Genomic DNA, 114,471 nt, shown 5'->3' with positions numbered 1-114,471 from the left:
CGACGGGCGTCTCGACCTCCTGGTCCTCGACCCACGGGGTCCCGGCGGCTGGCTGCGCGCGGTGGGAACGCTGCTGCGCCGCCGGTCCCGGACGCCCCGGCCCGCCACCATGGACACCCTCGTCACCCAGGACGGCGGCCGGACCGGCGTACCGGTGGAGTTCTTCACCTTCCGGCGCGCCGAACTCACCTTCGACTCCCCGCAGTCCCGGGAACTCGACGGAGACCCGGTCGGCCGGGGACGCCGTCTCACCGCCGAGGTCAGGCCCGGCGCCCTGACCGTGCTGCTGCCGTCCGGGGAGAAGTGAATGGGTACCGCCACCAGGGTCCCCGAGACCCGTGACATGACCGGCGAGGAACTGTCCGCGGACGAGGCGCTGGCGTCCCTGCGCCGTTACGGCCGCTGGCCGCTGCTGCGCGACTCGTTCATCCGGTTCCGGTACGCCGACGGCTTCAGCCACTCCCGGGCGCTCGCCCTGCAGACGGTCCTGGCCGTGATCCCGCTCGCCATCGCGTTCGTCGGACTCTCCACGGCCCTGCACTCGGAGGACATCGGCAGATTCGCCGAGCTGACGATCCACCGGATCGCCGCGGGCCCGAGCGCCGAGGTGGTCGACGACGCGCTGCGGCGCAGCCGGCACACGGCGGGCGACGGCGCGCAGGTCGCCCTCTGGTTCGGTCTGCTGTTCTCCCTGGTCAACGTCACGACGGCGATGTGCCAGATCGAGCGTGGCGCCAACCGGATCTACGGGAACGAGCGGGACCGCCCCTTCCACCGGAAGTACCTGCGCGGCCTGGTGATGTCGCTCAGCGCCGGGATCCCGCTGGGTCTCGGGTTCGTCGTCATGGTGGCCGGCGGCGACCTGGCCTCCGCGGCGGTGACGGTGTACGGACTCGACGGCGCGGCCAGGACCGCCTGGGAGATCATCCGGTGGCCGGTCGGTTTCCTGCTCGCGCTCATCTCCGCCAGCGCGATCTTCCGCCGCTCTCCCCGCAGACAGCAGCCCGGATACACCTGGCTGGCCTTCGGCGCCACCGTCTACCTCGTGCTGTGGACCCTGCTGACCTGGCTGCTGAGCCTGTACCTGGGCGTGAGCGGGTCCTTCGACACGATCTACGGCCCGCTCAGCGCCTTCATGTCGCTGTTGCTCTGGGCCTATCTGACCTCCATCGCCCTGTTCCTCGGACTGGCGTTCGCCGCGCAGCTGGAGGCCTCACGGGCCCTGCGGCCCGGTCCGATCCACCCCGACCCTGGAGTGTGAATGCCTGTGCGAACCGTTGCCCTGCGCCTCCGTGACCGGCGGCGCCGGGCGGCAGACCGCAGGTTCGGTGTCCGCCTGCTCGGCTCGGCCGCCGTCGCGGCGGTCGCCGCCGTGCCCTTCGGGCTCCTGCTCGTACTCCTGGAGGGCCACTGGGAACCCCTCCGCCGTCTGGACGCGGGCACCGCGCGGCGGCTGCACGAGACGGCGCTGGAACACCCCGCGTGGACGAGCACCCTGCGCTTCCTCTCCGACCGGGTGTGGGATCCCGTCACCCTGCGTACGGCCGTCGCGCTGCTCACGGTCTGGCTGGTGTACCGCAGGGCGTGGCGGCTGGCGGCGTGGTCCGCCGTGACGGCCGTGGCCGGCGGCCTGATCGGACTGCTCGTCAAGACGGTGGTCGAGCGAGCCAGGCCGTCCTTGGAGGATCCGGTCGCGCACGCCCCGGGATTCTCGTTCCCGTCGGGGCACGCGATGACGGCCACCACCTCGTTCGCGGTGCTGCTGCTCGTCCTGCTCCCCCTGGTCCCGCGCGCCTGGCGGCCGCTGGGCTGGTGTCTGGCCGTCGTCTCGGTGCTCGGTGTCGGCTTCACCCGTGTCGCGCTCGGCGTGCACTGGTTCAGTGACGTGGTGGGCGGCTGGCTGCTGGGGCTCGCGGTCGTCGCCCTGACGGCCTGGGCCTTCGAGGCGTGGCGGGTCGATTCAGGCCGGGGGCACGCCGAGTTGACGGGCGGTCTGGAGCCGGAGCTCACCGGCGCCCACCCGGAACCGGGTCCGTCCGGCCGGGAGGTGTCCCACTGAGACGGGGTGGGCGCCGGGGACGGACTCCCCGGCACCCACCCCGTCGTCAGGAGGGACGATCCCCCGTCACGGTCACCGTCACCGTGTACCGGGGTGCAGGTAGGCGCGGTCCACCGTCTGCTGGACGGTGTCGCCGGCCGCGTCCTTCGCGGTGACACGCAGCGTCACGTACGCGTCCGCGTGCACACGGGCCGGCCGCTCCACGGTGGCGCTGAAGCCGCCGCCCTTGCGGGCCGTGGACGCGGTGGTCCAGGTCCGCCCGCCGTCGTACGACGTCTCGACCTTCAGCGTCACACCACGCGGTGCCGCCATGCCGTCCTGCATACGGACGGTCAGACCGAGGCTGTGCTCGCGCGCCCGGCCCACCGCGTTCCGCGCGTCGACGGGGACGGAGTAGTCGACCTGGAGCAAAGGCAGCATGGCTGTCCGAGCCGCGGTGTCCGAGCGGAACGTCCACGACGTGCGCGTGCCGGTGGCGAAGTCCCAGTCGTCGGAGACACGGGCGGTGGTCAGGTCCAGCCGGTACCCCGCGTCGCCCCCGGGCACCTCGATGTCGCCCCACGCGCCGTTGTCGGACGCGGCGATCTGCTTCCCGTTCCGGTACAGCGTCGCCGTGGCCGTGTCGGGCAGGTCGTCCGCCGCGGCGGACGGGGAGCCGGCGCGGATACCGCTGCCGACACCGCCGCTGGGGATCTCACCGAACGCCCAGTGGCCCGTGCCGGAGTCCGTGAACTCCGGGACGAACACGGACAGGGTGTCGCCGTTGCGCACCGACTGCCAGGCCGCGCCACGCGGAATCGACGGGCGGACCACCGCTCCGAACCACCGCTCCGTGACGCTCTGGCCGGGCCGGTAGGTGCGCGGCACATCACTCATGCCGGCCATGAGGGGCATGTCGGGGTCACCGACGACGTTGTGACGGACCGTCTGACGCCACAGGGTGTCGCCGCCGGTCACGTACTCGACGCGCTCCTGGCCCGTCGGAACGTAGCGGGTGTACTGGTTCCAGGCGGTGTCCTGGTACGGCCGCCACCCGAAACGCTGCTCACCCGCCCAGGACGTGGCACCCGTGCGGGTGTACGTGCTCCGGACCACGGCGCTCTCGCGCTCGGAGACGGTGTACACCAGCGGCTTGGGGACGGACCCCTTGGACACCTGCATCACGTCGTAGAGGTACGGGCTGCGGACCGTGCCGGTGAACTCCACCGTGGTGGACCTCGCCTTGGCGCGCTTGAGCAGCGCGGTGCCCTCCGTCGCGCCGGCGCGCATGGTGGGCAGCGCCATCCGGTCTCCCGTCGGGCTCCACCGCGTCCAGGGGTAGAAGCCGTCCTCCATGACCAGCACGAGTGCCTTGGCCCCGGCGTCCGCCGCCGCCCGCGCGAGCGCCCGGTCGTCGGTGAAGTGCCAGCGGACGACGGCCAGTTTGCCGCGCACGTGGGCGGCGCGAAGGTCGGCGGCCGTGCCGGTGCCGGCGTCCACCGCGGTCAGCCGTGCACCCTTGTCGCTGAAGGCCGGCGACGCGTCCACGTAGTACGGGGTGAAGGCGAGCGACGTGCCGGGGACCTTCGCCCGCAGTTGCGGGGCCACCATCTGCCAGCGCGAGGCGAACTCGAAGTCGCCGTCGGTGACGCGTGCCGTGGGGCTGACGTAGATGCGCTGGGCGACGTCGAAGTACATCACGCCCTGGATCAGGCCGTTGCCGTCGATCTTCCGGTACGTCTGGTAGCTGAGGACACCGCGCTGTTCGGCGGGGCGGGGCGTGCGGATCTGCACCTGGACGGTGTCGGCGGCGTTGAGTGTCACCGACATGTCCTTGGTGACCTTCACCTCCGGGTTGACGACCTCGCGCAGTTCCTCACCGTCGGCCGCCTTGTCGATCGTGTTGAAGCTGACCTGGTAGGTGCCCTCCTCCACTTCGGCGACGGCCGGTTCCAGGCTCGTGTAGTTCACGAAGCCGTCGGCACCCCAGATCGTCGGGGCGGCGCCCTCCATGACCTTGCCGTCGCGGTCGCGGGCGACCACGGTGAGCTTGTGCAGCGCGCCGTGCGCGTTCAGGGCGAGGGTGGTGTGGGTGAGCACGGTGCCGTCGGCGGAGGTGGCCGTGACGTAGCCGTAGTACTGGCCCCGAGTGGCCTTCGTACCGTCGAGGCTCAGCGGGACCTCGGCCGTGGCGCCCGGCGCCAGTTGCACCTTGCCGCTGCCGACACCGACCACGCCGTCCGGGAGCGCGCGCCCCGTGTTGGTGGCGAGGGAGGCCGCCAGGGAGAGCGTGACCGCGTGGTCACCGGTGTTGGTGTAGCGGACGGTGGCCGCCTGCTGCTGCTTCTTGGCAGCACCGACCTGGACCGGCGGGAGGGTGACGGACCCGGTGGCCGTGACCGGGCCCATGGCGGTGGCCAGATCGATGCGGCCACCGCCCTGCTCGGTCACCTTGGTGCCGGGCACCTCGTGCGCGGTGCTGATCAGGGCGTCCTTGAGCTGCTGGGCTCCCCAGCCGGGGTGTTGCTGGGCCAGCAGCGCGACGGCGCCGGCGACATGCGGGGTGGCCATCGAAGTGCCGGACGCGGAGGTGTAGTTGGCGTCGACCGGGGTGCCCATCGTGGTGCCGGAGGCCCGCGCGGCGACGATGCCGACGCCGGGGGCGGTCACGTCGGGCTTGACCGCGGCGTCGACCAGGCGCGGGCCACGGCTGGAGAAGGGGGCGAGGGAATCGTCTCGGTCGACGGCACCGACGGTCAGAGCGGCGTCGGCCGCGCCCGGCGAGCTGACGGTGGACATGCTGGGGCCCTCGTTGCCCGCGGCGACGACGAAGAGCGTGTCGGTCGACGCGGTCAGGGCGTTGACGGCCTCGCTCATGGAGTCGGTGCCGTCGGTGGGGGTGCCCGAACCGAGGCTCATGTTGACGACCCTGGCGTGCTGCGCGGCGGCCCACTCCATGCCGTCGATGACGGACGACTCACTGCCGTAGCCGTCGTCGCCCAGCACCTTGCCGATGAGCAGGTCGGCGCGGGGCGCGACCCCGCGTCGGGTCCCGCCGGAAGCGGCGCCCGTACCCCCGACGATCGAGGCGACGTGCGTGCCGTGGCCGAAGCCGTCGTTCGTGCTCGTGCTGCCGGAGAAGTCCTTGGCGTCCGCTATGCGTCCGGCCAGGTCGGGGTGGTCGGCGTCGACGCCGGTGTCGAGGATCGCGACCTTGACGCCCTGTCCCTCGTAGCCGGCCTTCCAGGCGGTGGGGGCGTTGATCTGCGCGGTGCTGCGGTCCAGTACGGCTTCGACCTTGCCGTCCAGCGAGACGCGCGGGGTGACCGCGGCGCGGGCGGCGTCGGACGCCGCACTGGTGTTCAGCGTCTTCCAGAACGTGCCGAGGTCGTCGTCGGCGATCCGCAGCGACCGCGCGTCGATGCTCGCGAGGTCACGGACGGGCGTCGCGGACGTGTTGAGCGCCGCCAGCCGGTCGGCCGTGTTCCCGGCGGCCTGTGTCGCCCGAGCGGTGCTCCTGGCTCCGTTCGTCGACGGCTTGGAGGAGACGATCAGCGGAAGGGCGGAGGTGTGGGCCTCGTCGTAGCCCTCGGCGATCAGGGCCGTCACGTCGAAGAGCCGACGGTCCAGTGTGCCCGCGGTCACCAGCGCCTCGGCGTCGGACGGCAGCACGGTGAGCGCCTTGTCGTTCCCCTCCAGTGTCCTGAAGGGGATGCTCTCGCGCCCTGGTCCGGGCTGCACCGACGCGGTGTGGCGTCCGCCGGGCAGCGTGGTCACCGTCACCCGGTCGCCGGTCAGTAGTCGCACAGTGGCGGAGACCGCCTTGTCGCGGGCGGTGATTCGCGCCGTCGTGTCCGCGCTCGTCCCGGCCGAAACGGGTGATACACCCCCGATCGTCGCCACCAATACGGTCGATATAGCCGCCGATAGGCGCATCCATGCCATCAGTCAAGCACCCTTCATACAGCTCGAGGTCATGCGCTGTTCGACAGAATCCGCTGGTGTCACGGGACATGTCACTGATCTCAGCTGTCACGGATGCGACATGTCCCAACGGCGACAGGGCAGGGCACGGCGCGTCACGGTGCCTGTTTCCCGCGCGCCGCGACACCGCGGAGCCGGGCCCTGATGTCTGTGGCGTCCGACGCCGAGCGTCAGGCGAGATGCCGGGCGAAGAACCTCAGTGTGCTGTCCCGTTCGAAGGCCGGGACCTCCCCGTGCCTGCCGACGTTGACGTGGAGCGTCTTCTCCGCCGAGGCCAACGCGTCGAACAGCGCCAGCCCTTGGGCCCGCGGCACCCGCTCGTCGTCCCACTGCACGAGGAACTCCACCGGCACGGTGACGCGCGCGGCGTGCTCAGCCGATGCCAACGCCCCGCCCAACCCCAGTACCGCGGCGCGGACTCGGGGTTCGGCGGCAACGAACGGAACGCCGAGTCCGCAGCCCAAGGAGACGCCCCAGTAGCCCACCGGACCGGGACCGACGTGCTCGAGCCGCTGGACCGCGTCCAGCACCGCCCGCCATTCCGGGACGGTCCGGCGGGCCACCAGTGCCTGGAAGCCGGCGACCAGCGGAGCCAGTTCCTCGCCGGCGGCGACGCGAGCCCGGTTCTCGGTCGCGATCCGGTCGTACTCGTCGTCCACCGGCCGGTCGCCGTGGCCTGGCACGTCGACCGCCACGGCCGAGAATCCACACTCGGCCACGATGCGGCACGCGAGGGCCAGGATGTCCGGGGCTTTCTTGTGCTGTCCGCCGCCGTGTCCCATCAGGACGAGCGGCCGCGTACCGGTGGCACCTTCCGGCGTCCAGAGCACGCCGGGAGTCCCGTCGAGGGTGAAGAGCTGTTCGCGGACGCCGTCGAACGACGTCGAGGAGGTGAAGTGCATGGTGTTTCAAGCCTTTCGGGGTGCCTTCTACGGGCAGTCCCTAGGCCATACGGGAGAGGGAGGCCCGATCTGTCGCAGCGTTGATCGGTCTCACCTCCCTGGCTCGTCGTGGCGCACGGCGGCGCCGAAGCTATCACGGAGCCCCTCACCCTCGTCAGGGCAACGACATCGTCAGGACGAACGTTGCCTGCTGGGGCACTCATCAACTCCCGGCCCGCAGGGCCTACCGAGCGCTACGGGTGGGAGCCGCGATGCCGCAGGGCGCTGACACCACTGCCCTCGGCGAAATGGTGAGAGGCATGAGCCTGTCGTAGGCGCCGCACATCGGCCGGTGCGGCCGCCTCGTCGTGTGCGGTGTCAGCCGACCCTGACATTGAAGGGGCTTCCGTTGCGGACGCCCAGGACGGCCCTCAGCGCCAGTGGGTCCGATGAACCGTCCACGACGAACGCGGCACTCCCGATGCCCAGGCGGGCGGATTTCTGTCCGCGGTAGCGGAAGTAGACGGCAATGTCGTGCGGTCCCGCGGTAACCGGGACTTCCGGGTCAACGCGCCCTATTTTCGTGGGGAGTTATGGAGCTACGGACTCGGCCACGGCGGCCGCGTACGGTCAGCCACTCAGCGCCTCCTCGGCGTCCGATCGTGTCGGCCAGTCGTCCAGCCGCTCCCGGGCCACCTCCGCACGGCTGTCGGCGCGCTCCCCGGGGAGGGAGACAGACGGCGTGACGGCAGGTGCCGGGGTGGCGGGTCGAGGGATCACAGCGCCCACGGCGAGCGCCCGGCGCCTGGCGCTCCGGTGCACGATCCGTCCGCCGGACTCGCCATCGGTTTCCCTGCTCTGGTGCTCGAAGAAGCGGAGCATCTCCACGGGGAACGGCATCACGAGGGTGCTGTTCTTCTCGGCGGAGACGTCCACCACGGTCTGCAGCAGGCGCAGTTGGAGTGCTCCGGGAGTGTCGGCCATGGTCGCGGCGGCGTCGGTCAGCCGCTGGGACGCCTGGAACTCGCCGTCTGCCGCGATGACCCGGGCACGGCGTTCACGCTCGGCCTCGGCCTGCTTGGACATCGAGCGCATCATCGACTCCGGAAGCGCGATGTCCTTGATCTCCACACGTTCGATGCGCAGTCCCCAGGGCTCCTCGGTAGGGGCGTCCATCACCTTCTTGAGTTCCGCGTTGATGTGGTCACGGTCGGAGAGCAGCGTGTCCAGGTCGGCCCTGCCGATGACCGAGCGGAGCGATGTCTGGGCTATCTGAGAGACGGCGGCGGGGTAGTCGCGTACGTTCACCAGGGCTTTGACGGGGTCGATGACCTTGAAGTAGACGACCGCGTCAACGGTGAGGGTCACGTTGTCGGCGGTGATGGACCCTTGCGGCGGGATACCGAGGACCTCGGTCTGTACGGACACCTTCCGCATCCGGTCGCCGATCGGCCGGATGACACGCAGGCCCGGCCCGCGGATGTCCGGCAGCAGCCGCCCGAACCGGAACACCACGCCCTTCTCGTACTGCTGGACGTTGCGCAGGCTCAGGGCGAGCAGGACGAGCCCGGCCGCGGCCGCCACCGCCAGCACGGTGATCAGAACACCCATGGTTCTCACATTCCTTACGTCGATGACGGCCCCGGATCCGAGCGGTCCGGAAGCCCACGGCACGGGGGGACCCCGGCCTGTCGTCTGCGGTGCGGCCGGGGTCACGGGCTGCTGTTGAAGGCTCTGCCACGTCGGCCCTGTACGGCCGTCACGATCACGGTGTGCGCGGGACCGGGATCCGCACGTCCATCGGATCGCGGGCTTCGTCGTCGTGGTCCTCGTCGGAGTCCCAGGCCGCCTGAACGGTCCGGTCGGTCTCCGACACCGTGCGCAGGCGCGCCGCCTCCACCATCAGCCGCCCCACGTGCGAGGTGCGCAGGCACTTTCTCCCGGCGGCCATCAGCCAGAGCGCCGAGACCGGCGGCGGCTGCACCCGCTCGACGACGGGAACCATGCCCGGGGCAGTGAGCCAGTACGGGTGGTTCGCCCGGTCCCCGGTGATCCGGCCCCATGGCAGATCGGGCAACGCCGTCGGCGAGGAACCGAGCAAAGCGGAAGGCGCCCCGAAGGACGGAGACGAGGGCCTGCGTCCAGGAATCGGCGTGAGGGAAACGATCGCAGTCATGACGCGAACCCGGCTCCGAGCCGACCGCAATCGGCCCGGTGTAGCCAATCGCCGAAAGTGACAAGGACATGGAAGTCAGTGCGCGAAAGACCCTCGGTGACTCCAGGTTACTCCGTCGACAGCCCGAACGGGCCGAGCGTCCGGGCAGCACGGCTTCCGCGGACGGGTACACGAACCCCGGCGGTGGGTGCGCCCCGAACGCGTCCGCCGGCCATGGACGCCAACACCCGCTGGTACGGCCGGAGACACGCCGAGGGCGCGCCGTGGCCGGGTGGGCCGGTGGCGCGCCGTCGGGTGGTGGTCTATCGGTGTGCGGGTGCTGCGGTCAGGGGTGGGGCGGGGTCAGTGGTGGCCGCCGCCGTGGCCGCCGCCGCGGTGGCCGCCCCAGGTGACCGTGTCGACGAGGCGACGGTGGTCGTTGCGCAGGGTCGCACTGTCGGCACGCCTGTCCCACACCGAGTTGCGACGGTCCTGGAACAGGTCGCGGAAGGTGTCGCGGCCGATACCGGTGTGGACCCGCACGGTCGCCCGGCCGCCCAGACGGTAGTGGTGGAACGTGTACGTACGCCCGTCACGGTCCGACAGCGTCCACCGGTCCAGATTCACCGTCTGACGCGTGGTGTTGGTGATGGCCACCCACTCGTCGTTCAGGTTCGAACGGTGGTGACGGTCCGGAGAGTCGTAGTGCACATTACTGATCTGCACCGCCGCCCGGTGCCGCGGAGCATGGTCGGCCGCGGACGCCGGCAACGCCGACGCCCCCGCCACCGCGGCCACGGTCACCGCGGCAGCGGCAAGACGACGGACAGTCACAGATGCGGACATGAAGTCCCCCTACATGGTGCTGGCACCCCCACCCCACACGGCCCACAGAACGGGCCGCACAGGAAGGACAGTGTGTGCGAGTAGTACAGCCGGCCCTTACCGGCCGACACCCACACCATGCCCCCACCACCACCCGATGTGGGCGATACACGGAGGTGCGTTACGGATCATCCATATCGCCGTAACACTCACATGTACCGTCCATTCACCCCATGAACGCACCAAGTTGACGCCCCACCAGACCCCACACCCCTTACCCACACCCGCCCCCACCCCCAACCCGCCACACCCCGCCACCCCACCCCCAACCAAGCCATCACCCGAAAGTGGATCACGATCCATGGAGGTGCGGACCGGCCTCGGAACACCTCACCGGTGCCCGTCCCGTGATGATCCGCCGGCTCCTGGACAAGGGCACGCCGAAGCGGGGTTCCGCTCAGACGGTGCGTAACGGGCCACTCGCTCAGCGGCCCAGCGCGTTGCGCAGCTGCTGCTTGTTCATCGTGGAGCGCCCCTCGACGCCCTTCTTCCTGGCCTCTTCGTAGAGCTGATCCCTGGTGGGCCCCTGAGCACCGCTGTGGGAACGCTCTCCGCCACGCTGAGGTGCGGACTTCTTGTCGCGCAGGGAGACCTTGCCGGGCGTCTGCGCCTCGCCCGCCCTGGCTCGCTCCTTGTTGACCGTCCGCGCGGCGATCTCCTTCGCCCGGCCGGTGGAGACACCGCGTTTCTCGGCGCCCTCCTTGATGTGCTCGTACTGACGCTCACGCTTGGGACTGGAACCTGCCGGCATGGCACTTCTCCTTACTGTCCGATGACGCAACCGGCCGAGCGCGCCGACCACCCGCCCGATCGCGTACGGCGTCTTCCCGCGGCTGCGGCGAGCATGCGACGGGCGACCGCCCCCACCACTTCAGCCGAAGCCCGCTCCGCGCGCGACCCGGGAACCCGGCCGAGCACGGTTGCGACGGACGGACGGTCAATGCGTACGGTCAGGACGATGCCCGCGTGCGGAACCGCGTCAGAGGACGTCGGTGTCGTCGTCCGGGATGCGGTGGACGGCGGCCTCCTCGGCCGAGGCCGCGCCGCCGTCGATACCCACGTCCTCGGCGAACATGTCCTTGTCGGCGTCCTCGTGGGCGCCCCCGTCCCGTGCCACGAGTCGGCCCGCGCGGTCCTGCCCCACCTCGTCGTCCAGCGGCTCGCCCTCACCGCCCGGGAGGTCACCGAGACCGTCGTCGGTCTCCAGTTCCTCCAGAGCCGGGTCCGCCACCTCCTCCGCCAGCCGCTGGTCCAGGCTCTCGCCCTCCCGCTGCTCCCGTGCGGTGGTGCCCTGGTGCTCCACTCCGAGCGGGTGCTCGGGCGGCGACCACCCCTCGTCGTACGGGTCCGACCCGCGGTCGTAGAGCGTGTCCTCCGGGTCGAGGATGCCCTCGTCCTCGCGCCCCTCGGGGCCCTCGGGCTGATAGACCTCGTCGCCCATGACTTCCTCGTTGTCCTGACTGTCCATGGCGTGTGACCTCCGGGGCGGATGCGTGCCTTGCGGCCCGCGTATCCAGGCTGCTGCACACCACACCTTCCGGCACGCCGGATTCGCGTCGCGGCGAAAGCGTTCACGCCCGGGACGACACGGGCTCCCGTCGGCGGCTGTCGGGCTCGGAGGTTCGCCGGGCAGGACTCGGCCCACTCGGCTCAGCCGAAGCCGTCGGGTTGCAAGGTGGGACCACGTCCTCGCCGGCTTTCCTGGCCGCCTTCATGAGAGATACCCATCTCATTATCGCCCGTTCGCACGCACGGCAATACCGCATCCATTCACGGCGGGTCCGACGACAGATCCAAGAAGCGGAACCCGCTCATGAAAAGGCGAATGAGCCGCGGTTTCCCCCCATGGCGATGGCGCTCGGGGTCAGCCGTCGGCCGGTCGCTGGCAGGCCGGGCACAGGACGAGGCAGCCGTCCGGATCCGGGGTGACTACGGTCCCCCAGCCACGGCATTCCTCGCAGTCCCGGGCCCGGGCGACGTCCAGGCGCGGGTCGGCGGTACAGGGGTCGGGGTGGGCTGCTTGGGCCATGAGGTGCTGCTCCTCGGCATGGGGGCGACGACAGAACCACATCGTCGTTGCCGATGTATACCCGTGTCGCGCCTGTCGCGGATGCGCCGCGGAGGCATTTCCTCGGTCGCGCATCGAGCGCGGGACGCTTCCCCGCGCACGCGAACAGCACTGATCCCGGCAGAAGGACTCACCTCCCTCTCACACCTCGCCCCATATCCGGCCGCCAAACCTGGAAAGTTTCCACAGGGAAAACTTCGGATCCGCCGCGTCCCGAGGTCGCGGCGCATTCGATGTGTAGCATCCGGGGCACAGGGCACCCGGCGTTCCGAGAAAACGTCACCGAATTCGATGGCGCCTGTACAACCCCGCATTTTCTGACGGCGGGGAAGCGAAAAATATCGAAGAAGGAGCCGTTTTATGAGCGACAACATCTGGGGCTACCGTCCGGCCACCGGCCACGCCGCGGGCACCGACCTGATCGGCTACAAGGTCGAGGCCACCGACGGCAGCATCGGCAAGGTCGACAAGCACTCCGACGACGTCCACTCCTCCTACCTCGTCGTCGACACCGGCGTATGGATCTTCGGCAAGCACGTCCTGCTGCCCGCCGGCACCGTGACCACGATCGACCAGGCCGAACAGAAGATCTACGTCGCCCTCACCAAGGACCAGATCAAGGACTCCCCCGAGTTCGACAAGGACAAGCACATCGGCGACGCCGGCTACCACGAGCAGGTCGGCACCTACTACCAGGGCGGGCACCGCGCCTGACCGCACCGCATCACCCCACGAGCGGGGGCCGGCCGGAGACTCTCCGGCCGGCCCCACTTCTCGTCCGACGGCGCGGTGGCACAGGGCCGGTGTCCCCGGATCGCTGTCGCGCGGCATTCACCGCGCCCCCGGCCGAGACCGGCACGTGTGCGGACAGGGTGACCGGGAAGCCGGTCGTAAATTACACAAGACGAGAGGCGCTGCCGCGATGCTCGAACCTCACCCCAAGGTCGTGCGGACCCTCCTCGCACGCTACGCGGAGGCGCGTTTCGCTCATGCGCACGCCGAGGACGCGCGCACGGCACGGGTCCTCGCCGACGTCGCCTACACGCTGTGTGTGACGACAGGGACGGCAACCGTCGAGGATGCCATCACCGCCGCGGACGTCCTCCTCGAACGATCCCGCAGCGGCCACGCCGCCCCGGACGACAACGGTGCCGCGGGCGGCAGGGCGCGGGCGGACCTCGCGGCGTAGGTCCAGGACGCGGCACGGCGTTGTTCCCCCGGACGCCTGATTCCTTCCTCCGAGCCCCTCCGCCGGGCCGGGCCCGTACGGGCCTGTTCGGCGGTCGGCGCCGGGCATGCCGACGGGGCCGGCGGAAGGTGCTTCTCCGCAGGCCCCGGGGCTGTGCAAGGGGAACGTCGGTCGGCAGGACGGGCTTTCGGCTCAGTGCGCGGCGCGCCCGCCGGGGTCCGTCCCCGGCAGCGGGTTCGCGTCGCCGTGCCCGCGCGGGGCACGGAGGCCGGAAGTGCCTGTCTAGAAGTAGTGCTTGCGGCCGCCGACCGAGCGACCGCTCGCCCCCAGGATCCACAGGACCGCGCCGACCACGACGAGCACACCGCCCACGGTCGTCAGCAGTGACACACCGACCAGCAGGCCGATGACGAGCAGGATGGCGCCAAGGACAATCATGTCGATTCCGATCTTCAAGTCTCTTCGGTGCGTGCGGGCCCTTGTCTCGCCGGGCTCACAGCACCCTCTTCCCGCCCGCTGCGTAACCCGGGACAGGTGAAATCCGGCAGGACGCCCGTTCGGCGGCCACTGGATCCCTGTCGTGCACCGTCCGTGTGCCCCGCTCCAGGCTGCCCATGCCGCGCAGGTCGTCGATGGGCGGACGTGAGGTGTTCGCGGTACCTCACGTGCTCGGTGAGGTGGCGGTCCGGCGTCGCGGTGAAGGTCCCGTCGGGCTCCGCTCCGCGGGAAGACGTACCCGAGGCCTGTGCACGGGCCCGGCAGCACTCCCCCGTCGGTGGGCAGACCGTTCGGGTGCAGTCGAGGCCACGGTGGGATCGCGGCGGGCTGCCGGGTAGTCGTTGTGCATGAGCACTCACGTCCCCGGCACCACCACCCGTTCCTGGACGCCCTCGGCCCTGGACACCGCGTCGGCATGGTGGCTGACGGCCCTGGACCGTATCGAACGGTCGGGGGCGGCGGATCCGGCGATCCGGCTTCTCCAGCGGGGAATCCGCTCGCTCCCGCTGGGCGAGGCGCGCGATCTGCTGCGCGGCAGGCCGCTGGGCCATCCCGTGCATCCCGTTCTGGTCCAGGTCCCGATCGGCTGCTGGCTGTCGGCCGCCGTACTGGACATCGCGCCGGCAGGGCACCGTGCGCCCACCACCCTCATGGCCGTCGGACTGGCCGGGGCCGCCCCGGCGGCCGTCGCCGGCTGGGCCGACTGGGCGGACCTGCCTCCCGAGCAGACCCGGGTCGGACTGGTCCACGCCGTCTCGAACGTGGCCGCGGTGGCCTGCTACACCGCGTCCCTGACGGCGCGACTGCGCGGTCACTCGGCGAAGGGCCGGCTGTGGTCGTTGGGCGGGCTGACGGCGGTCGCCGTGAGCGGTGCGCTCGGCGGCCACGTGGCCTATCGGCAGGCCGTCGGAACGCATCCCGCTCACTGAGCCGCTGCCCGCGTCCCGAACTCCGCGCGCCGGGCGGATGGCCTTCACGGCTCTTCCCGGCCCGGATCCGGCCCCCTCGGCCGGCTCTCCGGATCGGTTTCGAATCGACGGGTATGCATTTCCCCATGGCGGGTACGCGAACGTTCGTCGGCTTCCATCGGCCGGCGGCACGGGGGCTGGATCACGTGGGAGGGGCCTGGCATGACAGTGACCGAGACGACCGAGGCACGGCTGACGGTGCTGCCGGAGATCGCCGACCCGTCGCGGGTCGCCCCCAAGGACGCCCGGCAGTTGTCCAGGCTGTTCTTCGACCAACTCGGCGTCCTGGAAGAGGGCACGCCCGCGTACCAGTACGCGCGCAACACGCTCATCGAGATGAACGTCTCCCTCGTCCGCTTCGCGGCAGCGCGCTTCCGCAGCCGCAGCCAGGACGAGATGGAGGACATCGTCCAGGTCGGCACGATCGGACTGATCAAGGCCATCGACCGGTTCGAGCTCACCCGCGAGGTCGAGTTCACCTCCTTCGCCGTCCCGTACATCGTCGGTGAGATCAAGCGCTTCTTCCGCGACACCTCTTGGGCGGTCCACGTTCCCCGCCGTCTGCAGGAAGCCCGTATCCAGCTCGCCAAGGCCACCGAAGAACTGAGCAGCCGGCTGGGCCGCACCCCCACGGTCAAGGAACTCTCCCAGCTCATGTGCCTCAGCGAGGACGAGGTGAACGAGGCTCGCCTCGCCTCGAACGGTTACGCCTCCTCCTCCCTCGACGCCGCCATCAACTCCGGCGAGGACGGCGAGACCGCGCTGGCGGACTTCATCGGCGCCGACGACAGCGCCCTCGAACTCGTCGAGGACTTCAACGCCCTGGCCCCCTTGATCGCCGAACTGGACGACCGTGAACGGCGCATCATCCACATGCGGTTCGTCGACGAACTGACCCAGGCCCAGATCGGCGAGCACCTCGGCGTCTCCCAGATGCACGTCTCCCGCCTGCTCACCCGCACCCTCACCAAACTCCGCGCGGGCATGCTCACCACTCGCTGACCCCCCTCGCCCGTACACGCAGGCCAGTGGCTGTGCGCGACGGATCGGCCACTCCGCAGGACGACCGCTTCGCAGGTGTCGGTCACGGTGGCCGGGCGTAGCCTGAAGTCATGAGCGAGGCCCTGAACGCGCCGCTCATCGCGTTCCGCACGTGACGTGCGACGGGTTGTGATGTGTGTGTGCCAGGAGCGTGCCGTCCGCGGCGCGACCGCGGCGTCCGGCCTCCGATGGTTCGTGTCCCAGCCATGGCGAGGGGAATGAGATGAGCACCACGCATTCGGTCCGGACGCCGGCGACACCGGGCGTCCTGCAGGACCCGATGAGCAATCACGGGGTCGCGTTCAGCGCCTCCGAGCGGGACGAGTACGGGCTGACCGGTCGACTGCCCTCCACGGTGCTGACGTTGGGCCAGCAGGCGCAGCGCACTTACCGTCAACTGCAGCGCCAGCGCGATGACTTGGCCAAGTACGTGTACCTGGAGCAGTTGCACGACCGCAACGAGACCCTGTACTACCGGGTGCTCGCCGACCATCTCGCCGAACTGCTCCCGGTCGTCTACGACCCGACCGTCGGCGATGCCATCGAGCAGTACTCCGAGGAGTTCCGCAGCCCGCGGGGGATCTTCTTGTCGATCGACGCGCCGGACGACATCGAGGCGGCTTTCGGCACCCTGGGGCTCAGGTCCGAGGACGTCGAACTGCTGGTGTGCACCGATGCCGAGGAGATCCTGGGCATCGGCGACTGGGGCGTGGGCGGCATCGAGATCGCGATCGGCAAGCTCGCCATCTACACGGCGGCCGCGGGGATCGACCCGCGCCGGGTGATCCCGGTGTCGCTGGACGTCGGAACCGACAACGAGGCCCTGCTCAACGACCCGCTGTACCTGGGCAACCGGCACTCGCGGGTCCGCGGCGCCGCGTACGACGCGTTCATCAAGAAGTACCTGGAGACCGCGTCCGCGCTGTTCCCGAACGCGCTGCTGCACTTCGAGGACTTCGGACCGGAGAACGCCCGCCGGATCCTGGAGACCTACGGTCACCAATACCGCATCTTCAACGACGACTTGCAGGGGACCGGGGCGATCACCCTGGCCTCCGTGCTGTCCGCGGTGAAGGTGACGGGCGTGCCGATGCGGAGCCAGAAGCTCGTGGTGTTCGGCGCCGGGACCGCGGGCGTGGGGATCGCCGACCAGATCCACGCGGCGATGGTGCGCGACGGCGCCACTCCGGAGGAGGCCACCTCCCGGATCTGGCTGGTGGACCAGCAAGGGCTGTTGACCAGCGACATGACCGACCTCCGCGACTTCCAGAAGCCGTATGCCCGCAGGCCCGAGGATGTCGACGGGTGGGGCGGCGGCCGGGCGGTCTCGCTGCTGGAGACGGTCGGCCACGCGGCTCCGACGATCCTGCTGGGGACGTCGACGGCGCACGGCGCGTTCACCGAGGCGGTCGTCAAGGCCATGGCGCGGGGGGTCGAGCGGCCGATCATCCTGCCGATCTCCAACCCCACCTCGAAGATCGAGGCCGAGCCGCAGGACGTGATCGCGTGGACGGACGGCAAGGCGCTGGTCGCGACCGGGCTGCCGTTCGGGCCGATGGAGTACGAGGGTGTGAACTACCACTTCGGCCAGGCCAACAACGCGCTCGTGTACCCCGGGCTGGGGCTTGGCACCATCGTCTCCGGCGCGCACACGGTGACTCCGGCCATGCTGATCGCGGCCGCCGAGGCGGTCGCCGGCCAGGTGGACGTCAGCGCGCCGGGCGCTTCACTGCTGCCCGAGGTCGAGAACCTGCGGGCCTCCACCGCCACGACCGCGGTCGCCGTCGTGCGTGCCGCACAGGCGGAAGGCGTCGCCACGGCGAAGATCGACAACGTGGTGCAGGCGGTTCAGGACGCCATGTGGCAGCCCACATACTCCGACGGCGGCGCGGCGTGACCGGCGGGGACGGGGAGCCCGCGCCGACGATCCTGGATCTGCCGATCGGTCTGTCGGCGACGGGGACGCGGCACGAGACCGACTCCATGGGCGCCGTCGACGTGCCCGCCGACCGGTACTGGGGTGCGCAGACCCAGCGGTCACTGATCCATTTCTCGATCGGTGACGACCGCATGCCCAAGTCGGTCTACCACGCCTACGGTTACGTCAAGAAGGCCGCCGCGATCGTCAACGGACGCGCCGGCCGGTTGCCGGGCTGGATGGCAGACCTGATCGAGCGGGTCAGCGACGAGGTGATCGGCGGGGCGCTCGACGAGAACTTCCCGCTGTATGTCTGGCAGACCGGCTCGGGAACGCAGTCCAACATGAACACCAACGAGGTGATCAGCAACCGTGCCGTCCAGCTGACCGGCGGCCGGCTGGGCAGCAAGACCCCGGTGCACCCCAACGACCATGTGAACATGGGGCAGTCGTCCAACGACACCTTCCCCACCGCGATGCACATCGCCGCCGTCAAGGAGGTCCACGAGCACCTGCTGCCCGCCGTTCAGGCGCTGCAACGCTCCATCGAGGCCAAGGCCGAGCGGTGGCGGAACGTGGTGAAGATCGGCCGTACCCACCTGGAGGACGCGGTCCCGCTGACCGTCGGGCAGGAATGGTCCGGCTACGCCCACCAGTTGAAGCAGGCCATGTCCGTGGCGACCGCGTCCACCCAGGGTCTGTTCGAACTCGCCGCCGGCGGTACGGCGGTGGGCACCGGGCTGAACGCTCCGGAGGGCTTCGCCGACGAGATCGCCCACGAGATCGCGGAGGCGACCGGATACCCGTTCGTCACCGCCGCGAACAAGTTCGCCGCGCAGGGCGGCCTGGACGCCATGGTCACCGCGTCGGCGGGGCTGCGGGCCCTGGCGGTGCCACTGATGAAGATCGCGAACGACATCCGGTGGCTGGCATCCGGGCCACGCTGCGGGCTGGGCGAGCTGATTCTTCCTGCCAACGAGCCCGGTAGCTCGATCATGCCCGGCAAGGTCAACCCGACCCAGTGCGAGGCCATGGTGATGGTCTGCATCCAGGTCCTGTCGGAGGATTCCGCGATCGCCTTCGCCGGTTCCCAGGGGAACTTCGAGCTCAACGCGATGCGCCCGGTGATCATCAACAATTTCCTGCACGCGGCCACGATCCTCGCCGACGCCTGTCAGAAGCTGCGCGAGTACTGCGTCGAGGGCGCCGAACTGCGGGATGAGCAGGTCGCCGACTACGTCGACCGTTCCCTGATGCTGGTGACCGCTCTGTCGCCGGAGATCGGCTACGACAAGGCCTCCGCGATCGCCCACAAGGCCGACGACGAGGGCACTACCCTGCGCGAAGCCGCCGTGGCCAGTGGATATGTCAGCGCGGCCGAATTCGACCGCATCGTCGATCCGGCGGCCATGGTGGGACCGTCCGGGCACCGTTGACCACGCGCCCGCGTCGGTCGCGGGTGCGTGTTCCCGGGGCCCGATTCGGTCGCCACGGAGCGCGCCGCTCCCCCACGGTCGCCCCCCCACGGCCGGTCACCCCCGGCGTACCCGCCCAGGCCGGCCGCTAGCGGACGAGAGCCTCGGACACGGCCCACAGCCGCTGCGCGTTCGCCCGGTCCAGGGCGTAGGACGCCACGCCGGCGACGGCGTCGGCTCGTTCGGTGACCGTCCCGGACGGTGCGCAGTCCTCGAAGTAGCGGCCGGTGACGCCCTCCACCGTGGGTGAGGCGGCCAGCAGCACCGAGGTCGCGGCGCCCTGCTCGACGGTCTTCCCGGGGGGCAGCGCCAGCCCGGTGGCGTCGATGAACCCGGCCAGCTGTCCGGGGTCCATGTGCCGGGCCAGCGAGGTGTCCGCGATGTTCCCCGGCATCAAGGCATTGGCCGTGATGCCGTCATCGGCCCACCGCTCGGCGGCACCGACGGCGAACAGCACGTTGGCCGTCTTCGACTGCCCGTACGACGTCCACGGGTCGTAGGGACGGAAACGGTAGTCCAGATCGTCGAAGACCACCGGCGAGAAGAGGTGACCGATCGAGGCGACCGACACGATCCGGGCGCCCTCCGCCGCCGCGAGCGCCGGACGCAGTCCGACGGTCAGCGCGAAGTGACCCAGGTGATTGACACCGAACTGCGTCTCCCGGCCGTCCGGGGTGCGCGTGAGTTCCGGAAGGGCCATCACCCCGGCGTTGTTGACGAGAATGTGCAACGGTCCCGACCAGTCGGCCACGAACGCCGTGACCGTCGACCGGTCGGCCAGATCGAGCCGCTTCACGTTCAACTTGCCTGATCCTGCGGGTAGTTGGGCCTCCAGGCGGGCCACCACCCGGGCGCCCGCGTCGGTGCTCCGCACGGCCAGGGTGACATCGGCGCCGGCGGTGGCCAGTGCCCGGGCGGTCTCCACGCCGATTCCTGAGCCGGCTCCGGTCACCACGGCTCGACGGCCGTGCAGGTCGACGCCGTCGATGATCTCGGAGGCGGTGGTGTTCGCCCCGAACGGGTGGGACGTCTGGGATACGGACATGCGGTGGGTCTCCTGACTTGGGTGCGCCGGGTGTCCGAACATGCGGATCAGGTGCCGACAGGGGTCGGCTTCTCCGGTGCGGGGGTGGGGGGTGGTGGTGCGCCCGGTGTGGCGGGGTCGTCGTCCGGCAGTCGGTGCCTGGCCGACGGGAGTCCACTCGTAGGCGCTGCGGGCCCACCTGCGCGGAGCAGATCCCGCCCGCGGGGTACGGGCGTCCGGATGTCGACGGCTCACTACCGCGAGCCCGCGAGGAGTCAGCCGTTGAGCGTCCCCATGTACTCGGGTGCGTAGCGTTCGCCGGTGACCGCGCCGTGCGGGGCGACCGCCTCGATCGCGGCGATGTCGCCGGCGGTGAGGGTGACCTCGGCCGCGGCGACGTTCTCCTCCAGGTAGCGGCGGCGCTTGGTGCCGGGGATGGCGACCGCCCCCTGGTGCTGGACCCAGGCGAGCGCCAGCTGGGAGGGGGTGACGTCCTTGGCGGAGGCGATGCGGCGGACCTCGCGGACGACGTCCAGGTTGCGGTCGAAGTTCTCGCCCTGGAACCGGGGGTCGGTCCGGCGCCAGTCGTCCTCGGCGAAATCGTCCGCGCTGGTGATGACGCCGGACAGGAAACCGCGGCCCAGCGGGGAGTATGCGACCAGGCCGATCCCCAGCTCCTGAAGGGCGTCGAGCACACCGTTGTGCTCGATCTCGCGCTCGAAGAGCGAATACTCCGTCTGCACCGCGGTCAGCGGGTGCACGGCGTGCGCGCGCCGGATCGTCCGCGCGGACGCCTCGCACACGCCGATGTGACGGACCTTGCCCTCGGCCACCAGCTCGGCCAGCGCGCCGACGGTCTCCTCGATCGGCACCTGGGGGTCGATCCGGTGCAGGTAGTACAGGTCGACGTGGTCGGTCTCCAGGTGCCGCAGTGAACGCTCCAAGGCCCGGCGCACGTACTCGGGCCGTCCGTTCAGCCCCACCATCCGACCGTCATCGGTGATCTCCATGCCGGTCTTGGTGGCGAGCACGGCGGCTTCCCTGCGCCCGGCCAGCGCCTTGCCCAGGAGCTGTTCGTTGACGAACGGGCCGTAGCTCTCCGCGGTGTCGAGCAGCGTGACGCCCCACTCCAGCGCACGATCGATGGTGGCCAGCGACTCGGTCTCGTCGGTGGCGCCGTAGAAGACGCTCATGCCCATGCAGCCGAGGCCCTGAGCGCTGACGGTCAGGCCCTGACGGCCAAGTGTGCGGGTCTCCATAAAGCCTTCCTCCAGTTTGAAACTAACCAGTTAGAGACAAACTAGCCGACCTGTTCGACGAGTGTCAATAACTAGATAGTTACTTACCGGGCCGCGGGGCTTACGGCGCTCGGACCTGCCCCGATACACCGACGCGACCTTCGACCACCTCGCCGCCCGGCCGCACGGACACTCGCGGCCTCGGCATCGCTCGGAAAACTACACAAGTAACTTGGCAAAGTTACTTGTGTAGTTCTAGGGTGGCGTCATGACCTCGAAACCCAGACCGCAGGAGTCCGTTGCGAACGCGCAGCGCCTCAACGACGCGATCGTGCGTCTGCGCGCCCGCCTGCGCGTGGAATCGGGACAGCATGCGACCGGTCTGACCGCCACGCAGCTGGCCGTGCTGGCGAGCGTGGTGCGGGAGGGCCCGGTCACCGCGGCCCGGCTCGCCTCGCTCGAACACGTCAGCGCGCAGTCCATCGCGCAGAGCCTGGCGGTACTCAAGGCCGCCGGGCTGATTCACACCACCCCTGATCCGCGGGACGGCCGCAAGAAGCTGGTGAGCGCCGCCCCGTCCGCGACCGAGCTGGTCGACAAACTGCTCACGGGACGCGCCTCCTTCCTGGCACGGGCCATCGAACAGGTACTCCCCCCGGAGGAGCGCGAGGACGTGGAGAAGGCCATCGACCTGCTGGAGCGTCTCGCCTCGGCCGACCTGAGCGAAGGCGGCATATGAAAGCCACCCCCACCCGGGGCCGCACCACGTCCCACGACGTCCCGGACCCGCCGTTCGCATGGACCTTCACCACACCGCTCTACGTCGGCTCCAGCCTCAACCCGATCAACAGCTCCATCATCGCGACCGCCCTGGTCCCCATGGCCGCCGATCTGCACGTCTCGGTGGGCAGCACCGCCGTACTGGTCTCCTCGCTGTACCTGGCCAGCGCCGTCGCCCAGCCCACCGCGGGCAAACTGGCGGAAGTACTCGGACCGCGCCGGATCTTCCTGTACGGCATCGTGCTGGTCCTGCTCGGCGGTCTGGTCGGCGGCCTCGGCCAGAACCTGGCGATGCTGACCGTGGCCCGGGTACTGATCGGCATCGGCACCTCGGCCGCCTTCCCCTGCGCGATGGTGCTGATCCGGCGCCGCGCCCAGGAGGCCGGAGCGGACGCTCCACCGGGCGGTGTGCTCGGTGGCATCGCGATGGCGGGGATGGCCACCGTCGCCGTCGGTCCGCCGATCGGCGGACTGCTGGTGGGCTCCGCGGGCTGGCGTTGGGCCTTCCTGATCAACATTCCGGTGACCGCGATCGCGATGGTGATGGCCGTGCGCGGGCTGCCCAGGGACCCCGTACCCGACCGTGAACACAACGGATTTCGCAAGGTCGCCGCGCAGATCGACCTGCTCGGCATCCTCGGCTTCGCCGTCTCGATGAGCGCGCTGGTCATCTTCCTGATGGGCCTTCCCGATATCGGATGGGTCGCGCTCGCCGTCCTGGTCCTGACCGGCGTACCCACGGTGGTGTGGGAGCTGCGGAAGACGGCGCCGTTCTTCGACTTCCGCGGCCTCGCGGCCAACGGCGCCCTCGCTCGTACCTACCTGCGGCAGGCGCTCACGCTGCTCGGCGTCTACTCCGTGATGTACGGAATGACCCAGTGGATGGAGGCCGCACACGGGATGTCCACCGTGGAGGCGGGACTGCTGCTCCTGCCGATGGGCGCCGTCTCCGCACTGCTCTCGCGCCCGCTCGCCAGCCGCAACCTGGTGCGCGGACCGCTGATCGTCTCGGCGGTCACCATGCTGCTCGGCTCGGCCGGCGTCATGCTCCTCACTTCGCGCAGTCCCGCGGTCGCGATCGTGCTGGTCTCCCTCGTCTTCGGCGTCACGTCGGCCGCCACCACGGTCGGAAACCAGACCGCGCTCTACCTCGCGGCGCCGCCCGACCAGATCGGCACCGCTTCCGGGTTGTTCCGGACCTTCGGATACCTCGGAACCATCACCTCCGCCGTGATCGGCAGCATCGTCTTCCGGCACGGCGCGAGCGACCAGGGCCTGCACAGCCTCGGCCTCGTCCTGGTCGCGGCCGGTCTCGCGGTCCTCCTGCTGACCGTCCTCGACCGCCACCTGATGTACCGCAGCACAAGCCGGCGTCCGGACACTTCCGACCACCTCGGCAACTCTGACAACCCCACTGAGGAGCACTCCGCGTGAGCACCACCACCCTGCCCGCCATCACCCCCGAGCGGACCGCCCTGCTGGCGATGGACTTCCAGAACGGGATCGTCCCCCTGGCCCCCGACTCCGACGCGCTCGTCGAGCGGGTCAAGGGGGCCATCGCCGATGTCCGCGCCGCGGGCGGCACCATCGGCTACGTCCGTGTCGCCTTCACCGAGGACGACTGGACAGGGGTGCCCGAGACCAACAAGGCCTTCTCGGGCGTCGCCGCGGCGAAGATGTTGCACCACGAGGACGCCGCGACCCGGATCGACGAGCGGATCGCGCCGGAGGACGGTGACATCGTCGTACGCAAGACCCGCTTCGGCTCGGGCTCCACCACCGATCTCCACCAGCAGCTGAGCGACCGCGGTATCGACACCCTGGTGCTCACCGGGATCAGCACCAGCGGCGTCGTCCTGTCCACGCTCATCGACGCCGCGGACCGCGACTACCGCGTCATCGTGCTGACCGACGGCGTCGCCGACCCCGATCCCGAGACCCATCGGGTGCTGCTCGACAACGTGTTCCCGACCCGGGCCCACATCCTCGACACCGCCGGACTGCGCGAGCTGCTGCGATCCGCCTGACGCCTCAGCGCGTCGCCCTGGTCGCGGCCGGGCCGCGACCAGGGCGACACCGTCCGGTCGCACCGCCACGGGCGGGCATCAGGTCGTGCCTGCCCTCAGTTCCACAGGGGGTAGGAGACCGTCTGCCCGTATCCGGCGGGCTTGCTGTCGGTGTAGGAGAGCCTCAGCCGGGTGTACTGCGACATCTGGGGGTTCTTCTTCCAGGCCTGCGGGCGGTCGAGCCGTACGGTGACGGGGTATTCGCGGAAGGTCCCCGCGGCGCAGTACGGCTTGCAGTCGTTGACGACGTTGACGCCCTGGGCGACGGCGGAGTCGCCGTCCCAGCTCGACCACCGCAGCGAGGTGAGACGGCTGTTGCCGTCACCGCAGGCGAGCACGAAATCGCCGGGCTCCGCCCGCGGGTGCCAGGAGCAGTCGACGATGACGGGCTGCGTCGGCACCTGGGGCTGCATCGACTCCTGCGCGAGGGTGTGCGCGGACCGCGGCGACGCCACGGGAGCGGCGTCCGCCGTCCCCATGACCGTGGCCAGCGATACCGCGGCACAGAACGTGAGTGCCGCCCTGACGGTGAGTTTTCGCATGTCCGCTCCCGGCCGCCATTCTCCTTGGACTTATCGGCCCCCGCGGTCCGGCCCGCCCGCCGAATCCCGCCTGCACTGGCGGGCGCCGACCGGCTGCCTTCCCACGCGGAGGATGCCTCCTCCACCGACGCTACGACCCAGCCGGGAGATCCACCACTCGCACGGAGCAGCACCACCCAGGTGTGTCACACGGGGAGCGGGCGCGGCCCGTGGGTGCGGCACCCACTCGGTTCAGGCGGGAAAGGGCTCCTTCACGCCGGGGACGAGTTGTCTACTGCCGCCTTGTCACCGGCCGTTGCCGCTTGCCGCCATCACTTGCCGTCGGCGCTGGAGTCGATCGCTGCTCCGTGGAGGTGGTGGTGTACCGGGGGGCACACACCGCTGTCGGCCGATGACGACGAGCTCGGCCTCCCGGTCGACGGTGTCGCCGGGGAGGGCGAGGTCGCCGCGCGGGCCGGTGATGGAGGTGCGGAACTTGGTGAAGACCGGCGGCTCGACCGGGAATTCGGTCCCGGTCTCCCTGGCGTGCTCGCGGTAGTTCAGTCGCGCCCCTGCCGCTACGCCTCCAGTCGGCGCACGCCCGTCACGGTGTACGACATCGACGCGCGGAAGCCCGTACCGGTACGGACGGGAGCCAGATCCGCCAGCTCCTCACCGGGAGCCGCGAACAGGCCGAGCTCCGCGGAACCGGTCCACACGTCGGCGAGCCGCTGGTCGAGGAACTCGGCCATCACCAACTCGTGCACGGCGGGCTTGTCGTACTCGCCGACCGCCAGGCGCGGGAAATGCCGCAGGTTGACCGTGGGCCGCAGCAGGCCGCCCGGGTCACTGGCCGGCTGCCGCAAGGTCACCCGAGCCTCCGCCAGCAAGCGCCCGGCCGCCGACAGGGACGCCCCGAACAGGCCGCCTGCCGCGAGCGTCGGCGACGCGCTGCCAGGAGCGGCGAAGACCCGGGTCTGAGCGACCGCTCCCAGCTTCTTCGGAAAGCCCTGTACCCACCCGCGAGCGAGGGCCAGGTCGTTGTCGACGTAGATGTACGGGCACCACGAGACCGGCTGGTCCTTCCACCGCGCGTCCACCAGCACCATGAACTCGCGGTACTGACTGCGCACCGGGTCCAGGTACTCGTTGTTCTGTCCGGAGAACTGCCAGTCGACGAAGAGGGCCACCACACGTCCACTCGACTCCGGGTCCGGGCTCAGCCCCTCCGGGAGCGTCGCCTCCGCGGCCGCCGGATCGGTCCAGAACTCGACGCCGACGATGTCCCCGGCGTAGTTCCACGGCGGAGCGGACGCGAGATTCGCCTCTCCGCGCGGCGACAGCGGATAGGTGTAGCCCTGAAGCATGGGTGTCTCCTCTCGATCGAAGGATCAGGACGGCACAGGCGTTCCCGGCCCGAAACCTTGATGTACCGATCGGTACGTTTACCTGATGAACGGTATGCGTACCGATCGGTACAGTCAAGTCACGCCGAGCACCCTGCCCTGCCCTGCCCTGCCCTGCCGGCTCGAGGATGAACGGAACACGCCGACGGCGCGCCGTGGCCGGGTGGGCCGGTGGCGCGCCGTCGGGTGGTGGTCTATCGGTGTGCGGGTGCTGCGGTCAGGGGTGGGGCGGGGTCAGTGGTGGCCGCCGCCGTGGCCGCCGCCGCGGTGGCCGCCCCAGGTGACCGTGTCGACGAGGCGACGGTGGTCGTTGCGCAGGGTCGCACTGTCGGCACGCCTGTCCCACACCGAGTTGCGACGGTCCTGGAACAGGTCGCGGAAGGTGTCGCGGCCGATACCGGTGTGGACCCGCACGGTCGCCCGGCCGCCCAGACGGTAGTGGTGGAACGTGTACGTACGCCCGTCACGGTCCGACAGCGTCCACCGGTCCAGATTCACCGTCTGACGCGTGGTGTTGGTGATGGCCACCCACTCGTCGTTCAGGTTCGAACGGTGGTGACGGTCCGGAGAGTCGTAGTGCACATTACTGATCTGCACCGCCGCCCGGTGCCGCGGAGCATGGTCGGCCGCGGACGCCGGCAACGCCGACGCCCCCGCCACCGCCACCGCGGCCACGGTCACCGCGGCAGCGGCAAGACGACGGACAGTCACAGATGCGGACATGAAGTCCCCCTACATGGTGCTGGCACCCCCACCCCACACGGCCCACAGAACGGGCCGCACAGGAAGGACAGTGTGTGCGAGTAGTACAGCTTACCCTTACCGGCCGACACCCACACCATGCCCCCACCACCACCCGATGTGGGCGATACACGGAGGTGCGTTACGGATCATCCATATCGCCGTAACACTCACATGTACCGTCCATTCACCCCATGAACGCACCAAGTTGACGCCCCACCAGACCCCACACCCCTTACCCACACCCGCCCCCACCCCCAACCCGCCACACCCCGCCACCCCACCCCCAACCAAGCCATCACCCGAAAGTGGATCCCGGCCGCCGTGCGCCACCGTCCCGCGCCGTCGCGACGACCGGCACATGGGCACCGCTCACCGCGGCTCACCGTGACTCACCGCCGCTCAGCGGTCCGCGTCCGCGGGAACGGAGGGACGACGGGGAGTCAGTTCCGCGGTGCCGCGCCGCGCCGTGCCGACAGGGCCGGCGAGGAAGGCGCGTCCCCGTCGGATCGGCCGTACAGAGTGAAGTCGGCGCGGACGACCGAGCCTTGCTCCAGCAGCAACCGCTGGACCTGCGGCCTTCTGGTGGGTGACACGGCCACGACGGTGATGTCTCCCTCGGGCAGCCCCCCTACGGCGTACTCGCCCCGCGCGTTCGTCGCGGCGCGCACCAACTGCCGTCCGCCGTTGTCCATCACGGTGACCGCGGCATGGCGCAACGGCAGCAGCGCCCCGTCGCGAACGGTACCCACGAGCGACGGCACCGGTTCACCGAAGTGGTGCCGTCCCCCCGGCATCGCCACGGGTGTCGCGATCTCCACGGACGGATCCTCCACCGGCGGACTCGCCACGTCGTCCGGCCAGGCACCTGGGTCCCGCCGCGCGGCTGCGCGGTGCTGGCGCCAGGCGTCCAGGCCCAGCAGTCCGACACCCGCCATGGTCCATGCGCACAGCACGAGGAGGGGCCGGAGCACCCCCGCCCCATGGAAGTACAGGACCCCCCGAAGGGCGTCCATGGCGTTGCCCAGCGGCATGACGTAGTGCACGTGCTGGAAGAAGGCGGGGAGCATCGGCACGGGGGCCACACCACTGGTGGGGGTGCTCAGCACGATGAACAGACCCATCCCCACCCCGGGGAAGAACTGCCTGGTGAACGGCGCCAGGCCGGAGGAGAACGTGGCCACCGCCGTCGTGAGCAGGAAGGCGATCCCGAGCGACGCGGGATCGTTCGGCAGGTAGCCGAGGCTGACGCCGACGAGGTCGCCGAGGCCGGCGAAGAGTGCGGCGACGCCCGCGATCGTCAGCAGCTTCCTGCGGCGGTTGAAGGTCACCGCCCGCAGCAGGGTCGTCGCGAGCAGATAGCCCGGGATGTTCCAGGCGGTGCCGAAGTAGACCAGGGTGGTACCGGTCATGTCCTTGCTGACGGTGGGCGCCACGTCCGTCACGGCGAGGGGCCCGCTCCTGGCAGGCGTCAGCCCGGTGAAGTCCCTGCTCAGGGTCTGCATGAGGGACGTCCCGTTGGCTTTGGCGACGTAGAGCACCGGATGACGGCCGCCGACGTAGCCGGCCACCGCCTTCCGGTCCAGCACCGCCTGCCGGGCCGAACGGGCCTGCGGCACACCGGTGACGTCGAAACCTCCGGGGTACTGACGGCGCAGCGCGGCGTCCACCCTCGCCTCCTGGGCCCGGCCGGCGACCACCACCTTGGCGTGATGCGGCTGGGGCGCGTGCAAGGCGGGGGCGAAGCAGAAGAGGAAGCCCAGGAAGAGTGCCACCGGAAACCACAGCGTCTCGGCGAGGATTCTCACCGATGACACAGCCTGTCCCCCGCTCCGGACCTTCACCGGCCGGGCCCGCGTATGGCACGGCGGACCGCGGCGGACCGCTTCACCAGGGACTCGCGCCCTCCGCCGCCCGGCAGCACCTCACCCCGACCGCTCGCCTCCTTGGCCGACCCCACCTTCATGACAGCACGCTCCCGCTCTCGACCCTCGCCATGACCACACCTCATTAATGTACCGGTCGGAACACTTACAGATGGACCGTAAGCGTTCCGACCGGTACAGTCAAAGTGTGGCCCGCCCCCTCAACGTCGAGAAGCGCTCCGAACTGCTGGAACAGGTTGTGCAGTACCTCCAGCTCCACGGACTCGCGCAGATGTCACTCAGTCCGCTCGCCCAGGCAATCGGAACCAGCAAGCGGATGCTTCTGTACTACTTCGGCAGCCGCGAGAACCTGCTCGCCCAGGTCTGGGCAGCGCGCCATCCCGACGCCCACGCGCTGTTCGACGACGTCGACGACACCGACGGTCTGCGCCGCGCCGCTTCCGCCCTCTGGGAGGCGATCACCGTCGGGGAGCAGTCCGGACCGGTGCGTCTGCTGCTGGAGTTGCTCAGCCTCGCCACCACCGACCCGGACCAGTACGGCAGCCTCGCCACCGAATCCATCGAAGCCCTGGTGAACCCGATCGAGGCCGCCTTCCTCCGGCTGGGCCATCAGCCGCGGCAGGCACAAGCCGGTGCCACGCTGCTGGTGTCCGGCCTGCGCGGGCTGTGCCAGGACCGCCTGGTCACCCAGGACACAGCTCGTACCGATGCGGCCGCCCGGCAACTGATCGAATCAGTCGTCACCGTGGCCGGTTGACGCCGACGGCGGAGGGGCGGCGGCCGATCTCGCGACACGCCGTCCACACCGGAAGCGCACCGCCCCAAGGGTGCCGCCCTTGAACGGCTTGCCACAGTCGACGTGCCCGGCTGGGGTACGCGGTGCCTGGAGGGGTAAGCGACGGGAGACGGAAGCGGGCACGCATGGACGAATCATCCGGGGACCAGGGCCTGGGACGGCCCGGCGCCGCCCCGGCGCTGGAGACCTCGCTCACCTTGGACGGCGACGGCTCCCGCATCGCCCAGGCCCGCCACCTCGCAGCCGCCTTCCTCACGAAGGTGAAGGCCGAGTGCGGCACCCCGGTGGCGGCGGACACGGTGCAGATCGTTCAGCTGATCGTCAGTGAACTCGTCACCAATGCCCGCAAGTACGCCCCCGGACCGGCCCTGCTCCGCCTGCGCACCACCGGCCCCGTACTGCGGGTCGAGCTCTGGGACAGCAACCCCGTGCTGCCGGCCGCCGAAGCCCCGGATCCGTCACGCATCCGCCGGCACGGACTGGAGATCGTCGCGGCCCTCGCCCGCGCCATCACCGTGGAACAGACCTCCGTCGGCAAACGCATCACAGCCGACGTCACCCTCGCCACCGCGTAACCGAAGCGCGAGCGATGAAGGGTCCGGCGCCGAGATGAGCGTCCGGTCCACTGCGCCCGTGCCTGGCGTCGCGGGCGGGCACCCGAATCGACCGTCTGGGAACCGGGCGGCCGCGGTAGGGATCCTGCGTGCAGACCTTTCTCCCGTATCCCGACTTCATGCAGTCCGCCGCGGTGCTGGACGAGGCGCGTCTGGGCAAACAGCGAGTCGAGGCCCTCCAGGTGCTGCGCGGCCTGACCGTCCCCGACCACGGATGGCGCCACCATCCCGCGGTACGCATGTGGGTCGGCTACGAGGAGGCCCTGGTCCGCTACGGCCTGGACGTGTGCGCCATGTGGACGGCGGAAGCGCGCGCCGACACGTGTGCCGCCAGCCTCACCACCGACTTCGCCCGGTACCGTCCCGGCGCCACCGTACGTGTCCAGGAGCAGCTCGCCGACGTCGGCGAGCTGCCACCCTGGCTGGGAGACGCCGCCTTCCACCGCAGCCACCAGTCGGCGCTGGTGCGCAAGGCGCCGGAGATCTACACCCTGTTCTTCCCGGATGTTCCCGACGATCTGCCGTACGTCTGGCCGACGTCCGACCGGGCCACTTCATAGGGCGGTGGGGCCCCGTCCACGCAGGAGCACCGCTCTGGGTCGGCAGGCTCGGCCCACCCGGGCGACGACGGCCGGACACCACTGGCCCCAGAACGCCGGCCGCGCGTCGCGGACACCTGCTCAACGAGCGTGACCGCGGGTCAGCGTACTCGTCCCCGCGGCTTCAGCGGCACCGGCGGAAGTTCGGGAGCGGACAGCCGGTCACCGTCGTAGCCGTGCACTTCGCCGAAACGGGACCCCTCCATCCAGTCCTTCCGGCCCTCCTCGATCTCCTGCTGGGAGCGCCCGATGAAGTTCCACCACATGACCAGCTCCTCCTCGAACGGCTCGCCGCCGAGGAGCATGAGGGACGCGTCCGACGCGGCGCGCAGGGGCAGTTCGGTGCGGCCGCAGCCGAGGTAGAGCATCGAGCCCGGGAGGACCGGTACGCCGTCGACGTGGGCCTCGCCCGACATGGACAGCACGGCGTACTCGAAGTCGGGCTCCAGCGGCAGGCGTACGTCGGCGCCGTTCGCCAGGGCCAGGTCGGCACCGACGATCGGGCTGTACGTCGTGCCGGGCGAGGTCGTCCCGTCGACGGTGCCCAGGATGAGCGTGGCCTTGACGCCGGGCGCCGTGACGAGGGGCAGTTCGGCGTGGTGCTCGAAGTGCGGGTCCGTGTGCCGGTGGCCGTCGGGAAGAGCGACCCACAGCTGCGCTCCGTGCAGGAGGCGGGCGTGCGCCTTGGGGCTCTCCTCGGAGTGGCTGATGGCGCGGCCGGAGGTCATGAGGCCCAGTTCGCGCGGGCGGATCGTCTGCAGGCTGCCCGTGGAGTCGCGGTGCAGGACCTCGCCCTCGTGCAGCCAGCTGACGGTCTGCAGTCCCATGTGCGGGTGCGGCGGGACCTGCATGCCCGGCTCGTCGGCGATGTCGTCGGGGCCGTAGTGATCGACGAAGCACCAGGCGCCGATCATGCGGCGGCCCAGGTTGGGCAGCAGGCGCCGGACTTCGGTGGACTCGCCGAGCTTGACCCGGCGGGGACTGAGGAGTTCACGCACCGGTTCGGCCACCACGAACCCGCGGCCACCGCACAGGGCGGGAACTGCGTCGCGATCAAGATTGCTCATGGCGCACAACCTAGCCCCGTCGAGGACCGTCCGTCAGGTCATCGTCCCTCCGCCGGGACCGGCGGGTGGCTCAGAACCGACGCGCGTACCCGGTGGTCCTAGGACCACGGTCCGAGGCGGCTACGCCATTGGTCCGGCCCTCTCGAAAACAGTAGCCATGGATATAGTAGCCATGTACGGTTTTTTACATGAGTTCGGTATTCGAGCACGCGACCCCCGGTTTCCTCGTCTGGCGCCTGTCGATGAAGTGGCGGGTGGCCGTCGACCGGGCGGTCGCGCCACTGGGCCTGACCCATGCCCAGTACTCGCTGGTCGCGTCGCTGTACGGCATGCACCACGCCGGGCTGCGGCCCAGCCAGCGGCAGCTCGCCGACCACACCGGACTCGAACCGCTCTACGTCTCGAAGCTGGCCCGCTCCCTGGAGACCGCGGGCATCGTCGACCGCACGCGGGATCCGGCCGACCCCCGGGCCGTCCGGCTGTCCCTCACACAGGACGGGCAGACGGTCGCCCGGCGTGCGATCAGGGTGGTCCACGGACTGCTCGACCAGCTCCTCGGTCCCCTCGGCGGGTTCGACGGCGAACGCACGCGAGCGTTCAGCGGCGAGCTGGCGACCCTGCTCGGCGTCTCGCTCGATCCCCGCGTCGATCACCCCGCCGGCACCGACGCCGACCGGACGCGTTCCGGTCACGCACCTGGCGGCTCCGCGCCTTCCGAACACGCACCCTCCGACCAGGCCCATTCCAGTCACGCACCATCAGGCCACGCACCATCCGATCAGGCGCATCCCACTCAGAAGCATTCCGATCAGCGACGTTCTGACGAGGAGTAGTCATGACCACCACCACTCCCCCGGTCAACGGCCAGGTCATAGGCCTGGCCCACTACGCGAGCCGCGCGGTCCTGGAGACCCTGCTAGCCCGCACCGGGACCACCTTCCACCAGTCAGTGGCCCTGCGAATCGTCTCGGACCAGGGCGGAACCGTCGAGCGCGCACGGCTCGCGGCCCGCCTGACCGGGGCACTGAAGATCGAGGAATCGGCAGCCCGCCGGACCGTCGACGAGATGACGGCTCTCGGGCTGCTGGCGGAGCCGACCGCCGACAACGTGTCGCTGACCGAGCACGGCGCCGAGCTGTTCGAGCGGATCCGCACCGACGGGAACGCGATCGCGGCCCGGCTCTACGCCGGCATCCCGGCCGAGGACCTGGCGACCGCGGGCCGGGTACTGACCCTGGTCACGGAACGGGCCGACGCGGAACTCGCGGGCGCCTAGGACGCCGGCCCCGAGGCCGGGCATGGGTCCGAGGCCGGGTACGGGTCCGGGCACGGACGCCCGGAGGACCGACCGCGCCCACGTTCGTGGAATATTCAACCAATCCGCTCCGTTGAGGCGCTCGAAGGAGGTCAGCAGTGGACATGGAGTACTACGACCACGGAACGGCCGCGGAACGCTGGGAGCGGGCGCGGTTGTTCTTCGACGCCAAGGACTACGCCGGGGCCGCGCGGGTCCTGGCCGGGCTGGTGGAGGAGGTGCCGGAGCAGGTGGGTCCCCGGCTGCTGCTGGCACGTTCGTACTACCACTCCGCCCAACTGCGCCGCGCTGAGACGGAGTTGCGCACGCTGGTGGAGCTCGACCCGGTGGAGCACTACGCCCGGCTGATGCTGGGGCGCACGCTCCAGCGCCAGGGACGCCAGGACGAGGCCGAGTCGCATCTGCGGATCGCCTCGGCGCTCGCGGGCGACTTCGAGCAGGTGTGAGCGCCGTCTGAAGGAACGGAACACCGCGGTGGCCCCTTTCGGCTCTCCGTGAGGATCGCCCCCTCCACGGGACCCCCGCGGAGTTCCTGTCGGGCATCGCCCTCCGCCGGCGCGGACGGAAGCGGCCGATGCCCCAGCGCACGGGCCGGACACCACGGTGTCCGGCCCGCGTCGTGGTGTCCGGCCTCCGTCCCGCGGCCCACGTCCTGTAGCGGCACTCGGGTCTCGTACCAGGCGTCAGGCGCCGGCCTCCCGGCTCTCCCGGACAGCGCCCGCGCTGCCCCGAGGCAGGCAGCCCGGACGGGACGGCTAGAAGGGCGTGGCCGCGTGCAGGATCAGGAACATCGTCACGGCCGAGTTCGCGGAGGACATCGCGGAGACCAGCGTGCCGACCGCGGCACCCCAGGCGGCCAGCCCCACCGAGGTGAACACCGGCGGCCAGTTGCGGGCCACGGGCGCGGGCCCCAGCAGGGCCGCGACCCTGCGCGGCACGGGACCCGCGGACGCGAACCCCGAGAACCCCGAGGATGCGGAGAACCCCGCGACCCCCCCGAACCCCGAGAACCCCGCGAAAGCGGGCGCCGAGCCCGTACCGGACAGCAGCGCGGCCTTGCCGATCGCCCGCGCCACCACCCTGCGGCTCCCCACCGACCGTGCCGCGTCCTCGTCCGCCCACCGCTCCGTGGTGTAGGTGACGGCCGTACGCAGCGGGCGCAGGAAGGGGTTGGCGCGTGCCGCGAGCCGTACGGCGAGCAGATACCGGTGGTGACGGGCGGTCAGGTGGGCCCGCTCGTGGGCGAACAGGGCGCGGCGCTCGGGCGGGATCAGGCCCCGCAGCAGGGCGGTGGTGACCACGACCCGACCGCGGGGTCTGCCGGGCAGGGCGTAGGCGTAGGGCTTCGCCTCGGGCAGCACGACCACCGTCGAGGAGGGCAGTCCGGCGAGCGCCCGGCGGGCGCGGCGGGCGATCCGGTGGTGACGCCACAGGGTCCGCGCACAGACCGCCAGGACGAGTATCAGGGCCGGGATCGCCGCCTTGCCCGCGATCTCGTCGTACGGCACGGCCGCGCGCACCTCGGGGTCCGACCACCCGTCCGGCAGCGGGTTGCCGGGCAGTTGCGCGGTGCCGACGACCATCAGCAGGGCCAGGCAGAGCGTGCTGCACACGGCCATGACGGTGGCGAAGGCCGTCAGCAGGCGGGTGGCCGTGCGCGGGTGCAGATGCGGTTCGGCGAGGCGTGCGACCGGCCAGGCGCTGAGCGGCAGGACCAGCGGCAGAAAGACGAAGACCCCCATGAGGCGTCAGTCTTCCGTACCGCCGGCCGCTCCGGTCGCGTCGGTCGCGTGCGCCGACTCCAGGAGCGCGCGCAGCACCTGTTCGTCGTCCGGCGGCAGCGCGGTGACGAAGCTGGCGAGGACGGCCTCGCGGTCGCTCTCGCCGTCGAGGAGCCGGCGCATCTTGAGCGCGGCCAGACTCGCGACGTCAGCGGTGGGACGCCAGACGAAGGAGCGTCCCCGCCGTTCGCGGGCCACCGCGTCCTTGGCGAGCAACCGGGTCAGGATGGTGACGACGGTCGTGTAGGCGAGGTCGCCGCCGAGGCTCTCCTGCACCCAGGCGGCGGTCACCGGGGCGTCCGCCTCGCGCAGCGCGCCGAGGACCTGGCCCTCCAGTTCGCCCTGCCCCCGGCGCCTGGAAGGCCGGTCCGGGACCTCGCGGTTGCGCTGCGCCATGTCCGTCTCCCTCCGGCGTTCGCGTCCACGATCACGCTACCTGGCGACGGGCGTGCCCCGGCCCCGCCGGTGGGCGATCTCGCCGAGCAGGACGTCGACGGCGACGAACGCCACCAGCGGGATACCGAGCAGCGGAACGAAGTAGCCGAGAACGGCGACGGCCGCCATCAGCGGGACGAGGACCGTGGGCGGCACCTGCTGCCAGGCTCCGCGCGGGACGGGCCGGCCGAACGCGGAGGCGCGGCCGCGCCGCCACCACATGCGGTAGCCCCACACGATCAGCAGGATCAGGCAGAGCGCGAGCGCCATGAGGGCGATCTGGTTGGCGAGGCCGAAGAGGACGCCGGTGTGGGCGTCGATGCCCCAGCGGGTCAGCTTGGCGAGCACCGGGTGGTCGGCGAACCGGAGCACGTCGGTGACCTTCCCGGTCGCCGGGTCCACCGCGACCGCGTCCTGTTTCTCGGGCCAGCTGCGCTGGATCTGCCGCACCACGTACGCGGAGGAGGCATCCGCGGGCGGGACGATCTCGACGGGGTCCGCGAGGCCCTCGGAACGGGCGGCCCCGAGGATCCTGTCGACGTCGGCGGGCCGGGGCGGGAGGCTCCCGCCGGCCCCCGTGCCGCCGTGGCCCGCGTGCTCGCCGCCGCCGGCCGCCGACACGGACGGCGTCGCCTGCCCGAGGGAGGTCCTCAGCTCGTCGATGTGCGCGCCGGCGTACGTCGACCAGGTCAGCCCGGTCGCGGAGAGGAAGAAGAACCCGGCGGCCGCCCAGGCGCCGACCGTGCCGTGCAGGCCCAGCGTGCGGCGGCGCCCGGACGTGCCCCGCACCTTGCGCCGGGCGCGCCTGCGTCCGAACCACAGCACGAGGCCGCCGCCCGAGATCACCCACAGCCAGCTGGCCGCGAGTTCGCTGTACAGACGCCCGGTCTCGCCGAGCAGGAGGTTGGCGTGGAGCCCGTCGATCCAGGTGCGCAGCGGGAGCGCGCCGGTGGCGCCGTACTGTTCGAGTGCTCCGCGCACCTTGGCCGTGTACGGGTCGACGAACACCGCGAGGGTGTGGTCCGGGTCGACGCCCGGCACGCCGGAGAGCAGCACCCGCGTGGTCGCGTCCGCCGTGGGCGAGGGCCGTACGGCGGAGACCGTGCCCTGCGGATGGGCCTTGCGGGCGGCGGCCACCTGTTCGGAGAGCGGCAGTTCGCGGTCGCCCACCGGGACGGTCAGTTCGTGCGCGTACACGATCTTCTCGGCCTGGAACGAGGCGGCGTAGAGCAGTCCGGTCACGGCGGCGACCAGGAGGAACGGGGCGACGAGCACTCCGGCGTAGAAGTGCAGGCGCAGAATCAGGGGGCGCAGGGGAGCTTTTCGGGCGGAGGTCGGGGCGACGGGGCGCGGGGTGCCGTCCGTCGTGAGGGTGGGAGCGGTGGGCATCGGCGGGCTTCTCCGGTAGGGCTGGGGACGGACTCGGGCCGTGGGCCGGGGAGTTGGGATTCCCGGCCGGTGGTGGTCCAGAAGTCGGGACGGGAGGCCGCCGAGTTCCCGGGCGACGGTGTGGCGTGGGTCACGGACGAGGATCCGTGGGGTGCTGCTTGCGCCGCCTCGCACGGCGCGTTCCCTCTTGGCATGCTGGCGCGATGGCATCCGAACGTGACCGCGCCGCCCGCCCGCTGAACGACCTGGTCGAGGAACTGCTGGACCGGGAAGGCCCGTTGCCCATCGTGGCCGCCGGGGACCCGGTGCTGCGCCGCCCCGCCGAGCCGTTCGACGGTCAGCTGGGTCCGGTACTGCTGAGCCGATTCGTCGCCTCGTTGCGCGCGACCATGCACGCGGCCCCGGGGGTCGGCCTCGCGGCGCCCCAGGTCGGCGTACCGCTGCGGATCGCGGTCGTCGAGGATCCGGCGCCGGTGTCGGAGGAGGTACGGGTGGTACGCGGACGGGTCCCGCAGCCGTTCCGGGTGCTGGTGAATCCGGTGTACGAGGGGGTCGGCGCGGGTCGGGCGGCGTTCTTCGAGGGGTGCCTGAGCGTGCCGGGGTGGCAGGCCGTGGTGGGCCGGCACGCCGAGGTGCGGCTGACGGCGCTGGACGAGCTGGGCCGTACGGTCGACGAGGTGTTCACGGGCTGGCCCGCGCGGATCGTGCAGCACGAGACGGACCATCTGGACGGTGTGCTGTATCTCGACCGCGCGGAGGTGCGCTCACTGTCCTCGAACCAGGCGATGGCGGACCGCTGGACACAGCCGACCCCGGTGGAGGCGGCGGCGGCCTTGGGCTTCACGCTGCCGGACTGAGGCTCCGCGGTTGCGCGGCGGGTCCTACGGGGTTCGAGCCTGCCGGGGCTCGAACGCCCCGGAGTTCACCTCCGTCGGACCCGCCCCCTCGGGCTCGAGCCCGCCGGGCCCCCGATGCCGGCGGAAAGTCCCTCCCCCGCCCGCAAATTCAGAGGCGCTTACCCGAACGCCCCCGCTACCCTGACCACATGTCCACGCCCCGAATCTCTTAGCTCCAGGACCCGCTTCCACGCCACACGTGTGTCCTTCTGCCGATTGATTCCCGGAGCGTTTCCCATGATCACCGTGCGCGGTGTCGACGTGCGCGTCGGCGCACGACTGCTGCTGTCCGACCTCTCCTTCCACATCTCCCCCGGCGACCGCATCGGCCTGGTCGGCCGCAACGGCGCGGGCAAGACCACCCTTCTGAACACCCTCGCGGGACGGGCACGCCCCGCGGCCGGATCCGTCGCGGTCACCGGGCAGCCCGGTCTCCTCGCCCAGGACTCCCGGGCGGCCGACCCGGAGGTCACGGTCACCGACCGGATCCTGTCGGCGCGCGGCCTCGACCGTGCCGTCCACGTGCTGCGCGTGGCGGAGACCGCGATGGCGGACGGGACCGAGCGCGCGATGAACGCCTATGCGCGCGCCGAGGCGGAGTTCCAGGCACGCGGAGGCTACGCGGCCGAGGCGGAGGCGGCCCGGGTCGCCGCGGGCCTCGGGCTGCCGACCCGGGTGATGGACCAGCCGCTCGGTGCCCTGTCCGGTGGGCAGCGCCGCCGGGTCGAGCTGGCCCGCATCCTCTTCGCGGACCACGGCACACTGCTCCTGGACGAGCCGACGAACCACCTGGACGCCGGCTCGATCGGCTGGCTGCGCGGCTTCCTGATGAACCATCAGGCGGGTCTCGTGCTGATCAGTCACGACACCTCGCTGCTGGCCGCCGTGGTCAATCGCGTCTTCCACCTGGACCCGCACCGCGCCACGCTCGACGTCCACAACACGGGCTGGCACGCCTATCTCGCCCAGCGGGAGGCCGAGGAGCGGCGCCGTGCACGGGAGCGGGCCGGCGCCGAGCGCAAGGCCTCGGCCCTGCACGCCCAGGCGGACCGGATGCGGGCGAACGTCGCGACGGCCGTGGCGGCGAAGAACATGGCCCGGCGCGCCGACCGCCTGCTGGCCGGGCTCGAACCGGTCAGGCGGCGGGACAAGGTCGCCCGGATCCGGCTGCCGGAGCCCGCCCCCTGCGGGCGGACGCCGCTCGGCACAGTCGCCCTCACCAAGTCGTACGGCGACCACCGCGTCCTGGACGGCGTCGACCTGGCCGTCGACCGGGGCAGCCGTCTGGTGGTCCTCGGCCCCAACGGCGCGGGCAAGACGACACTGCTGCGGCTGCTCGCCGGGCGGGAGGCCCCGGACGACGGCCGCGTGGTCCACGGTCACGGGCTGCGGATCGGCTACTTCGCGCAGGAGCACGACACACTCGACGGCACCGACACGGTCCGCGGTCACCTGGCCGCGGCCGCGCCGCACCTCACCGACGGGGAGGTGCGGCGCGTGCTCGGCGCGTTCCTGTTCACCGGGGACGACGCCGGCAAACACGTCGACGTCCTGTCCGGCGGCGAGAAGACCGGTCTCGCCCTGGCGGGGCTGGTCCACTCCGGCGCCAACGTCCTGCTGCTGGACGAGCCCACCAACAACCTGGACCCGGCCTCCCGGGCCGAGGTGCTGACCGCGGTGGGCACGTATCCGGGCGCGATCGTCATGGTCACCCACGACGAGGGCGCGCTCCGGGCCCTGCGCCCGGACCGGGTGCTGCTGCTCCCGGACGCGGACGAGGATCTGTGGAGCGAGGAGTACCTGGAGCTGGTGGCACTGGCCTGACGCCGGCGCCACCGGCGTGGCGGCCTGGGCGCGTGACGCCGGTGCCACCGGCGTGGCGCCCCGGGCCGGCGCCTGGCCGTCGGACCGGATGGCGCCGGAGCCCGGTGCCCTGCCGTCGGGACCGTGCCCCGCGTCCCGCCGCATGATCCGAACGGCAGGCCCTACATGTCCCGGTACGCCTCCAGGAGCCGCAGCCACACCTCGCTCACCGTCGGGTAGGAGGGCACGGCGTGCCACAGGCGGCTGACCGGGACCTCGCCGACGACCGCGACCGTGGCCGAGTGGATGAGTTCGCCCACGCCGGGTCCGACGAGGGTGAGGCCGACCACGATCTCGCGGTTGATGTCGACGACCATGCGGGCCTTGCCGCGGTAGCCGTCGGCGTACAGGCCGGCGCCCGCCACGGACGACATGTCGACGTCGACGGCGCGGACCCGCAGCCCCGCGCTCTCGGCCTCGGCGAGGGAGAGGCCCACGGCGGCGGCCTCCGGGTCGGTGAAGACGACCTGGGGGACGGCCGCGTGGTCGGCGGTCGCGGCGTGCGCGCCCCAGAGGTCGGTCTCCAGGAGCGGGACGCCGGCGGCGCGGGCGGCGATGGCGGCACCCGCGATCCTCGCCTGGTACTTGCCCTGGTGGGTGAGGAGCGCGCGGTGGTTGACGTCTCCGACGGCGTACAGCCACTCGCTGCCCGTCACCCGCAGGCTGTCGTCGACGTCGAGCCACGACCCCGGCTCCAGGCCGACCGTGTCGAGGCCGATGTCCTCGGTGTGGGGCACCCGCCCGGTGGCGAAGAGGATCTCGTCCGCCTCGATGCGGTCGCCGGTGTCCGTCAGGGCCACCACGGTCGCGCCCTCGCGCGTCACCCCGGTCACCGCGGTACCGGTGCGGACGTCGGCGCCCGCCTCCTTGAGCGCGTCGGCGACCAGCTCACCGGCGAAGGGCTCCATCCTGGGCAGCAGCGCGTGACCGCGGACGAGGACGGTGACCCGGGAGCCGAGCGCCTGCCAGGCCGTGGCCATCTCGACGGCGACCACACCGCCGCCGACCACGATGAGCCGGTCCGGCACCTCGTGGGCGCTGGTGGCCTCGCGGCTGGTCCAGGGCTTGACCTCGGCGAGTCCGGGCAGGCCGGGCAGCAGCGCGCGGGTGCCGGTGCACACGGCGACCGCGTGCCGCGCGGTGAGGAACCGCAGCTCGCCGTCGGGGCCCTCGACGCTCACCCGGCGCGGCCCGGCGAGACGCCCGTGTCCGCGGTGGAGATCGGCTCCGATGCCGTCGAGCCAGGCGACCTGTCCGTCGTCCTTCCAGTGGGAGGTGTAGTAGTCACGGTGGGCGAGGACCGCGGGGGCGTCGAGCGGGCCCTGCACGGCCCCGCTCAGGCCGGGCACGCGGCGGGCGTCGGCGCGGGCGATGGCCGGGCGCAGGAGGGCCTTGCTGGGCATGCAGGCCCAGTACGAGCACTCGCCTCCGACCAGCTCGTTCTCCACGATCGCGGCGGAGAGGCCGGCCGCGCGGGCGCGGTCGGCGACGTTCTCCCCCACGGGGCCGGCGCCGAGCACCACTACGTCGTAGGCGATGGATTCCGTTTCCGTCATGCGCCCAGTCTGGTTGTTGGTGTGCGCCGTGGCCACATGGGTACGTGCGCGGAATACGCCGCTGGGGGACGGTGTTGTGGACACCGGCTTCGCCCCGAGGCCCGAGGCCCGAGAGCAGGGAGAGGTAGTCACGCCATGAGCAGGACGATGGAGCTGACCAAGGAGAACTTCGACCAGACGGTCACGGACAACGAGTTCGTCCTGATCGACTTCTGGGCCTCGTGGTGCGGCCCGTGCCGCCAGTTCGCCCCGGTCTACGAGAAGGCCGCCGAGGCCAACCCCGACCTGGTCTTCGCCAAGGTGGACACGGAGGCGCAGCCGGAGCTGGCCGCGGCCTTCGAGATCCAGTCCATCCCGACCCTGATGATCGTCCGCGACCAGGTCGCGATCTTCTCCCAGCCCGGTGCGCTGCCCGAGGCCGCTCTGGAGGACGTCATCGGACAGGCCCGGAAGCTGGACATGGACGAGGTCCGCAAGTCCGTCGCCCAGCAGCAGGCCCAGCAGGGCGAGTGATCTCGGGGGAAGCCCCGTGGGCCCCGGTCGGCAGGGTTTCGACCGGGGCCCGCGTACGGATCAGAACGGGTACGGTGCCACGTCCCCGCGCACGGTCGTCCAGCGCACCTCGGTGAAGGCCTCCAGGTTGGCCTCGCCGCCGAAGCGGGCGCCGGTGCCGGAGGCGCCCGTGCCGCCGAACGGGGCGACCGCCTCGTCGTTGACGGTCTGGTCGTTGATGTGCGCGATCCCGGTCGGGATGCGCTCGGCCAGGTCCAGGCCGCGCGCGGTGTCCCGGGTGACGATGCCCAGCGAGAGGCCGTACGGGCCCGCCGAGGCGAGGGCCACGGCCTCGTCGGTGTCCGCGAAGGACCGGACCGGCGCGACCGGGCCGAAGACCTCTTCGGTGTACGCGGGGGTCGTGTCGTCGACGCCGGCGAGCACGGTCGGCCGGTAGAACAGCTTCTCGTGCGTGCCGCCCGCCGCGAGCTTCGCCCCGCGCGCCGTACTGGACTCCACCAGCCCCTGGATCTTGGCGAGTTGGGCGCTGTCGATAACGGGCCCGAGGTGCACCTGTTCGCGGTGCGGGTCGCCCACGGCGAGCGAGTCGGCCTTGGCGGCGAGCCGCTCGACGTACTCCTCGTAGAGGGAGGCGTGGACGAGGTGGCGGCCTGTCGTCATGCAGATCTGGCCCTGGTGGAAGAACGAGCCCCAGGCAGCCGTGGAGATGACCGCGTCGATGTCGGCGTCCTCCAGGACGACGAGGGCCGAGTTCCCGCCCAGTTCCAGGTGCGCGCGCTTGAGGAGCCGGCCGGCCGCCTCGCCGACCGCGCGCCCGGCGGCCGTCGAGCCGGTGAAGGAGATCACCGGGACCAGCGGGTCGTCCACCAGCGCCCGGCCCGTCCCGGCCCCGCCGGGCAGGATGTGCAGCAGTCCTTCCGGGAGGCCCGCCTCGGCGAGTACGGCCGCGAGCGCGAGGCCTCCGCAGACCGCGGTGCGCGGGTCGGGCTTCAGCACCACGGCGTTGCCGAGCGCGAGCGCCGGGGCCACCGAGCGGATGGAGAGGATGAGCGGAGCGTTGAAGGGGGCAATCACGCCCACGACGCCGACCGGGACGCGCCGGGTGTACGACAGGCGCGGCGCCTCCGACGGCAGGATCTGGCCCGTGGGGCGGGAAGCGAGGGCGGCGGCCTCGTAGCACTCCTGCGCGGCGACGTGCAGTTCGAAGTCGGCCTTGCCCGGAACGGATCCGGACTCACGCACGATCCATTCGCGCAGTTCGTCGGCGTGCGCGGCGAACAGGTCGCCGGCCCTGCGCAGGACCGCGGCGCGGACGAAGTGCGGTGTGCCGGCCCACGCGGACCGGGCCGCGTGGGCCTCCCGCGCGGCCGTCGTGACGTCCTCGGCGGCGGCGAGGGTGACGGTGGCGAGCCTCTCGCCGGTGGCGGGCTCGGTGACGGTGTGCTCACCGCCCGCCAGAGTGCGGGACTGCCAGGTCCTGGGGTCGAGCAGCGGCATGTCGGGGCTCCGATCGTTCGCTGATCAGCACGCGGGGCTCACCGTCCCAACGGCAGTCCCGTGTAGTTCGCGGCCAGTTCCGCGGCCGCCCGGCGGGATGTCGTGATCCGGCGGAGCCGGGCGAGCTGGATCCGGTGGTCGAAGGCATCCCCGTCTGGTTGAGCATGCAACATCCTAGTCATGTCGTACGAGAAACGTGTGGCCTGCCAGACCCGGTCGAGGCACAACTGCGAGTAGTGGTCGAGGAGTTGGGTGGAGCCCGTGCGGTGCAGTTCGATGAGGCCACGGGCCAGGACCCGTACGTCGGAGACGGCGAGGTTGAGCCCCTTGGCCCCGGTGGGCGGCACGATGTGGGCGGCGTCGCCGGCGAGGAGGAGCCGGCCGTGGCGCATCGGCTCGTGGACGCGACTGCGCAACGACGTCACGGACTTGGCCGTGATGGTGCCGCGGTTCAGCCGCCAGTCCCCGTCGACCGCGAAGCGCGCGGCGAGTTCGTCCCAGATGCGCTCGTCGGACCAGTCGTCGGGGTCGGTGCCGTTCGGGACCTGTAGGTAGAGCCGCGAGACCGTGGTCGAGCGCATGCTGTGCAGGGCGAAGCCGGTCGCACCGCGCGCGTAGACCAACTCCCCGCCGGAGGGCGGCACATCGGCGAGGATCCCGAGCCAGGAGTACGGGTAGTCGTGGGCGTAGGTGCGGTACGTGCCGGCGGGGAAGGCCGCGCGCGAGACGCCGTGATCGCCGTCGCAGCCCACCACGTAGTCGCAGTCCAGGGTCTGTTCGCGGCCCTCGTGCACATAACGCACGACGGGCGAGTCGCTCAGCGGGCTCTCGACGGCGAGCGCCTCGGCCTCGAACAACAGCGGTGGTCCGCCCGCCAGTTGGAGAGCTATCAGGTCCTTCACGATCTCCGTCTGCGGGTAGATCATGACGCCGCGGCCGCCGGTGAGGGCGGGGAAGTCGATGTGGTGGCGCTCGCGATCGAAGCGCAGCTCGATGCCGCGGTGGGGCAGGCCCTCGACGTCGAGACGGTCTCCGGCGCCGCATTCCCGTAGCGCGTCGACCGTGCCCTGCTCCAGCATTCCGGCGCGCTGGCGGCGTTCGGCGTAGGCGCGTGACCTGTTCTCCAGGACGACACAGGCGATGCCCGCGCGGTGCAGCAGCCGGGCCAGCAGGAGTCCGGCGGGGCCGCCGCCCACGATGCCGACCGTGGTCCGCATGACGCGCCTCCCGTCCCCGGTCCGGTCCGCTTCGCTGCGGGCGGCGACCAGCTCCAGCCTCTCTCAGCTCGAGTCGCGGTGCACGACCCGCGCTCCCAGTACCTCGTGGGTCTCGGGCGGCGCGCCGGGTTCGCGCACCGCGCGGTCGACCAGCTCCGCGAGGTCCCGACCGGACGGCAGTTCGATGTGGACGGTGCTGAGCCGGGGCCGCAGCAGCCGCCCGAGCATCAGGTCGTCCGCGCCGATGACGGCCGTCTCGTCCGGGACGGCGATGCCCGCGTCCTGGAGCGCCCTCATCAGCAGCATGGCGTACTCGTCGTTGTAGGCGAACACGCCGTCCAGGCCGAGCGCTCGCCAGCGGGCGGCGAGCCGGGCCGCGGCCTCCTCCTCGTACGCCAGCGGCAACTCGGTCGTCGTGGCGCCGGTGCCGCGCAGGGCACGGCGTACTCCTTCGAGGCGGGGCCTGGAGAAGATCTCCAGGCCCGGTTCCTCGGGCACCACCACTCCGACGCGGTGCCGGCCGCGGGCCGCCAGATGGGCCCCCGCGCTGTGGCCGACCCGGTCGTGGTCCATGAGGAGCGCGTGCGCGCCCTCGACCCGCTCGGGGCCGAGCGTGACCACCGCCCGGGCCCCGGAGCGCTTGAGGACGGCCACACCCTCCGGGCCGAGACCACTGCCGGGCACCAGCACGGCGACCGGCCGCAGCTCCGCCCAGGCACGGGCCGCCTCGTCCCCGTGCAGACCGACGCTGCCGTACTGGACGACGGTGTAGTCCAAACGGCCCAGCGCCCACTGCAGCTCGTTGAAGAACTGACCGTAGAGCGGGCCCACGGGCACGGTCGGGGCGGGCATCAGGACCATCCGGCTGTGCCCGGCCCGCAGACTGCGGGCCGCCGCGTGCGGAACGTACCCGAGGTCCTTGGCCGCCTCGTGGACGCGGCGGCGGGTGGGCTCGCTGATCCGGACGGCGCTGGTGTTGTTCAGAACGTACGAGACGGTGGCCCGGGAGACGCCCGCCAGGCGGGCCACATCGGCGCTCGTCGGCACGGGCCGTTGTGCGGGCGACGGCGGGACGGGCTGATTCGGTATCTGCACCATGACGCCCCGCATCCTTGCAGAAGCCCCGCGCACCGCTCGGCGCCGGGGCGACCCCGGGGCCCGCGGGCCCCGGAACACCCGCTTGCACGAAGGAACTTCCGCCCCTCGTGCGGGATACCTCCTTGGGCGGTTACCGTGCGGTGGACGACGTGCCTTCGGAGGTGTCCCGTATGGCTGACGACCGTGCCGCAGGTCTGGCGGAGTGTGCCCGCGCCCTGGCCGCGGGCGAGGTGAGCTCGCGTGAACTGGTCGAACGGGCGCTGGCCCGCATCGAGGCGACCCAGCCCTCTCTGAACGCCTTCCGTCTGGTGCGCGCCGAGGCGGCGCTCGCCGAGGCGGACGCGGCGGACAGGGAACTCGCCGCGGGACACCGCCGGCCGCTGCTGGGGGTGCCGGTCGCGGTGAAGGACGACATGGACGTGGCCGGGGAGCCGACCGCGTTCGGCTGCCGGGGGGTCTTCCCGCCCGTGGCCCAGGACGGGGAGGCGGTGCGCCGGCTGCGTGCCGCCGGGGCGATCGTCATCGGCAAGACCAACACCTGCGAACTCGGCCAGTGGCCGTTCACGGAGGGCCCGGCCTTCGGCGCCACCCGCAATCCCTGGCACGCCGACCACACCCCCGGCGGCTCCTCCGGCGGCTCCGCGGCGGCGGTCGCGGCGGGTCTGGTCCCGGCGGCGCTGGGCTCGGACGGCGCGGGCTCCGTCCGTATCCCGGCCTCCTGGACCCATCTGATCGGGATCAAGCCGCAGCGCGGCCGGATCTCCACCTGGCCGCGCCCCGAGTCCTTCCAGGGCATCACGGTCAACGGCACCCTCGCCCGCTCGGTGGCGGACGCGGCGCTGCTCCTGGACGCGGCGAGCGGCAACCGTGACGGCGATCTGCACCGCCCGCCCGTGCTGCGGGTGTCCGACGCGGTGGGCCGCGAGCCGGGCCGGCTGCGGATCGCCCTGTCGCTGAAGCCGCCGTTCACGGCGGTGCCCGCACGGCTCGACCCGGTCGTACGGGCCAAGGTGGTGGCGCTCGCGGAGCGGATCGCGGCGCTCGGGCACACCGTGGAGGAGGCCGAGCCCCGCTACGGGCGGATCGGGCTCACGTTCGTCCCGCGCGCGACGGCGGGTATCGCCGAACGGGTCCGCGACGCGCCCCACCCGCACCTCCTGGACCCGCGCACCCGGGAAGCGGCCCGCCTCGGCCGGCTGCTCGGGGGCGCGCCCCTGCGGGTGGCCCGGCGCGCCGAGGCGACCCTGCACCGCCGGATCGGTGCGCTCTTCGACACCTACGACGTGCTGCTCGCGCCCACCACGGCCGCTCCCCCGCTGCGCATCGGCTCGATGGCGAACATGAGCGGGCTGGACACCGAACGGGCCGTGATCGCCGCCTGCCCGTACGCCTGGCCGTGGAACATCCTGGGGTGGCCGGGTGTGAACGTACCCGCCGGTTTCGTCGGCGAGGGGCTGCCGGTCGGTGCTCAACTCCTCGGCCCCGCGCACAGCGAGCCGTTGCTCGTCTCGCTGGCCTCCCAGCTGGAGGACGACCAGCGCTGGCACGAAAGGTGGCCGCCGCACGAGGCCCCGGCGGATTCCCCTGCTGTGTAATCGACTTCGCGCCGTACGCTGGGGCCATGGACGATGCGTCGATGGTCGGATTGATGGGGCGGGTGACCGGGACGGTCGGACCCGGGCTCGTCGGTGAGGTGATCGTCCGCGTGCGCGGGGGTGCCGAGCACTTCCTCGCCTACCCCGCCACCGCCAAGGAGCGCATCGAGTGCGGCACGGTGGTGATGGTCGTCGAGTACCTGGCGCCGCGCACGGTGTACGTCTCGGCCGCATACGACAGTTGACAGCTCGTCTGTGCGCGCTCCACCCCAGGTGAGAGCGGTGTGCGTCAAGATTGCAACAAGGAATCGTCAGCGTCTTCACCCTGGTCCCGCACAGGAGCACACTCCCTTCGTTCGGTGCCGATAGGGCACCATCAAAAGGGGGCGTATGCCGATGGTTGTCGGCGTCGTGGCGGGGACGGTTGTCCTCGCGCTGATTTTCGTGATCGTGGTCTTCAAGCTCATGTGGCGGGTGGCGGAGCCCAACGAGGCACTGATCATCTCCGGTTCGAAGCATCGGACCGAAGGCCTCGAAGAGGGCATGGGTTTCCGTATCGTGACGGGGCGCGGCACGCTGGTGATGCCGGGTGTGCAGGCGGTGCGGAAGATCTCGCTGGATCTCAACGAGACCGAGTTGCACGTGGACTGCGTGACCACCCAGGGCATTCCGCTGAAGGTGCGGGGCGTGGTCATCTTCAAGGTGGGCGACGACTTCGTGTCGATCGCCAACGCGGGGCGTCGGTTCCTCGACCAGCAGAAGATGATGTCGGAGCGGGTGCACAACGTGTTCGCCGGTCATCTGCGGTCCATCGTCGGCGGGTTGACCGTCGAGGACATGATCCGCGACCGGGAGAAACTGACCGGTCAGACACGGGCCGCGTGCGGTACCGAGATGGAGAAGCTGGGCCTGATCGTCGACTCGCTCCAGATCCACGAGATCGAGGACCCGACCGGTTACATCAAGAACCTCGCGATGCCGCACGCCGCCGCCGTACAGCGCGACGCGCGCATCGCGCAGGCGGAGGCGAACCGTCTCGCCACCGAGGCCGAGCAGAAGGCGGCGGCCCGGATGTCGGAGGCGACCCGGGACAGCGAGATCCTGCAGGCCGGTTACCAGGCCGAGCGCGACAAGGCCGGGGCGAAGGCACAGCAGGCGGGACCGCTCGCCGCGGCAGCCGCCCGGCAGGATGTCGTCGTACAGGAGACCCGGATCGCCGAACTCGAGGCGCAGCGCCGGGAACAGCAGCTCCAGGCGGACGTCCGCAAGCCGGCGGACGCTCAGGCGTACGAGACCCGTGCGCGGGCCGAGGCGGAACGCGACGCGCGGATCTCCGCCGCGCAGGCCAAGGCCAAGGAGACCGAACTCGCGGCGGCGGCCGAGGCGAACCGGGTGAAGACCGCCGCGAACGCCGAGGCCGAGGCGACGAAGGCGCGGGGTGCCGCGGCCGCCATGGCGACCAGGGCCACCGGTGAGGCCGAGGCCGCCGCCGCCCAGGCCAAGGGTCTCGCGACCGCCGAGGCGACCCGCGCGCAGGGTCTCGCGGAGGCGGAGACCATCAAGGCGAGGGCCGCGGCCCTCGCCGAGAACCAGGAGGCCGTGGTCGCCCAGCAACTCGCCGAGAACTGGCCGGAGATCGTCCGGGCGGGGGCGAGCGCGTTCGGCAACGTCGACCACATGGTGCTGCTCAACGGCGCCGACGGCATGTCGGACATGTTCGCCAAGGCGCTCACCATGGGCGGCACGGGCCTGGGTCTGGCCCGGCAGTTGCTCTCGTCGATGAACCAGGACGGGGCTGCCGCGGGCAACGGCGCCGCGGTCAACGGATTCGTGCCGCCCCGCGCGGAGAAGGTGCCGGTGGAGGGGGACGGCAAGTGACCGCATGAAGCTTCGGGCGTCCGGGAGTTGCCTCCCGGGCGCCCGAAGCGCTGTCGGCGCGGAGGACCGGGTGTCGCGCGCCGGGGTCCTCCCGTGGGCCCCGTCGACGAGCCGCGGACGCGCGGGCTCTAACGTGGCCCGCGTGAATGCCTTTACCGATGACACCGACGAGCATGTCCCCGGCCGCTACGGCCCTTCGGCCACCACGGAGGCCGAGCCCCGCGCGGTGGGCCGGGTACGCACGGAGTACTCCCCCGCGCACGACGGCGACCCCGATCCCGGCGAGATCGTCTGGACCTGGGTGCCCTTCGAGGAGAACGACGGGCGGGGCAAGGACCGCCCGGTGCTCGTCGTCGCGCGCGAGACCGCGGGCACCCTGCTCGCCGTCCAGTTGTCGAGCAAGCGGCACGACGGCGACCGGGAGTGGGTACCGATAGGCAGCGGTCCGTGGGACCGCACGGGCCGGGACTCGTGGGTGGCCGTGGACCGGGTGCTGCGGCTGCACGAGGACGGCATGCGGCGCGAGGCGTGCGCGCTGGACCGGATGCGGTTCAACCTGGTGGTGCACCGCCTGCGGGAGCGCTACGGCTGGAACTGACCGCCCGGGACGCCCGGCGGACCGTGCGGGTGAGGGGCCACGCGGTTCCTCACCCGATCGGCGGAGCGTCCGTGTCCCTGCACCGCGGTCGCGAACGTCCGTTCGAACACCGTCCGTGTCGCCGCGCCCGGGGTGCGATCCAGGACACCGAAAACCACCTGGTCGAAGAACCCCTCGAAGCGGCCCCCGACCAGCAGGTCACGGAAGGCCGCGGCGACCTGCGCCGGGTCGTTGCCGAAGACGCCGCAGCCCCAGGCACCCAGGATCAGGCGCCGGTACCCCTCGGCCGCGGCGGTCTCCAGCACCCGCTCGGCCCGGACGGCCAGGGCGCGCGGCAGCTCGTCCGCGCGCTCCGGGGCCGTGCGCAGCACGACCGAGGCGTTCGGGGCCGCCGCGGTCAGGAATCCGGCGGTGTACGGCACGTCGAGCAGCTCACCGCGACCGCCGCGGAAGACGGGCACGGCGGGCGAATGGATGACCCGGTCGGAGTAGAACGGGTCCGGGTGGGCGCGGTGGTGGTCGTAGAACTCGCGGACCCGCAGCAGGCAGGCGTAGAGCGCCGACGCCCGGCACAGGTCCTCCTCCTGGGCCTGCGCGCCCCTCAGATAGCCACCGCCGGGGTTCCGCGCCGAGGCGAAGTTCAGCACGGCGACGGGGCCCGACGGGCCCTGGGCGCCCTCGCCCGTCAGCCGTTCCGCGGCCTGCGTGCTGCTCTCGCCCGTGACCTCGAACGACGTGCCGGCGAAGCCCGTGGCAAAGGCCGCGGGACCACCGGCCGGCACCCCGATCGGACCCGGCCCGTACATGCGCGTCCCGGCCCGCGCGGCCTCGACCGCCGCGGCGATCGGCACCACCCGTCCGTGCGGTCCGCGGTACGAACCCGCCGCCACGGCCTCCTCGGTCTGCCGCGCGATCGCGCGCAGGCGCGCGCTCATGGCGTCACCCCCGTACACGCCATGCGAACGCCCCGCGCGATCTCCCCCGTCGTGCCCACGGACGCATCGTGAGCGATGCTGGTCGTGCGGCGCAACAGGTTTTCGCGGCCCCGCGCGCAGTGGCGCGGGAGCCGCCGCGGCGGTGCCCCCGAACCCTGGGCACGACGGATTTGCACCCTTGTGCGATCCGGCGAGAGGGTCTTGGGTGGGACGAGCAATGCCGGCCCGGCACCACAGACGCCGGGCCGGCGGCATGGTGGAATCTCAGGAGGATCCCTACATGTCCGATTCGGTGAGTGACTGTACGGAGCAACGCTCCGCCGTCACCGAGGCCGAGGTGGAAGCGCTGGTCCGAGGCATATGCTTCAAGACCGGCCCTCCCCGCACCCTCGGTGTCGAAGTGGAATGGCTCGTCCACGAGCTGCGGCGGCCGCAGCTCCCCGCAACACCAGAACAGCTCGAAGCGGCGTACGCCGCTCTGCGGACCCTGTCCCTGCGTTCGGCGCTCACCGTCGAACCGGGCGGCCAGCTGGAGCTCAGCTCCGCACCCGCCGGCTCCCTGATGGAGTGCATCGGGTCCGTGTCGGCCGATCTCGACGCGGTGCGCGCGGTACTGCGCGAGGCCGGACTGGGCCTCAGTGGCAACGGCCACGAACCCTGGAACCCCCCGAGCCGCTACCTCCGTGAGCCGCGCTACGACGCCATGGAGCGCTACCTGGACCGCACGGGCCCCGAGGGCCGGGCGATGATGTGCTCCTCCGCCTCGGTCCAGGTGTGCCTGGACGCCGGGTACGAGGAGCCCGGACCGCTCGGCCACGGGCGCCGCTGGTGGCTGGCGAACCAGTTGGGCGCGGTCCTGGTGGCCGCGTTCGCGCACTCCCCGCTCGCCCGGGGCCACTACACCGGCTGGCGCTCCACGCGGCAGTCGCTGTGGACGGCCATGGACCCGGGCCGGTCCGCCGCGCCTCCGCTGGGCGGCGATCCGCGCGCCGCCTGGGCCCGGCACGTCCTGGACGCGCCGGTGATGTGCGTCCGTGCGCCGGAGGGCCCCTGGGAGGTACCCGAGGGCCTGACCTTCCGGGAGTGGACCCGGTCCGGCACACCGCCGAACCGGGCGGATCTGGACTACCACCTCACGACCCTGTTCCCGCCGGTCCGCCCCCGCGGCCATCTGGAACTGCGCATGATCGACGCGCAGCCGGGCGAGGACGGGTGGATCGTGCCACTGGCGGTGACGGCAGCGCTGTTCGACGACCCGGAGGCGGCGGAGATCGCCTACCGGACCGTCAAGCCCCTCGCGGAGCGGGCGGAAGGACTGCCGGCTCCGTCCAATCCGCTGTGGATCGGCGCCGCCCGGCACGGCCTGACCGACCCCGAGCTGCGCGAGGCCGCCGTCATCTGCTTCGCGGCCGCCGCCGAGGCGCTGCCCCGCCTCGGTGCCACCGCCGAGGTGCGGGAGGCCGTCGCGGAGTTCACGGACCGCTATGTGGCCCGGGGGCGCTGCCCCGCCGACGATCTGCTGAGCCAGTTCCACAGTCAATTCCACGGTCGGCTCCACGACCGTCCCCACGACCGGCCCCAGGATCGGTCCGACGACCGGTCCCAGAATCGGTCCCACGGGAAGGACATCCGCACATGACCGCCCCCACCTCACCCACGGACCCCGAGTCGCTCAGGGAGCGCGCGCTCGACGCACTGACCACGGCCCGTGACCGCACCGCGCTCCTCACGTCCTGCGTGGAGGAGCCCGAGCTGACCGCGCAGCACTCGCCGTTGATGTCCCCGCTGGTCTGGGACCTCGCGCACATCGGCAACCAGGAGGAGCTGTGGCTGCTGCGCGCGGTCGCCGGACGTGACGCCATGCGGCCCGAGATAGACGGGCTGTACGACGCGTTCGAGCATCCGCGCGCCGAGCGGCCCTCGCTGCCGCTGCTTCCGCCCGCGGAGGCCCGGCAGTACGCCGCCGAGGTACGCGGCCGCGCCCTGGACGTCCTGGAGGGCACCGCCTTCCGGGGCACTCCGCTGACCGAGGCGGGCTTCGCCTTCGGCATGATCGCGCAGCACGAACAGCAGCACGACGAGACGATGCTGATCACCCATCAGCTGCGCACGGGACCGGCGGCCCTCACCGCGCCGGACCCCGATCCCGCCCCGCCGTTCACGGGACCGGCCGAAGTCCTCGTCCCCGGCGGCCCGTTCACGATGGGCACGTCCACCGAGCCCTGGGCACTGGACAACGAGCGACCGGCGCACCGGCGCGAGGTCCCGGCGTTCTTCATCGACACCACTCCGGTGACCAACGCCGCCTACCAGGCCTTCATCGCGGACGGCGGCTACGACACCGAACGCTGGTGGAGCCCGCAGGGCTGGGCCCACATCCGCGCCCACGGCATCGAGGCGCCGCTGTTCTGGCGCCGGGAGGGCGGGCAGTGGCTGCGGCGCCGCTTCGGCGTCACCGAACTCGTCCCGCCGGACGAGCCCGTGCTGCACGTGTGCTGGTACGAGGCCGACGCCTACGCCCGCTGGGCGGGACGCCGGCTGCCCACCGAGGCCGAGTGGGAGAAGGCCGCCCGTCACGACCCGGCCACCGGCCGCTCCACCCGCTACCCCTGGGGCGACACCGACCCCACCCCCGAGCACGCCAACCTCGGCCAGCGCCATCTGCGCCCGGCCCCGGCCGGCAGCTATCCGGCCGGTGAGTCCCCGCTCGGCGTACGGCAGTTGATCGGCGACGTGTGGGAGTGGACGTCGAGCGACCTGCAGCCCTACCCCGGCTTCGCGGCCTTCCCGTACAAGGAGTACTCGGAGGTCTTCTTCGGGCCGGAGCACAAGATTCTGCGCGGTGGCTCGTTCGCCGTGGACAAGGTCGCCTGCCGGGGCACCTTCCGCAACTGGGACTACCCGATCCGTCGGCAGATCTTCTCCGGGTTCCGCACGGCCCGCGACGGACAAGCCTGATGTGCCGTCATCTGGCCTACGTGGGCCCCGAGACACCGATCGCCCGGCTGCTGACGGACCCGCCGCACAGCCTGTTCCGGCAGTCGTGGGCACCCCGACGGCAGCGGTACGGGACGGTCAACGCCGATGGTTTCGGGATCGGCTGGTACGCCGAGGGGGATCCGGTGCCCGCCCGGTACCGGCGCGCCGGCCCCATCTGGGGCGACCAGTCCTTCGCGGACCTGGCCCGTGTCGTACGGACCGGGGCGCTGCTCGGCGCCGTACGGGACGCCACCCGGGCGGGAGCGGACGGGGAGGCCGCGGCGGCACCGTTCGCCGCGGGCGCCTGGCTGTTCAGCCACAACGGCGCCGTCCTCGGCTGGCCCCACTCCCTCGCCCCGCTGACCCGCGGCCTGCCCGCCGCGGAATTGCTGTCCCTGGAGGCCCGTTGCGACTCGGCGCTCGTCTGGGCGCTGGTCCTGCAGCGGCTGCGTACCGGTGACGACGAGGGCCGGGCACTGGCCGACACGGTCCTGGAGGTCGCCGAGGCCGCCCCGGGCTCCCGGCTCAACCTGCTGCTCACCGACGGCGGCACGATCACGGCGACGGCCTGGGGCGACACCCTGTGGTACCTCGCCGAACCCGGCCGCGGCACCGTCGTGGCCTCCGAGCCGTACGACGACGACCCACGGTGGCAGGAGGTGCCGGACCGCACGCTGCTCGTGGCGACCCGCACCGACGTCCTGCTCACCCCGCTCAAGGACCCGCACGACCGCCAAGGCGTGCCCGATCACGAGGACCCCCACCACCCCATGGCATCCGCACGTCCGAAGGAGCCCAGCACGTGAGTCCGTTCCTTCTCACCCGCACCCTGCCCGAGGACGCCACGGACGCCGCGCTGCGCGCCGACGTCCTGCACGGCCTGTCCCACACGCCCAAGACGCTGCCGCCGAAGTGGTTCTACGACGCGCACGGCAGCGAGCTCTTCGACAAGATCACCGAGCTGCCCGAGTACTACCCCACCCGGGCGGAGCGCGAGATCCTGGCCGCCCGGGCCACCGAGATCGCCCGGGCGACCGGTGCGCGCACCCTCGTCGAACTGGGCTCGGGCTCGTCGGAGAAGACCCGTCATCTGCTCGACGCGCTGCCCGGGCTGCACACGTACGTGCCGGTCGACGTCAGCGAGAGCGCCCTGACCCAGGCCGGGCACGCGCTGATCGCCGAGCGCCCGGAGCTCGGCGTGCACGCGCTGATCGCCGATTTCACGGGCGGTCTCGCGCTTCCGGGCACACCCGGACCGCGGCTGGTGGCGTTCCTCGGCGGCACCATCGGCAACCTGCTGCCCACCGAGCGCGCCGCGTTCCTGGCCTCCGTACGGGCCCTGCTCTCCCCCGGTGACGCCCTGCTGCTCGGCACGGACCTCGTCAAGGACGAGTCGGTGCTCGTCGCCGCGTACGACGACGCGGCCGGAGTGACGGCCGAGTTCAACAAGAACGTGCTGACGGTCGTCAACCGCGAGCTCGGCGCCGACTTCGATCCGGACGCGTTCACCCATGTCGCCCTCTGGGACGCCGAGCACGAGTGGATCGAGATGCGACTGCGTTCGCGGACCGAGCAGACCGTGAAGATCCCGGCCCTCGACCTCGCCGTGGACTTCGCCGACGGTGAGGAGATGCGCACCGAGATCTCGGCGAAGTTCCGCGAGGAGGGGGTGCGGCGCGAACTCGCCGCCGCGGGGCTCGACCTGACCCATTGGTGGACGGACCGGGAGGGCCGGTTCGCGCTGTCGTCGAGCGTGGTCAGGTGACGTCGCAAGCGGGGTGAGAGGGCGCCCGGGTGGTGAACCCGGGCGCCGCAACAAGCACGGGCAACGGGCGTCGGCGATGTACACCGCCGGCGCCCGTTGTCCTCACACCTGACACCCCGGCCCTCCGGTACCGACACCGCTACCGCTACCGCTACCGCTACCGACACCGCTACCGATGCCGTCCCGGGCGAGGCGGGTCACGTTACGTCGCGATGACCGATGCCCTCCTGAATCGGGGTGCCTAGTGTCATCTCGTCCCTGGTGGCAACGGATCGGAATCGGACCCGCATGCGTCTGCTCACGTACCTCGTCAGCTGCAGTGTCGACGGCTTCACCGCCGGTCCTGACGGTCAGTACGACCCCTTCGGCCTCGACGGCGACCTCAAGGCCGCCGTTCTGGCCGAGTGCCCCGAGACCGTCCCGGACCATGCCCGCAGGCAGCTGGGCGTCGTCAGCACGTCGAACAGATGGTTCGACACGGTCGTCATGGGGCGCGGCGTCTACGAATCCGCTCGGGCGGCCGGTGCCGACAGCCCGTATCCCTGGCTGCGGCAGTACGTGGTCTCCTCGTCCCTGAAACGGCCCGCGTCAGGCGTCGATGTCGTCGCCGGGGACCCGGCGGGGTTCGTCCGCGAGCTGAAGCGGCGTCCGGGCATGGGCATCTGGCTGTGCGGCGGCCCGGTGCTGGCCGGGCGCTTGCTGCGCGAGGTCGACAAGCTCGTGGTCCACCGCTGCCCGGTGGTGTTCGGCGCCGGCGTTCCGCTGTTCCACGCGGCATTCGACCCTGCCGCTTTCACCCTGACGGACTCCCGGGTTTTCGCCACCGGGGCGACTGTCACCACGTACACCAAGCAGTAGGAGCAAACGTGTTGTTCCGCCCCACGACCGAGGCCGATCAAGAGCGTGTCGCAGCAGTCATCGTGGATGAACCGGTGGGCTGGATCGACGCCGACCGCTACCTGCACGAGTTGAAGCAGGGGATGTACCGGCCGGAGTGGACCTGGATCGCCGAGGACGACGGGCGGATCGTGGGCCGTTCCTTGTGGTGGGGGCGGCAGGACAGCGCCCACCCCGTCGCCCTGGACTGTCTGCATGTCGACGCGACGCTCCCCGGCCGCGCGGAGGTGGCGGCCGGGCTGCTGACCGCCGCGCTGCGGGCGTTCGCCGACGCCGGTGCGCCCAGAACTCCGCTGTACAACCTGACGCTGCCCGTCGGTTGGCGTGACACCCCGGCCGCGGTGGCCGCCGTGGAGTGGCGGTGCCGGGCCGCCGTGGCGGCTGGCCTCACGCACGAGGTGGAACGGCTGCGCCTGCAATGGACGGCCGACGTCGGCCTCCCCACGTCCAGGGGGCTTGGCTGACGTTCGCCCCCGCTTCGGACGGGGAGTTCCTCCAGCTGTTCCGTCGGACAGCCGTCGGCAGCCTGGACGACGAGACCCGCAGGAACATCGCCGTCAAGGGCGCCGAAGCCACGGCCAGGGGCGAGATGGACTTCTATCTCGGCTGCCCCGGTCGGCGTGAGTGGTGGCGCGTGGCCCACACCTCGGACGGGCAGGTCGTGGGCCTCGCCCTCCCCTCCGCGACACCGTATGCCCGCAACGTGGGCTACCTGGGAGTCGTCCCCGAGTTCCGCGGCCATGGGTACGTGGACGACCTCCTCACCGAGATCACCCTCATCCACGCGGAATCCGGTGCCGAACTGATCACAGCCACCACGGACACCGGCAACGCCCCCATGGCCGCGGCCTTCGCCCGTGCCGGTTACCGGACTTCGGAGACCCGCATGCTGTATTCGGCGCCGGTGACGTAGGGCGGAGACACGCAGGCCCCTTCGCCCGAGGGGGACGGACGGTTGATGAAGGGCGGCAGCGGGCGCGCCGTATGGAGACAGCCGTATGAGCCGAATGAGAGAGGAGAGCCGGTCCGATGCCGGTTTCCATCGAAGAGTTCACCTTGACCGGGAGCGACAGCGGTCCCTACGCGCTCACCACGGGCCCGGACGGGGCGCTGTGGTTCACGCTGGTTCACAGCGGGGGCATCGGGCGTCTCGTGCCCGGAGGGGTACTCACGCACCATCAACTCGATCCGGACTGCGGGCCGACGATCATCGCTGTCGGGCCGGACGACGCCTTGTGGTTCACCGAGCACCGGGCGCACCGCATCGGCCGGATCGCCCTCGATGGCAAGGTCGAGGAATTCACCGTGCCGACCGCGGAGTGCGGTCCGTTCGGAATCGCCGCCGGGCCGGACGGAGCGCTGTGGTTCACCGAGACCGCCGCCGACCGGATCGGCCGGATCACCACCGACGGCCGGGTGACCGAGTTCCCGCTGCCGGCCACGGGGACCTACCCCTCCGCGATCACCGCAGGCGCCGACGACGGGATGTGGTTCACCCTGAACCAGGCCGATGCGATCGGGCGGATCGGCATGGACGGAGCCGTCACTCTGCACCCGTTGCCGACCAGGTCCGCCGCCCCGGTGGGCATCGCGGCCGGGCACGACGGGGCGGTCTGGTTCGTCGAGATCGGTGCGGGGCAGATCGGGCGGATCACTCCCGACGGCGGGATCACCGAGTTCCCGCTGCCCGACCGCACGTCCCGGCCGCATGCCATCACCGCCGGCAGCGACGGGACGTTGTGGTTCACCGAGTGGGCCGGCAACCGGGTGGGCTCCCTCACCCCCGACGGCACAGTCACCGTGCACGACCTGCCGACCCCGGGCTCGGAGCCGCACGGGATCGCCCTGGGCCCGGACGGAGCCCTGTGGACAGCGCTGGAAATCGGCGCACTTGCCCGCGTCGGCGTCCGTGTCCGCACGTAACCAAGCAACCAAGCAACCAAGCAACGAAGCAACGAAAGGGAACGCTCATGAAGTACGCACTCGTGATCTTCGAGACCGATGAGTCGCGCCACCGGATCCGGACCGACCGGGCCGCTCACCGAGCGGCGTACGAGACCTGGATCGGCAGGATCGCGGCGGCAGGCAAACTGATCAGTGGCGATGCCCTGGACACCGGGTCGGCCTCCGCGGCGACCGTGCGCAAGACCACCGAAGCGGCGCCCGCCACGGTGACCGACGGGCCCGCACACCTCGGTGAGGAGACCCTGGGCGGCTGGTTCGTCATCGACGTGGCCGACCGTGAGGAAGCCGTGGAACTCGCCAAGGGGCTCGGCACCTTGGAGACCATCGAGATCAGGCCGGTGCTCGAAGGCGCCTGAGAACGGTCCGTTGCGGCATCGCCCCTCCCCCGACGTACAGTGTCGATCATGATGCTCGGTTGCCGGCGAGGGGGAGCGGACGGTGCAGGGGCGCGCGGAAGAACGACGCCACATTGAGCGGATGCTCACCAACTCGCGGCGCGGGGTGGGCAGTTCACTGCTGCTGCACGGCGAGGCCGGCATCGGCAAGACCACTCTCCTTGAGCATGCGGCCGCCCACGCGGACGGCATGCGCGTGCTGCGGGTCGAGGGCATCGAGTCGGAGATGGAGCTCGCTTTCGGAGGGCTCCATCAACTCTTCCTGCCGGTGCTCCATCTACTCGACCGGCTGCCGGGACCGCAGGCCGGGGCTCTGCGCGCCGTCTTCGGCCTGAGCGACGAGCCCGTACGGGACCGTCTCACCCTGGGGCTCGCCACACTGTCGCTGCTGTCCGAGGCGGCCACGGACGACCCCCTGCTGTGCCTGGCCGACGACCTGCAATGGCTCGACCGGCCGTCCGCGGACGCACTGACCTTTGCCGCCCGGCGGCTGCGGGACGAAGGCATCGTCATGCTCTTCGCCACCCGCGGCACCTCGCCGGAGGGCGGATCGAGGGCGCTGCCGCGCGTACACGTCACCGGCATCGACCGACGGGCGGCCGTGGCGCTGCTGCCCGGCCTCGCTCCCCCGGTCGCCGAGCACATCCTCGACCAGGCGCAGGGAAACCCGCTGGCACTGCGGGAGTTGGCCGCCGCGCTGACCCCGGCGCAGCGCGGTGGACAGCTGGGTCCGCTGGCCCCGGCCGAGGCGCGGCCCGAGCTGCCCCATCAGCTCCAGGAAGGGTTCGCACAGCAGATCAGCCGGCTTCCCGACGCGACCCAGCGCACGCTCGCGGTGGCCGCGGCCGACGACACCGGGGACCTTCCCACCGTGCTGGCAGCCGCGGGCCGGCTCGACGGGGAAGTCAGGGATCTGGAGCCCGCCGAGCGTGCCGGACTGGTCTTCGTCTCCGCGCAGAAGCTGCGTTTCCGGCACCCCCTCATCCGGTTCGCCGCCTACCAACAGGCCCCGCTGGCCTGGCGGATCGCGGCACACCGGGCGTTGGCGGCGGACCTGGACGGCGCCCAGCACGCGCACCGGCGCGCCTGGCACCTGGCCGCCGCGACGACCGGCCCGGACGAAGAGGTCGCCGCGGAGTTGGAACGGGTCGCCGAGTGGGCCGGAAGCAGGCAGGCGATGGCGTCCGCGTCCGCGGCGTACGAGCGGGCCGCCCGTCTGACCGCCGATCCGCACCGGCACGCCCGCCGCCTGATCACCGCCGCGCAGAAGGCGAGCGAGGCAGGCCAGGACGAACGGTGCCGCGCTCTCACCGACCAGGTGCCACTGCCGTTGCGGGACCCGGGGATGGCGGCGGACTTCGCCCGGGTACGCTCCGTGGTCGAGCTCGGCTACGGCAGCCCGCGCCGGGCCGCCCGGATCCTGGCCGACTGCGCGGACACGATCTCGGCCGACCGCCCCGACAAGCTCGCGCCGCTGCTGACCGACGCCGTCCACGCGGCCTTCTGCGCCGGCGACGCACCCCTCATGGTGGAGATCGGCGTCCGCGCACCCCATCTGCCGATCCTGGCCCTGCCCGCCCACCTCTTGGCGGGCGATCTGCCCGGCGCGCGACGCGCCCTGGACACTCTCGTACGGGCCGGACGCCTGGCCGACGTCGGGCTCATGGACCAGTTGGTGACCGCGATCTACTGCCACCTGATGGCCGATCACGCGACCGCGCACGAACTGGCCGCCGCGGCGGTCGCCCACTGCCGCGAGCAGGGCATCGGTGGATGGCTGCCCACCACGCTGCATCTGCGCGCCCAGGTGGAGCTGACGCTGGGCCGGCTCGACGACGCGCACGCACACGCCGCCGAAGCGCTCCGGCTGGCCGACGGCTACGACCTGGACCACCGAGCAGCCCATCTGCGCGCCCTGTTGGCGGTGCTGGCCGCCGTCCAAGGAGAGGAGGCGCAGACCCGGGAAATGGCCGAACAGGCACTGGAGTACACCCGCCCGCGCTCGGTCGGACGGGGCGCGGCGGAGTCGCTGTGGGCGCTGGGGCTGCTCGACCTCGGCCTCGGGCGGGCGCAGGACGCGCTGCGCCATCTGGAGGCGGCCCGGCAGGCGGCGGGCCACCCCTTCCTGGCCCGGCACCTGTTGCCGGATCTGATCGAGGCGGCCGTACGCGCCGGACATCCGGAAGGGGCGCGGGCACCCGCGGACCAGCTCATGACATGGGCGGCCGACCTCGGACAGCTCCACTTCACTGCCCAAGCGCACCGCTGCGCGGCCCTGACCAGCCCGGACACACAGGCCGAGCAGCACTATCTGGCCGCCTTGGACCTGCACACCGACAGCAACGACTTCGATCGGGCACGCACCCACCTCCTCTACGGCGAGTGGCTGCGCCGCTCGCGCCGCAACATCGACGCCCGTGACCAACTGCGCACCGCACTGAAAAACTTCGATCAGCTGAACGCCCGGCCTTGGGCCCACCGCGCTCGCACGGAACTCCAGGCAGCGGGTGAAACCCACGACCCGTCCGACGCCACCGACTCCCCCCTGACCCGCCTGAGCGCCCAGGAGCGCGAAGTCGTCCGCCTCGCGGCCACCGGCGCCACCAACCGCGAAATCGCCACGCACCTGTTCCTGAGCCCACGCACCGTCGCCCACCACCTCTACCGCGCGTTCCCCAAGCTCGGCATCAGCTCCCGAACAGAACTCGCCAACCTGCTCACGCCCTGACGGGTGCAGAAGAACAGGAAGGTCAGGCGCCCTTCCCGACCACAGGCGCAAGCGGGGCTGAGCCGGGACGCCAGCCGCGGCCGAGAGAGAGCCGCCCGGGGGAACCCGTCTCGTTCCGAGGACCTGTGCCAAGACCCGCCGACCCACCGGACGGATCGCCTTCGCACTCGTCGGCAGGCATCGCCCGACTCCACAACCTCGGCCTCGCCGGCTGACGGAAACACCAGCACGCCGCCGGTGGTGTCCTCCCGTGCCTTTCCGGTTGCCGACCCTGATGTCCCATTCGATGATGGTGCTTGAATTTCCCTACTTCGCGAGGCATTACTTCGCGTCGCGTTCCTGAGCGTGTTCCCGAGCTCGGAAAATCTGCTTCTGTTCACCTCTGGCGTGCTGGCGCGGGGGCGAAGGAGGAACCCTTGCTGAGCGCATTCGCCAAGGTCTTCAGAACCCCGGACCTGCGCAAGAAGCTGTTGTTCACGCTCGGCATCATCGTGCTCTACCGCGTGGGGTCGCATGTGCCGCTCCCCGGTGTGAACTATCGGGACGTCCAGGCGTGCGTGGACGCGGCGACGAAGAGCGGCGGCCTGCTGGGTCTGGTCAACCTGTTCAGTGGCGGCGCGCTGCTCCAGATCACCGTGTTCGCGCTGGGAATTCTGCCGTACATCACGGCGAGCATCATTCTGCAACTGCTGACGGTGGTCATCCCGAAACTGGAGGCGCTGAAGAAGGAGGGCGCCGCCGGGCAGGGGAAGATCACCCAGTACACCCGCTACCTGACGGTGGCCCTCGCCGTCCTGCAGGGTACGGGCCTGGTCGCGACCGCCCGCAGTGGTGCGCTGTTCCCCAGCTGCCCGACCGCCGCGGGCATCGTCCCGGACCATTCGATCCTCACCACGCTGGTGATGGTGCTCACGATCACCGCGGGGACGGCCTGCGTGATGTGGCTCGGAGAGCTCGTCACCGAACGCGGTATCGGCAACGGAATGTCGATGCTCATCTTCATCTCCATCGCCTCCACGTTCCCCGGCGCGTTGTGGACCGTCAAACAGGAGGGGCAGATCGCCGACGGGTGGCTCGGCTTCGGCGTCGTCATTCTCGTCGGGTTCGCGATGGTGGCCCTGGTCGTCTTCGTGGAACAGGCGCAGCGCCGTATTCCGGTGCAGTACGCGAAACGGATGATCGGCCGTAAGTCGTACGGAGGAACGGCGACCTACATCCCGCTGAAGGTCAACCAGGCCGGCGTGGTTCCGGTCATCTTCGCCTCGTCGCTCCTCTATATTCCCGCGCTGATCGCACAGTTCTCCAACTCGCACGCGGGCTGGGCCACCTGGGTCACACAGAACTTCGTCCGGGGAAACCATCCGTACTACGTCCTCGCGTATTTCCTCCTGATCGTGTTCTTCGCCTTCTTCTATGTGGCGATCACGTTCAATCCGGAGGAGGTGGCGGGGAACATCAAACAGAGCGGCGGGTTCATCCCCGGCCTGCGGGCCGGCCGGCCCACGGCCGAGTACCTGGGCTACGTCCTCAACAGACTCACCTGGCCGGGCGCCCTCTATCTGGGCCTGATCGCCCTCGTCCCCACCGTCGCGTTCGCGAGCTTCGGCGGCGCCAACCAGCTCACCGGTACGAGCATTCTGATCATCGTGAGCGTGGGCCTGGAGACCGTGAAGCAGATCAACAGCCAGATCGAGCAGCAGAACTACACGGGCTTCCTCCGGTGACACCCCCGGGGGACGGCGGCCCGGGACTCATCCCCCGGTCTCCGCCAGCCGTTCCGTGATCAGCCGGGAGGCGCGCCCGGCCTCGGTCGCGGGGTCGGCACCGGTCAGGACCTTGGTCATATAGGACTTGATCGGGTTGTCGGCCTCGACGGCGGCCCACCGGGGCGAGGCGGGGGTCGCCCGGCCGCGCGCGGCGCCCACCGCCATGGCCGCGGCGCCCTCCTCGCCGGCCACCGCGCCCGCGAGAGTGGTCTTGTTGGGCACGTAGTTCATCGTCCGGGCCAGTCGGGTCTGCCACTTGGCGCCGACGAGGGCCGAGACGACGGCCGTGGCCGCCCGCCGGTCGTCGGTGTTCTTGGGCTCCACGAGGTCGGAGCCGCCGGTGAAGACGGCGCCGGGCTCGGCGGCCGTCCTGCCGGGGACGGGGAAGAACCCGAGTTTCTTCCGCAGTGCCGGGTTCTGCTCCACGATCGCCTGGGCGAGCCCGGGTACGGCCACGATCTGTGCCACGTGGCCACCGGCGAACACCCCGGCCTGCGGCGGGTGTTCCTCGTCGGCGTCGGCGGGCCCGGAGCCGAGCGCCTGGAGCCGCCGGTAGAAGTCCATGGCGCGCAGGGCCGCGGGCGTCCCCAGGGAGCCCTCCCAGGTTCCGCCGGACTCCGTCGCGAGCTCTCCGCCCTCGTCCCAGACGAACCCGGCGAAGGTATACCAGTCCTGCCCGGCCAGGTAGATCCCCTGGTTTCCGGCCGAGTTGAGCCGTCCCGTGTCCTCGATCCACTGATCGCGGGTCTTCGGCGGCTTCTTGATCCCGGCCCGGTCGAAGAGGTCCTTGCGGTAGATGACGACGCGGTTCGCCGCGTACCAGGGGATGCCGTACTGGCGGGTGCTGAACCGGCCCGGCTGGGCGAGGCCCGGGAGCCAGTCGTCCATGCCCCAGTCGCGCACCGACTCGAGCGTCAGGTCGCTCAGGCCGCCCCTGTCCACGTACTGCGCCACCTGGGTGTTGCCCACCTCGATGACGTCCGGCCCGCTGCCTCCCTCACCCCCCAGCGCCCCCTGGACCTTCTGCACGATCCCGGTCCACTGCTGGATGCGGATGTCCAGGGCGATGTCCCGGTGGGTCCGTTCGAAGTCCTCGGTGAACCGCTTGAGGAACTCCTCGGACGCGCTGTCCTTCATCAGCCACACCGTCACGGTGTGCCGTCCACCGCCTTCCCCCGGCAGAGCTCCGCAGGCGGTCAGCAGGGAGGCGGTCACACAGGCGAGGGCGAGCAGACGACGCGTCACGAGGGGGATCCTGTTCTGTCTTGCGGACAGCGGAAAGGGAACCCGGCGTGGGGGACGAGCTCAGCGCTCGTACGGGTGTTCTGATTTTGGTATGGACCAATCAGGCCCGTCAAGGGCGGCCGGTCAGGACACCGCCGACATCTCGCGTACCGCGGCGCTGTGAGGCACCGTGGAATGACGCGTGGCACACCCGCCACGGCGGAGAGGAGCACCCGCATGACCGACCACACGTACCGGGTCACCGAGATCGTCGGCACCTCGCCCGAGGGGATCGACCAGGCCGTCCGCAATGGGATCGCCCGCGCCTCGCAGACCGTGCGCAACCTGGACTGGTTCGAGATCACCCAGGTCAGGGGTCAGATCGTGGACGGGGAGGTCGAGCACTACCAGGTGGGTCTGAAGGTCGGCTTCCGTCTGGAGGACGGCGCCTGACGCCACCGGGCGCCGCTTTTCCCGGTATGTGGCCCCGCCCCGGGGCCACATACCGCTCCCCCGCCGGGCCGTACGCCGATCCGCCGCGGGCCGGCGCGATCCGCCGCGGAGTCGCGCGCCGGACCCCATGGACATGCGGCACGGACCCGTCACTCCGGCCACCACTCGCTCCCCGCCCCGGAGCGGGATCGCGAGCGGACCCCCCGACCCCCGAACGGCCGACCGGCGGCCTTCGCGTCGCCCCGGACGGGCGCCCAGGTCGGCCCGCTCACGTCGGCCCGGTCAGGTCCGCCCCTCGCGCTCCTGCGCGTTCTTCAGGGTCGCCGACGCGGTCGCCCAGCGCGCCCGTACGACCGTGAAACCGGCCCGCTCGGCCTCGTCGCAGACGAGTTCGTCGTCGTCCACGAGGACACGGATCTCACGGTCGCGGGCGAGTCGGCGGAGGATCTCCGGCTTGGTACGGCGGGCCGACCTGCGGTCGTCGTCGCGCCGCATCAAGACCGGCCCCTCGGGCAGCCCCTGGGCGGCCAGCCACGCGACGGTGTCACGGCGGCAGCGCTCGGGACGGCCGGTCAGGTAGACCACATCGCACTCCCGCGCGCTCTCCATCGCCAGGGCCACGCCCTCGGCCAGCGGCGGATCCTGCGGCGCGGCCGCGAAGAACGCGTCCCAGTCGCGCGGGGTGCGCTCCAGGAACCGCTGTCGGTGCGCGCTGTCCGCGAGCGTGCCGTCGAGGTCGAACACGGCGACCGGTCTGCTGCTCTTCTGCGTCACGCCGACCACCCTAAGGGCCCGTGGCACCGGTCGCGCCGGGCGACCCGGAACCCCGTGAACCGGTCCGGCGCGGGGGCCGACGGGCACACCCGCCCCCCGGCCCGCGACCGCCTCACCTTCTGCGCCAACTCCCCTTCACTGAAACAGTGTTGGCAACGTCGCGGAAGTACGGCGATGTCACGAGGCGTCGGCCAGCCAGGGCCTGATCTGCTTACGGGCCTCGTGCAGACGGGACTTGAGCGTGCCGAGCGGGATGCCGACCCGTTCGGCGACCTCGGCGTATTCCAGTTGGCAGATGTCCCGGTAGACCAGCGGGGCCACCAGGTGCGGGTGTTCGCGCTCCAGCCGCTCCAGCGCCTCCAGGAGGTCGACGCGGGAACCGGCGATGACGCTCGTGGTGCGGGGGTCGACATGTTGTGAGGCGTCGATGACGTCCGGCTGCTCGGCAGCCCGCCGCTTCAGCTCGCGGTACTTCTGGCGGGAGCAGTTGGCGACGACCGTGTAGAGCCAGGTGCTGAAGCGGCTGCGGCCCTCGAAGCCGGTGATCTTCCGCGCCACCTGGAGGAGGACGTCCTGTGCCGCCTCCTCGGCGTCCTCACGGCACGGCAGGAATCGCCCGCAGCGCCGCATGACCTCCGGCCCCAGCCGCTGGAGCAGCAGATCCAGGGCGTCCGGATCGCCCGCGGCCGCGCGCAGCGCGAGCTCCTCGGTTCCCGCCGCGTCCTGCACTGGGTGCTCCCCTCGGTGCCGATCAGAGGCCAGGCATGATAGTCGCATGCACCCTCCGCAGCGGATCGGCCGCTACCGTCTGGACCGGCGCCTGGGCGCCGGCGGCTTCGGCGTGGTCTGGCTCGCCCACGACGAGGTACTGGACGCGGTCGTCGCCGTGAAGGTGCTGTCCGACAACTGGGTCGACCACCTGGATGTCCGGGAGCGCTTCCTCGCCGAGGCCCGGCTGCTGCGCAAGGCCGACTCGAACCGGGTCGTCCAGGTCTACGACATCGGTGAACTCCCGGACGGCAGACCCTACTTCGTCATGGAGTACGCGGACGGGGGCACCCTCGCGGACCGGGTCGGCGGTGAACCGCTGCCGGTGCCCGAGGCCCTGCGGCTGACCGCCCTGGCGGCCCGCGGCGCGGCCGCGCTGCACCAGGCCGGGATCGTGCACCGCGACATCAAGCCGTCCAACGTGCTGCTGCGCACGGCGCCCGGAGCGGGCGAGCGGGTCCTGCTGGCGGACCTCGGTCTCGCCAAGAGCCTGGCACACGCCTCCGGGCTGACGATGGCCGCGGGTTCCGCGGGCTACACCCCGCCGGAGCAGGCCCAGCCCGGGTCGGGGATCGACGCGCGGGCCGACGTGTACAGCCTGGGAGCCCTCGGCTATCACCTGGTCACGGGCACGGTACCCGGGCCGCCCGGCAAGGTTGTACGTCCCGACCGGCTCCGTACCGGCCTGGCGCCGGCCGTCCAGCGGGCCTTGCTGCGTGCCATGGAACCCGACCGGGAGCGGCGCTGGCCCACGGCGCTGGGTCTGGCCGAGGAGCTGGAGCGGCTGGCCGCAGTGACGCCGGCTCCGGCCGCCCGACCGGCCCGGCGCCGTCGAAGGACGGTGATCGCCGCGGTGGCCGTCGCGGTCGTGGTCGCCGCCGGCGGCGTCACCGCCGCCCTGGTGACCCGGCAGTCCTCCGGCGGTTCCGTGCGGGTCGCGGACGCCTCGGGACGGCTCACGGTGGAGGTGCCGCGCGCCTGGGGCCGCCAGCTGCGCGACTCCGGGTGGAATCCGCGGACCGTGGGCCTGTCGGACACCCGCGAACCGGGGCTGGCCGTCGCCGACGACCTGGCGAAGTGGCAGGACCTGGGCTCGGGTGTCGACGGGGTGTTCGTCGGTCTGAGCGAACGCGGGGACGTACGGGCCGAGGTCGCCTCGCTCGCCCACACCGGCTGCCACTACGACGGCAGCCGCACCTACACCGGCGCGCACTGGCACGGGCTGGTGAGGACCTGGAGCGACTGCCCGGGCGGTCACGGCTCGCTCACGGAGGCGTCGCTCACCCCCGCGGGCGGCGCCGCACAGCCGCAGCTCTACGTACAGATCCGCCAGAAGAGCGACAGCGACGCCACCGACCGTGTGCTCGGTTCCGTACGGGTAGGCACCTGACGAGAACGCGTGCCGGACTCGCGAACTTTTTCCGGCCGGCGCGCATCGGACACTGATGACGGAGCACGGAGCGCCGTACGCACGAGTCACGGCGTGCGCTGAATTCGAAGGAGTTTGACATGGCGACCTTCCGGCACGGCGACGAGATTCCCGTACGCCGTACGTCCTCCCCCGCGCACTGGGCGGCGGTGGTCGCGGGTATCGCGCTGCTGGGCACGCTCTCGGCCTGCGGCACCGACAGCGGTACGAGCGGCACCCCGCAGAAGCTCCCCGGCACGGCGCAGCCGGCCTCCGGCGACACGACCGCGGACGGCTCCCGCACCAGCACCGCTTCGGCCGGGGGCGGCAGGACGTCGGCACCGGCGTCGGGCTCGTCCTCGGCCACCGCCACGGCCTCGACGGGAAGCGGTGCCGCGAACACCCGCTGCCACACCTCCGAGCTGCGCGCGACGGTCGGCGGCAACGACCCGGGAGCGGGCCAGGAGAACTTCCCCGTCGTCCTCACCAACGCCTCCCACCGCACCTGCACCCTGCGCGGTTACCCCGGGGCCGCCTTCGTCGACGCGTCCGGCAAACAGCTCGGGCCCGACCCGAAGCGCTCGCCCGGCTCGCCGGCCACGGTCACGCTGGCCCCCGGGCAGAGCGCGTGGGCGGGCCTGACGTTCTCCAACCCGGAGATCAGCGGGGCCCGCACGGCCACGCCGGCGTCGCTGGTCGTCACGCCGCCCGACGAGCGGGACCCGCTCAAGGCGGCCTGGAAGGGCGGCAAGGTCCCGGTGTCCGGGAACTCCTCGTCGGTCTCCCTGACGGTCGTCCGGGCCGGCACCGGCGCCTGACCCCGCCGCTCCCCCGCGGTCCGTCCCGCATCCCGCCGCCCCGCCGTCCGACCCACGGACGGCGGGGTTTGTCACGGAACGGCAACACGTGCCGCCGCCGGCGACCTTTCCCGGACCTCCGCGCATCACACCGTTTGACGCACCCTCCGCGGAGCGGGGCGTCGCGGTAACGGAAGCTCCGGCCCGGCGCTGGAGCGGTATCGAGGACATCGGGGGTTCATCATGACCGGCATCTCACGCAGGCGTCTGCTGACCGCGACGGCCGCGGCGGGAGCGCTCGGCGCGCTCTCCGCCTGCTCGGCGAACGACTGGTCCGTGGGCAGCGACGGCAAGGGGACGGTGAGGGACACGACCCCGCGGCCCCGGCTCATCGGCGACGGTTCCACCGCCGACACGGGGGCCCAGCCGGGGCAGCCGATGGCCGAGCGGCTGAAGCCCGGCGAGCGTCCGCCGCAGTTCGTGGTGTTCTCCTGGGACGGCGCGGGCGAGCTCAGCAACAAGCTGTTCTCGCGATTCCGCAAGGTCGCCGCCGACCACGGCGCGTCGATGACGTTCTTCCTCAGCGGCATCTACACGCTGCCCGAGTCGAAGAAGCATCTCTACAGCCCGCCGCAGCACCCGGTGGGCGCCTCCGCGATCGGTTACCTCTCCGACCGGCACATCCACGCGACGCTCCAGCAGATCCGGGGTGCCTGGCTGGAGGGGCACGAGATCGGCACCCACTTCAACGGTCACTTCTGCGGCTCGGACGGGGTGCGCCGCTGGTCCCCCGCCGAGTGGCGCAGCGAGATCGACCAGGCGAAGAAGTTCGTCACCGAGTGGAAGACCAACACCGGCTTCACCGATCTCCAACCGCTCCCCTTCGACTACGACAAGGAGCTGATCGGCGGCCGCACCCCGTGTCTGGAGGGCCAGTCCAACCTGCTGCCGACGGCCGCGGCCCTCGGCTGGAAGTACGACGCCAGTTCCTCCGGCGGCCTGCAGATGTGGCCGGGCAAGGTCCACAACGGCCGCGTCTGGGACTTCCCGCTGCAGTCCATCCCCTTCCCCGGCCACACCTTCCAGGTCCTGTCCATGGACTACAACCTGATGGCCAACCAGTCGAACGCCAACCCGCTCGGTGACCGGTCCCAGTACGACGCCTGGCGCGTGCAGGCCCGTGACAGCTACCTCGCCGGCTTCCGCCGGGCCTACGAGAGCAACCGGGCCCCCTTCTTCGTCGGCAACCACTTCGAACGGTGGAACGGGGGCATATACATGGACGCCGTAGAACAGGCCATCGAGCAGATAGCGGGGCACGACGACGTGCGCCTGGTCTCGTTCCGCCAGCTCGTGGAGTGGCTGGAGGTCCAGGACCCCGCGGTACTGCGCAAGCTGCGCACCCTCGATCCCGGACAGTCCCCCCGCGGCGGCTGGGCGGAGTTCCTGGGCACGGGCGCCTCCGCGTCGGCCACGGCGGGGTCGGCCACCGCCACGTCGTGACACCTCTCGGCGGAGGCGGTCCGCACCCGGAGGCCGGTCGCCGGGCGGTGCGATCCCCGTGGGCGGGACGGCAGGCTACGCCTCAGCGGTGGCCGCCCCGGCCACCGCCGGATCCGTAGCCGCCGTAACCGCCGTCTCCATAACCGCCGTTGCCCCAGGAGCCGTCGTCGCCGGATCCCGGGGTGCCGTACTGGCCGTTCCCCGGCGGGCAGTCGTACGGGGAGCAGGAGGACGTGGAACCCGGCGCGGAGGAATCCGCCGAGGGCGTCGACGGTCCGGCCGAGGGCTCGGGCGAGGCCTCGGACGCACCGTTCGGCGAACCCGGCCGTGCGGACCCGGAGGGTTGCCGGGGCTCGGGCTCACCGGCCGCTCCGTCGGCGTCCCAGTCCACCGCCGCCATCTGGAGCGAGGGCGACGAGGTGTCCAGGGTCCAGTGCTGGACGGCCTGGTCCTTGCGGAGCTTGAGGACCAGGGCTCCCTCGCCGTTGGTGGCGGCGGGGGTGAGGGCCAGGTCCTGGTTGCCCCGTGGCACCAGCTCCCCCTGAAGGGTGAAGTCGTAGCGCACGTTCTTGCCGGTCGAGCCGGACTCGCCGGTGCAGGAGGCCAGTTGGACCGAGTAGCCGAGGTGGGAGTCGAGACACAGGCCCGGGTCGGCGACATCGCGCAGCACCCCGTCCGCCTCGTACGACCATTCCTGTGCCGCGTCCGAGGAGCACGAGGTGAGTGCCGTCTCGGCCCCCTTCACGAGCTTCCCGTCGACGATGCCGACGCACAGTCCGGTCTTGAGGTTGCGCAACCGGCCGCGCACGGTGCCGTTCGAAGCGTCGCCTATCCAGGACGGCTTCGCAGCGGGTGCCTTGGCGGGGCCCGAACTCGGCCTGCCCGAAGGGCCGGCGCCCTCGGCGGGGCCGTCCGAGCCCTGGGCCGCCCACAGGGCCAGCGGGACCAGGATCAGGCCGCTCGCGGTCAGTGCGGCCAGCGCGATGTTGCGGCGGCCCGGCGCGCGCCGGGGTGCTTTGTGTGTCGCCGGGCGGGAGTCGGCCGGCGACTGGCCGCGCGGCGACACTCGTGGGGGCCGACTGGGCGGGAGGGGGGCGTTGGCCGGGAGGGGAGGGATCGCTTGGGTGCCGGGGCCGCCGGGCGCGTCGTCCGTCACCTCCACGATCGCGACGGCGCGTCCCGGACGGGAGGCGAGATAGGCCTCGGCGCCCCAGCCGAGTACGGACTCGGCCAGTGGCAGGGCGAGTTCGCCGTTGAAGTGGTTCAACTGCTCGGCGGTGTTGAGGCAGTGGCGGCAGCGGCCCATGTGCCGGCGCAGATCGGGGTCGAGGTCGTCACCGCCGCGCCGCAGCGACACGTCCAGCATGCGGTGGTACTGGCGGCACTCCTCCTCGGGGGCCAGTTCGCGGTGGATCTCCAGGCAGCCCTCGCGCAGGCGTTCACGGGCCCGCTGCAGCTCGACGATGGCGGCATCCTCACGGATACCCAACAGAGCTGCGGGCAGGGCCAGTTGCTCGGCCTCGACCTCGGCGTGCCAGAGCAGGCAGCGGGCGGGCTCCGGAAGCCGCTGGAACGCGCGGGACAGCAGTCGCCTGCCCTCCGGCGGAAGGAGCCGGGCCACGACCCCCGCCTCACCGTCCGGACCGGCCAGGAGTTCGGGGTGGAGCGATTCCCGCCGCTGGTCCGCTAGCCATTCGGCGGTCATACGGCGCACGGTGACCAGCAACTGCGGCCGCCAGGCGGCCGTCGGTCCGGTCTGCCGCAGGGATTCGCCGAACAACCGGGTGAATGCGGCCGTGGTGAGCATTCCGGCGGGACGCACGCCGTTGGTGCACAGCCGCGCGTAGCCGAAGACTGCTTCCCAGTGGCGGTCGAGGAGTTCTCCGACGGGGTGGTGCGCGGGCGTGTTCCCCGAGCTCTTCTTCAGTTCGGCCGCCAGTCGCTCATCCGATATCTCGAACAAGCGAGCGGATTCCGGGGACTGAGACAGGGCGGGGTCGTTCACGTCCGCTTTCCTCCCAAAGGCAACGCATGAATGAGTCCATACCAATGGGCAGGCAGCCCGCCCGGTCAGGCGAGGGGCTGCCCATGGGGACCGTGTCGTCGCGAGCACCCACTTCGACGGCTCTCCGGAAGCGGGGCGGGCGGCCACACCGTGCACGCGCAGAAGGAAGTAAATATTGTCTGCACGCCAACAAGGCACACCTTTGCACAGCGGACCTTGCCGAAACAAGCCATCCCCTCGTTTTCCCGATTCCGCCGGGCGCGAGGGAGATTGACGAAACGTCAATAGAAGCTCGCGTAAAAAGAAATCAGAAATCCTCCGGCCTTCCGCCGGGGGCCGTGCGCCACGCCCACCTCCCTGCGGGCCCCCGGCGGAATGGGCACTCACCAGGCCACTGACGGCACGGCATACCCATGCGATGCCCACTATTGGGAGCGCTCCCAATATCCGTCGACCGCCTCTTGCGACGGCGGCACCGGATTCACCGGTCTCCGGTGGCCGCTCATGTGCGCATTACTTTTGCCCGATGAGAGATTGGGCGTGGCGAACGGATCGGGCCAGTGGATCAGTGACCGCTGATCGCCCGGGGCGTGTACGGCTGCTCCAGTTCCCCGACCTCCTTCTCGGTGAGTTCCACGTCGAGGGCGGCCACCGCGTCGTCGACGTGACCCGCCCTGGTGGCGCCGATGACGGGAGCGGTCACGGTGCTGCCGCGCAACAGCCAGGCGAGGGCGATCCGGGCGCGCGGGACATCGCGCTCGGCGGCGATCCGGCCGACGGCGTCGACGATGTCCCGGTCACCCTCCTGGTAGAGCTTCCTGCCGAACTCGTCGGTCCTGCTGCGCTCGGTGGTGACGTCCCAGGCGCGGGTGAGACGGCCACGCGCGAGCGGGCTCCAGGGCAGCACGCCGACGCCCTGGTCCGCGCAGAGCGGCAGCATCTCGCGCTCCTCCTCGCGATAGAGGAGGTTGTAGTGGTTCTGCATGGACACGAACCGGGTCCAGCCGTGCAGCAGCGCCGTGTACTGCGCCTTGGAGAACTCCCAGGCGTACATCGAACTCGCCCCGATGTAGCGGGCCTTGCCCGCCTTCACGACGTCGTGCAGGGCCTCCATCGTCTCCTCGACGGGCGTGGCGGGGTCGAAGCGGTGGATCTGGTAGAGGTCCACGTAGTCGGTGCCCAGTCTGCGCAGGCTGTTGTCGATCTCCGTCATGACGGCCTTGCGGGACAGGCCGCGCGCGTTGGGGCCGTCGTGCATCGCGCCGTTGACCTTGGTGGCGATGACGATCTCGTCGCGGCGGGCGAACTCCGCCAGCGCGCGGCCGACGATCTCCTCGCTGGTGCCGTCGGAGTAGACGTTCGCCGTGTCGAAGAAGGTGATGCCGGCCTCCAGTGCCCGGCGGATCAGGGGGCGGGACGCCTCGTCGTCGAGGGTCCACTCGTGGGTCCCCCGGCCGGGCACCCCGAAGCTCATGCAGCCGAGGCAGATCCGGGACACGTCCAGGCCCGTCGAACCGAGCTTCACGTACTGCATGCGCACTCCTGCGTTTCGTGGGGGTGGAGCCGGTCCTGCCTCCGCGTCCGTGTGAGCCGGCGGCAAGGGCTCCGGAATGCCATTTCCCGATCGCGGTTCGCTTAGTCGCACAGCCACCGCGGATCGGCCGCATGGACGCAGCGACTCGCGCTCCGCGCAAATACCGGCGACCCCGCGCCCCCGGTCCACGAGGTCCCGTCCGGAACACGCCCGACCACGCCGGAACGGACCGGACCGTGTACGGACCGGCGGAGGGATCGCCGGAGAGCCCGGCCCACGGACCGGCGTGCAGACCGCCGGACGGCCCCGCGCACGGACCGCTGTAGGGACCGCCGAACGGACCCGCGCACGGATCGCCGTAGCGACAGGCCCGTGTCAGACCGGCGTACGGGCTGCCGGACGGACCGGTGGCGGATCGGCGTACGGATCACCGGACGCGAGCCGGCCGTAGGTCGGCGTACGGATCACCGGCCGCAAGCCGGCCGCAGGTCGACGTACGGACCGACGGCGGGTCGTCGCCGGCGGCCCGTACGCCGGGGTCAGATCGCGGCGGCCGCCGCCCGTCCCGCCTGTCGCCCGGAGAACAGGCAGCCACCCAGGAACGTGCCTTCCAGCGACCGGTATCCGTGCACTCCCCCGCCGCCGAATCCCGCGACCTCACCGGCCGCGTAGAGACCGGGGATCGCGGTGCCGGTGGCGTCCAGGACGCGGCCCGAGAGGTCCGTCTGCAGACCGCCCAGGGTCTTGCGGGTGAGGATGTTGAGCCGGACGGCGATCAGCGGTCCGGCGCCGGCGTCCAGGATCTTGTGGATCGGCGCGGTGCGGCTGAGCGAGTCCCCGGTGTAGGCGAGCGCGTTGCGGATCCCCATGACCTGGACGTCCTTGGTGTACGGGTTGTCGATCTCCCGGTCGCGGGCGTCGATCTGCCGCTTGAGGTCCGCGAGATCGATCAGTCCGTCGCCGGTCAGCTTGTTCATGCCGGTGACCAGTTCGGAGAGCGTGGAGGCGACGACGAAGTCGACCCCGTTCTTCTTGAACTTCTCGATCGGCTCGGGGGTCTGCCAGATGCGCGAGAGCAGCATCCAGACGTCCTTGTTGGTGAGGTCCGGGTTCTGCTCCGAGCCGGAGAGCGCGAACTCCTTGGCGATGATCTTCTGGGTCGTCACGAACCAGGAGTAGTCGTAGCCCGTGTCGGTGATCGACTTGAGCGTGTGGAGGGTGTCGTATCCGGGGAGATCGGGGGCGGAGAAGCGCTTGCCGGTGGCGTCGAACCACATCGACGAAGGTCCCGGCAGGATGCGGATGCCGTGGTTGGCCCAGATCGGGTCGTAGTTCCTGAGTCCCTCCGTGTAGTGCCACATCCGGTCGGGGTTGACGATGCGCCCGCCCGCCGCCTCGGTGATCCCGAGCATCCGGCCGTCCACATGGGCCGGCACACCGGTGACCATGAACTTGGGCGGGGTGCCGAGCCGGGCCGGCCAGTTCTGCCGCACGAGGTCGTGGTTGGCGCCGATGCCTCCCGAGGTGACGATCACGACCGGCGCGCGGAGTTCGAAGTCTCCGACCACCGTGCGCGAACTGGCCTTGCCGCGCGCCGCGGTGCTCGGTTCGAGGACCGCGCCCCGGACGCCCGTCACGGCGCCGCCGGTGCGCACGATCTCGTCCACGCGGTGCCGGAACCTGAAGGTCACCTTCCCGTCCGCGACCGCGGCCCGCACCCGCTTCTCGAACGGCTCGACCACGGCCGGGCCGGTTCCCCAGGTGACATGGAAGCGGGGTACCGAGTTCCCGTGCCCGTCCGCGAGCCCGCCACCGCGCTCGGCCCAGCCCACGATCGGGAACCACCGCACGCCCAGCCCGTACAGCCAGGACCGCTTCTCCCCCGCGGCGAAGTCCACGTACGCCTCGGCCCACTTGCGGGCCCAGTGGTCCTGGCCGGCCGGGTCCCCGACGCCGCGGTCGAAACCGGCCGCTCCCAGCCAGTCCTGCCAGGCCAGCTCCCGGGAGTCCTTGATGCCCATCAGACGCTGTTCGTCGGAGTCGACCAGGAAGAGACCCCCGAAGGACCAGAAAGCCTGTCCGCCCAGGTTGGTCTCGGGTTCCTGGTCGAGCAGCAGTACCTTGCGCCCCGCGGCGGCCAGTTCGGCCGTCGCCACCAGACCGGCGAGCCCGCCGCCGACGACGATCGCGTCCGCGTCCGACGACCCGGCCGCGAAGGCGGGTGCCGCGTGCGCCGCGAGGGCGGCACCGGCCAGGACACCGCCCGCCGCCGTCAGGGCCCGGCGTCTGCTGATCACGGTGGGGGACACTGAATTCTCCATGGGCTGCCTTCCGTAGGAGGTACGTGAGGTGCGGGAGACGCCGCTGGTGTTGCTGCGACACCCGTGTTGTTACCGTCGGTAAGACCCCGGAAACACCACGGCGGCCCCGGTGTTGGACCAGAAGCCGCGACGGTTCACCACTCCACGCGCCTCGCGGAGATCACCCTTGCCTTGCCCGTCCCGGAGAGCGGGCGGATCATGGAAACGGCAGTGGAGAGTGAGCACAGTGACGACCGAGAAGAGCGAGACCCGGACCGGGGCGGGGCCCGTCCCCTCCGGGGCGGTGGCGCACGGCCTGGAGCGGCGCGGTGCCTCGGGGGCGGAGGGTCCCGCCGGGGCGGGCGTGCGCTTCTCCGTCCTCGACCGCTCCCGCACCCGTGAGGGGCACGACGCCGCCGAGGCGCTGCGCGACACCGTGCGCCTGGCCCAGGAGCTCGAGCGGCTCGGCTACCACCGGTTCTGGGTCTCGGAGCATCACGGCGTGCCCGGCGTCGCCGGGTCCGCCCCGACGGTGCTGGCCGCCGCGGTCGCCGCCGCCACCCGCACCATCCGCGTCGGCACCGGCGGGGTGATGCTGCCGAATCACCAACCCCTGGTCGTGGCCGAACAGTTCGGTGTCCTGGAGGCCCTCTTCCCCGGCCGGATCGACATGGGTCTCGGCCGCTCCGTCGGGTTCACGGCCGGGGTGCGCAGGGCGCTGGGGCGGGACAAGGACGCCGCCGAGTCGGCCGATTTCGCGGCCCAGCTCGACGAGCTGCTGGGCTGGTTCCGCGGCACGTCCCCGACCGGGGTGCACGCGCGCCCCACGGAGGGCCTGACGGTGCCACCCTTCGTGCTCGCCCTGGGCGAGGGCGCGGACATCGCGGCACGGGCGGGCCTCCCGCTGGTCATCGGCGACCTCAGGAACCGGGACAGGTTGCGGCGCGGGATCGATCGCTACCGTGCGGCGTTCCGTCCCTCCGACTGGGCGCGCGAGCCGTACGTCGTCGTCTCCGGCACGGTCGCGGTCGCGGCGACGTCGCAGGACGCGCACCGGCTGCTGATCCCGGAGGCCTGGTCGATGGCACACTCCCGCACGCACGGCACCTTCCCGCCGCTGCCGCCCGCCGGGCGCGTCGAGGGCCTGGTGATGACCGGCAAGGAGCGGGACCTCTACGAGTCCGGGCTCACCGGTCAGCTCGCGGGAACCGAGGAGCAGGTGGCCGAGGAGCTGGCGGCGGTGATCAGGGAGACGGGCGCGCAGGAGGTGCTCGTCACGACGAGCACCTACGACCGGCAGGCCCTGCTGGACTCCTTCCGCGGGCTCGCCCGCGTCGCGGGACTCACCCCGGCCTAGAATGGTGTGGTTTGCCCCCTGTCCGTTCACCTCGGTCCCTTCACCTCTCTCCGTTCACCCTGTCCGTTCACCACTCCCCGTTCGCCCCCAGGTCGCAGACCGTCTCAGGAGTCCCGTCGATGTCCGATCCGCACGGCCCCCACGATCCGTACGTCCGTGTGCGCAACGCCCGTGAGCACAACCTGCGCGGTGTGGACGTCGACATTCCGCGGGACGTCCTCGCCGTCTTCACCGGCGTCTCGGGTTCCGGCAAGTCCTCGCTGGCGTTCGGGACGATCTACGCGGAGGCCCAGCGGCGCTACTTCGAGTCGGTCGCGCCGTACGCGCGGCGGCTGATCCACCAGGTCGGGGCGCCGAAGGTCGGGGACATCACCGGGCTGCCCCCCGCGGTCTCGCTCCAGCAGCGCCGTTCGGCGCCCACCTCGCGCTCGTCCGTCGGCACGGTCACCCACCTCTCCAACTCCCTGCGGATGCTGTTCTCCCGCGCCGGGGACTATCCGGCCGGCGCCGAACGCCTCGACTCGGACGCCTTCTCGCCGAACACGGCGGCCGGAGCCTGCCCGGAGTGCCACGGGCTCGGCCGGGTCCACGGCACGAGCGAGGAGTCGCTGGTACCGGATCCCACGCTGTCGATCCGCGAGGGCGCGATCGCCGCGTGGCCCGGCGCCTGGCAGGGCAAGAACCTGCGCGACGTACTCGACGCACTGGGTCACGACGTGGACCGTCCGTGGCGCGAGCTGCCCGCCGGCGAGCGGGAATGGATCCTGTTCACGGACGAGCAGCCGGTCGTCACCGTGCATCCGGTGCGGGATGCCGAGCGCATCCAACGCCCCTATCAGGGCACGTACATGAGTGCCCGGCGCTATGTCATGAAGACCTTCTCCGACTCGAAGAGCGCGACGCTGCGGGCCAGGGCCGAGCGGTTCCTCAGCAGCGCCCCGTGCCCGGTGTGCGGTGGCGGCCGGCTGCGCCCCGAGGCGCTCGCGGTGACCTTCGCCGGGCGGACGATCGCCGAGCTGGCCGCGCTGCCGCTGACCGAGCTGGCGGGAACGCTGCGCCCGGAGGGGGAGACGGCCCGGGTGCTCACCGACGACCTCAGGTCGCGCATCGCCCCCGTCGCCGAACTCGGTCTCGGATATCTCAGCCTCGACCGCGCCACCCCCACCCTCTCCGCGGGAGAACTGCAACGGCTGCGGCTGGCCACGCAGTTGCGGTCCGGCCTGTTCGGTGTCGTCTACGTCCTCGACGAGCCGTCCGCCGGTCTGCACCCGGCCGACACGGAGGCCCTGCTCACGGTCCTGGAGCGGCTGAAGTCGGCGGGCAACTCGGTGTTCGTGGTGGAGCACCACCTCGACGTCGTGCGCGCCGCGGACTGGCTCGTCGACGTCGGTCCGCGGGCCGGTGAGCACGGCGGCCGGGTGCTGCACAGCGGTCCGGTGGCGGAGCTCGCCGGGGTCGAGGAGTCGGCCACGGCCCGCTTCCTGTTCGGCCACTCGCCCGCGCCGGAGCGTGAAGTCCGCACCCCGCACGGCCAGTTGAAGGTGGGGCCGGTGCACCGGCACAACCTGCGGGGGGTGACCGCCGAGATCCCGCTCGGTGTGTTCACCGCCGTCACGGGCGTGTCCGGTTCCGGCAAGTCCACGCTCATCGGCGAGGTGACGGAGGAGCTGGAGGGGGTCGGACGGCTCGTCTCGGTCGACCAGCGGCCCATCGGGCGCACCCCGCGCTCCAATCTGGCCACGTACACGGGCCTCTTCGACGTCGTACGCAAGGTGTTCGCCGGGACCGAGGCGGCGCGCGAGCGGAACTACGGGGTCGGGCGCTTCTCCTTCAACGTCACCGGCGGTCGTTGTGAGACCTGCCAGGGCGAGGGGTTCGTGAGTGTCGAACTGCTCTTCCTGCCGAGCACGTACGCGCCGTGCCCGGACTGCGGCGGGGCGCGCTACAACCCCGAGACGCTCGAAGTGACCCACCGCGGACGGAACATCGCGCAGGTGCTGGACATGACGGTGGAGACCGCGACGGAGTTCTTCGACGGCACCCCGGCCGTGGTCCGCAGCCTCACCACGCTCCTCGACGTGGGGCTCGGCTATCTGCGGCTCGGCCAGCCCGCCACGGAGCTGTCCGGCGGCGAGGCCCAGCGCATCAAACTGGCCGGCGAGTTGCAGCGGGTCCGCCGGGGGCACACGCTCTACGTCCTCGACGAACCGACGGCCGGGCTGCATCCGGCCGATGTCGAGGTGCTGATGCGCCAGTTGCACGAACTGGTCGACGCGGGGCACACCGTCGTGGTCGTCGAGCACACCATGGCGGTGGTCGCGGGCGCGGACTGGGTGATCGACCTGGGGCCGGGCGGCGGGGAGGCCGGCGGCCGGATCGTGGCGGTGGGGCCGCCCGCCGAGGTCGCGAGGGCGGCGGGGAGCACGACGGCTCCCTATCTCGCCCGCGCGCTCGCCGCCCCGTCCGGGCGCGGAGGACACCACCTGGGCCGCCCCGGTCAGAGTCAGTAGGGCTTCGACCGACCGCTTTCATCGGATGAGTGGTCGCGCTTTACGCGGATAAGCCCCCCTTTCTGACCCGAGTCCTCGCTGATAGATAGGAGCAATGGCACACGCACCCGTTGACGCGGCAAAGTCGTGGCTCATATTTTATGAATTAATCTTGCGCGCCTCCCGCTGAAGGGACCCTGTGCCGTGCCTTCTTCCTCCCGTCGTGACTTCCTTCGCCTCACCGGGGCCGCCGGTGGCGGTCTCGCGGTCTTCGGCGGCCTGCCGCCGTTCGCCGCGCACGCCGCTCCCGAGCGCCCGGACCGGGTGACGCTCGTTCCGGAAGCCGAGGCGACCACCCTCTGGTATCGCACACCCGCCGCCGAGTCACGCATCATCCAGGAGGCCCTGCCCCTGGGCAACGGCCGGCTGGGCGCCCTGATCGGCTGTGACCCGGCGGACGACTTCCTCTACCTCACCGACGGCTCGTTCTGGACCGGCGGACGCAACGACACTCCCACCGAAGACGGCCAACTCCCCTATGGACCGGACGACTTCGGCAGCTTCGGCCTGCTGGCCAAGCTTCGCGTCACGCTGCCGGACTACACGGCCGGGACGATCAGCGACTACAGACGCAGCCTCGACCTGAGCAACGGTGTCGTGTCCGCGACCTACCGGCACCAGGGCGTCCCCTTCCGCCGGGAGGCCTACGCCAGCCATCCGGACGATGTCGTCGTCATCAGACTCACCGGAGGCGGCACCCACACCGGCACCGTCTCCCTGGAAGGCACCCACGACGAGTCCACCTCGTACGGCGACCGCCGACTCTCGTTCGCCGGCACCCTCAAGAACGGCCTGCGGTACGCGGCTTCGGTGAGCGCGGTCAGCACCACGGGCACGATCCGCGCGGACGGCGACAAGCTGTCCTTCTCCGGGTGCCGTGAGCTTCTGATCGTCGTGTGCGCGGGCACCGACTACTCACCCGACGCCGGCAAGGACTTCCGCGAGCCGGCCACCGACCCGCTCGCCGTGGCCCGCGCCAAGGTCTCCGCCGCGGCGAAGGTCCCCGGCACCACCCTGCTCGCCACGCACGTGGCCGACTACCGGCGCCTCTACGACCGCTTCTCCCTCGACCTGGGCACATCCTCCGTGGTGCAACGGTCGTTGGACTCCTGGTCACGCATCGCCGTCAGACACACCGACGCCTCCACCCCGGACCCGGAACTGGAGGCGACCTACGTCCAGTACGGCCGCTACCTGACCATCACCGGTTCCAGGGACTGGCTGCCCATGAACCTCCAGGGTCTGTGGATCCACAACAACAACCCGGACTGGTACGCCGATTACCACACGGACATCAACATCCAGATGAACTACTGGCTGGCCGACCCGGCCGGGCTGGGCGAGAACGCCCAGGCCCTCGCCCGGTACTGCCGGTCCCAACTGCCCGTCTGGACGGACGTCACCCACCGGCTCTACAACAACCCCGACAACCGATTCCGCAACAGCACCGGGAAGATCGCGGGCTGGGCCATCGCCTTCTCGACCAACGTCCACGGCGGCAGCGGCTGGGCCTGGCATCCCTCCGGCAACGCCTGGCTCTGCAACTCGCTGTGGCGCCACTACGAGTACACCCAGGACCGCGCGTACCTGGAGACCATCTACCCCGTGCTCAAGGGAGCCGCGGAGTTCTGGAAGTCACGGCTCCTCACGACCACGGTCACCGACCCGGACGGTTCCTCGCGCGAGGTCCTCGTCGACGACACCGCCTGGTCGCCGGAGCACGGACCGGACGGCAAGGGCAACACGTACGCGCAGGAACTGGCGTGGGAACTCTTCGGCGAGTTCACGACCGCGGCCCGCGTCCTGGACCGCGACGGGCAGCTCGCCTCAGAACTCGACGGGATGCGGGCCAAGCTCTACCTCCCCCGGGTCAGCCCGAAGAGCGGCTGGCTCGAGGAGTGGATGAGCCCGGACAACCTCGGTGAGACCACACACCGCCATCTGTCGCCCCTCATCGGGTTCTACCCCGGCGACCGGATCTCCGCCGACACCAGCCCTCCCGAACTCATCGACGGCGTACGCAAGCTGCTCACCGCGCGCGGCATGGACAGCTTCGGCTGGGCCTGCGCCTGGCGGTCGCTGTGCTGGTCGCGGCTGAAGGACGCCGAAAAGGCGTACCAGCTCTATCTCACCGTCCTGCGGCCGTCGATGAACAACGGCAACGGCACCTCGGCCAACTGGTTCGACATGTACAGCCAGGGCAGCTACACGATCTTCCAGATCGACGCGAACCTCGGTGGCCCCACCGCGGCCCTGGAAATGATCCTCTACTCACGGCCGGGAGTCGTCGAACTGCTGCCGGCGTTGCCGCAGGCCTGGTCGAAGAAGGGTTCCGTCAGCGGAATCGGCGCCCGGGGCGGCTTCGAGGTGGACTTCTCCTGGCGGAACGGCAAGGCGACCACGGCCACGATCCGCAGCGTCGGCGGCACACGCACCGAACTGCGCGCCGGCGGGTTCCGTCGGCAGATCGCCCTCGAACCCGGGAAGTCCGTGACCGTACACATCCCCTGACCCATCCCGTGAACAACCGGGGCACCGAGCGCGAGGGTCCCCGGTCGTCAGGGTTGCGCCCGGCGCGGTGGCGGCGGCCGTCCGGCGAGGCCGTACGCTCCCGGGTGCCTGTCGGAGCGTACGCCCTGGTCCGTGACGGTTCGTCAGAGGTGGAGGAGGGTCGGCGCGAGGGCCTCCCGGGGACCCGGGTCTCCCTGCGCCGCGCGGGCCAGGTCACGTCGGTCGGCATGACTGCCCGGCGTGAGCGCGGGCCGCACCTCGACGTCGGCGACGAGCCCGCGCGCCGAGACCACCCGCCACAGCGAGGCGAGCAGGGAGTCGTCCCCGACGAAGGCGGGCGCGGTGCTCGCCGTCCCCCGGGCGAACCGGTAGTGCAGACGCACCGGCTGGACCGGCACCCCGGCGTCCAGCGCGGCCTGGAAGACGGCCCGCCGGAAGTGCCCCTGTGCCCGGCCGCACCAGGTGCTGCCCTCGGGGAAGGCCACGACGGCGGCACCGTCGCGCAGCAGCCCGGCGATGTGCGCGACCGTGCCCGGCAGGGCGCGCAGCCGGTCGCGTTCGATGAACAGGACCCCACCGCGCGCGGCCAGGGGACCCGCGACCGGCCACTGCCGGATCTCGGACTTGGCGAGCATCCTGGCCGGCCGGACGGCGGCGAGCAGGGGGATGTCCAGCCACGAGATGTGGTTGGCGACCATCAGCAGACCGCCGCTGGGTGCGGCGGCGCCGGTGATCCGGACCCGGACGCCCGCCGCCCTGGCGACCCCGCGGGCCCAGGTCCGCACCACGCGGGACGGGATCCGTCCGCCGACCGGGCAGAACGCGACGCCGACGACGAGCAGGGCGACGACCGCGGTGAGCCGCAGCACGGCCCGTGGTACGGCCGCGACGGATCCCGTGCGTTCCACGCAGGTCCCCGGGGTGCAGGGCGCACTGGGCAGCCAGACGCTCCGTACCCCGGCGTCGGTGAGCGTCATCAGGCCGGTACGAGCGAGAGGAAGTGCCGCAGATAGCGCGGGTCGACCCGCCGCATCGACAGCAGCACGTACAGGTCGGCGACCCGGAAGTCCGGGTCGTGCGCGGGTTCGGCGCAGACCCAGGCGCCGAGCCGGAGATAGCCCCGCAGCAGCGGGGGCAGCTCGGTGCGCGACGGGCGGGCGACGCCCTCGGCGGACCAGGGCAGCCGGGGCCGTACCCGGTATTCCTCGGGTGCGAGGTACTTGGCCCGCGCCCGGTCCCAGGTGCCCGCCGCGAGCGCGCCGCCGTCGGCGAGCGGGATCGAGCAGCAGCCCGCTAGCCACTCGTGGCCGCCGTCGACCATGTACCGGGCGATGCCGGCCCAGATGAGGCCGATGACCGCGCCGTCGCGGTGGTCCGGGTGCACACAGGAGCGGCCGACCTCGACGAGTCCGGGGCGGATCGCGTCGAGCGGGCCGAGGTCGAACTCGCTCTCCGAGTAGAGGCGGCCGGCGACGGCGGCCCGGTCCGGCGGCAGCAGCCGGTAGGTGCCGACGACCTGGTCCGTCTGCGTGTCGCGGACCAGCAGGTGGTCGCAGTAGGCGTCGAAGGAGTCGATGTCGAGGCCCGGCTGCGGAGTGGTCAGCAGGGCGCCCATCTCGCCCGCGAAGACGTCGTGGCGCAGCCGCTGGGCGGCCCGGACGTCCTCCTCGGAGCGAGCGAGGGAGACGGTGTAGCGGGTGGGGGCCAGCGGCTGCGGGGGGCTGTCGAGGGTGGAAACGCCGGTCATGGCACTCTCCTGGTCACGGGCCGGTTCGGCGGTGCGGCGGCGGGCCGTTTCGGTGCGGTCCGCGCGCTCCTGTTCTTCCGATACCGGTTGGCGTGCGCGTGACCTGTGCCAGGAGCCGGGATGTGGGGATGTTGAATGCCAGGGGCTGCCCCCGGGTGCGAGACGGGGCCGGGGATGAGCACCACTCCCGGCCCCGCCCGTCCGCACCGTTACGGCGAACGCTCTGTGAACAAGTGGCCTCGGTGTCAGCGCCGTCCGGTCTTGCGGGTGGCCCGCAGCCACTCCTTGTTCATGCTGGTGATGGAGACCAGCGGGATGCCCTTCGGGCAGGCGGTGGCGCACTCCCCGGCGAGGGTGCAACCGCCGAACCCCTCCTCGTCCATCTGCGCCACCATGTCGAGCACCCGTGTCTCGCGTTCGGGGGCGCCCTGCGGCAGGACGTTCAGGTGGTTGATCTTCGCGGAGGTGAACAGCATCGCCGCACCGTTCGGGCAGGCCGCCACACACGCCCCGCAGCCGATGCACTCGGCGTGCTCGAAGGCGAAGTCGGCGTCCGGTTTCGGTACGGGTGTGGCGTGGGCCTCGGGCGCGGCGCCGGTGGGGGCGGTGACGTAGCCGCCGGCCTGGATGATCCGGTCGAAGGCGGACCGGTCGACCACGAGGTCCTTCACGACGGGGAAGGCGGCGGCGCGCCAGGGCTCGACGTCGATCGTGTCGCCGTCCCGGAAGGAGCGCATGTGCAGTTGGCAGGACGTGGTGCGCTCGGGTCCGTGCGCGTCACCGTTGATGACGAGCGAGCACGCGCCGCAGATGCCCTCGCGGCAGTCGTGGTCGAAGGCGACGGGGTCCTCGCCCTTGAGGATGAGCTCCTCGTTGAGGGTGTCGAGCATCTCCAGGAAGGACATGTCGGCCGAGATGTCGTCCACCTCGTACGTGGACATCGCTCCGTCGGCGTCGGCGTTCTGCTGGCGCCAGACGCGCAGGGTGAGCTTCATGCGTAGCTCCGCTGGGTGGGGTGGACGTACTCGAAGACGAGGTCTTCCTTGTGCAGGACGGGTGCGGCACCGGTGTCGGTGAACTCCCAGGCGGCCGCGTACGAGAACTCCTCGTCCCGCCGCTCCGCCTCGCCGTCCGGGGTCTGGGACTCCTCACGGAAGTGGCCGCCGCAGGACTCCGCCCGGTGCAGTGCGTCGAGGCACATGAGCTCGGCGAGCTCCAGGTAGTCGACGATGCGATTGGCCTTCTCCAGCGACTGGTTGAACTCCTCGCCCGTGCCGGGAACCTTGATGCGGCGCCAGAACTCCTCGCGGATCTGCGGGATGCGTTCCAGGGCCTTGCGCAGTCCCGTCTCGGTGCGGGCCATGCCGCAGAACTCCCACATGAGTTCGCCGAGTTCGCGGTGGAAGGAGTCGGGGGTGCGGTCGCCGTCGACGGCGAGGAGCAGCCGGAGCCGGTCCTCGGTCTCCGCCAGCACCTCCTGCACGGCGGGGTGTTCGTCGGTGACCTCCTCGTGGTGCGGGTTGCGGGCGAGGTAGTCGTTGATCGTGGACGGCAGGACGAAGTAGCCGTCGGCGAGGCCCTGCATCAGCGCCGAGGCGCCGAGGCGATTGGCTCCGTGGTCGGAGAAGTTGGCCTCACCGATCGCGAACAGGCCGGGGACGGTGGTCTGGAGGTCGTAGTCGACCCAGAGTCCGCCCATCGTGTAGTGCACGGCCGGGTAGATCCGCATCGGGACGGTGTAGGGGTCCTCGGCGGTGATCCGGGCGTACATGTCGAAGAGGTTGCCGTACTTCTCCTCGACCTTCGCCTTGCCCATGCGCCGGATGGCGTCGGCGAAGTCCAGGTAGACGCCCTGGCCGCCGGGGCCCACTCCCCTGCCCTCGTCGCAGACGTTCTTCGCGGCGCGGGAGGCGATGTCGCGGGGCACCAGGTTGCCGAAGGAGGGATAGATGCGCTCCAGGTAGTAGTCGCGCTCGTCCTCGGGGATCCCGTTCGGCGGGCGGGTGTCTCCGGCGGCCTTCGGGACCCAGATGCGGCCGTCGTTGCGGAGCGACTCGCTCATCAGTGTCAGCTTGGACTGGTGGTCGCCGGTGCGCGGGATGCAGGTGGGGTGGATCTGGGTGAAGCAGGGGTTGGCGAAGTAGGCGCCGCGCCGGTGGGCCCGCCAGATCGCGGTGGCGTTGGAGTTCATGGCGTTCGTCGAGAGGTAGAAGACGTTGCCGTATCCGCCGCTGGCCAGGACCACCGCGTCCGCGTAGTACGTGTCGACGCGGCCCGTGACCAGGTCGCGGGCCACGATGCCGCGTGCCCTGCCGTCGACCATGATCAGGTCGAGCATCTCGGTGCGCGGGTGCATCTCGACGGTGCCCGCGGCGATCTGGCGGGACAGTGCCTGGTACGCGCCGAGCAGCAGTTGCTGGCCGGTCTGGCCGCGGGCGTAGAAGGTGCGGGAGACCTGGACGCCGCCGAAGGAGCGGGTGTCGAGGAGGCCGCCGTACTCACGGGCGAAGGGCACGCCCTGGGCGACGCACTGGTCGATGATCTCGACGGAGATCTGCGCGAGCCGGTGGACGTTGGACTCCCGGGCCCTGAAGTCCCCGCCCTTGACGGTGTCGTAGAACAGCCGGTGGACGGAGTCGCCGTCGTTGCGGTAGTTCTTGGCCGCGTTGATGCCGCCCTGGGCGGCGATCGAGTGGGCCCGGCGGGGTGAGTCCTGGTAGCAGAACTGGACGACGTGGTAGCCCTGTTCGGCGAGCGTGGCGCCGGCGGCGCCGCCCGCGAGGCCGGTGCCGACGACGATCACCCGGTGCTTGCGGCGGTTGGCGGGGTTGACCAGCCTGGCCTCGAAGCGGCGGGTGTCCCAGCGCTCGTTGACCGGACCTTGCGGGGCTTTGCCGTCGGCGACCGGCTCACCGGTCGTGTAGTCGGCGTATGCGGACGATGGGGTCATGTTCAGCTCACCACTCCGGTCATCACGGCCACGGGTACGGCGATGAAGCCCGCGGTCAGCACCATCGCGAGGACGTTGGCGATGGTCTTGAGGGCGCGGTCGCGGGTGCGGCTGCCGGCGCCCAGGGTCTGTGCCGCGCTCCAGAAGCCGTGCCGGATGTGCAGGCCGAGCGCGAGCATGGCGACGATGTAGATCACGTCGCCGTACCAGGTCGAGAAGGTGTCGACGACGTTCTGGTAGGGGTGTCCGGGCTGGAAGCCGCCGGAGTGCACGGTGCCGGTCGTCAGGTCGAGGAGGTGCCAGACGATGAAGAGGCCGAGGATGATCCCGCCCCAGCGCATGGTGCGCGTGGCATAGCTCGACCGGGGCTTGCTGTGGACGTACCGGCTGGGGCGTGCCCTGATGTCGCGGCGGCTCAGCTGGTAGGCGGCGGTGGCGTGCGCGACGACGGCGACGACCAGGACCACGCGGATGATCCACAGGGCCCACTCGTAGTGCAGGAAGGGCTCGCCGATGGTGCGCAGCCAGTGCGCGTAGTGGTTGAAGTCGCCCGACCCGAAGAAGATCTTCAGGTTGCCGAGCATGTGGACGACCAGGTAGAGCAGCATGATCAGGCCGCTCACCGCCATCACGGACTTCTTCCCGAGAGAGCTGTCCCACACGGTGCGGGTCAAGGACGGTCGTCGGTCCGTCCGCGTTGCCAGTGCCATGACTGAGCACGCTAGGCGGCGGAGTGCCGATCGGTCCAAGACATGGTGTCGCTCGTTTCGATAGGGGTGGCCTATCGTGGTGGGGTGCAGTTCCAGCAGCTCCAGTACTTCGTGGCGGTCGCCGAGACCCGGCACTTCACCCGGGCCGCCGAGCTGGTCCATGTGGCCCAGCCGTCCCTCTCCCAGCAGATCAGGTCGCTGGAGCGGGAGTTGGGGGCGGATCTCTTCCTGCGGGCGCGCGGCAACATCACGCTGACCGACGCGGGCGAGGCGCTGCTGCCGCTGGCCCGCCGCATCCTCGCCGACGCGGACACGGCCCGGCACGAGGTGCAGGAGCTGGCCCAGCTGCGCAGCGGCCGGGTCCGTCTCGGCGCCACCCCGAGCGTGTGCACCGGGCTGCTGCCCGACGTGCTGCGCGCCTTCCACGACCGCTATCCCGGCATCCGGCTGCTGATCGAGGAGGGTGGCTCCCACGACCTCGTCCGGGAGCTGGCCCGCGGCGCCCTCGACCTCGCCCTGGTCGTGCTCCCGCTGCCGACTCCGTCCCCCGCGCTGACCACGGTGGAACTGCTGCGCGAGGATCTGGTGGTGGTGTCCTCGCCGGAGTCGCCCGCGCCCGGCGGGGGCCGTACGGTCCGGATCCCCGACCTGGAGGGCGCCCGCATGGTCATGTTCCGGCACGGCTACGACCTGCGGGAACTGACGGTGGCCGCCTGCCGCGCCGAGGGCTTCGAGCCGGACTTCGCGGTGGAGGGCGGCGAGATGGACGCCGTACTGGGTTTCGTCCGCTCGGGTCTCGGCCTGGCCGTCGTCCCGCGCATGGTCGCGACGCGGTCCGGGCGGGGCCTGCGGGTCACCCCGCTGGCCCCGCCCGGACTGCACCGGACGATCGCGCTCGCGCACCGCAGCGACGTGGCGCCGCCGCGGGCCGCCAGGGAACTGCAGCGGATGCTGCTGGAGCGCTGAGTCCGACGGGGGCGGCGGGTACGTCGCCGTGGTGGCCGGGGCCGGCGCCTGGTGGCCGGGGCCGCCGCCTGATGGCCGGGGCCGCCGCCTGATGGCCGGGGCCGCGCGTCGCGGTGGCCGGAGCTGTGTGCCTGCCGTCGGAAGCGGTCGCCTCCACCGTCACGGCCGCGCGCCCTGACCGCCCGGTCAGGGCGCCGTGGGCCGTGCGGGGTGGAGACAGGGGCGCAGGGTCAGCGCGTGGGGATGAAGCCGCCGTCGATCACGAAGTCGCTGCCCGTGACGTTGGGGGCGCGGTCACCGGCGAGGAAAAGCACCACTTCGGCGACCTCGGACGACCGGGAGAAGCGGCCGGTGACGGTGGCACCGGACACCTGGGCGATCACGTCGTCCGGCGTGATCCCGGCGGCGGCCGAGACGGTCTCGGCCACCCCCCCGCCGCCGAGCCACAGCTCGGTCTCCACCGGACCCGGGCTGACGGTGTTGACCCGGATGCCCTTCGGGCCGACCTCCTTCGACAGCGCCTTGGAGAAGGCGACCAGCGCCGCCTTGCCCGCGCTGTAGTCGATCACCAACGGGTCGGGCAGGGTGGCGTTGACCGACGCGACCGTCACCACGGAGCCGTGGCCGGCGGCCAGCATCACCGGCAGGGCGGCCCGGGTCACCCGTACGGCGGTCAGCAGGTTCAGGTCGACGGTGCGCTGCCAGTCCTCATCGGTGACCGAGAGGAAGCCGCCGGTGCGGGCCGGGGCGGCACCGACGTTGTTGACGAGGATGTCCACGCGCTCACCGGCCGCCGCGACCAGCTGTTCCGCGGCCCCGGGTTCGGCGAGGTCGACGGGCACCCAGGTGACCGAGCCCTCCTTGACCAGCGTGTCCAGCGCCTCCGTCGTGGTGCGCGACCCGGCGACGACCCTCGCGCCCGCCCCGGCCAGCGCTTGGACGACGGCCAGTCCGATGCCCTTGCTGGCACCGGTGACGATGGCGGTCCGGCCCTGAAGTTCCGTGCTCATCCTCTTCAACTCCTGTGCTGTGGCGCCCGGTTCAAGGGGCTTCCGATGTGCTGTGGGTATGTGGGTGGGCGGTTCTCGTGCCGGGACGGCTTGTGGGCCGCCCCGGGGTGGTCAGAGGTGGAAGGTGTCCCGGCCCGGGATCCCCCGGCAGGCCAGCCACCGCAGGGCGTGGTCGGCCACCGCGCGCCAGCCGTGGTCGACGACCAGGGAGTGGCCGCGGTCGGGGAACTGCTTGAGCTCGGTGACCGCCGACGAGTCGCCGTACAGCTTGTACGCCGAGCGGGTCACCACGTCCGGGACGGTGTGGTCGGCCTGGCCGGAGATCAGCAGCAGCGGTCCGCGGTCCGCGTTGCCGGTGGCCACCGCCGCCGGGGAGCGTCGCGCGAAGTTGGCGAACGCCGCCTGGAACAGCGGTCGTCCCGGCGAGGGGATGGTGAGGCGCTCGTACAGGTCGTCGGACTCGCTCCGCTCCAGCGCGTTGCCGAAGCCGTAGCGGAACTGCCCGGCGGTCAGGGAGACCGCGCGGCGCCGGTTGGCGGGGTTGCCCAGGACGGGGAAGCCCGCGCGCAGCTGCGCCGGGGGCAGCGCCTTGACGCCCCTGATCTGGGCTGGATCGATGGCGATCGCGGCCCGGCCCAGACCCGCGCCGAGCAGCTTCTGCGCGATCAGGCCCCCGAAGGAGTGCCCGACGAGCACCGGCGGACGGTCCAGGGCGCGGATGATTCCGGCGTAGTGCTCGGTGACCTCGTCGATGCCGAGTCCCGCGACGGCCTCGGGGTGACGCCGGGCCTCGGCGACCGTGGCGGCCTCACCGGGCCAGCCGGGGGCCAGCGGCGCGTATCCGTGCTCCTCGGCCAGGTCGGCCCAGGGCTGCCACGAGGTGGCGTGCAGCCAGAGGCCGTGGATGAGAACGACGGGGGTGCGCGAGTCGGGCATGGCCTTCTCCTGGACTCCTCGGGGCCGCCTCCGGGGGCGGCGCGACGGGTCCAGACTCCCCCGGCGGTCAGGGGCGCCGCATCGGTCGAATGACTGTGGTGACCGACTGACACCTGCGGTCACCCACCGACGAGCACGGTGACCGACGCACGTCCTGACCGGCCGACGAACACGGTGGCCGACGCACGTCCTGACCGGCCGACGAACATGGTGGCCGACCGATGTCGTGACCGGTCGACGAGTACCGAGGCCGGCCGACACCGTGACCGGCCGACGAACACGATGGCCGACCGGCACCACGACCGGCCGACGAGCACCGCGGCCGACCGACACCATGGCCGGCCGACGAACACCGTGGCCGGCAGGCGGTGGTGTCGGCCGGGAGCGGGTGTCCCGGCCGGGACTCATCCGGCCTCTGCGGAGTTCCCCGCCAGGGCATCCCGCAGCGAGGCCCGGGAGGAGATGCCGAGCTTGGGGAACACCCGGTAGAGGTGCGCTCCGACCGTGCGCGGCGAGAGGAAGAGCCGGGCGCCGATCTCCTTGTTGCTCAGTCCGCTCGCGGCGAGTTCGGCGATCTGCCGCTCCTGCGCGGTGAGCGCCGTGGCCGCGCCGTGCGCGCTCCGGCCCGTGGCGGCTCCGGCGGCGCGCAGTTCGGCCCGGGTCCGCCGGGCCCAGGGCGCCGCGCCGAGCCGGTCGAAGATCTCGGCCGCCTGTTCGAAACAGGTGCGGGCTGCCGCCCGCTCCCGGGCCCGGCGCAGCCACATGCCCTGGGCGAGCCGTACCCTGGCCAGCTCGAAGGGGAACTCCGCCCCGGCGGGGTGGGCCACCGCCCGCTCGAACGCCTCCCGTGCCCGCGTGTCGTCCTCGGTCATCGCCAGGGCGGCGGCGGTGAGGAAGGCGAGGCGCGGCGAGATCGCGGGCAGGCCCTGGTCGCGGGCGGCCACGGCGTGCGCGCGGGCCTGCGCGGTGCGGCCGGTGTGCACGGCCGACTCCACCAGGTCCAGCAGGGTGCGCAGGGCCTGCTGCGAGTAGGGCGTGAACGTGCCGGGCGCGGTGAGGCCGCCCGCATAGGCGTACGCCCCTTCGAAGTCGCCCGCGGTGAGGTGCGCGGCCGCGCCGATGGCCTCGGCGAGCTGGGTGAGGTAGCCGACACCGCGCGGCCGGGCCCACCGGTCGAGGCGGTTCAGCGCCGCCGTGGCACCCTCGGTGTCGCCCCGCCAGGCGGCGATCAGCCCGAGGAAGCCGTGGTACTGGTGCGCGAACAGGGCGTAGCCATGGGTGGCAGTGAGATCCAGGCCGCGCTTGCCGGTGCGCTCGGCGGCGTCCCATTCGCCGCTGTTGATCTGGTCGAGCATGACCAGCTGGAGCAGGGTCATCGCGTTGGTGACCGCCCCGCTGTCCGCCTCCCGGTCGGCGACCCGGCGCACCAGCGGACGCTGGTCGCCGAGCGCGTCGAGGTAGTACGCCGCGACCCCGAGCCGCATGACGTCCCACGGCTGTTCCTCGCCGAGCCGGGCGAACGCGTCCTGGACCCGTTCGCGCGCGCCCGCCCCGCGCCGGGCGAGATCACCGAACGCGTCACGGTAGAGCGAGGTGAGCGACGCGGCCGGGCCCGCGTCCACCAGGGCGTCGGTGACCGTCCAGAGGGTCGGATCGGCGGCGAACAGGCTGATGGCGAGCAGCAGGTTGAGCAGCCGGGTCCGGATCTCCGGGTCGCCGTCCGAGGGCAGTGACCCTAGCGCGGCGGCGACCCGGCGGTGCGCGGACCGGACGTCGCCGTCCCGGTAGAGCGCCGCGTACGCCGAGGTGATCACGGCGGTGGGCGACTGGTGGGCGCCGGCCAGCCGGTCGGAGACCTCCCGCAGTTCCTGTGCCTGGTCGAGGAGCGCGGACTGCGCCGCCACGAAGGCCGCGTCGCCGAGGCGGCGGGAGCGCGGTGCGGAGCCGGGGCTCAGTTCGGCGGCACGGGTCAGCAGCGCGACGGCGGACGCCGCCCCGCCCCGTGCCGTGGCGGAACGGGCGGCCCGCTCCAGGACGGCGGCGACGGCCTCGTCGGGGTCGACGGTGGCGGCCGCGAGATGGGCGGCGTGGCGTTCGACGTCCGCGTGGTGCAGCCGGGCCAGCTCCGCGTGGGCGGCACGCCGCTCGTTCGGGGTGGCGGACTGCAACAGCGCTGAGCGGACCAGCGGGTGCCGGAACACCGGGTCGCCGGTGGCGGCGTCCACGGTGAGCAGTCCGGCGGCCAGCGCGCCCTCGACCTCGCTGAGCCGGTAGCGGGTCCGGTCGGCCGGTGCCGGCGCCGCGCCGGTGCCGTCGAGGGCGCCTCGCAGGAGCTCGGTGCGCTCGGCGGCGGGGAGCGTCCTGATCCGGTCCCCGTAGAGCTGTTCGAGGCGCCGGGACAGGGGCAGCTCACGGGGCCCGGTGCCGTGGGCGGTGCCCTCGCGCAGGGCGCGCGGCAGCTCCAGCAGGGCGAGCGGGTTGCCCCGGGCCTGTTCGAGGACCTGGCGGCGGGCGCCCTCGGCGAGATCCGGGGCGTGCGAGTCGAGCAGCAGGGCGGCCGCGCGGGCGTCGAGGGCCGGGACCGCCAGTTCGGGAAGGCCTGCCGCGTCCCACGCCGAGGCGACGTCCGCCCGTACCCCGATGGCCATCCGAACCGCGTGCGCGGACAGCCGGCGGGCGATGAACCGGCCCACCTCGGCACTCTGCGGGTCGAACCAGTGGGCGTCGTCGACGACCACCAGCAGCGGCCTGTCGCCGGACACCAGCGCCAGCAGGTCGAGTACGGCGACGCCCAGCGCCATCACCGAGGGCGCCTCGCCCGTCGTACGCCCGAAGACGGTGTCGAAGGCCGCGCGGGTGACCCGGTCGAGGCCGGCGGCCTTCGGGAGCAGTGGATGCAGGATCTGGTGCAGCCCCGCGAACGGCAGTTCCGACTCCGCCTCCACGCCGGCCGCGCGGACGACCCGATGTCCGAGGGCGAGGGACCGTGCCGCGGCCGCGTCCAGCAGGACGCTCTTGCCGACGCCCGCCTCGCCCCGCAGCAGCAGGGCCCGCCCGTCGGGCGACGCGGCCAGCCCGGACAGCTCGGCGAGCTCCGTCTCCCGGCCGACGATCGGCTGCTCGTCCGCCATGCCCTACCTCCCGCTCGTGCCCCGGGCCGCTCGGTGGCCTCCTGCCCAGGAGACCACCCCCGTGCGAGGCCTCAGCCGGCGGCGTCGACGAGGGCCAGCTCGTGCAGGCGCTCCGGCGGCCCCGGCCGTGCGTAGTACCAGCCCTGGGCGGTGTCACAGCCCAGTATCCGCAGCTGTTCGGCCTGTGCGCCCGTTTCGACGCCCTCGACCGTGACCGCGAGGTCGAGGCTGTGGGCGAGCGAGACGATGCCCTCGACGATCTTGAGGTCGACCGGATCCGCCGGGAACTGCTGCATGCCCTGGGTGAACGAACGGTCCAGCTTGAGGATGCTCACGGGCAGCCGGCGCAGGTTGGCGAGGTTCGAGTAGCCGGTGCCGAAGTCGTCGAGGGCGATGTCCACGCCCATCTCGGCGAGCCGGCGCAGCGGCTTGAGGAGGTCGTCGTCGGCGCCGATCAGCGCGGACTCGGTGACCTCCAGGCACAGCGCGCCGGCGTCGAGCCCCTCGCGCTCCAGGATGTCCACGGTGTCCTGGACCAGACCCGGATGGGTCAGCTGGCACGGCGACAGGTTGACGTTGATCCGCAACGGGGCGGGCCCGGCATGCCGTTCCTGCCACTGGCGGGCCTGCCGGACCGACTGTTCCAGGACCCACCGGCCGAGCGGCACGATCAGCCCGGTGTGCTCGGCGAGCGGGATGAACTGGTCGGGTCCGAGCACGCCGTGCTGCGGATGCAGCCAGCGCACCAGCGCCTCCGCGCCGTGCACGCTGCCGTCGCCGAGGTGCACCAGCGGCTGGTACTCGATGAAGAACTCGCCCCGGTCGAGGGCCGCCGGAAGCGCCGTGGTGAGACCGTGCCGGGTGATCGCGCGGGCGTCGGCCTCGGGGTCGGCGAGCTCGAAGCGGTTGCCGCCCGCGGACTTGGCGCGGTACATCGTGATGTCGGCGCTGCGCAGCACCTCAGCCGGGCCGCGTTCGCCCGCGGGTCCCTCGACGATGCCGATGCTCCCGCGCACGGCCAACTCGCGGCCGTCGATGCTGATCGGGGTGACCAGGGCGTTCATGATGCGCCCGGCGAGTTCGTCGACCTCGCGCTCGGTGTCGGGGCCGGTGGTGAGGGCCACGAACTCGTCGCCGCCGAGCCGTGCGACCATCTCGCCCGGTGCGGTCGCGCAGGACTGCAGCCGGTCGGCGACCTCCACGAGCAGCCGGTCCCCGGCCGCGTGACCGAGGCTGTCGTTGATGGTCTTGAAGCCGTCGAGGTCGAGGTAGCACAGGCCGAACCGCTGGTCGTCGCCCGCGGACAGCGCCTTCTCCAGGCGCTCGAAGAACAGGGTCCGGTTGGGCAGTCCGGTGAGCGCGTCGTGCGTGGCCTCGTAGCGCAGCCGCAGGTTGAGCAGCCGGCGCTCGGTGGTGTCCTCCATGAGGGCGAGCTGGTACTGCGGTTCGCCGTCCGCGTCGCGCAGCAGGGACACCGTCAAGTTGGTCCACAGGGCCGTACCGTCGGGCCGGTAGAAGGCCTTTTCGACGTGGTAGTGCTCGCGCTCGCCGTTGACCAACTCCTCGTAGAGTTTCCAGACTTGGGGCGCGTCGTCGGGGTGCGTCCACTCGGGGACCCGACGGCCGCGCATCGTCTGCTCGGAGCCGCCGAACATCCGCAGGAGGGCTCCGTTGGCCTGGAGGATGTTGCCTTCGAGGTCGGCGATGGCGATCCCTATGGCCGCGCCCTCGAACACCGCGCGGAAGCGGGCCTCACTGGCGTGCAGTGCCTCCGCCACCGTGCTGCGCGCGTTCAACGCGGCCTGGTAGATGGCCTCTTGCTCGCTGAGCGTCCGCTCCCGCAGCGCCCGCGCGAATCCGGCGGCCATGGCGTGCTGCAGGCGCGCCGAGCGGGTACGCAGGGCCTCCTGGGGTCCGTCCTCGCCGCAGTAGAGCACCAGGTAGGCGTCCACGCAGTCGAGGGTGCGGCTCAGCGCCTCCGGATCGGTGCAGTGCGCGGAGACGATCGCGGCGCCGACCGCCTGTCCCTCGGTCGCCTGGAAGGTCCTTGCTCGCAGTGCCTCGCTCAACCGCCGCGCCAGCGGTACGAGTTGCTGCTCGAACTCGGGCCGGGTCAGCGAGGTCGAGGTGACCGGGAAGACCGCCCGGCTCCAGATCGTCGCGAACCGGCGGAGTCTGTCCTCCGGCCCGTCCGGCTCCGCGGTCACGCCGTGCGCCCCACGCCCGCGAACCCGGAGAAGGAATAGGGATCCTCGTCCTCGGGCGCGGTGTCGGGCCGCCAGATCGGCATCGGCACCAGTCCGGGTTCCACCATGTCGTACCCCTCGAAGAACCGCGCGATCTCCTCGCGCGAGCGCATGATCAGCGGGTTGCGAATGTCCTTGTACACGTCGACCGCACCCTCGGTCCGCTCGGGCGGGAGCGGAATTCCCTCGTAGGAGGCGTGCGTGACGACGAGCAGGCTGCCGGGCGCGAGCGCGTCGCGCAGTTCGGCCACCGCAGCGTACGGGTCGTCCGCGTCCTCCACGAAGTGAAGTATGGCAACCAGCAGCAGGGCGACCGGCCGGTTCAGGTCGATCAGCCGCTGCACCTCGGCGCTCGCCAGGATCTCCTGGGGCTTGAGCAGATCGGCCGCGACCACGTCCGTGTCGTCGACGTCCCGCAGGACGGCCTGGCTGTGCGCGACGGCGACCGGGTCGTGGTCGACGTACACGACGTGGGCTCCGGGGCGGGCCGCCCGCGCGACCTCGTGGACGTTGCCGAAGGTCGGGATGCCGGAGCCGATGTCGAGGAACTGCGAGATGCCCTCGTCCGCCGCGAAGCGCACGGCGCGACGCATGAACGCCCTGTTCGCCTGCATGATCTTGGGCAGTCCGGGCAGGAACTCCATCGCCTTGCGAGCGGCTTCCCGGTCGACCTCGAAGTTGTGCGAACCGCCGAGGTAGTAGTCATAGATGCGGGACACGCTCGGCACCGAGATGTCAATGCTGCGTGGGGCCCAGGCGGGACGCTCCATCTATCTCTCCAAGGCGTAGTCGACGGCGTAGGCGATCCGGTGTTCGAGCTGAGGCTACTGATCGTCCGCCAAACCGGCGAGTCAAAACGGAAATTGACCGTCCGTTCACCGGCACTGCCTTCGGCATGTGCCGAATCGGCCGCCGCGCGGGGCCTTCGGACACGCCGTCGAGTGTCACCGCGAAATCGATGCGAAGCATTCCAAAAAGTTCTCGGGAGTCACGAAGCGTCGTCATGCCGTCCGGGGTGGCCGGTATCCCGGGTGTGGAAAATTCTCCGGCTCCGCACTCCGGGGGCCGGTGCCGCGGCCGGTGCGGGCGCACACGCCGAACGGTCCGCCCCCTCCGTGCGGTGCGGAGGGGGCGGACCGGGGTCGCGCGCGTTGTTCTGTTCGTCCGGCACTCTTGCCAGTTCTGATCCACTCTCCCTTCCGCGTTCCGTTGCTCTGCGGACGAGACGACCAACCCTGGGGAGGTGATCCTCTACTTCGCCGCGCCGACCGGCTTTCCGTCGGGGGCGACGGCGTACCACGTGCCGCCCACGCCCTGACCGTTGGTGTCCCCGGCCTTCGTGTCACCGGAGAAGGTGTAGATGGGCCAGCAGTTGACGGTCATCTGCTTGGCTCCGTCCGGGCGGGTGAAGCCCATCAGGCCCTTCTTCTGGACGCCCTTGGTGTCGGCGGCCTTGACCGGCGCGACGACGGGCCACTTCTCCAGGCAGGCGCCGACACAGGCGGACTTCGAGACCGGCCAGGCCTGGTCCTTCATGAAGCGGTAGACCGTCATGCCGTTCTTGTCGACGACGATCTCACCGAGCTTGGGGTCCTTGCGGGTCGACAGGCCCGGCAGGGCGGCCAGCGTGGCCTTCTTGCCGTCGGGGGCGGAGGCGTACCAAATGCCGCCGACGCCCTGGCCGTTGGTGTCGCCGGCCTTCGTGTCCTTGGCGTAGCGGTACATCGGCCAGCCGCCGATGGTCAGCTGCTTGGAGCCGTCCGTGCGGGTGACCTCGCCGAGCAGGGCCTTGTCCACTCCGGTGGCGGCCGTGGCACCGTCCGCGGGAACGGCGGGCCAGGCCTTCGCGCAGTCGCCGTCACAGTTCGACTTCGGCGGCTCGGCGGTGTCCTTCTCGAAGCGGTACAGGGTGAATCCGGCGCTGTCGGTCAGCACCTTGCCGAGCGTCGTGCTCTCGGCGACGGCGAGCTGCCCGGCGGACTCGGCCTGGGCCGCCGCACCCTGCTGGTCAGCGCCGTAGCCGTTCGGGGTCGCGGTGCTGCTGACCTGTCCGTATCCGTTGGCAGCCGCGGCGGCGCCCACGTTCTGGCTGCCCGTCGACTGGGTGCCCGAATCCTGACCGCACGCCGTCGTGAGCGCCAGCACGGCCGCAGCTGTCGCTACGAGGGAGGCGCTCCGCCAGGAGGTCTTCATTGGGTAACTCCCACTGTTCGCATAAGGGTTGCAGCGCCCTGCAGCGCCGCGCATGGCCCTAGGTACGGGCGGGGGTGGTCGTTGTGTTCAACCGGCCCACAAAAAACTTTCGGAACGCTGTGACGCCGTCCGCCACCGGAACCTCGGACAGATGTCCGCCACGCATCCGTTCCCTTCTTCTCGCACATCTGCGCCTGGCCGGCCGCCGTCTCCCGCACGACCGTCAAACCGCCCCGGTCCACAAGTCCTCCGTTCGGGGCAATACCCCGCCACTCGGGCGTGCGCGGGGACGGCACGCCTCATGATCTCGGTCGTGCATGCACCACAGCGGACCCCGTCCGCCCTCGTCATACGGGTACTGGCGTTGCTGACGCTGACCTGGATCCTCGGCGGTGCGCCGGTCTCGTCCGCGGTCGCGGACGCCTGCGCCTACGCCTCCGTCGGCCCGGACGGCATCGACGCGGTGGCGGTCGCCGCATGACGGTCTCTGCACCGTCAGCCCGGCACCGCCCGCTCCCACGCCGACGCCCACCCCGAAGCCCCCGCCACCTCCGCCACCCCCACCGCCACCGCCACCGCCACCGCCCAAGCCGACGCCACCACCCCCGCCTCCGGCCCCGCGGCCCGTCGCCGTGGCACCGCCGCCGAGGCCCACGCCTCCACCACCTCCGCCGCCCGCTCCGACACCCACGCCCAGGCCGACGCACAAGGCCCGTCCCCAGCCGTCGCCCACCCCGGTGAGCTACCCGGTGTACCGCGCACCGGCGCACAAGCACGTGGTCCGCCGCGGACCGTCCCTGGTCTCGCTCACCCTGCTCGTCACCGTGCCCGCGGTGCTCGCCGTCGCGGCGCTGCGTCCGCGCTGACCCTTGGAGGCAACTTTGTCGGATTGGCTTGTTCTCGTCCTTGCGATGGCGGCCGCGTGCCTCGTGGTCCTCGTCGTGGCGCTGCTGCGCAATCGGCGGGCCCCCGAGGACGAGGATCCGTCCGAGACCCCGGACGTGATCGAGTACATGACCATGATGATCGGCGTGGTCTATGCCATCGTCCTGGGGCTGGCCATCGCCGGCGTCTGGGAGGCCCGCAGCGCCGCCCAGGACCATGTACAGACCGAGGCCCAGGCCCTGCACGAGATCTCGGAGCGGGTCAGGGTCTACCCGGCGGACGTACGGGACCGCATCCGCGGCGACGTGAAGGCGTACGTCGGTCATGTCGTCACCACCGAGTGGAAGACCATGGCGGACCACGGTCGCGTGACCGCCGAGGGCGGGCGGCTCTTCGACCGCATCCGCGCGGACGTCACCGACTACCAGCCGAAGACGGACTTCGAGGCCCAGGCCTACCAGCCGCTCGTCGACCAGGTGACCGCGGCCGACACCGCACGCAACTCACGCGCGGAGTCGACCGGAGCGACCATGCCGGGCGTGGTGTGGTTCGGGCTGATCACCGGCGCCGTCGTCACGATCGGGATGGTCTTCGCGCTGCAGATCCGGCGCACCAGGCGGGAACTGATCCTGGCCGGGCTCTTCTCGGCTCTGATCGCCTTCCTGCTCTTCCTGATCTGGGACTTCGACGCGCCCTACAGCCGGGGCATCGCGGCCTCGGCGGAGCCGTTCCTGACGCTGTTCCCCCACCTTCCGGGGTGACGGGACCGCACGAGAGACCCCGGTAGCGACCGTGCGGCCGGGGGACGGGCGACACGCCGTGTCCGTCCCCCGGCCGCGCGCGCGAGGTCCCCCGCGCGGCCCGCGAGGTCTCCCCGCCGCGTCACCGCGATCGGGGCTCCGCGGCGTCCCTTTCAGATCCGCCGATCGGACCTTCGGCGCAGCCACAGGACCGCGCCGCCCAGGACGGCGGCGGCCACCAGTCCGCTGCCGATCGCGATGTCGGTGGGCGTCGCTCCGGTGACGGTGCCGCCGCCGAGACCACCGCGGACACCGCCGATGACGGTGAAGGCGGCCGGCCTGGTCAGGGTCCGGTCGTCGCCGCAGCGGGCCGTGATGTCGTAGGACCCCGGCCGCACGCCCCGGTCGACGAAGACCCGCGCGGTGGCCGTGCCGCCGTCCGCGCGTCGCAGCCGGGTGGTACGGAAGGCCCGCGACGAGACCGTACTGCCGTACCCCCGGCAGGAGTCGCCGTCGACCGCGACGGTCAGCGGGCCGCCCTGGACGACGACACCGGGCCTGGCCCTGATGTTCCTCGGACCGTCGTCCCGCCGGCTCCCGGCGCTCCCCCGGCCCCAGCCGTCCTCCGGGCTCTCGTCGTCCCAGCGCCCGTCGTCGCCGGAGCGTCCGTAGTCGCCCGGGTCCGCGTCGTCGTACGCTCGCCCGCTGTCGTCCAGGCGTTCACCGGCTCCCCTTTCGCCGTAGCCCGGTTCGCTCCAGGCCATGGCCGTGGGGGCGGCGAACCCCAGCGCGGCGACCGCGGCGGCCGAGACCGCCAGGGCACGGATGGTACGCATGTGATCCTCCGTGGAAGACGCCCCGGGACCCGTCCCCGGTCGATCGGCGAGCAGCGCCTCCCAGTCAGACCCTCAGTTGTGTCGCGCGGGGCCGCATTTCGAGAATGGTCCGTCCCGGTGAGAAGACACGCCGAATGACTTACACATAATCAGATATTGCCGCAGGTCACGAACTGCCAGAAATATCCTGCACTCGGCAACTCGGATGGCGCACCGCCATGGTGCTTCCCCGTCCGTCCGCCCATGCCCCGTAGGCCGCCGGGCATGCTCCACTTAGCTTTCTCGTATGCGCGACGGACGCGGTGACGGCCGTGTCGAGAGGGGATGGCGAATGTCTTCGTCCGCATGGCCGGAAGAGGAGGAGCGGCAGAGGAAGCGGGTCCCCTGGGGCGTGATGGCGCTTGTTCTGCTGACCGGACTCGCACTCATCCGCAACGGTTCCGGTGAGTTCGACGTGGGCCCGCCGCAGCCCGCGGCGGCCGCAGCGGCAGCTGACGGCCGGACCCCCGCGGGCGTCCTCGCGAAGACGCCCGCCCCCTTGCCGTACTCCGTGGTGGACCGGGTACGGATCCCGGCGATCCGGGTCGACGCACCGGTCGTGCCGGTCGGTCTCGAAACGGACGGCTGGGTCGGCGCGCCGCCCCCCGACGACCCGAATCTCGCGGGGTGGTTCACCGGCGCGGTGTCGCCCGGCGAGAAGGGCACCTCCGTCGTCGTGGGCCATGTGGACAACGCGCGGGGCCCCGCCGTCTTCTACGGACTCGGGGCCCTCAAGAAGGGAAACCGCGTCGAGGTCCTGCGCAAGGACGGGAAGACCGCGGTATTCCAGATCTACGACATCCAGGTGTTCCAGAAGAGCGCCTTTCCCGGTGACCGCGTGTACGGCGGCAAGGGCACCCCGGAATTGCGCGTCATCACCTGCGGAGGAGGTTTCTCCGAGGAGCACGGTTACGACGGCAACGTCGTCGTGTTCGCCCGTCTCGCGGACGTCCGCTGAGCGTGTCGCGCGGAATCCTCCGGGGCTTTCCGGCGCGGCGCGGGGCCGTTCGGCCCTCCTAGGGTTCGCGGATCGGCCGGGGTTCACGGGCCGGCCGGGGTTCATTCACCGGCCGGCCGCCGACGGCGGACCGCACACGACACACGGCAACCGCCGGACGGCCCCCGCGGTCTCAGGCGTAGCGCCGTCGCGGCACAGTGAGGTGGTAGCCGCTGTCCAGCAGTTGGGGCAGGTAGTCGCGCAGCGCCCGTACGGACTGGGAGCGGTCGCCGCCCGCGTCGTGGGAGAGCACGATGACGCCCGGGGCGGCGCCGTGCTCCACCCGGTGGACGATGGCGCCGGTGCCGGGGGTGGTCCAGTCTCGGGAGTCGACCGTCCACGCCACCGGTTCCATGCCCAGGTCGGCGCCGATCTGGAAGGTCGCACGGTTCCAGGCACCGTAGGGCGCGCGGAACCACAGGGGCCGCTCACCGTAGGCGTCCTCGATGACGTCGCAGGTGCGCTCGATCTCGGAGCGGATCTGCGGGCGCCGGAGCTGGGTCAGCAAGGGGTGCGTCCAGGTGTGGTTGCCGACGATGTGCCCGTCGTCGGCCATCTCGGCCAGCAGGTCCTTGTTGGCCGCGGCCATCCCCCCGCAGACGAAGAACATCGCCCGCACGTCGTACTTGCGCAGGGTCTTCAGGATGGTCGGGGTGTAGCGCGGATCGGGGCCGTCGTCGAAGGTCAGCACCATGGTGCGGCCACGCCCGGACACGTGCAGGAGCGGCTCGCGCCGGACGGGGGGACGCAGGGGTCTGCTGCTCGGCGGGCCGTCTTCGGTCATGGGCAGCAGGCGGAAGGCGGACGGTTTGAGGGCCGGACGGTTCTGCGGGCCGGCGGCCGGGGGGCGCACCGGGCTCCCGGCCGGTTCGGCGCTGAGGGTGCGGGGCGTGCCCGTCGCCCCCGCCGCCCCCGCCGCCCCCAGGACGGTGGCGCTTAAGCGATCAATGCCCGGCGTCGCGTGAGCAACTGGTCCTTTCCATGACCCATCAGTCGCCCAACGGACGGGCGACGCGGCTGAGAAACACCGGTGCGGCCCCGGGAAAGCACCCGATGGGACCAGTTGAGCGATCAGCGACGACGCACCAGGGGGAAGGGCAGCGTCTCACGGATCGTCAGACCGGTGAGGAACATGACCGTCCGGTCGACGCCGATGCCGAGCCCGCCGGTGGGCGGCATGGCGTATTCGAGCGCGTCGAGGAAGTCCTCGTCGAGTTCCATCGCCTCGGGATCGCCCCCGGCCGCCAGCAGCGACTGCGCGGTCAGCCGTCGGCGCTGCTCCACCGGATCGGTCAACTCGGAGTATGCCGTGCCCAGTTCGGTACCGAAGGCGACCAGGTCCCAGCGTTCGGCGAGGCGTGGGTCGGTGCGGTGCTGCCGGGTGAGCGGCGAGACGTCGGTCGGGAAGTCCTTGTAGAACGTGGGCAGTCGGGTCTTCGCCTCCACCAGACGTTCGTACATCTCCAGTACGACGTCGCCGCGGCCGTCGTCCGCCCGGTACGGCACTCCCGCGCGGTCGCACAGTCCATGCAGCGCCTCCGGCGGGGTGCCGGCGTCGACCTCCTCCCCGAGTGCCTCGGAGAGGGCGCCGTACACCGTTCTGACGGGCCACGGGCCGGAGATGTCGTACTCGGTGCCGTCCCTGCGGGCGACGGGTGTCCCGAAGGCGGCGGTCGCCGCGCCCTGGATCAGTTCGCGGGCGAGGTCGAGCATGACGTCGTAGTCGGCGAACGCCTGGTAGGCCTCCAGCATGGTGAACTCGGGGTTGTGCTTGTGGGAGACGCCCTCGTTGCGGAAGGTGCGGCCCATCTCGAAGACCTTCTCCAGGCCGCCGACGCACAGCCGCTTGAGGTACAGCTCGGGGGCGATGCGCAGATAGAGGTCCAGGTCGTAGGCGTTGATGTGGGTCGTGAAGGGGCGGGCGTTGGCGCCGCCGTGGATCTGCTGGAGCATCGGCGTCTCGACCTCCAGGTAGCCGCGGTCCAACAGCCCCTGGCGCAGCGCCTGCACGGCGGTGGAGCGGACCCGGACGACCTGACGTGCCTCGGGGCTCGACACCAGGTCGACATGGCGGCGGCGCACCTTCGCCTCGGGATCGGTCAGGCCCCGGTGCTTGTCGGGCAGTGGGCGCAGGCACTTGCCGGTGAGCTGCCAGTCGGTCACGAAGACGGTGAGGGTGCCGCTGTCGCTGGCACCGGAGACGCCGTCTGCGGTGAGGTGGTCGCCGATGTCGACGTCCGTGCGGAACCGGTCGAGGGCGGGGCCCGACCGGGAGCGGGTGAGGGCGATCTGCAGGTCGCCGGACCAGTCGCGCAGTACGGCGAAGACCAGGCCGCCGAAGTCACGTACGAGGACGACCCGTCCGGCGACGGTCACCTCCTGTCCCGCGCGCACCTCGGCGAGGGTGTGGGTGCGTGCCGCGATGCCGACCGGGTACGGGTCGGTGCCGGCGGCGCGGAGCCGTTCGAGCGTGCGATGCCGGACGCGGACCTGCTCGGGCAGGCCCGCTGTCGGATCGGGGGCTCCGGCCGGCTCCTGTCCGCCGGGGCCGGGGGCCGACGGTGCGGGCAGGCCCTCGGGGAGCACGGGGGCGGTCCGGGCCTTCGTGCGTCCCTTGCCCCACAGTTTGCGCAGCGACGGCACGGAGACGAAGCCCTCGGCGATGCCGGACGCCATGCCGATACGGGCGAGGGAGCCCGCGTCTCCGTAGCAGAGGAAGCGGGGGTACCACTCGGGGTGGTACTTGGCGTTGGACCGGTACAGGGCCTCCAGCTGCCACCACCGGGAGAAGAACAGCAGCAGCTTGCGCCAGAGCCGCAGCACCGGTCCGGCGCCGATCCGGGCGCCCTCCTCGAAGACCGACCGGAACACCGCGAAGTTGAGGGAGACACGGCGTACGCCGAACTTCCCGGCCACCGCGCACATCTCGGCGACCATGTACTCCATGACGCCGTTGGGGGCTTCGCGGTCACGGCGCATCAGGTCCAGCGAGACGCCGTCGTCGCCCCAGGGCACGAAGGAGAGCAGTGCCAGGAGCCTGCCGTCGGCGTCCATGGCCTCGACGAGGAGACAGTCTCCGTCCGCGGGGTCACCGAGCCGGTCCAGGGCCATGGAGAAGCCCCGCTCCGTCTCGGTGTCGCGCCAGGCGTCGGCCCGGTCGACGACTTCCTCCATCTCCTCGTCGGTCAGGGTGGAGTGGCGACGTACCCGGCAGGTGGCCCCGGTGCGGCGTACCCGGTTGACGGCCTGGCGGGTGACGCGCATGTCGCGGCCGTCCAGGTCGAAGTCGGCGACGTGCAGGATCGCCTCGTCACCGAGTTCGAGTGCTCCGAGGCCGGCCCGCACGAAGGCCTTGGCGCCGTCCTCGGAGGCGCCCATGACGGCGGGCACCCAGGCGTAGCGGCGGGCCAGGTCCAGCCAGGCGTCGATGGCGTGCGGCCAGGCCTCGCGGTCGCCGACCGGGTCGCCGCTGGCGAGGCAGACCCCGGCCTCGACGCGGTAGGTGACGGCGGCCTTGCCGCTGGGCGAGAAGACGACGGCCTTGTCCCGGCGGGTGGCGAAGTAGCCGAGGGAGTCGCCCGCGCCGTAGGCCCGCAGCAGCGAGCGGATGCGGGCCTCCTCGTCGCCGTGCAGGGCCGCCTCCAGCCGTTGGGAGCGGAAGAGCGTGGTGGCGGCGTTCAGCAGGGCGACGGCGCCGAAGAGGCCGAGGAAGAAGTAGACCTGGTGGGGTGGGCGTCCGCCGAACGAGTCGGCGGAGACGAGTCCGCCGCACACCCGGCCGGCCGCCCACGTCAGCCGGTCGCCGCGCGGCAGGGTGCCGGGAAACAGCTCGACCAGGCCCCAGCCGAGCAGGATCGCCACGACGAGCCCGGCGACCAGGACGGCCAGGGCCCGCCACACGGCGCCGCGCCGGGAGTCGGCGTAGAACTCGCGGCGCGCCACCACCAGGAGCACCAGGGCGGTTCCGCAGACGACGAAGGACGGCAGCGACTCGGCGTACAGGCCCATCGAGAGGCCGACGACGCCGGACAGGACCAGCAGGCCGAGGTAGACGACGACCAGCCACCAGGCGACCTTCTTGCGGGCGGCGGTCGCGGCGGCGAGCAGGAAGAGGAAGGCCGCGTAGGCGAGGTTCGCGCTGACCGGGACGATCAGCCGGTCGAGGAAGTCCACCACGGGGCGCAGCAGGCGGCGCAGGGGCTCGATGAAGGCCAGCACGACGCAGAGCGCGCAGAGGGCTCCGAAGAAGGCGCCATAGCCCTCGGGCACCTTGCTGAGGAACCCGTCCCGGGACGGCCGTACGGGGCCTTTGGCGCCCTTCGGTCCGCGGGCCTCGACGGTGGCACTCATGGTTCCGACTCTAGGAAGAGCCGGGCGGCCCCGCCCGTCGAGCGACCCGGTGCCCGGTAGCGTGCCGCGCGCGGGCGCCACCCCTGGCGTACGCCCCGTGGTGCCCGGTCGCGCGCACCCGGTCATGTGCCGGAGCGACCTCGGGCGTACGCCCCCGCCAGTCGGCCGGAGGACACTCCCCCTGCGCCGGCCCGGGTGCTTCGTCCGGTGATCACCTGGTACGCCGGTCCGGACCGGACGTCGTCCGGCCGTCGGCGCGGCACCGGCGGCACACCGTCCCCTCGCGCAGGTACGGCCGACACGCCGTCCCCCTGGTATCCACACGCCCCACGTGCCTCCCGGACCTGCGGCTACCGATAGCCTCAGCGGTGTGGCGGAACAGCAACCCTCGCACCAGTTCGAGCGCGGCACGGACGGCCCCAAGGTCATCGTCGTCGGCGTGGACGGCTCCGACTCCTCGCTGCGCGCCGCGGCGTACGCGAGCGGCCTGGCCAGGCGGCAGAACGCGCTGCTCGCCGTCGTCTACATCCAGCCGGTCATGGCCGCGGGGGCGGCCTTCGGGGCGCCGGTCGCGGAGACGACGGACCGGATCGCGGAGGACCTCATCGCGCAGATCCGTGAGGCCGCCGGACGGCTCAAGGGCATATACGCGGTGCGCTGGGAGTTCCACACCTTCCGCGGCGACCCGTACAACGGCCTGGTGAAGGCGGCGGACGAACTCACGGCGGACGCCGTGGTGGTCGGCGCCTCCGAGCAGGCGGGGCACCGCATCGTCGGTTCGGTGGCGATCCGGCTGGTGAAGGCGGGGCGCTGGCCGGTCACGGTCGTCCCGTAGCGGCCGGGGCCGTGTGCCCGTCACCGGCCCTCACCGGTTCTCGCCCTCATCCGGAGGCGGTGCCCTTCGACCGGAGGAGGCCCGGGAGCCGAGGAGTCCCGAGGCCGTGGGCCCGTCCGTCCCCCGCCGACGCGCTCGTTGGCGGGAGGGGCGCGCGCCGGGCCGCGGGCGCGCGGGGCCCGCTGAACCGTTCACCGTGCCGTTCACCGACTGCATCGACCGCCCACCGCAGACCCGTGCCCCGCCCCTGTCCGAGCGGGTCGCCAGCCGCTGGCATACAGGCCATGACGGCCGGAACCACCACCAAGACGACCGCCGAGCACGAGCTGGCCGCGCTGCAGCGCGAGCACGGACGGCCCCTCTTCGCCCTGCTGCTGCGCCTGTCCGACGGCGACCGGCAGCGCGCCGAGGATCTGCTGCAGGAGACGTTCGTACGGGCCTGGCAGCACCCCGAGGCGTTGCGCGCCGACGACTTCGCCTCCGTACGCCCCTGGCTGCTCACCGTGGGACGACGGCTCGCGATCGACGCGCGGCGGGCCCGTCAGGCGCGGCCCCCCGAGGTGGGTGACGCGGTGCTGGACAACGCGCGGGTGTGCGCGGATCACGCCGAAAGGTCGGCGGCGACGCTCGATGTGCGGGAGGCTGTGAAGACTCTCACTCCCGAGCACCGTGAAGTCCTGGTGCAGGTGTACTTCCAGGGGGCGAGTGTGGCGGAGGCCGCCGCCGCGCTCGGAATTCCGCCCGGTACCGTGAAGTCGCGGGCCTACTACGCGTTGCGGGCCCTGCGCCGGGTCCTTCCGGGATACGCGGCCGACCTGCGGTGAAACCGAGCGCCGGGTCAAGCCTCCGTAAAGCGCCTGCCAAGGACCATGGTTGAGTATTCCGCTTGTCCTCATCCGTGTTCCGACCGAGAGCCCGGGTCGGGCGACGCGCACGCACCGGAGGAAGGCAGGAAGGGATGCTGCACAGAGGTCAAGAGAGCACGGACGGCACCGGCGGTGGGGAACTCACCGTCCCCATGGCGTGGTTGTACGCCGAGTACATCGCCGACGAGTTGTTGCGGACCGGCGACCTGATGCCGCCCACGTCCTTCGAGTTCCGCGCCGGGCGCGACGCCCTGGCACTGACCATCTTTCTCTCCGACAGCGACGGTGAGCTCTCGGGCATCCGGGTCGTCTCGCAACTGGAGACCTGGCTCTCGCTGACCGCCTACGACCAGCCGTGGCAGGACTGGGTGCGCGAGCACATGGCCCGCCTCGCGGCCGAGGCGGCCGACCGCGGGGGGCCGGCCCCGGACCTGGAGCTGGCCACGGCGGCCTGGCGCTGGCTGGAGGAGACCGAACTGCTCGCCCCCGACCTGGACGCCGTACCCGGCGGGGGGCCGGTCCCGGGCGAGGACGACGGCCCCAAGGTGTGGACACCGGCCTGGCAGCTGGGCCTGCCACTCGGACACCTGGCGATCCATCTCTTCTGACTTCTTCTGACCGCCCTTCTGACCGCGCCCTCCGAACCTCCGATCCTCCTCCGATCGGCCATCGCCCTGCCGCCCTTCCGCCCTGCCGACCGACCGCACTTTTCGATCCTCGTCCGACCGGATCCCTCCCTTTCCGACCGCGCCCTTCGATCCTCCGTCCGCACCCTTCGAACAGTCCTTCCCTCTTGCCGAACAGGCCTTTCGTCCTGCGACAGACTCCCAGCGACCTCCGGGCGGCCGTCCCGCGGACGCGTCCCGGGCAACTTTTCCGGGCACGCACCAATCCGCGGGCGCGCTCGCTCCGAACGTCTTCGCCGCGATTCCGGACGGGCTTGAGTGATTCGGCGGTCTGGTCCGTACCGGTGGGCAACAGCAACACCACCCCCACCCCGCTCGATCGCCACGAGGATTCGGTATTCGGTATGAGGTCCCTGGAACGGCATCGTGACGTCGGCGCCTACGCGCTCGGCGTGCTGGACGAGGCGGATGCCTTCCGCTTCGAGGATCACCTCATGGAGTGCCCCCAGTGCGCGGCGCACGTGAGTGAGTTCCGACCCGCCGCACGGCAGATGATGCTGTACCGGCGGGCCACACCGCGCTCCGTGCACCCGTTCGCGGCACCCGGCCCGCGGCTGCTGGACACGCTGCTCGACGAGGTGGCGGCCCGCCGGCGGGCCGGCCGCAGGCGCTGGCTGTACGCGGTGGCGGCCGCCGTGGTCTTCGCGGCGGGCGGCCCCACGATCGCGATGGTGACCTCCCACGACTCGGCGTCCGGCGGCTCCGTGTCCAACCAGGCCGCCGCGACCGACGCGGACACCGGCGTCTGGGCCCGGATCACCACCCAGGACCGGGTCTGGGGCAGCGAGGTCGGCGTCGAGGTCAAGGACTCCGGGGGCCCGCGGCCCTGTCAGCTCGTCGCCGTCGGCAAGGACGGCTCGGAGCAGACGGTCACGAGCTGGATGGTGCCGGGGCACGACGGCGCGTCCACCAGCATGCAGGGCGGCGCCTCGATGCCGTCCTCGGACATCAGCCGGTTCGAGGTGCGCACAGCGGACGGCAAGCATCTGGTGACGGTCAAGTCCCCCTGAGCGGAAGCTATTTGAGCAGCCGGGACATCCGCCGGTCGGCCAGAGGCTTGCCTCCCGTCTGACAGGTCGGGCAGTACTGCAGCGAGGAATCGCTGAAGGAGACCTCACGGATGGTGTCGCCGCACACCGGACAGGGCTCGCCCGCCCTGCCGTGCACCCGCAGCCCGCTCTTCTTCTCCCTCTTGAGACGACCCGCGGCCAGCCCGTGGGAGCGCTCCACCGCCTCGGTGAGCGTCCCGCGCAGCGCCTCGTACAGCCGGCCTGTCTCCTCGGGCGTCAGTGAGGAGGCGAGCTTGAACGGGGACATCCTGGCGGCGTGCAGGATCTCGTCGCTGTACGCGTTCCCCACGCCGGCGATCAGGCTCTGGTCCCGCAGGGCGCCCTTGAGCCGGCGCCGCTCCCCCTCGAGCAGCCCCGCGAACCGTGCCTCGTCGAAGTCGGCGGCGAGCGGGTCGGGGCCGAGGCGCGCCACGCCGGAGATCTCCTGCGGGTCCCGGACCACATGCACGGCGAGTCTCTTCTGGGTGCCCGCCTCGGTGAGGTCGAAGCCCTCGCCGTTCGCCAGGGCGACGCGCAGCGCCAGTGGGCCCTTGCCCGGTCTGGGCGGGCCGTCGGGCAACGGGTCCCGCCACTGCAGCCAGCCCGCGCGGGCCAGGTGCGTCACGAAGTGCAGGCCGTCGGCCTCGATGTCGAGGAACTTGCCCAGCCGGCGCACCGCGGTGACCTCGCGGCCCTCGAAGGCGGTGACGGGCGGGTCGTAGGTCTTCAGGACACTGATCGCGACGGGCAGCACGCGCACGACCTCGCGGCCGACGAGATGGTCGGCCAGGAAGTCCTTGAGCGCTTCGACCTCTGGCAGTTCCGGCATGCATCCAGAGTGCCACCCGGCACCGACACCACCATCCGGATCACCGGCCACGCCCCTTCCGGGCCGCGCCGCGCCGTCGGTCAGTCCCGTCCCGGGACGAGGAACTCGCACCACACGCACTTGCCGCCGCCCCGGGCCTCCACGCCCCAGACGTCGGCGAGCCGGTCGACCAGCAGCAGACCACGGCCGGAGACACCAGACTCGCCCGCCTCCCGGCGGCGCGGCAGGGCACTGGAGGAGTCCTCCACCTCGACGCGCAGCCTGCGGTCGGGGCCGCTGAGGACCCGCAGGGTGACGATCGCGGGGCCCTCGGTGTGCATGAGGGCGTTGGTGATCAGTTCGTCGGCGACGAGTTCGATCTCGTCGGCGCGCTCCGCGGCCCCCCAGGCACGGACCGCCGCCCGGATCATGTGCCGGGCCTCGGTGAGGGCCTCGGAGTCGCCGGGCGCGACACGCTGCTGGAGCCGGCCACCGGACTGCCGGGGGCCGGGGCCGCAGCGGCGCAGGAGCAGCAGGGCCACGTCGTCCTCGCCGCCGCGTTCCTCGGCGACGTCGATGAGCCGGTCGGCGAGATCGCGTACGTCCTCCGGACCCGACCGGATCAGCTCCATGAGGGTGTGCATCCCCTCGTCGAGATCGACGCCGGGCTGCTCCACGAGGCCGTCGGTGCACAGCATCAGGGTCTGGCCCGGGTCGAGTTCGACCGTCTCGACCGGGTATTCGAGGCGTCCGAAGAGGGCGGACAGACCGAGCGGCAGGCCCCCTTCGACGGACAGCCGGCGGCAGGTGCCGTCGGTCTGCCGGACGAGCGGGTCGATGTGGCCGGCCCGCACCAGCTGGACGACTCCGGTGGACAGGTCGGCCTCCGCGTACAGGCAGGTCGCGAAGCGTTCGGTGTCGAGTTCGTGCAGGAAGACCGAGGCGCGGGCCATCACGGTGGCGGGGGTGTGTCCCTCGGCGGCGTAGGCGCGCAGCACGATGCGCAACTGGCCCATGACGGCCGCCGCGTGCGTGTCGTGGCCCTGGACGTCGCCGATGACGGCGCCGACTCGGCCGCCCGGCAGCGGGATCAGGTCGTACCAGTCGCCGCCGATGTCCCGGCCGAGGGAGGCCGAACGGTAGCGGACGGCGGTGTCGGCGCCGGGCACGCTGGGGATGGAGCGCGGCAGCATGGCCTGCTGGAGTCCCTCGGCGAGGTCCTTCTCCTGCTCGTAGAACATGGCCCGCTGCAGGCTCTGCGCGATGCTGCTGCCGAGGGCGACGAGGACGTTGCGCTCCTCGGCGGAGAAGCCGTACCGGTCGTTGTACAGGAGGCCGAGGGCACCGATGGGACGGGCCTGAGCGATCAGCGGCAGATAGGCGGCCGAGGTGATCTCCAGGTCGGTGATGTGCGGCCACAGCAGCGGGTACGACGCGGCGAAGTCGTCGGGCGACTCGATGAAGCGCGGGGCGAGGGTGCGCACGACCTCGCTCATCGGGTACTCCTCGTCGATCCGGGTGATCAGGGTGCCGGGTACGAAACTTCCCGCGGGTCCCTCGGCGACGAGCCGGATGCGGCCGGCCTCGACCAGTCCCATGACCATGCTCGTCGCCCCGAGATGGGTGAGGCCGTGCGTGTCCTTGAGAATGTCGATGACGTCCTGGACGGTACGGGCGTGGGCCAGTGCCGCCGTGGTGATCTGCACGACGCTGGTCTGCTGGCGGCGGGCCTCGTCCTGGGCGGCGAGCTCGTGGCGCGCCGCGCCCTCGCTCAGTTCCTGGGTGGCGTCGCGCACGATGCCGATGATCCGGCGGGGCCTGCCGGTCTCGTCGCGCCGGATGCAGCCCTGGGTGTGTGTCCAGCGCAGGGAGCCGTCACGGCGGCGGACGCGGAAGTAGGCGCCGTAGTTCTCACTGCCGTCCTTGATGGCCTGGGACACCACGGTGTCGAGGCGTATGCCCTCCGCCGGGGGCATCCGGACCGACAGGCCGTCGGGGGACCCGTCGAACTCACCGGGGCGGAGGTCGAAGATCTCGTGGGCCTGGGCGTCCATGTGGAACAGGCCGCTGTCCAGGTCCCAGTCGAAGCTGCCCATGCGGTTGAGCGCCAGGATCGGATCCGGGTGGGCGGGCCAGTCGTCCGGGAGGGACAGGGCGCTCGCTCCCCGATCAACCATGGGCCCACCTTGCCAGGATTCGCCGGATTATTCGACTTCTGGGGAGCCCGATTCCGGGCCCTCCGAAGGCGCGGGCCGGGGCCGCCGTACTGGCGGCTTCCCGCCCGCTCAGCTGTCGAAGACGTCGGTCGGGGCGTCGAACACGGTGCCCCCGCCGGGTGACTCGTCGGGCACCGCACCACCGCCGTCGGGCAGCCCGGGGAGCTCCGGAAGGGTGTCGGGTCCGGTCCCCTCGTCCGGTCCGGGAACCGTGCCCTCGTCCGACGGCACGGCCGTGGGCTCGCCCACGGTCGGGGGCGAGGAGGTGACGGTGGCCGTGGGGCAGTCCGGGGGCGCCAGCACCGGAGTCTGCGCGGGCGGCACCTCGTCCGGGACGCTCCCGGTCGGACCGGGCGGGACGGTCACGGTCGGCGTCGCGCAGTCGGAGTCCTCGGGCGAGCGGCCCGCTCCGCTCGGCGAGTCGCCGGGGCCGGAGCCGGACGGCGAGGCCCGCGGGCTCGTGTCCGGGCCGGGGGGAACACCGGACGGCCCGATGTCGGGTGCTCCGGCCTCGGGCGGCCGGACGGCGACGTCGCGGTGCCCGTCGTCGCCGGTCCGGCGCTCGATCCAGGTGTTGTCGTCGAGGTCGATGAGGGTGACGCTGCCGAGCGCCGCGGGCGCGGGCGTCACCTCGATGACCTCGCCCGGCCGGTAGGCGGACCAGGGCTGCCCCCGGGTGGCCGCGGTCCCGCGCGGGGCGACCGGCGGATTCAGCGGGTTGCCGCAGGCGCAGCGGAGCCGGGGCACGCCCCGGTCGTCGACGAGGACGGGGGTGCCCGCCTGCAGCACGGACTGGAAGCCGGTCACCCGGCCGTCCCGGTAGCCGTGGTCGGTGACCCGGGTGTCGGCGCGCAGGACGACGGACGTCAGCCCGCGCAGAAAGTCCGGGACGGCGGCCTGTGCGATGCCCGCGGCCCGCGCGAAGGCCTGTGCCCTGCGGGGGTCGGCGGTGAGCAGTCCGGCCTGCCGGTCGACGTCGCAGCTGCCGGCCGCCCGGGTCCCGCCGTACAGGCCCGGTGTACCCCCCGGGAAACGGGCCGGGCGCGCCGCGGTCGTGGTGTCACCGGTCGTCGGGAAGTCCTCCGCCCCCGACTGCGGTGTTCGGGTGACGGGTGGCGGGGTGACGGATGTGGTGACCGTCGAGCCGGTGAAGGGGTCGGGCCCCTGGACGGCGACCGGCTGGAGGAGGATCTCGCCGTCGGAGGCGTCGGACGCCGTGTTCTCGTCGGTCCCGCCGCCGTTGCCGCCGCACCCGGCGAGGAGGAGGGCCGCCGTGAGTGCGCAGGCCGTGACGAAGGTTGGGGTGGATATGCGCACCGCGTTCTCCCGTTCATCCCGGACAGGTCGATGACCATTGTCTGCGGCGCGCGGTTGGCTCACGCAAGCGGAGACGATCACCCAGCGTCACAATGGAAGGGAGAGGAGCGACTTGCCGTGGAATGGTTCACCGCCCCCGAGTACTGGCTGAGCCGGCTGGTCTTCCAGCGGGCGCTGGCCGTGGTCTATCTCGTCGCGTTCCTCGGCGCGGCGCTGCAGTTCCGGGCGCTCATCGGGGAGCGCGGGATGCTGCCCGTGCCCCGTTTCGTGGCGCGGGTGCCGTTCCGGCACGCCCCGAGCGTGTTCCACCTGCACTATTCGGACCGCTTCTTCGCGGTCTGGTCCTGGACGGGCTGCGCGGTGTCCGCGGCCTTGGTGGCGGGACTCGACGGGTACCTCCCGCTCTGGGGCGGCATGGTGCTGTGGCTCGTCCCCTGGGTGCTGTATCTGTCGATCGTCAACGTCGGCCAGACCTGGTACGCGTTCGGCTGGGAGTCGCTGCTCCTGGAGGTGGGCTTCCTCGCCGTCTTCCTCGGCAACGACGAGGTCGCTCCGCCGGTCGTGGTCCTCTTCCTGCTGCGCTGGGTGCTCTTCCGGGTGGAGTTCGGCGCCGGTCTGATCAAGCTGCGCGGCGACGCCTGCTGGCGGAAGCTGACGTGCCTGGACTACCACCACGAGACCCAGCCGATGCCCGGCCCGTTGAGCTGGTTCTTCCACCATCTCCCCAAGCCCCTGCACCGGGTGGAGGTGGCCGCGAACCACGTCACCCAGCTCGTCGTCCCCGTCCTGCTGTTCGCCCCCCAGCCGGTCGCCACGGCCGCCGCCTCGCTGATGGTGCTGACGCAGCTCTGGCTGGTGCTGTCGGGCAACTTCTCC

General features: G+C 71.6%; 99 protein-coding genes and 2 pseudogenes (2 of these 101 running past the window's edge). 53 read left to right on the top strand and 48 right to left on the bottom strand.

Annotated features, from left to right (window positions below; translation table 11 throughout):
• The 3 genes in view from HEP85_RS34320 to HEP85_RS34310 are tightly spaced (each overlapping or abutting the next) and all read left to right on the top strand, a layout consistent with a single transcriptional unit that may run on beyond the window.
• On the top strand, window positions 1-307 hold the final stretch of the coding sequence (locus HEP85_RS34320; RefSeq protein ID WP_248002185.1) for a diacylglycerol kinase family protein. The gene continues 1,358 nt to the left of window position 1, outside the view; only the last 307 of its 1,665 coding nucleotides appear in the window; its start codon lies beyond the left edge, outside the window; the stop codon is at window positions 305-307.
• Window positions 308-1,261 (top strand): YihY/virulence factor BrkB family protein, encoded by a 954-nt coding sequence (locus tag HEP85_RS34315; RefSeq protein WP_168531408.1) that lies wholly within the window; start codon window positions 308-310, stop codon window positions 1,259-1,261.
• A complete protein-coding gene (locus tag HEP85_RS34310; RefSeq protein WP_168531407.1) occupies window positions 1,262-2,059 on the top strand; it encodes a phosphatase PAP2 family protein in 798 nt (265 codons plus the stop codon).
• A 78-nt stretch (window positions 2,060-2,137) separates the two neighbouring features.
• On the opposite strand, the gene HEP85_RS34305 is transcribed toward HEP85_RS34310, so the two are convergent.
• The 8 genes from HEP85_RS34305 to HEP85_RS34270 form a co-directional block, all read right to left on the bottom strand.
• Window positions 2,138-5,983, bottom strand: a complete 3,846-nt coding sequence (locus HEP85_RS34305) for a S8 family peptidase (RefSeq protein ID WP_211118111.1) — start codon at window positions 5,981-5,983, stop codon at window positions 2,138-2,140.
• Window positions 5,984-6,192: 209 nt separating this feature from the next.
• Complete coding sequence (locus HEP85_RS34300) at window positions 6,193-6,924, bottom strand: alpha/beta hydrolase (protein ID WP_168531406.1); 732 nt, start codon at window positions 6,922-6,924, stop codon at window positions 6,193-6,195.
• A 609-nt stretch (window positions 6,925-7,533) separates the two neighbouring features.
• Entirely contained in the window at window positions 7,534-8,514 is a 981-nt protein-coding gene (locus HEP85_RS34295; RefSeq protein WP_211118110.1) for an SPFH domain-containing protein, read from the bottom strand.
• Window positions 8,515-8,668: 154 nt separating this feature from the next.
• Window positions 8,669-9,079, bottom strand: coding sequence for a hypothetical protein (locus tag HEP85_RS34290; protein ID WP_168524960.1), 411 nt, complete (start codon window positions 9,077-9,079; stop codon window positions 8,669-8,671).
• Between the two features lie 342 nt (window positions 9,080-9,421).
• Window positions 9,422-9,904, bottom strand: coding sequence for a lamin tail domain-containing protein (locus HEP85_RS34285; protein WP_168531405.1), 483 nt, complete (start codon window positions 9,902-9,904; stop codon window positions 9,422-9,424).
• Between the two features lie 463 nt (window positions 9,905-10,367).
• The gene (locus HEP85_RS34280; protein WP_168531404.1) at window positions 10,368-10,694 is read right to left on the bottom strand and encodes a plasmid stabilization protein; all 327 of its coding nucleotides are present in this window, start codon (window positions 10,692-10,694) and stop codon (window positions 10,368-10,370) included.
• A gap of 228 nt (window positions 10,695-10,922) precedes the next feature.
• Entirely contained in the window at window positions 10,923-11,411 is a 489-nt protein-coding gene (locus HEP85_RS34275; RefSeq protein ID WP_168531403.1) for a DUF5709 domain-containing protein, read from the bottom strand.
• Between the two features lie 396 nt (window positions 11,412-11,807).
• Window positions 11,808-11,972, bottom strand: coding sequence for a hypothetical protein (locus HEP85_RS34270; protein ID WP_168531402.1), 165 nt, complete (start codon window positions 11,970-11,972; stop codon window positions 11,808-11,810).
• Between the two features lie 399 nt (window positions 11,973-12,371).
• Here HEP85_RS34270 and HEP85_RS34265 point away from each other — a divergent pair, with 399 nt between their 5' ends.
• Both HEP85_RS34265 and HEP85_RS34260 read left to right on the top strand, forming a co-directional pair.
• Window positions 12,372-12,725, top strand: a complete 354-nt coding sequence (locus HEP85_RS34265) for a PRC-barrel domain-containing protein (protein WP_168531401.1) — start codon at window positions 12,372-12,374, stop codon at window positions 12,723-12,725.
• Window positions 12,726-12,933: 208 nt separating this feature from the next.
• A complete protein-coding gene (locus HEP85_RS34260) occupies window positions 12,934-13,200 on the top strand; it encodes a DUF5133 domain-containing protein (RefSeq protein WP_168531400.1) in 267 nt (88 codons plus the stop codon).
• Between the two features lie 282 nt (window positions 13,201-13,482).
• On the opposite strand, the gene HEP85_RS34255 is transcribed toward HEP85_RS34260, so the two are convergent.
• Window positions 13,483-13,638, bottom strand: a complete 156-nt coding sequence (locus tag HEP85_RS34255; protein WP_248002543.1) for a DUF6131 family protein — start codon at window positions 13,636-13,638, stop codon at window positions 13,483-13,485.
• Window positions 13,639-14,045: 407 nt separating this feature from the next.
• On the opposite strand from HEP85_RS34255, the gene HEP85_RS34250 reads away from it, so the two are divergent.
• The 4 genes from HEP85_RS34250 to fumC all read left to right on the top strand — a co-directional run bounded on the left by HEP85_RS34250 (window position 14,046) and on the right by fumC (window position 19,061).
• Entirely contained in the window at window positions 14,046-14,627 is a 582-nt protein-coding gene (locus tag HEP85_RS34250) for a DUF2231 domain-containing protein (RefSeq protein ID WP_168531399.1), read from the top strand.
• Between the two features lie 201 nt (window positions 14,628-14,828).
• On the top strand, window positions 14,829-15,668 hold the full coding sequence (locus HEP85_RS34245) for an RNA polymerase sigma factor SigF (protein ID WP_168531398.1): 840 nt from the start codon (window positions 14,829-14,831) through the stop codon (window positions 15,666-15,668).
• Window positions 15,669-15,930: 262 nt separating this feature from the next.
• Window positions 15,931-17,604, top strand: a complete 1,674-nt coding sequence (locus HEP85_RS34240; RefSeq protein ID WP_168531397.1) for an NAD-dependent malic enzyme — start codon at window positions 15,931-15,933, stop codon at window positions 17,602-17,604.
• A complete protein-coding gene (gene fumC / locus HEP85_RS34235) occupies window positions 17,568-19,061 on the top strand; it encodes a class II fumarate hydratase (RefSeq protein ID WP_248002184.1) in 1,494 nt (497 codons plus the stop codon). The genes HEP85_RS34240 and fumC overlap by 37 nt, the downstream gene beginning before the upstream one ends.
• A gap of 127 nt (window positions 19,062-19,188) precedes the next feature.
• On the opposite strand, the gene HEP85_RS34230 is transcribed toward fumC, so the two are convergent.
• Both HEP85_RS34230 and HEP85_RS34225 read right to left on the bottom strand, forming a co-directional pair.
• Window positions 19,189-20,145, bottom strand: a complete 957-nt coding sequence (locus HEP85_RS34230) for an SDR family NAD(P)-dependent oxidoreductase (RefSeq protein ID WP_168531396.1) — start codon at window positions 20,143-20,145, stop codon at window positions 19,189-19,191.
• A 254-nt stretch (window positions 20,146-20,399) separates the two neighbouring features.
• On the bottom strand, window positions 20,400-21,383 hold the full coding sequence (locus HEP85_RS34225; protein ID WP_168531395.1) for an aldo/keto reductase: 984 nt from the start codon (window positions 21,381-21,383) through the stop codon (window positions 20,400-20,402).
• A 247-nt stretch (window positions 21,384-21,630) separates the two neighbouring features.
• Here HEP85_RS34225 and HEP85_RS34220 point away from each other — a divergent pair, with 247 nt between their 5' ends.
• Genes HEP85_RS34220 through HEP85_RS34210 form a run of 3 tightly spaced genes read left to right on the top strand, consistent with a single transcriptional unit; the run spans window position 21,631 to window position 24,169 of the window.
• Window positions 21,631-22,101, top strand: a complete 471-nt coding sequence (locus HEP85_RS34220) for a MarR family winged helix-turn-helix transcriptional regulator (protein WP_168531394.1) — start codon at window positions 21,631-21,633, stop codon at window positions 22,099-22,101.
• Window positions 22,098-23,576, top strand: coding sequence for an MFS transporter (locus HEP85_RS34215; RefSeq protein ID WP_168531393.1), 1,479 nt, complete (start codon window positions 22,098-22,100; stop codon window positions 23,574-23,576). The genes HEP85_RS34220 and HEP85_RS34215 overlap by 4 nt, the downstream gene beginning before the upstream one ends.
• Window positions 23,573-24,169: a cysteine hydrolase family protein gene (locus HEP85_RS34210; RefSeq protein ID WP_168531392.1), complete on the top strand. Its 597-nt coding sequence runs from the start codon at window positions 23,573-23,575 to the stop codon at window positions 24,167-24,169. Before HEP85_RS34215 ends, HEP85_RS34210 begins: the two co-directional genes overlap by 4 nt.
• A 95-nt stretch (window positions 24,170-24,264) precedes the next feature.
• Here the strand turns inward: HEP85_RS34210 and HEP85_RS34205 are convergent, their stop codons facing one another.
• The 5 genes from HEP85_RS34205 to HEP85_RS34185 form a co-directional block, all read right to left on the bottom strand.
• Window positions 24,265-24,750: a hypothetical protein gene (locus tag HEP85_RS34205; protein ID WP_168531391.1), complete on the bottom strand. Its 486-nt coding sequence runs from the start codon at window positions 24,748-24,750 to the stop codon at window positions 24,265-24,267.
• Window positions 24,751-25,035: 285 nt separating this feature from the next.
• The gene (locus tag HEP85_RS34200; RefSeq protein ID WP_168534321.1) at window positions 25,036-25,293 is read right to left on the bottom strand and encodes a fumarylacetoacetate hydrolase family protein; all 258 of its coding nucleotides are present in this window, start codon (window positions 25,291-25,293) and stop codon (window positions 25,036-25,038) included.
• 14 nt (window positions 25,294-25,307) lie between these two features.
• Window positions 25,308-26,096 (bottom strand): acetoacetate decarboxylase family protein, encoded by a 789-nt coding sequence (locus tag HEP85_RS34195; RefSeq protein WP_168531390.1) that lies wholly within the window; start codon window positions 26,094-26,096, stop codon window positions 25,308-25,310.
• 273 nt (window positions 26,097-26,369) lie between these two features.
• Entirely contained in the window at window positions 26,370-26,858 is a 489-nt protein-coding gene (locus HEP85_RS34190) for a lamin tail domain-containing protein (protein ID WP_168531389.1), read from the bottom strand.
• Between the two features lie 461 nt (window positions 26,859-27,319).
• Window positions 27,320-28,693: a carboxypeptidase regulatory-like domain-containing protein gene (locus tag HEP85_RS34185; RefSeq protein WP_248002183.1), complete on the bottom strand. Its 1,374-nt coding sequence runs from the start codon at window positions 28,691-28,693 to the stop codon at window positions 27,320-27,322.
• A gap of 256 nt (window positions 28,694-28,949) precedes the next feature.
• On the opposite strand from HEP85_RS34185, the gene HEP85_RS34180 reads away from it, so the two are divergent.
• The 3 genes from HEP85_RS34180 (at window position 28,950) to HEP85_RS34170 (ending at window position 30,732) form a co-directional block, all read left to right on the top strand.
• Entirely contained in the window at window positions 28,950-29,519 is a 570-nt protein-coding gene (locus HEP85_RS34180) for a TetR/AcrR family transcriptional regulator (protein ID WP_248002182.1), read from the top strand.
• Between the two features lie 164 nt (window positions 29,520-29,683).
• Complete coding sequence (locus tag HEP85_RS34175; RefSeq protein WP_168531387.1) at window positions 29,684-30,133, top strand: ATP-binding protein; 450 nt, start codon at window positions 29,684-29,686, stop codon at window positions 30,131-30,133.
• Window positions 30,134-30,261: 128 nt separating this feature from the next.
• Complete coding sequence (locus HEP85_RS34170) at window positions 30,262-30,732, top strand: MSMEG_6728 family protein (RefSeq protein ID WP_168531386.1); 471 nt, start codon at window positions 30,262-30,264, stop codon at window positions 30,730-30,732.
• A 140-nt stretch (window positions 30,733-30,872) separates the two neighbouring features.
• On the opposite strand, the gene HEP85_RS34165 is transcribed toward HEP85_RS34170, so the two are convergent.
• Window positions 30,873-31,838: a pirin family protein gene (locus HEP85_RS34165; RefSeq protein ID WP_168531385.1), complete on the bottom strand. Its 966-nt coding sequence runs from the start codon at window positions 31,836-31,838 to the stop codon at window positions 30,873-30,875.
• Between the two features lie 188 nt (window positions 31,839-32,026).
• Here HEP85_RS34165 and HEP85_RS34160 point away from each other — a divergent pair.
• From HEP85_RS34160 to HEP85_RS34150, 3 genes and pseudogenes are all read left to right on the top strand, one after another.
• Window positions 32,027-32,479: pseudogene (locus tag HEP85_RS34160) on the top strand (MarR family winged helix-turn-helix transcriptional regulator); the annotation flags it as partial.
• Between the two features lie 194 nt (window positions 32,480-32,673).
• Complete coding sequence (locus HEP85_RS34155; protein ID WP_168531384.1) at window positions 32,674-33,114, top strand: MarR family winged helix-turn-helix transcriptional regulator; 441 nt, start codon at window positions 32,674-32,676, stop codon at window positions 33,112-33,114.
• Window positions 33,115-33,251: 137 nt separating this feature from the next.
• Complete coding sequence (locus tag HEP85_RS34150) at window positions 33,252-33,599, top strand: tetratricopeptide repeat protein (protein WP_168531383.1); 348 nt, start codon at window positions 33,252-33,254, stop codon at window positions 33,597-33,599.
• Window positions 33,600-33,908: 309 nt separating this feature from the next.
• Here the strand turns inward: HEP85_RS34150 and HEP85_RS34145 are convergent, their stop codons facing one another.
• The 3 genes from HEP85_RS34145 to HEP85_RS34135 are packed head-to-tail and all read right to left on the bottom strand — an operon-like array spanning window position 33,909 to window position 36,758.
• A complete protein-coding gene (locus HEP85_RS34145) occupies window positions 33,909-34,895 on the bottom strand; it encodes a M56 family metallopeptidase (protein WP_168531382.1) in 987 nt (328 codons plus the stop codon).
• 6 nt (window positions 34,896-34,901) lie between these two features.
• Entirely contained in the window at window positions 34,902-35,330 is a 429-nt protein-coding gene (locus tag HEP85_RS34140; RefSeq protein ID WP_168531381.1) for a BlaI/MecI/CopY family transcriptional regulator, read from the bottom strand.
• Between the two features lie 36 nt (window positions 35,331-35,366).
• Window positions 35,367-36,758 (bottom strand): PepSY-associated TM helix domain-containing protein, encoded by a 1,392-nt coding sequence (locus HEP85_RS34135; RefSeq protein WP_369657963.1) that lies wholly within the window; start codon window positions 36,756-36,758, stop codon window positions 35,367-35,369.
• Window positions 36,759-36,961: 203 nt separating this feature from the next.
• Here HEP85_RS34135 and HEP85_RS34130 point away from each other — a divergent pair, with 203 nt between their 5' ends.
• The gene (locus tag HEP85_RS34130; RefSeq protein WP_168531380.1) at window positions 36,962-37,615 is read left to right on the top strand and encodes a peptide deformylase; all 654 of its coding nucleotides are present in this window, start codon (window positions 36,962-36,964) and stop codon (window positions 37,613-37,615) included.
• Window positions 37,616-37,891: 276 nt separating this feature from the next.
• On the top strand, window positions 37,892-39,478 hold the full coding sequence (locus tag HEP85_RS34125; protein ID WP_168531379.1) for an ABC-F family ATP-binding cassette domain-containing protein: 1,587 nt from the start codon (window positions 37,892-37,894) through the stop codon (window positions 39,476-39,478).
• Between the two features lie 161 nt (window positions 39,479-39,639).
• Here the strand turns inward: HEP85_RS34125 and HEP85_RS34120 are convergent, their stop codons facing one another.
• Window positions 39,640-41,073 carry an NAD(P)/FAD-dependent oxidoreductase gene (locus HEP85_RS34120; RefSeq protein ID WP_329292127.1) on the bottom strand — a complete coding sequence of 478 codons (1,434 nt, stop codon included), beginning with the start codon at window positions 41,071-41,073 and terminating at the stop codon, window positions 39,640-39,642.
• A 135-nt stretch (window positions 41,074-41,208) separates the two neighbouring features.
• On the opposite strand from HEP85_RS34120, the gene trxA reads away from it, so the two are divergent.
• A complete protein-coding gene (gene trxA, locus HEP85_RS34115; RefSeq protein ID WP_168531377.1) occupies window positions 41,209-41,586 on the top strand; it encodes a thioredoxin in 378 nt (125 codons plus the stop codon).
• Between the two features lie 60 nt (window positions 41,587-41,646).
• On the opposite strand, the gene HEP85_RS34110 is transcribed toward trxA, so the two are convergent.
• From HEP85_RS34110 to HEP85_RS34100, 3 genes are all read right to left on the bottom strand, one after another.
• The gene (locus HEP85_RS34110) at window positions 41,647-43,083 is read right to left on the bottom strand and encodes an aldehyde dehydrogenase family protein (protein WP_329528058.1); all 1,437 of its coding nucleotides are present in this window, start codon (window positions 43,081-43,083) and stop codon (window positions 41,647-41,649) included.
• Window positions 43,084-43,121: 38 nt separating this feature from the next.
• Window positions 43,122-44,300 carry a 4-hydroxybenzoate 3-monooxygenase gene (locus HEP85_RS34105; RefSeq protein ID WP_168531375.1) on the bottom strand — a complete coding sequence of 393 codons (1,179 nt, stop codon included), beginning with the start codon at window positions 44,298-44,300 and terminating at the stop codon, window positions 43,122-43,124.
• A gap of 63 nt (window positions 44,301-44,363) precedes the next feature.
• Window positions 44,364-45,398, bottom strand: a complete 1,035-nt coding sequence (locus HEP85_RS34100; protein WP_168531374.1) for a LacI family DNA-binding transcriptional regulator — start codon at window positions 45,396-45,398, stop codon at window positions 44,364-44,366.
• A gap of 170 nt (window positions 45,399-45,568) precedes the next feature.
• Here HEP85_RS34100 and HEP85_RS34095 point away from each other — a divergent pair, with 170 nt between their 5' ends.
• The 4 genes from HEP85_RS34095 to HEP85_RS34080 all read left to right on the top strand — a co-directional run bounded on the left by HEP85_RS34095 (window position 45,569) and on the right by HEP85_RS34080 (window position 49,469).
• Window positions 45,569-46,993, top strand: a complete 1,425-nt coding sequence (locus tag HEP85_RS34095; RefSeq protein WP_369657962.1) for an amidase — start codon at window positions 45,569-45,571, stop codon at window positions 46,991-46,993.
• Between the two features lie 26 nt (window positions 46,994-47,019).
• Window positions 47,020-47,238, top strand: coding sequence for a hypothetical protein (locus HEP85_RS34090; protein WP_168531373.1), 219 nt, complete (start codon window positions 47,020-47,022; stop codon window positions 47,236-47,238).
• A 145-nt stretch (window positions 47,239-47,383) separates the two neighbouring features.
• On the top strand, window positions 47,384-48,871 hold the full coding sequence (locus HEP85_RS34085; RefSeq protein ID WP_168531372.1) for a flotillin family protein: 1,488 nt from the start codon (window positions 47,384-47,386) through the stop codon (window positions 48,869-48,871).
• A 142-nt stretch (window positions 48,872-49,013) separates the two neighbouring features.
• A complete protein-coding gene (locus HEP85_RS34080; protein ID WP_168531371.1) occupies window positions 49,014-49,469 on the top strand; it encodes a type II toxin-antitoxin system PemK/MazF family toxin in 456 nt (151 codons plus the stop codon).
• Here HEP85_RS34080 and HEP85_RS34075 read toward each other — a convergent pair.
• On the bottom strand, window positions 49,454-50,404 hold the full coding sequence (locus HEP85_RS34075) for a TIGR02452 family protein (protein ID WP_168531370.1): 951 nt from the start codon (window positions 50,402-50,404) through the stop codon (window positions 49,454-49,456). The two genes, HEP85_RS34080 and HEP85_RS34075, sit on opposite strands and share 16 nt — an antisense overlap.
• A 280-nt stretch (window positions 50,405-50,684) precedes the next feature.
• On the opposite strand from HEP85_RS34075, the gene egtA reads away from it, so the two are divergent.
• From egtA to secY, 11 genes are all read left to right on the top strand, one after another.
• On the top strand, window positions 50,685-52,043 hold the full coding sequence (gene egtA, locus HEP85_RS34070; RefSeq protein WP_168531369.1) for an ergothioneine biosynthesis glutamate--cysteine ligase EgtA: 1,359 nt from the start codon (window positions 50,685-50,687) through the stop codon (window positions 52,041-52,043).
• Window positions 52,040-53,362, top strand: a complete 1,323-nt coding sequence (gene egtB / locus HEP85_RS34065; protein ID WP_168531368.1) for an ergothioneine biosynthesis protein EgtB — start codon at window positions 52,040-52,042, stop codon at window positions 53,360-53,362. Before egtA ends, egtB begins: the two co-directional genes overlap by 4 nt.
• Entirely contained in the window at window positions 53,362-54,189 is an 828-nt protein-coding gene (egtC, locus tag HEP85_RS34060; RefSeq protein ID WP_168531367.1) for an ergothioneine biosynthesis protein EgtC, read from the top strand. The genes egtB and egtC overlap by 1 nt, the downstream gene beginning before the upstream one ends.
• Window positions 54,186-55,148, top strand: a complete 963-nt coding sequence (gene egtD / locus HEP85_RS34055) for an L-histidine N(alpha)-methyltransferase (RefSeq protein WP_168531366.1) — start codon at window positions 54,186-54,188, stop codon at window positions 55,146-55,148. The genes egtC and egtD overlap by 4 nt, the downstream gene beginning before the upstream one ends.
• Before the next feature lie 288 nt (window positions 55,149-55,436).
• On the top strand, window positions 55,437-56,006 hold the full coding sequence (locus tag HEP85_RS34050) for a dihydrofolate reductase family protein (protein ID WP_168531365.1): 570 nt from the start codon (window positions 55,437-55,439) through the stop codon (window positions 56,004-56,006).
• A 62-nt stretch (window positions 56,007-56,068) separates the two neighbouring features.
• A complete protein-coding gene (locus HEP85_RS34045; protein ID WP_369657961.1) occupies window positions 56,069-56,509 on the top strand; it encodes a hypothetical protein in 441 nt (146 codons plus the stop codon).
• On the top strand, window positions 56,464-56,958 hold the full coding sequence (locus HEP85_RS34040; protein WP_369657960.1) for a GNAT family N-acetyltransferase: 495 nt from the start codon (window positions 56,464-56,466) through the stop codon (window positions 56,956-56,958). The genes HEP85_RS34045 and HEP85_RS34040 overlap by 46 nt, the downstream gene beginning before the upstream one ends.
• 116 nt (window positions 56,959-57,074) lie before the next feature.
• Entirely contained in the window at window positions 57,075-57,968 is an 894-nt protein-coding gene (locus tag HEP85_RS34035) for a virginiamycin B lyase (RefSeq protein WP_168531363.1), read from the top strand.
• A 47-nt stretch (window positions 57,969-58,015) separates the two neighbouring features.
• Window positions 58,016-58,366: a YciI family protein gene (locus tag HEP85_RS34030; protein ID WP_168531362.1), complete on the top strand. Its 351-nt coding sequence runs from the start codon at window positions 58,016-58,018 to the stop codon at window positions 58,364-58,366.
• Between the two features lie 82 nt (window positions 58,367-58,448).
• On the top strand, window positions 58,449-61,133 hold the full coding sequence (locus tag HEP85_RS34025; RefSeq protein WP_282189871.1) for an AAA family ATPase: 2,685 nt from the start codon (window positions 58,449-58,451) through the stop codon (window positions 61,131-61,133).
• A 416-nt stretch (window positions 61,134-61,549) separates the two neighbouring features.
• Window positions 61,550-62,857, top strand: coding sequence for a preprotein translocase subunit SecY (gene secY / locus HEP85_RS34020; protein ID WP_329528048.1), 1,308 nt, complete (start codon window positions 61,550-61,552; stop codon window positions 62,855-62,857).
• 27 nt (window positions 62,858-62,884) lie between these two features.
• Here the strand turns inward: secY and HEP85_RS34015 are convergent, their stop codons facing one another.
• Complete coding sequence (locus tag HEP85_RS34015; RefSeq protein ID WP_168531360.1) at window positions 62,885-64,144, bottom strand: extracellular solute-binding protein; 1,260 nt, start codon at window positions 64,142-64,144, stop codon at window positions 62,885-62,887.
• Window positions 64,145-64,360: 216 nt separating this feature from the next.
• On the opposite strand from HEP85_RS34015, the gene HEP85_RS34010 reads away from it, so the two are divergent.
• Complete coding sequence (locus HEP85_RS34010) at window positions 64,361-64,576, top strand: dodecin (RefSeq protein ID WP_168531359.1); 216 nt, start codon at window positions 64,361-64,363, stop codon at window positions 64,574-64,576.
• A gap of 282 nt (window positions 64,577-64,858) precedes the next feature.
• Here HEP85_RS34010 and HEP85_RS34005 read toward each other — a convergent pair whose 3' ends face one another.
• Both HEP85_RS34005 and HEP85_RS34000 read right to left on the bottom strand, forming a co-directional pair.
• Complete coding sequence (locus HEP85_RS34005; RefSeq protein WP_168531358.1) at window positions 64,859-65,350, bottom strand: HAD family acid phosphatase; 492 nt, start codon at window positions 65,348-65,350, stop codon at window positions 64,859-64,861.
• Window positions 65,351-65,527: 177 nt separating this feature from the next.
• Window positions 65,528-66,079: an RNA polymerase sigma factor gene (locus tag HEP85_RS34000; protein ID WP_168531357.1), complete on the bottom strand. Its 552-nt coding sequence runs from the start codon at window positions 66,077-66,079 to the stop codon at window positions 65,528-65,530.
• Window positions 66,080-66,125: 46 nt separating this feature from the next.
• Here HEP85_RS34000 and HEP85_RS33995 point away from each other — a divergent pair, with 46 nt between their 5' ends.
• From HEP85_RS33995 to HEP85_RS33985, 3 genes are all read left to right on the top strand, one after another.
• Window positions 66,126-67,508, top strand: a complete 1,383-nt coding sequence (locus HEP85_RS33995) for a serine/threonine-protein kinase (RefSeq protein ID WP_369657959.1) — start codon at window positions 66,126-66,128, stop codon at window positions 67,506-67,508.
• Between the two features lie 119 nt (window positions 67,509-67,627).
• Window positions 67,628-68,344 carry a DUF4232 domain-containing protein gene (locus HEP85_RS33990; protein ID WP_168531356.1) on the top strand — a complete coding sequence of 239 codons (717 nt, stop codon included), beginning with the start codon at window positions 67,628-67,630 and terminating at the stop codon, window positions 68,342-68,344.
• Window positions 68,345-68,566: 222 nt separating this feature from the next.
• Entirely contained in the window at window positions 68,567-69,826 is a 1,260-nt protein-coding gene (locus tag HEP85_RS33985) for a hypothetical protein (RefSeq protein WP_168531355.1), read from the top strand.
• Window positions 69,827-69,908: 82 nt separating this feature from the next.
• On the opposite strand, the gene HEP85_RS33980 is transcribed toward HEP85_RS33985, so the two are convergent.
• The 3 genes from HEP85_RS33980 to HEP85_RS33970 all read right to left on the bottom strand — a co-directional run bounded on the left by HEP85_RS33980 (window position 69,909) and on the right by HEP85_RS33970 (window position 75,686).
• Window positions 69,909-71,789: a ricin-type beta-trefoil lectin domain protein gene (locus HEP85_RS33980; protein ID WP_248002178.1), complete on the bottom strand. Its 1,881-nt coding sequence runs from the start codon at window positions 71,787-71,789 to the stop codon at window positions 69,909-69,911.
• A 607-nt stretch (window positions 71,790-72,396) separates the two neighbouring features.
• Window positions 72,397-73,365: an aldo/keto reductase gene (locus tag HEP85_RS33975; protein ID WP_168531353.1), complete on the bottom strand. Its 969-nt coding sequence runs from the start codon at window positions 73,363-73,365 to the stop codon at window positions 72,397-72,399.
• Between the two features lie 539 nt (window positions 73,366-73,904).
• A complete protein-coding gene (locus HEP85_RS33970) occupies window positions 73,905-75,686 on the bottom strand; it encodes an FAD-binding dehydrogenase (protein WP_168531352.1) in 1,782 nt (593 codons plus the stop codon).
• Window positions 75,687-75,981: 295 nt separating this feature from the next.
• Here HEP85_RS33970 and HEP85_RS33965 point away from each other — a divergent pair, with 295 nt between their 5' ends.
• From HEP85_RS33965 to HEP85_RS33955, 3 genes are all read left to right on the top strand, one after another.
• Window positions 75,982-77,022 carry an LLM class flavin-dependent oxidoreductase gene (locus HEP85_RS33965; RefSeq protein WP_168534317.1) on the top strand — a complete coding sequence of 347 codons (1,041 nt, stop codon included), beginning with the start codon at window positions 75,982-75,984 and terminating at the stop codon, window positions 77,020-77,022.
• 119 nt (window positions 77,023-77,141) lie between these two features.
• Window positions 77,142-79,532 (top strand): excinuclease ABC subunit UvrA, encoded by a 2,391-nt coding sequence (locus HEP85_RS33960; protein ID WP_168531351.1) that lies wholly within the window; start codon window positions 77,142-77,144, stop codon window positions 79,530-79,532.
• Between the two features lie 183 nt (window positions 79,533-79,715).
• Window positions 79,716-82,082, top strand: coding sequence for a glycoside hydrolase N-terminal domain-containing protein (locus tag HEP85_RS33955; RefSeq protein ID WP_168531350.1), 2,367 nt, complete (start codon window positions 79,716-79,718; stop codon window positions 82,080-82,082).
• 143 nt (window positions 82,083-82,225) lie between these two features.
• Here the strand turns inward: HEP85_RS33955 and HEP85_RS33950 are convergent, their stop codons facing one another.
• From HEP85_RS33950 to HEP85_RS33930, 5 genes are all read right to left on the bottom strand, one after another.
• A complete protein-coding gene (locus HEP85_RS33950) occupies window positions 82,226-83,059 on the bottom strand; it encodes a lysophospholipid acyltransferase family protein (RefSeq protein WP_329528038.1) in 834 nt (277 codons plus the stop codon).
• Window positions 83,059-83,829, bottom strand: coding sequence for a GNAT family N-acetyltransferase (locus HEP85_RS33945; protein WP_168531348.1), 771 nt, complete (start codon window positions 83,827-83,829; stop codon window positions 83,059-83,061). Before HEP85_RS33945 ends, HEP85_RS33950 begins: the two co-directional genes overlap by 1 nt.
• A gap of 245 nt (window positions 83,830-84,074) precedes the next feature.
• The gene (locus HEP85_RS33940) at window positions 84,075-84,824 is read right to left on the bottom strand and encodes a succinate dehydrogenase/fumarate reductase iron-sulfur subunit (protein ID WP_168531347.1); all 750 of its coding nucleotides are present in this window, start codon (window positions 84,822-84,824) and stop codon (window positions 84,075-84,077) included.
• Window positions 84,821-86,779, bottom strand: coding sequence for a fumarate reductase/succinate dehydrogenase flavoprotein subunit (locus HEP85_RS33935; protein WP_168531346.1), 1,959 nt, complete (start codon window positions 86,777-86,779; stop codon window positions 84,821-84,823). The genes HEP85_RS33940 and HEP85_RS33935 overlap by 4 nt, the downstream gene beginning before the upstream one ends.
• Before the next feature lie 2 nt (window positions 86,780-86,781).
• A complete protein-coding gene (locus HEP85_RS33930; RefSeq protein WP_168534315.1) occupies window positions 86,782-87,453 on the bottom strand; it encodes a succinate dehydrogenase in 672 nt (223 codons plus the stop codon).
• Between the two features lie 120 nt (window positions 87,454-87,573).
• Here HEP85_RS33930 and HEP85_RS33925 point away from each other — a divergent pair, with 120 nt between their 5' ends.
• The gene (locus tag HEP85_RS33925; RefSeq protein ID WP_168531345.1) at window positions 87,574-88,455 is read left to right on the top strand and encodes a LysR family transcriptional regulator; all 882 of its coding nucleotides are present in this window, start codon (window positions 87,574-87,576) and stop codon (window positions 88,453-88,455) included.
• 230 nt (window positions 88,456-88,685) lie between these two features.
• Here HEP85_RS33925 and HEP85_RS33920 read toward each other — a convergent pair whose 3' ends face one another.
• From HEP85_RS33920 to HEP85_RS33895, 6 genes are all read right to left on the bottom strand, one after another.
• The gene (locus HEP85_RS33920; protein ID WP_168531344.1) at window positions 88,686-89,465 is read right to left on the bottom strand and encodes an oxidoreductase; all 780 of its coding nucleotides are present in this window, start codon (window positions 89,463-89,465) and stop codon (window positions 88,686-88,688) included.
• A 111-nt stretch (window positions 89,466-89,576) separates the two neighbouring features.
• Window positions 89,577-90,401, bottom strand: coding sequence for an alpha/beta hydrolase (locus tag HEP85_RS33915; RefSeq protein ID WP_168531343.1), 825 nt, complete (start codon window positions 90,399-90,401; stop codon window positions 89,577-89,579).
• Window positions 90,402-90,805: 404 nt separating this feature from the next.
• On the bottom strand, window positions 90,806-93,532 hold the full coding sequence (locus HEP85_RS33910) for a LuxR family transcriptional regulator (protein ID WP_168531342.1): 2,727 nt from the start codon (window positions 93,530-93,532) through the stop codon (window positions 90,806-90,808).
• 71 nt (window positions 93,533-93,603) lie between these two features.
• Window positions 93,604-95,739 (bottom strand): bifunctional diguanylate cyclase/phosphodiesterase, encoded by a 2,136-nt coding sequence (locus HEP85_RS33905; protein ID WP_168531341.1) that lies wholly within the window; start codon window positions 95,737-95,739, stop codon window positions 93,604-93,606.
• A complete protein-coding gene (locus HEP85_RS33900; protein WP_168531340.1) occupies window positions 95,736-96,548 on the bottom strand; it encodes an SAM-dependent methyltransferase in 813 nt (270 codons plus the stop codon). Before HEP85_RS33900 ends, HEP85_RS33905 begins: the two co-directional genes overlap by 4 nt.
• Window positions 96,549-97,029: 481 nt before the next feature.
• Window positions 97,030-97,971, bottom strand: coding sequence for an SCO0930 family lipoprotein (locus HEP85_RS33895; protein ID WP_168531339.1), 942 nt, complete (start codon window positions 97,969-97,971; stop codon window positions 97,030-97,032).
• 313 nt (window positions 97,972-98,284) lie between these two features.
• Between HEP85_RS33895 and HEP85_RS33890 the strand changes: the two genes are divergently transcribed.
• The 3 genes from HEP85_RS33890 to HEP85_RS33880 all read left to right on the top strand — a co-directional run bounded on the left by HEP85_RS33890 (window position 98,285) and on the right by HEP85_RS33880 (window position 99,617).
• Complete coding sequence (locus HEP85_RS33890; protein ID WP_369657958.1) at window positions 98,285-98,452, top strand: hypothetical protein; 168 nt, start codon at window positions 98,285-98,287, stop codon at window positions 98,450-98,452.
• 256 nt (window positions 98,453-98,708) lie between these two features.
• Window positions 98,709-98,837, top strand: a complete 129-nt coding sequence (locus HEP85_RS33885) for a hypothetical protein (protein ID WP_369657957.1) — start codon at window positions 98,709-98,711, stop codon at window positions 98,835-98,837.
• A 15-nt stretch (window positions 98,838-98,852) separates the two neighbouring features.
• A complete protein-coding gene (locus tag HEP85_RS33880) occupies window positions 98,853-99,617 on the top strand; it encodes a DUF4239 domain-containing protein (protein WP_168531337.1) in 765 nt (254 codons plus the stop codon).
• Window positions 99,618-99,769: 152 nt separating this feature from the next.
• On the opposite strand, the gene HEP85_RS33875 is transcribed toward HEP85_RS33880, so the two are convergent.
• Window positions 99,770-100,432: a hypothetical protein gene (locus HEP85_RS33875; RefSeq protein ID WP_168534313.1), complete on the bottom strand. Its 663-nt coding sequence runs from the start codon at window positions 100,430-100,432 to the stop codon at window positions 99,770-99,772.
• Window positions 100,433-100,763: 331 nt separating this feature from the next.
• Here HEP85_RS33875 and HEP85_RS33870 point away from each other — a divergent pair, with 331 nt between their 5' ends.
• A complete protein-coding gene (locus HEP85_RS33870) occupies window positions 100,764-101,429 on the top strand; it encodes a class F sortase (RefSeq protein ID WP_168531336.1) in 666 nt (221 codons plus the stop codon).
• A gap of 172 nt (window positions 101,430-101,601) precedes the next feature.
• On the opposite strand, the pseudogene HEP85_RS33865 reads toward HEP85_RS33870, so the two are convergent.
• Window positions 101,602-102,458, bottom strand: a pseudogene (locus HEP85_RS33865) (polysaccharide deacetylase family protein).
• Between the two features lie 81 nt (window positions 102,459-102,539).
• Window positions 102,540-105,818, bottom strand: coding sequence for a bifunctional lysylphosphatidylglycerol synthetase/lysine--tRNA ligase LysX (gene lysX / locus HEP85_RS33860; protein ID WP_369657956.1), 3,279 nt, complete (start codon window positions 105,816-105,818; stop codon window positions 102,540-102,542).
• A 370-nt stretch (window positions 105,819-106,188) separates the two neighbouring features.
• Between lysX and HEP85_RS33855 the strand changes: the two genes are divergently transcribed.
• The 4 genes from HEP85_RS33855 (at window position 106,189) to HEP85_RS33840 (ending at window position 109,215) form a co-directional block, all read left to right on the top strand.
• Entirely contained in the window at window positions 106,189-106,653 is a 465-nt protein-coding gene (locus HEP85_RS33855) for a universal stress protein (protein ID WP_168531334.1), read from the top strand.
• A 284-nt stretch (window positions 106,654-106,937) separates the two neighbouring features.
• A complete protein-coding gene (locus HEP85_RS33850; protein ID WP_168531333.1) occupies window positions 106,938-107,477 on the top strand; it encodes a sigma-70 family RNA polymerase sigma factor in 540 nt (179 codons plus the stop codon).
• Window positions 107,478-107,611: 134 nt separating this feature from the next.
• Entirely contained in the window at window positions 107,612-108,127 is a 516-nt protein-coding gene (locus HEP85_RS33845) for a hypothetical protein (RefSeq protein WP_168531332.1), read from the top strand.
• Between the two features lie 422 nt (window positions 108,128-108,549).
• Window positions 108,550-109,215 (top strand): zf-HC2 domain-containing protein, encoded by a 666-nt coding sequence (locus HEP85_RS33840; protein WP_329292053.1) that lies wholly within the window; start codon window positions 108,550-108,552, stop codon window positions 109,213-109,215.
• A 7-nt stretch (window positions 109,216-109,222) separates the two neighbouring features.
• On the opposite strand, the gene HEP85_RS33835 is transcribed toward HEP85_RS33840, so the two are convergent.
• The 3 genes from HEP85_RS33835 to HEP85_RS33825 form a co-directional block, all read right to left on the bottom strand.
• Window positions 109,223-110,083, bottom strand: a complete 861-nt coding sequence (locus HEP85_RS33835) for an Fpg/Nei family DNA glycosylase (RefSeq protein WP_168531331.1) — start codon at window positions 110,081-110,083, stop codon at window positions 109,223-109,225.
• A gap of 80 nt (window positions 110,084-110,163) precedes the next feature.
• Window positions 110,164-112,239, bottom strand: a complete 2,076-nt coding sequence (locus HEP85_RS33830; protein ID WP_168531330.1) for a SpoIIE family protein phosphatase — start codon at window positions 112,237-112,239, stop codon at window positions 110,164-110,166.
• A gap of 108 nt (window positions 112,240-112,347) precedes the next feature.
• Window positions 112,348-113,595 carry a DUF6777 domain-containing protein gene (locus tag HEP85_RS33825; protein WP_168531329.1) on the bottom strand — a complete coding sequence of 416 codons (1,248 nt, stop codon included), beginning with the start codon at window positions 113,593-113,595 and terminating at the stop codon, window positions 112,348-112,350.
• A gap of 117 nt (window positions 113,596-113,712) precedes the next feature.
• Here HEP85_RS33825 and HEP85_RS33820 point away from each other — a divergent pair, with 117 nt between their 5' ends.
• Window positions 113,713-114,471 carry the 5' portion of a lipase maturation factor family protein gene (locus HEP85_RS33820; protein ID WP_168531328.1) on the top strand. The gene runs 663 nt beyond the window's last position, so the window shows 759 of its 1,422 coding nt (coding positions 1-759); its start codon is at window positions 113,713-113,715; the stop codon falls past the right edge of the window.

Source organism: Streptomyces sp. RPA4-2, from assembly GCF_012273515.2.
Lineage (GTDB): Bacteria > Actinomycetota > Actinomycetes > Streptomycetales > Streptomycetaceae > Streptomyces > Streptomyces kaempferi.
The sequence above is the reverse complement of the archived record's forward strand: the minus strand, read 5'-3'. Positions and strand labels throughout refer to the sequence as shown.

What these genes read in the sequence shown, in the direction of transcription:
- HEP85_RS34285 (WP_168531405.1), bottom strand. Translation starts at nt 9,904, where the DNA reads ATGTCCGCATCTGTGACTGTCCGTCGTCTTGCCGCTGCCGCGGTGACC.
- trxA (WP_168531377.1), top strand. Translation starts at nt 41,209, where the DNA reads ATGAGCAGGACGATGGAGCTGACCAAGGAGAACTTCGACCAGACGGTC.
- egtA (WP_168531369.1), top strand. Translation starts at nt 50,685, where the DNA reads ATGTCCGATTCGGTGAGTGACTGTACGGAGCAACGCTCCGCCGTCACC.
- HEP85_RS34290 (WP_168524960.1), bottom strand. Translation starts at nt 9,079, where the DNA reads ATGACTGCGATCGTTTCCCTCACGCCGATTCCTGGACGCAGGCCCTCG.
- HEP85_RS33935 (WP_168531346.1), bottom strand. Translation starts at nt 86,779, where the DNA reads ATGACCCCATCGTCCGCATACGCCGACTACACGACCGGTGAGCCGGTC.
- HEP85_RS34010 (WP_168531359.1), top strand. Translation starts at nt 64,361, where the DNA reads ATGACCGACCACACGTACCGGGTCACCGAGATCGTCGGCACCTCGCCC.
- HEP85_RS34295 (WP_211118110.1), bottom strand. Translation starts at nt 8,514, where the DNA reads ATGGGTGTTCTGATCACCGTGCTGGCGGTGGCGGCCGCGGCCGGGCTC.
- HEP85_RS34130 (WP_168531380.1), top strand. Translation starts at nt 36,962, where the DNA reads ATGGCATCCGAACGTGACCGCGCCGCCCGCCCGCTGAACGACCTGGTC.
- HEP85_RS34305 (WP_211118111.1), bottom strand. Translation starts at nt 5,983, where the DNA reads ATGGCATGGATGCGCCTATCGGCGGCTATATCGACCGTATTGGTGGCG.
- HEP85_RS33945 (WP_168531348.1), bottom strand. Translation starts at nt 83,829, where the DNA reads ATGACCGGCGTTTCCACCCTCGACAGCCCCCCGCAGCCGCTGGCCCCC.
- HEP85_RS34255 (WP_248002543.1), bottom strand. Translation starts at nt 13,638, where the DNA reads ATGATTGTCCTTGGCGCCATCCTGCTCGTCATCGGCCTGCTGGTCGGT.
- HEP85_RS33840 (WP_329292053.1), top strand. Translation starts at nt 108,550, where the DNA reads ATGAGGTCCCTGGAACGGCATCGTGACGTCGGCGCCTACGCGCTCGGC.
- HEP85_RS33960 (WP_168531351.1), top strand. Translation starts at nt 77,142, where the DNA reads ATGTCCGATCCGCACGGCCCCCACGATCCGTACGTCCGTGTGCGCAAC.
- HEP85_RS34110 (WP_329528058.1), bottom strand. Translation starts at nt 43,083, where the DNA reads ATGCCGCTGCTCGACCCCAGGACCTGGCAGTCCCGCACTCTGGCGGGC.
- HEP85_RS34315 (WP_168531408.1), top strand. Translation starts at nt 308, where the DNA reads ATGGGTACCGCCACCAGGGTCCCCGAGACCCGTGACATGACCGGCGAG.
- HEP85_RS34250 (WP_168531399.1), top strand. Translation starts at nt 14,046, where the DNA reads ATGAGCACTCACGTCCCCGGCACCACCACCCGTTCCTGGACGCCCTCG.
- HEP85_RS33975 (WP_168531353.1), bottom strand. Translation starts at nt 73,365, where the DNA reads ATGCAGTACGTGAAGCTCGGTTCGACGGGCCTGGACGTGTCCCGGATC.
- HEP85_RS33915 (WP_168531343.1), bottom strand. Translation starts at nt 90,401, where the DNA reads ATGCCCGACTCGCGCACCCCCGTCGTTCTCATCCACGGCCTCTGGCTG.
- HEP85_RS34140 (WP_168531381.1), bottom strand. Translation starts at nt 35,330, where the DNA reads ATGGCGCAGCGCAACCGCGAGGTCCCGGACCGGCCTTCCAGGCGCCGG.
- HEP85_RS34105 (WP_168531375.1), bottom strand. Translation starts at nt 44,300, where the DNA reads ATGCGGACCACGGTCGGCATCGTGGGCGGCGGCCCCGCCGGACTCCTG.
- HEP85_RS33845 (WP_168531332.1), top strand. Translation starts at nt 107,612, where the DNA reads ATGCTGCACAGAGGTCAAGAGAGCACGGACGGCACCGGCGGTGGGGAA.
- HEP85_RS33830 (WP_168531330.1), bottom strand. Translation starts at nt 112,239, where the DNA reads ATGGTTGATCGGGGAGCGAGCGCCCTGTCCCTCCCGGACGACTGGCCC.
- HEP85_RS34085 (WP_168531372.1), top strand. Translation starts at nt 47,384, where the DNA reads ATGCCGATGGTTGTCGGCGTCGTGGCGGGGACGGTTGTCCTCGCGCTG.
- HEP85_RS34090 (WP_168531373.1), top strand. Translation starts at nt 47,020, where the DNA reads ATGGACGATGCGTCGATGGTCGGATTGATGGGGCGGGTGACCGGGACG.
- HEP85_RS33910 (WP_168531342.1), bottom strand. Translation starts at nt 93,532, where the DNA reads ATGGCGGACGAGCAGCCGATCGTCGGCCGGGAGACGGAGCTCGCCGAG.
- HEP85_RS33995 (WP_369657959.1), top strand. Translation starts at nt 66,126, where the DNA reads ATGCACCCTCCGCAGCGGATCGGCCGCTACCGTCTGGACCGGCGCCTG.
- HEP85_RS33940 (WP_168531347.1), bottom strand. Translation starts at nt 84,824, where the DNA reads ATGAAGCTCACCCTGCGCGTCTGGCGCCAGCAGAACGCCGACGCCGAC.
- HEP85_RS33835 (WP_168531331.1), bottom strand. Translation starts at nt 110,083, where the DNA reads ATGCCGGAACTGCCAGAGGTCGAAGCGCTCAAGGACTTCCTGGCCGAC.
- HEP85_RS34205 (WP_168531391.1), bottom strand. Translation starts at nt 24,750, where the DNA reads ATGCGAAAACTCACCGTCAGGGCGGCACTCACGTTCTGTGCCGCGGTA.
- HEP85_RS34225 (WP_168531395.1), bottom strand. Translation starts at nt 21,383, where the DNA reads ATGGAGACCCGCACACTTGGCCGTCAGGGCCTGACCGTCAGCGCTCAG.
- HEP85_RS34035 (WP_168531363.1), top strand. Translation starts at nt 57,075, where the DNA reads ATGCCGGTTTCCATCGAAGAGTTCACCTTGACCGGGAGCGACAGCGGT.
- HEP85_RS34155 (WP_168531384.1), top strand. Translation starts at nt 32,674, where the DNA reads ATGACCACCACCACTCCCCCGGTCAACGGCCAGGTCATAGGCCTGGCC.
- egtB (WP_168531368.1), top strand. Translation starts at nt 52,040, where the DNA reads ATGACCGCCCCCACCTCACCCACGGACCCCGAGTCGCTCAGGGAGCGC.
- HEP85_RS34135 (WP_369657963.1), bottom strand. Translation starts at nt 36,758, where the DNA reads ATGCCCACCGCTCCCACCCTCACGACGGACGGCACCCCGCGCCCCGTC.
- HEP85_RS34310 (WP_168531407.1), top strand. Translation starts at nt 1,262, where the DNA reads ATGCCTGTGCGAACCGTTGCCCTGCGCCTCCGTGACCGGCGGCGCCGG.
- egtC (WP_168531367.1), top strand. Translation starts at nt 53,362, where the DNA reads ATGTGCCGTCATCTGGCCTACGTGGGCCCCGAGACACCGATCGCCCGG.
- HEP85_RS34265 (WP_168531401.1), top strand. Translation starts at nt 12,372, where the DNA reads ATGAGCGACAACATCTGGGGCTACCGTCCGGCCACCGGCCACGCCGCG.
- HEP85_RS34300 (WP_168531406.1), bottom strand. Translation starts at nt 6,924, where the DNA reads ATGCACTTCACCTCCTCGACGTCGTTCGACGGCGTCCGCGAACAGCTC.
- HEP85_RS33900 (WP_168531340.1), bottom strand. Translation starts at nt 96,548, where the DNA reads ATGGAGCGTCCCGCCTGGGCCCCACGCAGCATTGACATCTCGGTGCCG.
- HEP85_RS34230 (WP_168531396.1), bottom strand. Translation starts at nt 20,145, where the DNA reads ATGTCCGTATCCCAGACGTCCCACCCGTTCGGGGCGAACACCACCGCC.
- HEP85_RS34240 (WP_168531397.1), top strand. Translation starts at nt 15,931, where the DNA reads ATGAGCACCACGCATTCGGTCCGGACGCCGGCGACACCGGGCGTCCTG.
- HEP85_RS34220 (WP_168531394.1), top strand. Translation starts at nt 21,631, where the DNA reads ATGACCTCGAAACCCAGACCGCAGGAGTCCGTTGCGAACGCGCAGCGC.
- HEP85_RS34120 (WP_329292127.1), bottom strand. Translation starts at nt 41,073, where the DNA reads ATGACGGAAACGGAATCCATCGCCTACGACGTAGTGGTGCTCGGCGCC.
- HEP85_RS34075 (WP_168531370.1), bottom strand. Translation starts at nt 50,404, where the DNA reads ATGAGCGCGCGCCTGCGCGCGATCGCGCGGCAGACCGAGGAGGCCGTG.
- HEP85_RS33850 (WP_168531333.1), top strand. Translation starts at nt 106,938, where the DNA reads ATGACGGCCGGAACCACCACCAAGACGACCGCCGAGCACGAGCTGGCC.
- HEP85_RS34125 (WP_168531379.1), top strand. Translation starts at nt 37,892, where the DNA reads ATGATCACCGTGCGCGGTGTCGACGTGCGCGTCGGCGCACGACTGCTG.
- HEP85_RS34275 (WP_168531403.1), bottom strand. Translation starts at nt 11,411, where the DNA reads ATGGACAGTCAGGACAACGAGGAAGTCATGGGCGACGAGGTCTATCAG.
- HEP85_RS34260 (WP_168531400.1), top strand. Translation starts at nt 12,934, where the DNA reads ATGCTCGAACCTCACCCCAAGGTCGTGCGGACCCTCCTCGCACGCTAC.
- HEP85_RS34280 (WP_168531404.1), bottom strand. Translation starts at nt 10,694, where the DNA reads ATGCCGGCAGGTTCCAGTCCCAAGCGTGAGCGTCAGTACGAGCACATC.
- HEP85_RS34245 (WP_168531398.1), top strand. Translation starts at nt 14,829, where the DNA reads ATGACAGTGACCGAGACGACCGAGGCACGGCTGACGGTGCTGCCGGAG.
- HEP85_RS33970 (WP_168531352.1), bottom strand. Translation starts at nt 75,686, where the DNA reads ATGGAGAATTCAGTGTCCCCCACCGTGATCAGCAGACGCCGGGCCCTG.
- HEP85_RS34165 (WP_168531385.1), bottom strand. Translation starts at nt 31,838, where the DNA reads ATGAGCAATCTTGATCGCGACGCAGTTCCCGCCCTGTGCGGTGGCCGC.
- HEP85_RS33875 (WP_168534313.1), bottom strand. Translation starts at nt 100,432, where the DNA reads ATGCGTACCATCCGTGCCCTGGCGGTCTCGGCCGCCGCGGTCGCCGCG.
- HEP85_RS34190 (WP_168531389.1), bottom strand. Translation starts at nt 26,858, where the DNA reads ATGTCCGCATCTGTGACTGTCCGTCGTCTTGCCGCTGCCGCGGTGACC.
- HEP85_RS34145 (WP_168531382.1), bottom strand. Translation starts at nt 34,895, where the DNA reads ATGGGGGTCTTCGTCTTTCTGCCGCTGGTCCTGCCGCTCAGCGCCTGG.
- HEP85_RS34050 (WP_168531365.1), top strand. Translation starts at nt 55,437, where the DNA reads ATGCGTCTGCTCACGTACCTCGTCAGCTGCAGTGTCGACGGCTTCACC.
- HEP85_RS34175 (WP_168531387.1), top strand. Translation starts at nt 29,684, where the DNA reads ATGGACGAATCATCCGGGGACCAGGGCCTGGGACGGCCCGGCGCCGCC.
- HEP85_RS34270 (WP_168531402.1), bottom strand. Translation starts at nt 11,972, where the DNA reads ATGGCCCAAGCAGCCCACCCCGACCCCTGTACCGCCGACCCGCGCCTG.
- HEP85_RS34040 (WP_369657960.1), top strand. Translation starts at nt 56,464, where the DNA reads ATGGACGGCCGACGTCGGCCTCCCCACGTCCAGGGGGCTTGGCTGACG.
- HEP85_RS33920 (WP_168531344.1), bottom strand. Translation starts at nt 89,465, where the DNA reads ATGAGCACGGAACTTCAGGGCCGGACCGCCATCGTCACCGGTGCCAGC.
- HEP85_RS34215 (WP_168531393.1), top strand. Translation starts at nt 22,098, where the DNA reads ATGAAAGCCACCCCCACCCGGGGCCGCACCACGTCCCACGACGTCCCG.
- HEP85_RS34100 (WP_168531374.1), bottom strand. Translation starts at nt 45,398, where the DNA reads ATGGTGCAGATACCGAATCAGCCCGTCCCGCCGTCGCCCGCACAACGG.
- HEP85_RS33895 (WP_168531339.1), bottom strand. Translation starts at nt 97,971, where the DNA reads ATGAAGACCTCCTGGCGGAGCGCCTCCCTCGTAGCGACAGCTGCGGCC.
- HEP85_RS34095 (WP_369657962.1), top strand. Translation starts at nt 45,569, where the DNA reads ATGGCTGACGACCGTGCCGCAGGTCTGGCGGAGTGTGCCCGCGCCCTG.
- HEP85_RS33990 (WP_168531356.1), top strand. Translation starts at nt 67,628, where the DNA reads ATGGCGACCTTCCGGCACGGCGACGAGATTCCCGTACGCCGTACGTCC.
- HEP85_RS34195 (WP_168531390.1), bottom strand. Translation starts at nt 26,096, where the DNA reads ATGCTTCAGGGCTACACCTATCCGCTGTCGCCGCGCGGAGAGGCGAAT.
- HEP85_RS33985 (WP_168531355.1), top strand. Translation starts at nt 68,567, where the DNA reads ATGACCGGCATCTCACGCAGGCGTCTGCTGACCGCGACGGCCGCGGCG.
- HEP85_RS34030 (WP_168531362.1), top strand. Translation starts at nt 58,016, where the DNA reads ATGAAGTACGCACTCGTGATCTTCGAGACCGATGAGTCGCGCCACCGG.
- lysX (WP_369657956.1), bottom strand. Translation starts at nt 105,818, where the DNA reads ATGAGTGCCACCGTCGAGGCCCGCGGACCGAAGGGCGCCAAAGGCCCC.
- HEP85_RS33870 (WP_168531336.1), top strand. Translation starts at nt 100,764, where the DNA reads ATGTCTTCGTCCGCATGGCCGGAAGAGGAGGAGCGGCAGAGGAAGCGG.
- HEP85_RS33950 (WP_329528038.1), bottom strand. Translation starts at nt 83,059, where the DNA reads ATGACGCTCACCGACGCCGGGGTACGGAGCGTCTGGCTGCCCAGTGCG.